This is a genomic window from Shewanella corallii (genome assembly GCF_023349125.1).
In the GTDB taxonomy this organism is placed as follows: Bacteria; Pseudomonadota; Gammaproteobacteria; order Enterobacterales; family Shewanellaceae; genus Shewanella; species Shewanella corallii.
Genome location: NZ_JAKIKT010000006.1, coordinates 1 through 115343, shown reverse-complemented (window position 1 = coordinate 115343; position 115343 = coordinate 1). Strand labels below are relative to the sequence as shown.

The 115343-nt window shown below is 52.3% G+C and carries 118 protein-coding genes; 78 read left to right on the top strand and 40 right to left on the bottom strand.

All coding sequences use genetic code 11. The annotated features are described in order from the left end of the window. Positions 1-91 precede the first annotated feature (91 nt). A complete protein-coding gene (locus L2725_RS15320; RefSeq protein WP_249249725.1) occupies positions 92-274 on the bottom strand; it encodes a hypothetical protein in 183 nt (60 codons plus the stop codon). Between the two features lie 45 nt (positions 275-319). Next, entirely contained in the window at positions 320-706 is a 387-nt protein-coding gene (locus tag L2725_RS15315; protein WP_249249723.1) for a hypothetical protein, read from the bottom strand. A 343-nt stretch (positions 707-1049) separates the two neighbouring features. On the opposite strand from L2725_RS15315, the gene L2725_RS15310 reads away from it, so the two are divergent. Both L2725_RS15310 and L2725_RS15305 read left to right on the top strand, forming a co-directional pair. After that, positions 1050-1238 carry a hypothetical protein gene (locus tag L2725_RS15310; protein WP_249249722.1) on the top strand — a complete coding sequence of 63 codons (189 nt, stop codon included), beginning with the start codon at positions 1050-1052 and terminating at the stop codon, positions 1236-1238. A 151-nt stretch (positions 1239-1389) separates the two neighbouring features. Then, positions 1390-1680, top strand: a complete 291-nt coding sequence (locus L2725_RS15305; RefSeq protein ID WP_249249721.1) for a hypothetical protein — start codon at positions 1390-1392, stop codon at positions 1678-1680. Positions 1681-1707: 27 nt separating this feature from the next. On the opposite strand, the gene L2725_RS15300 is transcribed toward L2725_RS15305, so the two are convergent. Continuing rightward, a complete protein-coding gene (locus tag L2725_RS15300; RefSeq protein WP_249249720.1) occupies positions 1708-2805 on the bottom strand; it encodes a hypothetical protein in 1098 nt (365 codons plus the stop codon). A 416-nt stretch (positions 2806-3221) separates the two neighbouring features. Here L2725_RS15300 and L2725_RS15295 point away from each other — a divergent pair, with 416 nt between their 5' ends. The 4 genes from L2725_RS15295 (at position 3222) to pstB (ending at position 6727) form a co-directional block, all read left to right on the top strand. Continuing rightward, positions 3222-4043 (top strand): phosphate ABC transporter substrate-binding protein, encoded by an 822-nt coding sequence (locus tag L2725_RS15295; RefSeq protein WP_240317028.1) that lies wholly within the window; start codon positions 3222-3224, stop codon positions 4041-4043. Positions 4044-4160: 117 nt separating this feature from the next. Beyond that, the gene (pstC, locus tag L2725_RS15290) at positions 4161-5081 is read left to right on the top strand and encodes a phosphate ABC transporter permease subunit PstC (protein ID WP_249249719.1); all 921 of its coding nucleotides are present in this window, start codon (positions 4161-4163) and stop codon (positions 5079-5081) included. A 13-nt stretch (positions 5082-5094) separates the two neighbouring features. Continuing rightward, positions 5095-5955, top strand: a complete 861-nt coding sequence (gene pstA / locus L2725_RS15285; protein ID WP_249249718.1) for a phosphate ABC transporter permease PstA — start codon at positions 5095-5097, stop codon at positions 5953-5955. A 16-nt stretch (positions 5956-5971) separates the two neighbouring features. Next, positions 5972-6727, top strand: coding sequence for a phosphate ABC transporter ATP-binding protein PstB (gene pstB / locus L2725_RS15280; RefSeq protein WP_249249906.1), 756 nt, complete (start codon positions 5972-5974; stop codon positions 6725-6727). 89 nt (positions 6728-6816) lie between these two features. On the opposite strand, the gene L2725_RS15275 is transcribed toward pstB, so the two are convergent. Beyond that, positions 6817-7272: a hypothetical protein gene (locus L2725_RS15275; RefSeq protein ID WP_249249717.1), complete on the bottom strand. Its 456-nt coding sequence runs from the start codon at positions 7270-7272 to the stop codon at positions 6817-6819. Beyond that, entirely contained in the window at positions 7269-7874 is a 606-nt protein-coding gene (locus tag L2725_RS15270; protein ID WP_249249715.1) for a thiol:disulfide interchange protein DsbA/DsbL, read from the bottom strand. Before L2725_RS15270 ends, L2725_RS15275 begins: the two co-directional genes overlap by 4 nt. A 235-nt stretch (positions 7875-8109) precedes the next feature. On the opposite strand from L2725_RS15270, the gene L2725_RS23260 reads away from it, so the two are divergent. Next, positions 8110-8634, top strand: a complete 525-nt coding sequence (locus L2725_RS23260) for a type II secretion system protein (protein WP_283164324.1) — start codon at positions 8110-8112, stop codon at positions 8632-8634. 13 nt (positions 8635-8647) lie between these two features. On the opposite strand, the gene L2725_RS15260 is transcribed toward L2725_RS23260, so the two are convergent. After that, entirely contained in the window at positions 8648-9817 is a 1170-nt protein-coding gene (locus L2725_RS15260) for an HD-GYP domain-containing protein (RefSeq protein ID WP_249249714.1), read from the bottom strand. Positions 9818-9939: 122 nt separating this feature from the next. Between L2725_RS15260 and L2725_RS15255 the strand changes: the two genes are divergently transcribed. Further along, positions 9940-10230, top strand: coding sequence for a hypothetical protein (locus L2725_RS15255; RefSeq protein ID WP_249249713.1), 291 nt, complete (start codon positions 9940-9942; stop codon positions 10228-10230). Here L2725_RS15255 and L2725_RS15250 read toward each other — a convergent pair. Genes L2725_RS15250 through L2725_RS15235 form a run of 4 tightly spaced genes read right to left on the bottom strand, consistent with a single transcriptional unit; the run spans position 10217 to position 13499 of the window. After that, positions 10217-10969, bottom strand: coding sequence for a DNA-binding protein (locus L2725_RS15250; protein WP_249249712.1), 753 nt, complete (start codon positions 10967-10969; stop codon positions 10217-10219). The two genes, L2725_RS15255 and L2725_RS15250, sit on opposite strands and share 14 nt — an antisense overlap. A 7-nt stretch (positions 10970-10976) precedes the next feature. After that, entirely contained in the window at positions 10977-11519 is a 543-nt protein-coding gene (locus L2725_RS15245; RefSeq protein WP_115136532.1) for a core component of ECF transporter, read from the bottom strand. Next, positions 11516-12169, bottom strand: coding sequence for a CbiQ family ECF transporter T component (locus tag L2725_RS15240; protein ID WP_240317030.1), 654 nt, complete (start codon positions 12167-12169; stop codon positions 11516-11518). Before L2725_RS15240 ends, L2725_RS15245 begins: the two co-directional genes overlap by 4 nt. After that, positions 12153-13499 (bottom strand): ATP-binding cassette domain-containing protein, encoded by a 1347-nt coding sequence (locus L2725_RS15235; protein WP_249249711.1) that lies wholly within the window; start codon positions 13497-13499, stop codon positions 12153-12155. Before L2725_RS15235 ends, L2725_RS15240 begins: the two co-directional genes overlap by 17 nt. 405 nt (positions 13500-13904) lie before the next feature. On the opposite strand from L2725_RS15235, the gene L2725_RS15230 reads away from it, so the two are divergent. The 3 genes from L2725_RS15230 (at position 13905) to L2725_RS15220 (ending at position 16673) form a co-directional block, all read left to right on the top strand. Next, positions 13905-15290, top strand: coding sequence for an isochorismate synthase (locus L2725_RS15230; protein WP_428985293.1), 1386 nt, complete (start codon positions 13905-13907; stop codon positions 15288-15290). Between the two features lie 260 nt (positions 15291-15550). Further along, entirely contained in the window at positions 15551-16210 is a 660-nt protein-coding gene (locus L2725_RS15225) for a 7-cyano-7-deazaguanine/7-aminomethyl-7-deazaguanine transporter (protein ID WP_249249903.1), read from the top strand. 7 nt (positions 16211-16217) lie between these two features. Beyond that, the gene (locus L2725_RS15220; protein ID WP_249249710.1) at positions 16218-16673 is read left to right on the top strand and encodes a GNAT family N-acetyltransferase; all 456 of its coding nucleotides are present in this window, start codon (positions 16218-16220) and stop codon (positions 16671-16673) included. 366 nt (positions 16674-17039) lie between these two features. Here L2725_RS15220 and L2725_RS15215 read toward each other — a convergent pair whose 3' ends face one another. Beyond that, entirely contained in the window at positions 17040-19196 is a 2157-nt protein-coding gene (locus L2725_RS15215) for a sensor histidine kinase (RefSeq protein ID WP_428985292.1), read from the bottom strand. Positions 19197-19199: 3 nt separating this feature from the next. Further along, positions 19200-20594 carry a sigma-54-dependent transcriptional regulator gene (locus tag L2725_RS15210; protein WP_428985291.1) on the bottom strand — a complete coding sequence of 465 codons (1395 nt, stop codon included), beginning with the start codon at positions 20592-20594 and terminating at the stop codon, positions 19200-19202. 233 nt (positions 20595-20827) lie between these two features. On the opposite strand from L2725_RS15210, the gene L2725_RS15205 reads away from it, so the two are divergent. From L2725_RS15205 to mutM, 8 genes are all read left to right on the top strand, one after another. Continuing rightward, positions 20828-21655: an ABC transporter substrate-binding protein gene (locus tag L2725_RS15205; protein WP_248936837.1), complete on the top strand. Its 828-nt coding sequence runs from the start codon at positions 20828-20830 to the stop codon at positions 21653-21655. After that, positions 21656-22363, top strand: a complete 708-nt coding sequence (locus tag L2725_RS15200) for an ABC transporter permease (protein ID WP_115136536.1) — start codon at positions 21656-21658, stop codon at positions 22361-22363. Positions 22364-22374: 11 nt separating this feature from the next. Then, the gene (locus L2725_RS15195; RefSeq protein ID WP_249249709.1) at positions 22375-23082 is read left to right on the top strand and encodes an ABC transporter ATP-binding protein; all 708 of its coding nucleotides are present in this window, start codon (positions 22375-22377) and stop codon (positions 23080-23082) included. Next, positions 23066-23653, top strand: a complete 588-nt coding sequence (gene mobA / locus L2725_RS15190) for a molybdenum cofactor guanylyltransferase MobA (RefSeq protein ID WP_249249707.1) — start codon at positions 23066-23068, stop codon at positions 23651-23653. Before L2725_RS15195 ends, mobA begins: the two co-directional genes overlap by 17 nt. 7 nt (positions 23654-23660) lie before the next feature. After that, on the top strand, positions 23661-25451 hold the full coding sequence (locus L2725_RS15185) for a bifunctional molybdopterin-guanine dinucleotide biosynthesis adaptor protein MobB/molybdopterin molybdotransferase MoeA (RefSeq protein ID WP_249249706.1): 1791 nt from the start codon (positions 23661-23663) through the stop codon (positions 25449-25451). Between the two features lie 9 nt (positions 25452-25460). Then, a complete protein-coding gene (gene moaA, locus L2725_RS15180) occupies positions 25461-26444 on the top strand; it encodes a GTP 3',8-cyclase MoaA (RefSeq protein WP_249249705.1) in 984 nt (327 codons plus the stop codon). A gap of 70 nt (positions 26445-26514) precedes the next feature. Next, entirely contained in the window at positions 26515-26964 is a 450-nt protein-coding gene (locus tag L2725_RS15175) for a hypothetical protein (RefSeq protein ID WP_249249704.1), read from the top strand. Positions 26965-27005: 41 nt separating this feature from the next. Then, positions 27006-27821, top strand: a complete 816-nt coding sequence (gene mutM / locus L2725_RS15170; protein WP_249249703.1) for a bifunctional DNA-formamidopyrimidine glycosylase/DNA-(apurinic or apyrimidinic site) lyase — start codon at positions 27006-27008, stop codon at positions 27819-27821. A 67-nt stretch (positions 27822-27888) separates the two neighbouring features. On the opposite strand, the gene L2725_RS15165 is transcribed toward mutM, so the two are convergent. Together L2725_RS15165 and coaD are read right to left on the bottom strand one after the other, a co-directional pair. Next, positions 27889-29361: a capsule assembly Wzi family protein gene (locus tag L2725_RS15165; RefSeq protein WP_249249900.1), complete on the bottom strand. Its 1473-nt coding sequence runs from the start codon at positions 29359-29361 to the stop codon at positions 27889-27891. A 58-nt stretch (positions 29362-29419) separates the two neighbouring features. Next, positions 29420-29902, bottom strand: a complete 483-nt coding sequence (gene coaD, locus L2725_RS15160; protein ID WP_115136543.1) for a pantetheine-phosphate adenylyltransferase — start codon at positions 29900-29902, stop codon at positions 29420-29422. Between the two features lie 369 nt (positions 29903-30271). Here coaD and L2725_RS15155 point away from each other — a divergent pair, with 369 nt between their 5' ends. From L2725_RS15155 to L2725_RS15130, 6 genes are all read left to right on the top strand, one after another. Next, on the top strand, positions 30272-31483 hold the full coding sequence (locus tag L2725_RS15155; RefSeq protein ID WP_249249702.1) for a glycosyltransferase family 4 protein: 1212 nt from the start codon (positions 30272-30274) through the stop codon (positions 31481-31483). A gap of 29 nt (positions 31484-31512) precedes the next feature. Next, positions 31513-31893 (top strand): HAD-IIIC family phosphatase, encoded by a 381-nt coding sequence (locus L2725_RS15150; protein ID WP_115136544.1) that lies wholly within the window; start codon positions 31513-31515, stop codon positions 31891-31893. After that, the gene (locus tag L2725_RS15145; RefSeq protein ID WP_249249701.1) at positions 31884-33461 is read left to right on the top strand and encodes a capsular biosynthesis protein; all 1578 of its coding nucleotides are present in this window, start codon (positions 31884-31886) and stop codon (positions 33459-33461) included. The genes L2725_RS15150 and L2725_RS15145 overlap by 10 nt, the downstream gene beginning before the upstream one ends. A 2-nt stretch (positions 33462-33463) precedes the next feature. Next, on the top strand, positions 33464-34189 hold the full coding sequence (locus tag L2725_RS15140; protein ID WP_249249700.1) for a glycosyltransferase family 2 protein: 726 nt from the start codon (positions 33464-33466) through the stop codon (positions 34187-34189). Between the two features lie 4 nt (positions 34190-34193). Then, a complete protein-coding gene (locus L2725_RS15135) occupies positions 34194-35174 on the top strand; it encodes a WavE lipopolysaccharide synthesis family protein (RefSeq protein WP_115136547.1) in 981 nt (326 codons plus the stop codon). 175 nt (positions 35175-35349) lie between these two features. Next, positions 35350-36321 (top strand): WavE lipopolysaccharide synthesis family protein, encoded by a 972-nt coding sequence (locus L2725_RS15130; protein WP_249249699.1) that lies wholly within the window; start codon positions 35350-35352, stop codon positions 36319-36321. A 47-nt stretch (positions 36322-36368) separates the two neighbouring features. Here the strand turns inward: L2725_RS15130 and L2725_RS15125 are convergent, their stop codons facing one another. From L2725_RS15125 to L2725_RS15115, 3 genes are all read right to left on the bottom strand, one after another. Next, positions 36369-37460, bottom strand: coding sequence for a glycosyltransferase (locus L2725_RS15125; RefSeq protein ID WP_346429392.1), 1092 nt, complete (start codon positions 37458-37460; stop codon positions 36369-36371). Continuing rightward, positions 37457-38464 (bottom strand): hypothetical protein, encoded by a 1008-nt coding sequence (locus L2725_RS15120; RefSeq protein ID WP_249249698.1) that lies wholly within the window; start codon positions 38462-38464, stop codon positions 37457-37459. Before L2725_RS15120 ends, L2725_RS15125 begins: the two co-directional genes overlap by 4 nt. Before the next feature lie 91 nt (positions 38465-38555). Further along, entirely contained in the window at positions 38556-39602 is a 1047-nt protein-coding gene (locus tag L2725_RS15115; RefSeq protein ID WP_249249697.1) for a glycosyltransferase family 9 protein, read from the bottom strand. Positions 39603-39693: 91 nt separating this feature from the next. Here L2725_RS15115 and L2725_RS15110 point away from each other — a divergent pair, with 91 nt between their 5' ends. Continuing rightward, the gene (locus tag L2725_RS15110; protein WP_249249696.1) at positions 39694-40482 is read left to right on the top strand and encodes a 3-deoxy-D-manno-octulosonic acid kinase; all 789 of its coding nucleotides are present in this window, start codon (positions 39694-39696) and stop codon (positions 40480-40482) included. A gap of 80 nt (positions 40483-40562) precedes the next feature. Here L2725_RS15110 and waaA read toward each other — a convergent pair whose 3' ends face one another. Then, positions 40563-41840, bottom strand: coding sequence for a lipid IV(A) 3-deoxy-D-manno-octulosonic acid transferase (gene waaA / locus L2725_RS15105; protein ID WP_249249695.1), 1278 nt, complete (start codon positions 41838-41840; stop codon positions 40563-40565). A gap of 138 nt (positions 41841-41978) precedes the next feature. Here waaA and L2725_RS15100 point away from each other — a divergent pair, with 138 nt between their 5' ends. From L2725_RS15100 to glpG, 5 genes are all read left to right on the top strand, one after another. After that, positions 41979-42620, top strand: a complete 642-nt coding sequence (locus L2725_RS15100) for a TetR/AcrR family transcriptional regulator (RefSeq protein WP_249249694.1) — start codon at positions 41979-41981, stop codon at positions 42618-42620. Between the two features lie 297 nt (positions 42621-42917). Continuing rightward, positions 42918-44117 (top strand): glycine C-acetyltransferase, encoded by a 1200-nt coding sequence (locus L2725_RS15095; RefSeq protein WP_249249693.1) that lies wholly within the window; start codon positions 42918-42920, stop codon positions 44115-44117. Positions 44118-44120: 3 nt separating this feature from the next. After that, a complete protein-coding gene (gene tdh / locus L2725_RS15090) occupies positions 44121-45149 on the top strand; it encodes an L-threonine 3-dehydrogenase (RefSeq protein WP_249249691.1) in 1029 nt (342 codons plus the stop codon). Positions 45150-45244: 95 nt separating this feature from the next. Beyond that, positions 45245-45550, top strand: a complete 306-nt coding sequence (gene glpE, locus L2725_RS15085) for a thiosulfate sulfurtransferase GlpE (protein ID WP_249249690.1) — start codon at positions 45245-45247, stop codon at positions 45548-45550. A gap of 43 nt (positions 45551-45593) precedes the next feature. After that, positions 45594-46427, top strand: a complete 834-nt coding sequence (gene glpG / locus L2725_RS15080; RefSeq protein ID WP_249249689.1) for a rhomboid family intramembrane serine protease GlpG — start codon at positions 45594-45596, stop codon at positions 46425-46427. 142 nt (positions 46428-46569) lie between these two features. Here glpG and elbB read toward each other — a convergent pair whose 3' ends face one another. Next, positions 46570-47223 carry an isoprenoid biosynthesis glyoxalase ElbB gene (elbB, locus tag L2725_RS15075; RefSeq protein ID WP_249249688.1) on the bottom strand — a complete coding sequence of 218 codons (654 nt, stop codon included), beginning with the start codon at positions 47221-47223 and terminating at the stop codon, positions 46570-46572. 387 nt (positions 47224-47610) lie between these two features. Between elbB and polA the strand changes: the two genes are divergently transcribed. Then, on the top strand, positions 47611-50367 hold the full coding sequence (gene polA, locus L2725_RS15070; protein ID WP_249249687.1) for a DNA polymerase I: 2757 nt from the start codon (positions 47611-47613) through the stop codon (positions 50365-50367). Between the two features lie 659 nt (positions 50368-51026). Here polA and yihA read toward each other — a convergent pair. Then, positions 51027-51677, bottom strand: a complete 651-nt coding sequence (gene yihA, locus L2725_RS15065) for a ribosome biogenesis GTP-binding protein YihA/YsxC (RefSeq protein WP_249249686.1) — start codon at positions 51675-51677, stop codon at positions 51027-51029. A gap of 167 nt (positions 51678-51844) precedes the next feature. On the opposite strand from yihA, the gene L2725_RS15060 reads away from it, so the two are divergent. From L2725_RS15060 to L2725_RS15045, 4 genes are all read left to right on the top strand, one after another. Continuing rightward, positions 51845-52468 (top strand): c-type cytochrome, encoded by a 624-nt coding sequence (locus L2725_RS15060; RefSeq protein ID WP_115136560.1) that lies wholly within the window; start codon positions 51845-51847, stop codon positions 52466-52468. Positions 52469-53255: 787 nt separating this feature from the next. Continuing rightward, positions 53256-53915, top strand: coding sequence for a methyltransferase domain-containing protein (locus L2725_RS15055; RefSeq protein ID WP_115136561.1), 660 nt, complete (start codon positions 53256-53258; stop codon positions 53913-53915). Between the two features lie 67 nt (positions 53916-53982). Beyond that, complete coding sequence (yihI, locus tag L2725_RS15050; protein ID WP_249249685.1) at positions 53983-54531, top strand: Der GTPase-activating protein YihI; 549 nt, start codon at positions 53983-53985, stop codon at positions 54529-54531. Positions 54532-54559: 28 nt separating this feature from the next. Further along, on the top strand, positions 54560-55027 hold the full coding sequence (locus L2725_RS15045) for a DUF2489 domain-containing protein (protein WP_249249683.1): 468 nt from the start codon (positions 54560-54562) through the stop codon (positions 55025-55027). A 70-nt stretch (positions 55028-55097) separates the two neighbouring features. Here L2725_RS15045 and L2725_RS15040 read toward each other — a convergent pair whose 3' ends face one another. Next, positions 55098-56375 (bottom strand): metal-dependent hydrolase family protein, encoded by a 1278-nt coding sequence (locus L2725_RS15040; RefSeq protein ID WP_249249682.1) that lies wholly within the window; start codon positions 56373-56375, stop codon positions 55098-55100. 174 nt (positions 56376-56549) lie between these two features. Here L2725_RS15040 and hemN point away from each other — a divergent pair, with 174 nt between their 5' ends. Next, positions 56550-57926: an oxygen-independent coproporphyrinogen III oxidase gene (gene hemN / locus L2725_RS15035; protein ID WP_283164323.1), complete on the top strand. Its 1377-nt coding sequence runs from the start codon at positions 56550-56552 to the stop codon at positions 57924-57926. Positions 57927-57989: 63 nt separating this feature from the next. Here the strand turns inward: hemN and add are convergent, their stop codons facing one another. Then, entirely contained in the window at positions 57990-58997 is a 1008-nt protein-coding gene (gene add, locus L2725_RS15030) for an adenosine deaminase (protein WP_115136566.1), read from the bottom strand. A gap of 304 nt (positions 58998-59301) precedes the next feature. Between add and L2725_RS15025 the strand changes: the two genes are divergently transcribed. Both L2725_RS15025 and L2725_RS15020 read left to right on the top strand, forming a co-directional pair. After that, entirely contained in the window at positions 59302-61101 is a 1800-nt protein-coding gene (locus tag L2725_RS15025; protein ID WP_249249680.1) for a DUF885 domain-containing protein, read from the top strand. Positions 61102-61462: 361 nt separating this feature from the next. Continuing rightward, positions 61463-62425 carry an alpha/beta fold hydrolase gene (locus tag L2725_RS15020; RefSeq protein WP_249249679.1) on the top strand — a complete coding sequence of 321 codons (963 nt, stop codon included), beginning with the start codon at positions 61463-61465 and terminating at the stop codon, positions 62423-62425. Between the two features lie 63 nt (positions 62426-62488). Here the strand turns inward: L2725_RS15020 and L2725_RS15015 are convergent, their stop codons facing one another. Beyond that, positions 62489-63313 carry a LysR family transcriptional regulator gene (locus L2725_RS15015; RefSeq protein WP_249249678.1) on the bottom strand — a complete coding sequence of 275 codons (825 nt, stop codon included), beginning with the start codon at positions 63311-63313 and terminating at the stop codon, positions 62489-62491. 116 nt (positions 63314-63429) lie between these two features. Here L2725_RS15015 and L2725_RS15010 point away from each other — a divergent pair, with 116 nt between their 5' ends. Continuing rightward, entirely contained in the window at positions 63430-63801 is a 372-nt protein-coding gene (locus tag L2725_RS15010) for a YybH family protein (RefSeq protein WP_249249677.1), read from the top strand. Between the two features lie 116 nt (positions 63802-63917). Here L2725_RS15010 and flhA read toward each other — a convergent pair whose 3' ends face one another. Genes flhA through L2725_RS14975 form a run of 7 tightly spaced genes read right to left on the bottom strand, consistent with a single transcriptional unit; the run spans position 63918 to position 70144 of the window. After that, positions 63918-65999: a flagellar biosynthesis protein FlhA gene (gene flhA, locus L2725_RS15005; RefSeq protein ID WP_249249676.1), complete on the bottom strand. Its 2082-nt coding sequence runs from the start codon at positions 65997-65999 to the stop codon at positions 63918-63920. Positions 66000-66013: 14 nt separating this feature from the next. Then, positions 66014-67144 carry a flagellar biosynthesis protein FlhB gene (gene flhB / locus L2725_RS15000; protein WP_249249675.1) on the bottom strand — a complete coding sequence of 377 codons (1131 nt, stop codon included), beginning with the start codon at positions 67142-67144 and terminating at the stop codon, positions 66014-66016. Further along, entirely contained in the window at positions 67141-67920 is a 780-nt protein-coding gene (gene fliR / locus L2725_RS14995; RefSeq protein WP_248936798.1) for a flagellar biosynthetic protein FliR, read from the bottom strand. The genes flhB and fliR overlap by 4 nt, the downstream gene beginning before the upstream one ends. A 1-nt stretch (position 67921) precedes the next feature. Further along, the gene (locus tag L2725_RS14990; protein WP_115136574.1) at positions 67922-68191 is read right to left on the bottom strand and encodes a flagellar biosynthetic protein FliQ; all 270 of its coding nucleotides are present in this window, start codon (positions 68189-68191) and stop codon (positions 67922-67924) included. Between the two features lie 4 nt (positions 68192-68195). Next, entirely contained in the window at positions 68196-68978 is a 783-nt protein-coding gene (fliP, locus tag L2725_RS14985; protein WP_249249898.1) for a flagellar type III secretion system pore protein FliP, read from the bottom strand. Further along, entirely contained in the window at positions 68923-69270 is a 348-nt protein-coding gene (gene fliN, locus L2725_RS14980) for a flagellar motor switch protein FliN (protein WP_115136576.1), read from the bottom strand. The genes fliP and fliN overlap by 56 nt, the downstream gene beginning before the upstream one ends. Next, on the bottom strand, positions 69263-70144 hold the full coding sequence (locus L2725_RS14975; RefSeq protein ID WP_249249674.1) for a FliM/FliN family flagellar motor switch protein: 882 nt from the start codon (positions 70142-70144) through the stop codon (positions 69263-69265). The genes fliN and L2725_RS14975 overlap by 8 nt, the downstream gene beginning before the upstream one ends. Positions 70145-70653: 509 nt before the next feature. Between L2725_RS14975 and L2725_RS14970 the strand changes: the two genes are divergently transcribed. The 8 genes from L2725_RS14970 to L2725_RS14935 are packed head-to-tail and all read left to right on the top strand — an operon-like array spanning position 70654 to position 78278. Beyond that, the gene (locus L2725_RS14970) at positions 70654-71487 is read left to right on the top strand and encodes an OmpA family protein (protein ID WP_249249673.1); all 834 of its coding nucleotides are present in this window, start codon (positions 70654-70656) and stop codon (positions 71485-71487) included. Further along, positions 71484-72791 (top strand): sigma-54 interaction domain-containing protein, encoded by a 1308-nt coding sequence (locus L2725_RS14965; protein ID WP_283164322.1) that lies wholly within the window; start codon positions 71484-71486, stop codon positions 72789-72791. The genes L2725_RS14970 and L2725_RS14965 overlap by 4 nt, the downstream gene beginning before the upstream one ends. A gap of 23 nt (positions 72792-72814) precedes the next feature. After that, positions 72815-73150 carry a flagellar hook-basal body complex protein FliE gene (gene fliE / locus L2725_RS14960; protein WP_115136580.1) on the top strand — a complete coding sequence of 112 codons (336 nt, stop codon included), beginning with the start codon at positions 72815-72817 and terminating at the stop codon, positions 73148-73150. Positions 73151-73159: 9 nt separating this feature from the next. Next, positions 73160-74833 (top strand): flagellar basal-body MS-ring/collar protein FliF, encoded by a 1674-nt coding sequence (gene fliF / locus L2725_RS14955; protein ID WP_249249672.1) that lies wholly within the window; start codon positions 73160-73162, stop codon positions 74831-74833. Between the two features lie 19 nt (positions 74834-74852). Then, complete coding sequence (locus L2725_RS14950; protein WP_115136691.1) at positions 74853-75839, top strand: flagellar motor switch protein FliG; 987 nt, start codon at positions 74853-74855, stop codon at positions 75837-75839. A 5-nt stretch (positions 75840-75844) separates the two neighbouring features. Then, the gene (gene fliH, locus L2725_RS14945; protein WP_249249671.1) at positions 75845-76555 is read left to right on the top strand and encodes a flagellar assembly protein FliH; all 711 of its coding nucleotides are present in this window, start codon (positions 75845-75847) and stop codon (positions 76553-76555) included. Beyond that, positions 76555-77871 (top strand): FliI/YscN family ATPase, encoded by a 1317-nt coding sequence (locus L2725_RS14940; RefSeq protein WP_249249670.1) that lies wholly within the window; start codon positions 76555-76557, stop codon positions 77869-77871. The genes fliH and L2725_RS14940 overlap by 1 nt, the downstream gene beginning before the upstream one ends. Further along, entirely contained in the window at positions 77868-78278 is a 411-nt protein-coding gene (locus L2725_RS14935) for a flagellar FliJ family protein (protein WP_115136584.1), read from the top strand. The genes L2725_RS14940 and L2725_RS14935 overlap by 4 nt, the downstream gene beginning before the upstream one ends. Here L2725_RS14935 and flgN read toward each other — a convergent pair. The 3 genes from flgN to flgA all read right to left on the bottom strand — a co-directional run bounded on the left by flgN (position 78272) and on the right by flgA (position 79937). Beyond that, positions 78272-78709, bottom strand: a complete 438-nt coding sequence (flgN, locus tag L2725_RS14930; RefSeq protein ID WP_249249668.1) for a flagellar protein FlgN — start codon at positions 78707-78709, stop codon at positions 78272-78274. The genes L2725_RS14935 and flgN overlap by 7 nt on opposite strands. A 1-nt stretch (position 78710) precedes the next feature. Further along, positions 78711-78986 carry a flagellar biosynthesis anti-sigma factor FlgM gene (gene flgM, locus L2725_RS14925; protein ID WP_249249667.1) on the bottom strand — a complete coding sequence of 92 codons (276 nt, stop codon included), beginning with the start codon at positions 78984-78986 and terminating at the stop codon, positions 78711-78713. 111 nt (positions 78987-79097) lie between these two features. Then, the gene (gene flgA, locus L2725_RS14920; RefSeq protein ID WP_249249666.1) at positions 79098-79937 is read right to left on the bottom strand and encodes a flagellar basal body P-ring formation chaperone FlgA; all 840 of its coding nucleotides are present in this window, start codon (positions 79935-79937) and stop codon (positions 79098-79100) included. An 80-nt stretch (positions 79938-80017) separates the two neighbouring features. On the opposite strand from flgA, the gene L2725_RS14915 reads away from it, so the two are divergent. From L2725_RS14915 to L2725_RS14805, 23 genes are all read left to right on the top strand, one after another. After that, complete coding sequence (locus L2725_RS14915; protein WP_248936789.1) at positions 80018-80368, top strand: flagellar basal body rod protein FlgB; 351 nt, start codon at positions 80018-80020, stop codon at positions 80366-80368. Positions 80369-80400: 32 nt separating this feature from the next. Further along, complete coding sequence (gene flgC / locus L2725_RS14910) at positions 80401-80820, top strand: flagellar basal body rod protein FlgC (RefSeq protein ID WP_115136589.1); 420 nt, start codon at positions 80401-80403, stop codon at positions 80818-80820. 9 nt (positions 80821-80829) lie between these two features. Continuing rightward, positions 80830-81495 carry a flagellar hook capping FlgD N-terminal domain-containing protein gene (locus tag L2725_RS14905; protein ID WP_249249665.1) on the top strand — a complete coding sequence of 222 codons (666 nt, stop codon included), beginning with the start codon at positions 80830-80832 and terminating at the stop codon, positions 81493-81495. A 12-nt stretch (positions 81496-81507) separates the two neighbouring features. Continuing rightward, positions 81508-82707, top strand: a complete 1200-nt coding sequence (gene flgE / locus L2725_RS14900; protein WP_249249664.1) for a flagellar hook protein FlgE — start codon at positions 81508-81510, stop codon at positions 82705-82707. Between the two features lie 9 nt (positions 82708-82716). Then, positions 82717-83454 carry a flagellar basal body rod protein FlgF gene (locus tag L2725_RS14895; protein ID WP_248936786.1) on the top strand — a complete coding sequence of 246 codons (738 nt, stop codon included), beginning with the start codon at positions 82717-82719 and terminating at the stop codon, positions 83452-83454. A gap of 14 nt (positions 83455-83468) precedes the next feature. Beyond that, on the top strand, positions 83469-84254 hold the full coding sequence (gene flgG, locus L2725_RS14890; protein WP_115136593.1) for a flagellar basal-body rod protein FlgG: 786 nt from the start codon (positions 83469-83471) through the stop codon (positions 84252-84254). 23 nt (positions 84255-84277) lie between these two features. Continuing rightward, complete coding sequence (gene flgH, locus L2725_RS14885; protein ID WP_249249663.1) at positions 84278-84940, top strand: flagellar basal body L-ring protein FlgH; 663 nt, start codon at positions 84278-84280, stop codon at positions 84938-84940. An 11-nt stretch (positions 84941-84951) separates the two neighbouring features. Beyond that, the gene (locus L2725_RS14880) at positions 84952-86082 is read left to right on the top strand and encodes a flagellar basal body P-ring protein FlgI (RefSeq protein WP_249249662.1); all 1131 of its coding nucleotides are present in this window, start codon (positions 84952-84954) and stop codon (positions 86080-86082) included. After that, positions 86082-86504 carry a rod-binding protein gene (locus L2725_RS14875; RefSeq protein WP_249249661.1) on the top strand — a complete coding sequence of 141 codons (423 nt, stop codon included), beginning with the start codon at positions 86082-86084 and terminating at the stop codon, positions 86502-86504. The genes L2725_RS14880 and L2725_RS14875 overlap by 1 nt, the downstream gene beginning before the upstream one ends. Further along, positions 86501-87877: a flagellar hook-associated protein FlgK gene (flgK, locus tag L2725_RS14870; RefSeq protein WP_249249660.1), complete on the top strand. Its 1377-nt coding sequence runs from the start codon at positions 86501-86503 to the stop codon at positions 87875-87877. The genes L2725_RS14875 and flgK overlap by 4 nt, the downstream gene beginning before the upstream one ends. 14 nt (positions 87878-87891) lie before the next feature. Next, positions 87892-88809, top strand: a complete 918-nt coding sequence (gene flgL / locus L2725_RS14865) for a flagellar hook-associated protein FlgL (protein WP_249249659.1) — start codon at positions 87892-87894, stop codon at positions 88807-88809. Positions 88810-88884: 75 nt separating this feature from the next. Beyond that, positions 88885-89901 (top strand): hypothetical protein, encoded by a 1017-nt coding sequence (locus L2725_RS14860; protein ID WP_249249658.1) that lies wholly within the window; start codon positions 88885-88887, stop codon positions 89899-89901. A 104-nt stretch (positions 89902-90005) separates the two neighbouring features. After that, a complete protein-coding gene (locus L2725_RS14855) occupies positions 90006-90806 on the top strand; it encodes a flagellin N-terminal helical domain-containing protein (protein ID WP_248936780.1) in 801 nt (266 codons plus the stop codon). 340 nt (positions 90807-91146) lie between these two features. Further along, positions 91147-92502: a flagellar filament capping protein FliD gene (gene fliD / locus L2725_RS14850; protein ID WP_249249657.1), complete on the top strand. Its 1356-nt coding sequence runs from the start codon at positions 91147-91149 to the stop codon at positions 92500-92502. A gap of 14 nt (positions 92503-92516) precedes the next feature. Further along, on the top strand, positions 92517-92897 hold the full coding sequence (fliS, locus tag L2725_RS14845) for a flagellar export chaperone FliS (protein ID WP_115136692.1): 381 nt from the start codon (positions 92517-92519) through the stop codon (positions 92895-92897). A gap of 9 nt (positions 92898-92906) precedes the next feature. Then, positions 92907-93329 carry a hypothetical protein gene (locus L2725_RS14840; protein WP_249249656.1) on the top strand — a complete coding sequence of 141 codons (423 nt, stop codon included), beginning with the start codon at positions 92907-92909 and terminating at the stop codon, positions 93327-93329. Then, on the top strand, positions 93319-94638 hold the full coding sequence (locus L2725_RS14835; protein WP_249249655.1) for a flagellar hook-length control protein FliK: 1320 nt from the start codon (positions 93319-93321) through the stop codon (positions 94636-94638). The genes L2725_RS14840 and L2725_RS14835 overlap by 11 nt, the downstream gene beginning before the upstream one ends. A gap of 13 nt (positions 94639-94651) precedes the next feature. Then, positions 94652-95098 (top strand): flagellar basal body-associated FliL family protein, encoded by a 447-nt coding sequence (locus L2725_RS14830; RefSeq protein ID WP_249249654.1) that lies wholly within the window; start codon positions 94652-94654, stop codon positions 95096-95098. An 8-nt stretch (positions 95099-95106) separates the two neighbouring features. Next, positions 95107-95826, top strand: a complete 720-nt coding sequence (locus L2725_RS14825; RefSeq protein WP_249249653.1) for an RNA polymerase sigma factor FliA — start codon at positions 95107-95109, stop codon at positions 95824-95826. 19 nt (positions 95827-95845) lie between these two features. Then, positions 95846-96700: a flagellar motor stator protein MotA gene (gene motA / locus L2725_RS14820; RefSeq protein ID WP_248936774.1), complete on the top strand. Its 855-nt coding sequence runs from the start codon at positions 95846-95848 to the stop codon at positions 96698-96700. Then, entirely contained in the window at positions 96700-97692 is a 993-nt protein-coding gene (locus L2725_RS14815) for a flagellar motor protein MotB (protein ID WP_249249652.1), read from the top strand. The genes motA and L2725_RS14815 overlap by 1 nt, the downstream gene beginning before the upstream one ends. 5 nt (positions 97693-97697) lie before the next feature. Further along, complete coding sequence (locus L2725_RS14810; RefSeq protein WP_249249650.1) at positions 97698-98129, top strand: PilZ domain-containing protein; 432 nt, start codon at positions 97698-97700, stop codon at positions 98127-98129. A 2-nt stretch (positions 98130-98131) separates the two neighbouring features. Next, on the top strand, positions 98132-98416 hold the full coding sequence (locus L2725_RS14805) for a hypothetical protein (protein ID WP_248936771.1): 285 nt from the start codon (positions 98132-98134) through the stop codon (positions 98414-98416). A 16-nt stretch (positions 98417-98432) separates the two neighbouring features. Here L2725_RS14805 and L2725_RS14800 read toward each other — a convergent pair whose 3' ends face one another. After that, a complete protein-coding gene (locus L2725_RS14800) occupies positions 98433-100871 on the bottom strand; it encodes a putative bifunctional diguanylate cyclase/phosphodiesterase (RefSeq protein ID WP_249249649.1) in 2439 nt (812 codons plus the stop codon). A 202-nt stretch (positions 100872-101073) separates the two neighbouring features. Between L2725_RS14800 and L2725_RS14795 the strand changes: the two genes are divergently transcribed. After that, positions 101074-102375 (top strand): mechanosensitive ion channel family protein, encoded by a 1302-nt coding sequence (locus L2725_RS14795; protein ID WP_249249648.1) that lies wholly within the window; start codon positions 101074-101076, stop codon positions 102373-102375. Positions 102376-102653: 278 nt separating this feature from the next. On the opposite strand, the gene hutH is transcribed toward L2725_RS14795, so the two are convergent. The 3 genes from hutH to hutC all read right to left on the bottom strand — a co-directional run bounded on the left by hutH (position 102654) and on the right by hutC (position 106822). Next, the gene (gene hutH / locus L2725_RS14790) at positions 102654-104186 is read right to left on the bottom strand and encodes a histidine ammonia-lyase (RefSeq protein WP_249249647.1); all 1533 of its coding nucleotides are present in this window, start codon (positions 104184-104186) and stop codon (positions 102654-102656) included. 104 nt (positions 104187-104290) lie between these two features. Further along, positions 104291-105961, bottom strand: coding sequence for a urocanate hydratase (hutU, locus tag L2725_RS14785; RefSeq protein WP_249249646.1), 1671 nt, complete (start codon positions 105959-105961; stop codon positions 104291-104293). Positions 105962-106117: 156 nt separating this feature from the next. Next, a complete protein-coding gene (gene hutC / locus L2725_RS14780; protein ID WP_249249645.1) occupies positions 106118-106822 on the bottom strand; it encodes a histidine utilization transcriptional repressor HutC in 705 nt (234 codons plus the stop codon). Between the two features lie 161 nt (positions 106823-106983). On the opposite strand from hutC, the gene hutI reads away from it, so the two are divergent. Next, positions 106984-108210, top strand: coding sequence for an imidazolonepropionase (gene hutI, locus L2725_RS14775; RefSeq protein WP_249249897.1), 1227 nt, complete (start codon positions 106984-106986; stop codon positions 108208-108210). A gap of 370 nt (positions 108211-108580) precedes the next feature. Here the strand turns inward: hutI and L2725_RS14770 are convergent, their stop codons facing one another. Beyond that, positions 108581-109141, bottom strand: a complete 561-nt coding sequence (locus L2725_RS14770) for a hypothetical protein (protein ID WP_249249644.1) — start codon at positions 109139-109141, stop codon at positions 108581-108583. 610 nt (positions 109142-109751) lie between these two features. On the opposite strand from L2725_RS14770, the gene L2725_RS14765 reads away from it, so the two are divergent. From L2725_RS14765 to L2725_RS14750, 4 genes are all read left to right on the top strand, one after another. Next, positions 109752-110258, top strand: coding sequence for a cyclin-dependent kinase inhibitor 3 family protein (locus tag L2725_RS14765; RefSeq protein ID WP_249249643.1), 507 nt, complete (start codon positions 109752-109754; stop codon positions 110256-110258). A gap of 118 nt (positions 110259-110376) precedes the next feature. After that, positions 110377-110988: a DUF998 domain-containing protein gene (locus tag L2725_RS14760; protein ID WP_249249642.1), complete on the top strand. Its 612-nt coding sequence runs from the start codon at positions 110377-110379 to the stop codon at positions 110986-110988. A 151-nt stretch (positions 110989-111139) separates the two neighbouring features. Next, positions 111140-111892 (top strand): SDR family oxidoreductase, encoded by a 753-nt coding sequence (locus L2725_RS14755; protein ID WP_249249640.1) that lies wholly within the window; start codon positions 111140-111142, stop codon positions 111890-111892. Between the two features lie 296 nt (positions 111893-112188). Continuing rightward, positions 112189-113403 (top strand): fibronectin type III domain-containing protein, encoded by a 1215-nt coding sequence (locus L2725_RS14750; RefSeq protein ID WP_249249638.1) that lies wholly within the window; start codon positions 112189-112191, stop codon positions 113401-113403. A gap of 109 nt (positions 113404-113512) precedes the next feature. Here L2725_RS14750 and L2725_RS14745 read toward each other — a convergent pair whose 3' ends face one another. Both L2725_RS14745 and L2725_RS14740 read right to left on the bottom strand, forming a co-directional pair. Next, the gene (locus L2725_RS14745; RefSeq protein WP_249249637.1) at positions 113513-114127 is read right to left on the bottom strand and encodes a hypothetical protein; all 615 of its coding nucleotides are present in this window, start codon (positions 114125-114127) and stop codon (positions 113513-113515) included. Between the two features lie 281 nt (positions 114128-114408). Then, positions 114409-114741 carry a type II secretion system protein gene (locus L2725_RS14740; protein WP_249249636.1) on the bottom strand — a complete coding sequence of 111 codons (333 nt, stop codon included), beginning with the start codon at positions 114739-114741 and terminating at the stop codon, positions 114409-114411. Between the two features lie 322 nt (positions 114742-115063). Between L2725_RS14740 and L2725_RS23255 the strand changes: the two genes are divergently transcribed. Further along, positions 115064-115189 (top strand): hypothetical protein, encoded by a 126-nt coding sequence (locus tag L2725_RS23255; RefSeq protein ID WP_283164321.1) that lies wholly within the window; start codon positions 115064-115066, stop codon positions 115187-115189. The last annotated feature ends 154 nt before the right edge of the window (positions 115190-115343 follow it).

The following is a 115343-nucleotide window of genomic DNA, read 5'->3' as shown; positions in this document are numbered from 1 at the left end:
ACAGGCTTTAAGCAATTTACATGGTCACTGATAACCTCTCTCCTCAAACAGCGCTATATCAAGACACTGCTTCTATGGATATGAGCTAACTTCAAAGACTCTGGCCCTTGAGTACGCTCAGGTCCGGACGTACAACCTGAATTTCCCAACTGCGCTTTACCGCCGTCAAAGCTTCAACATACTCAAATGATAACTCCCAAAGCACCCGATATTGCGCAAACCAACGCCGACTGGTCGGGGTTTTATCCGTCGGGATAGTGAACTCAAACTCCAACCAGGTGCTTTCCCGCTGGCAATAAGCATTGACCTCGATATCCTGCTACCACAGGGTTTGATAACTGGCAATCTTGTTGTCGTCGCTACCTGAGTTCTCTCGCCGCAGGCAGCTTAATTGAATTCTGCTGACCCGGTTAAACTCAGGCTTTTCGATCTCGACTCTGGCTTTTATTGCCAGCCCAAGTTCGCACCTGTCTGTCGGCAGCACCAGCACACTCTTACCGAGCCTGCGATACTTGTTGTCATGGTACTTGCCGATAATCAGCAGCAGGAGACCCATTGCCAGAAAAGGCGAGGAGAGCAGAAACAGGCCGATACTCCAGTTATCTGTCAGTTGGATTAGCAGGGCCGCAAAACACAGAACGCCAGCGGCTATGTACAATCCTTTGGCAGTTGTACGCTCTTTGCTGTAAATCCGCTGCTGAGACATCACCTTTCCCTGGCTGTTTGCTTACACAAACCAAATATTTTGCGATTAACAGCCAAATATATCAATACCTTACAAATAGCATTCACTTTAATCGCCCAGGTTTTATTTGCGCCGCTCAATCTGAAACATGACGCTATTACTGAATAAAACGAGCACTCACAACTCAATATTACAAACTGGAGTTCGCTATTGTTTTTAAGAGAAGGTTTTTGTTAGGTTGAAAATACTCTATGCAACACGGCATTGGTGTTTTGTTTATTTTGCTGTGGCTTGTTTATTTCTGCACTGAGTTATCTGTAATAACCGAATAGCTGTATCGGACATGTTTATTTTAGGAAAAACTATGAATATCAAGAATAAAAAGCAGCATTTCATCACAGGTTCAGTTGGATTGGCCACGGTTGCAATCCTGCACATGGCCATCACTGCCATGACAGGCTCTGCCAATATCTTTATGTGGTTTCCCCTGTATACGACATTTTTGACCTTTATGCTGATTGGCACCCCGCCCCACAAAGGTAGTTGGCAATAGTCGCAACCTTAGCTGGGTGATGAAATCAGGACAGTTAGGTATTCAGGGGGAAGCGTTGGACAACTCATCAGAAAAATTTTTACCACTCTGGGTCTGGCTTGTAGCCCTGATTCAAGTGGTTCTGGTCCTCTTCTTTTCTGCTGGAACCGCCATGAGTCCGGCCGATTTCATCCCGGGCGCAACTGAACTGGACTATGTGACGCAACTTTATATCACCCGTAACATCGCCATGGCACTGGGCATAGTGCTGGCTCTGGCACTGAAGTCACGCCGAGCATTGCTGCTCATTCTGGCGCTAAGGCTGATCACGGATATGTCAGACGTTATCAGTGTTTATTCACTCAATGTGGAAGCCATTAAATCCAGCGTCCCCATGGTCATTGTCCTGCTAATCATACCGGCAGCTCTGGCCGTGACCTATCTATGGCGACACAGAGACTGAGGCAACAGTAAACCTGCAGCCTCACTCTTAAGGCTGGGTTTGAGCAGGTAAGAACTCACGGCCCAATGCCGGCGAAATACAGGGCAAGACCTGATATTGGTATCCTATTTCGCTGTCAGTGTCATAATTCTGCTGGTCGGTGATCAGCAGAATCTCATAATCATTCAGCTCTACCACTTTGGAACCTGGTGGATGTTGGCAACGGGACTTACCGTCCGCCTCGTAATCAAACACAAACCAGGCCAGCAACTGTTTTTGCCTCAGGTAAAATTGATCGGCCCGGGACACCATGACTTCCAGCTCCTCTTTACCTTCAGCAATTTTATCCAGCGCGATCTGCAGTTCCTCTGCAGACAGTTCCTGCTGTTTAAGCTGTTCCTCTTGCTCAATCGCCTCGGTTAACTCAGTCGTAAACTGAGCATAATAGTCAGCATCGACTCCCTCATTACCGGCTATACCTGTCATATGGCCAAAAAACCACAACTGGGTAAACAACACCCAGCTCCACGCATAACGTACCAATGCGGTGGTAAATACATATCTGTAATGGGGCGGGTGCCACAGGCCGTGCATCCCAAATAGCTTAAGTAGCAGGAGCAGGAACAGATAGAAAGGCATCAGCAGTTGCCAAAACAGCAAGGCCACCAGCGAGGTGATAAAAAACCACACGGGCATATTCAGCAGCAGGGCAAAATTATGACTGTAGGGCAAAGCCCCAGCGCTGACCCCTGTCACCTCATTCACCAGCCCGGATGCGTTACCCAGGGCAAAATTGGCAACCACAGCATAAAACAGCAGGATTAAGGCTCGCCCCTGCAGACTTTCCCAAACCTTAAGAAACTTAGGCCAAAACTCAACGGTAATACCCGCCAGCGCCAGCAGCCCCAGGAATTGAAAACTATAACTTTCAACATCGCCACTGGTCATATACAAAACCACCACAGCCCCTATCGAAGCGACCAGGTAGCAATGCTGGGAAAAGGTCAGTGAGTTCCACAGTGACTTCAAGCCACTGGAGGCACTGGCTTTGCCTCCTTCGGCGGAAGTTTTAAGCTGGCCAAAGGTGACCAACAACCAATTTTTTATCCCGACCAGCAGGGCCTTAATCTTGTTGATAAATTCCATTGGAATTAAAACGGATATCCATATTCATTGAGGTGACACAAGCTTAACCTGTTTCCGCCTTCAAGCTCAAAAAAACGCCAAACAGTTCACAGTTTTGTATTTCAGTCCAGTCAGATATGTCCGCTGAAACCCAGTCAATTATTACCTCAGGGGCATGACCCAGCCAAATAGATGTAAGTAATCACACACCTGAAAAACCCCGCTGAACTAAAGTTTAAAAATGACGAACTCAAGCCGACCTTTAGCCATGATTCGCCGAAAGATGACAGTACCTTTAATTTCCGATGACAGAGGGATGAAGATTGTCATCTGGTTGTCATATTCAAGCAATCTGACTGTCACATAACTGCCCTAAATTTGCCGCTGCCTGGTACATCAACCATCACAGGCCAAATTCAATAAACGAGGGTAGTAACTTGAAAACCAAGATGTTTGCTTTGCTGGCTCTGACCAGCGCCATGACCGCAGGTACCGCTGTTGCAAGCGAAACTATTTCTGTATCCGGTTCCACCTCTGTCACCGAAGTGATGGAAGTTCTGGCTGAGACTTATCAGCAGAGCAACAAAAACACCTTTATTGAAGTTCAGGGCACAGGCTCTTCTGCCGGTGTGAAGGCCGCAAAAAATGGCACCAGCATGCTGGGTATGGCTTCCCGCTCGCTGAAAGACTCTGAAAAAGAGCCTGAACTGAAAGAAACCACCATCGCCCGTGACGGTATCGCCGTGGTTGTTAACGGTAAAAATCCTGTTGCTGACCTGACCAAAGATCAAATCGCAGCCATCTATCGCGGCGAAATCACCAACTGGTCTCAGGTTGGTGGCGAAAGCAAGCCTGTGGTTGTGGTGACCCGGGATACCGCCTCCGGTACCCGCGGCGCCTTTGAAGACATTATGAAGCTGAAGCGTAAAGTCAACGGCATCTCTGTATCTGCCATCTCTCAGCGCGCTCAGGTAGGTAATGGTAACGGCGTGGTAAAAACCATTGTCGCCAACAACCCATTCGCCATCGGCTATATCTCTCTGGGCTCAGTAGACAACTCAGTGAAAGCGCTGAAAGTAGACGGTAAAGCCGCTTCTGTTGCCGCAGTTCAGTCCGGTGACTATCAGGTCGCCCGCCCATTCCTGGTTCTGCATAAAGATGCCAACACCTCTGATGCTGCCCGCAAGTTCCTGGACTGGGTAGTCTCTGCAGAAGGTCAGAAAGTGGTAGCAGACAAAGGTTATATCTCAGTTCTGTAATCACTGTTCCAACTACAACCAATATCAAGATTGACGCGCTGTACCGGGCCGGCGTAACAACCGGCCCAATGACCATAGCCGCCAGAACGTACTGAGCGACTATCGGGAGAAGATGTAATGCAATCAGCATCCATAGACACCACTGCTGTGCCAGCAACTGGCACTATCCTTCCCCAAAGCGGCCGCCGCCGTGACTGGAAGGAGCAGTTTTTCAAAATCCTGTTTCTGCTTGCAGCAATCATAGGCGTCCTGTCTCTGGCAGTGATCGCTTACTTTATTTTTCAGGAGAGCCTGCCAGCCTTCGCCGAAGCAGGCGTCAGCGGCATAGTGACGGGCACAGAGTGGTTACCACCCGCCCTGTACGGCATCCTGCCCATGATTGTCGCCTCGCTGGCATCGACCATAGGCGCAGTGGCTATCGGTGTTCCCGTCGCTCTGCTCACCGCAATTTTTATTGCCGAGGTAGCCCCCAAATGGCTGGCCAACATTATCCGTCCTGCCGTTGAACTGCTGGCGGGGATCCCTTCTGTGGTTTATGGCTTCTTCGGCCTGATCATTATCGTTCCCATGATCCAGGAATGGTTCAATGTGCCCGCAGGTAACACTGTGCTGGCGGGAATGCTGGTGCTGGCGGTGATGATTTTGCCCACAGTGATTGCAGTATCTGAAACCTCGCTGCGTGCGGTTCCCAAGACCTATAAAGAGGGCTCGCTGGCACTGGGGGCTTCGCCCATGTTTACCATTTTCAAACTGCTGGTACCGGCTGCCCGCTCAGGCATTCTGACCGGCGTGATTCTGGGTATTGCCCGCGCGCTGGGTGAAACCATGGCGATCATCATGGTGATGGGTAATGCTCCGGCAATGCCTGGCAGCATTCTGGAGCCAGCCCGTACCCTGACTGCCAATATTGCCCTGGAGATGTCCTATGCCTCCGGCGTACACGCCAGCGCCCTGTATGCCACAGGCATAGTTCTGCTGGTATTTATCATGATGCTCAACGGTACTTTGCTGTACCTGAACCGCGAAAAGGCCAAGTAAGAGGCACACATCTATGTCATACACTCTGACCCGCGCCCGTAAAATCCAGGACACAGCTGCCAAAGCCCTGATCTGGCTTGGCGCCAGCCTGACCGTTGGCTTCCTGCTGTGGATTCTTTGGTACATCCTCAGCAATGGCCTGGCTCATGTGAACTGGGAATTTGTCAGCTCTGACTACACCAGTATTGGTGAAGCCTCAGGTATCTGGCCCATGATTGTCTCCACCATCTACATGGTGCTGGCATCCATAGGCGTTGCTGCACCGATCGGCATTATGACCGCCATCTACCTGACCGAATATGCCAAACCCGGTAGTAAGTTGGTTAAGGTCATACGTTTCTGTACCGAGTCTCTGGCGGGTATTCCTTCCATTATCTTCGGTCTGTTCGGTCTGACCTTCTTTGTTGGCGTATTGGGACTGGGCTTCTCGGTACTGTCCGGCGCACTGACCCTGAGTATTCTGATCCTGCCTGTGATTATCCGCACCACGGAAGAAGCTCTGATGGCTGTGCCACAGAGCTATCGTGAAGGCTCCTATGGCCTGGGCGCACCCAAAATTTACACCATTACCCGATTGATCCTGCCAAGCGCCATGCCGGGCATAGTGACCTCAATCGTACTGAGTATCGGCCGTATTATTGGCGAGTCTGCCCCGGTATTTTTGACCGCGGGAATGGTGGCACGTATTCCGGAGAGCCTGATGGATTCAGGCCGTACCCTGACGGTACACCTCTACAAATTAACCCAGGAACTGTACACGATTCATGAGTGGAATCAGGCCTATGCAACGGCCACTGTACTTATCGTGGTGGTCTTGGTCATCAATACCATTACCAAGCTGATCGCCAGCCGCTTCAACAAGGCAACTTACTGATCCTGAGAACCAGATGATGAACAAAATTAGTATTAAAGACTTGAACCTGTATTACGGCAATGGCGCCAACCACGCACTGCACGGCATCAACCTGGATATTCCTGCTCGTCAGGTGACTGCACTGATCGGTCCTTCAGGTTGTGGTAAATCCACCCTGCTGCGCTGCCTGAACCGTATGAACGACCTGATTGAAGGCGTGAAAATTGATGGTCTGGTGACCCTGGATGAGCAGGATATCTACCAGAATGTGGATGTGGCCTCGTTGCGTATCAAGGTAGGTATGGTGTTCCAGAAGGCCAACCCCTTCCCCATGTCTATCTATGACAATATCGCCTACGGTCTGCGTGCCCAGGGCGTGACTGACAAGAAGACCCTGAATGAAGTGGTAGAGCGCTCACTGCGCAGCGCTGCTCTGTGGGATGAAGTGAAAGATCGTCTCAAGTCACCGGCCTTTGGCCTGTCCGGTGGTCAGCAGCAGCGCTTGTGTATCGCCCGCACCATTGCAATGGAGCCGGACGTGATCCTGATGGATGAACCGACCTCGGCGTTGGACCCTATCGCTACCAAAAAGATTGAAGATTTAATCCAGACCCTGAAGCAGAAATACACCATAGTTATCGTGACCCACTCTATGCAGCAGGCCCGTCGTATCTCTGACCGCACCGCCTTTTTCCTGATGGGGGATCTGGTGGAGCACAACAACACAAATATTCTGTTCAGCACTCCGGCAGACGACCGCACCCGTGGCTATGTAAATGGTGACTTTGGTTAACCAGATCAGGCGCGATCAGCGCTAAATCAACTACCCCATGCGTCGAACAGGGACGTTTGCGCAACCTGATACATACTCAAAAACCCGAATTAAACTGGCACCAGCTGATGCCAGTTTTGTTTCAGGCCAAAGGCATACAACAAACCTATCATCAGGCAGATGACCGAACTCACCATCCAGAAGGTATTTGAGTTGGCAGCCAGTGCCGGATGGTCCACCAGCCAGGGCAGAACCAGACCCGCAAGGGCCCTGAGTAAAAACACCCCCGCTATACCAATCAGGATTAGACGTCTCAGTGGTAAGGCTGGAATCACGCCTGCACCCGACCAGGCATAAGCGCCCCAAATCGCCAGCACCAAAGCAATTCCGGCGGTCATAATCGCTGGGTAAGCCTCACCCGCTTCCGCCATTTTCGCCATCCCTTCACCGGCACCGAAGAAACGATACCAATCCGGGCCACCGATAATAATGGCGATATGCGCCAGCGAGGCGAGAAAAGTAACAATCCCCGCCCAGAACAACAGGTTGTAGAGCATAGGTCTCATGACTTCTGGTTCAGGTAATTGATCAATGAAACCACGGTATCAGGGTCACTGACTACAGAGGTGTTGATCAGGTATTTGTCGTTAACCACAAATGCGGGCACCCCTCTGATCTCTGCTTTCTCTGTATCTTTGTTCATTTGTGCCACCTTGGTGTTAACCATAAAGGAGTCCACCAGACTGTCGAATTTGTTGGCAGGGATCCCGGCTTTAACCATAAGTTGCTTTATATCCTGACGGCTGCTTAAGCGCTTTTTGTCCCTGTGAATTGCCGAAAACAACTGCTCATCCACTTCGGCTTGCTTCCCCAGCAATTCAGCAATTGCAAATGCGCGACTGAGTTCTTGCCCCATAGCGCCTCCCAAACCGCCAACATGCGAAGGCTTGAATTCCACCTCTTTGGGCAGGCTTTTCTTTAGCTCAGGCAGTTGCTGACTGTAGTAGCGATAACAATGACCACAAAAATAGGAAAAAAACTCTGTCAGCTGGTGCTCTTCAGATGCGGGACCAGCATGAATAGTCCGGTAGTGAGTTCCCTCCTGAAACTCAGCTGAAACTGTGTTAAAAGCCAAGGCTGCAAAACATAACGCTATCAGTATTCTCATTTATATCTTCCCTGAATCAGAACATTTTTTTACAATCGCACAACATAACCAACTCATTACTTATTGAGCAAGTCCTGTTTAAAGGTGTCATGCTTACGCTTGCATAACATTTGGTAACGGGAACAGACGCTGTAATCAGGGACCTTGGTTTGAGCGAGCTAACGGCTCGTGATACCAGCCGATGACTGTATAAGCCCAACATACCGTCACTTAAATTGGTCAAAGGAGAATGCCAATGACAATCACAAGGAGCCATATGCTTCCCCGCAGCAAAGGCAAACAAATCGGCTTTACTTTGATAGAGCTGGTTGTGGTGATTATTATTCTCGGCATTCTCGCGGTCACGGCAGTCCCCAAGTTTATTAATCTGCAAAAAGACGCCAAAGTCAGCGTATTGGAGGGGGCCAAGGGTGCTTTCGACAGTACCAATAAGTTGGTTTACAGCAAGGCTTTGCTTCAGGGACAGGAGAAGGTCGATGCCTCAACAGCCAATATCGACCTGGATAACAATGGTTCAGCCGATGTTATCGGCTACTACGGCCTGATTAAGTTTGTTGTCTCAGCAAGAGAGTATTCGAGTCTGGGCAACGAGGTGACCATTTCCAAACACTATGGTGGCTCAGGACCCGGCTTGCCATGGTTTATCATCTATTTTGCCGACAACAAACCATCCGCTACCTATGATTGTCATGTTGAAGTTAACTACCCTACGGCGCCGGGTGGCAGCGTTACCTATGAGTTGAAAGATGACGATTGCTGACAGTAAAGGCTGCTCAGTAAAAGGGGGTTGGGTCTATTTCCAGAGTGCAGGGTGACACACCACGGTTGATGTTCAGCTCTGTTCGACCGACATCCACATACTTAACATCTACAAACTTCTTGTGTTTCAGTGAATAAAAGCATTTCACCACAGGGTGCAGCGCATCACGCCCTTCAAGATCCCAGACAATCCCCAAACGACCATCGGACAGCTCCACCAAAGAGCCGACAGGATAAACACCGATACAGCGAATAAACTGATAAACCAGCTTCTGATCCAGGTGAAATGGCGTAAGTTTAAGCAGAATTTTGCACGCCTCAGCCGGGCTCATGGCTTCTTTGTAACAACGGTTGGCGGTAAGTGCATCATAGATATCACAGATACAGCTCATACGCCCATGAAGCGGGATCTCATCGCCCTTCAGACCTCTGGGGTAACCTTTACCATCCAGCTTTTCATGGTGCATAAAGCTGACATCTTTACTGATTTGCGAAAGGCCGGTAAGGCCATCGAGCAGAGTGATGGCATGCACTTGATGCATCTTCATCTCCTCAAACTCTTCCGGCGTCAGCTTGCCGGGTTTGTTGAGAATATCATTGTCGACCCGGGTTTTACCCACATCATGCAAGATCCCGCCAATGGACAGATGCCTGAGCATCTCTTTGTCCAGATTAAGATAACGGCCGAAGGTCACCAGCAGGAAGGAAACATTGACGGAGTGTTCAAGCAGATAAGCATCTTTGTTGCGCAGGGCCGAGACGCATTTCAATGCATCCGAGTCCTGCATGACCGACTCAATCATCTTGTCAGCCAGCTCTCCGAAAGGCTCAGCATCCACCTCTTTACCATCAAAGACTTCACTGAGGACTTTACGAATAAGGTTTTTGGCTTCACCCAGTAACTTTTTCGCCTTCTGTTGCCTCAGGTCTCGATTCCCAGCTTTAACTTCCTTTTGCTCTGCAGGCGTCTCGTTCTCTTCCTTAGTCTGGGCACGGCTGGGATCAATCCATACATACTCGATCCCGCTTTTCTTGAGCTTCTGTATCGCCTCTTCTGATTTAATCAGACCGGCTGCAGCCACTTTCAGCTTGCCACTGTCTTCCAGTTGAGCAACAAACATACCCACCTTCAGCTCAGGTACAGGTAGTTTTATCAGGGTTGAAGACAGCGCAGTCTCAGCCATTCATTCCACTCCAGATTCCATATCTGTCATTGATGCTGACGGCTGCCTTTCTATCTATCTGATTACTCGATATTTCAATCAAATGCTGCCATCAGGGTTCCACACCATAGGGCTAGTCCCCTATGCCTCAAATACTCGTAAAGTATAGACGCCTGCAGCAATTTGGCCGGATTTCCCTCCACTATTTTTCGCTATGGACGATGGCAGCTTATCTTGTGCTGCAGCCACCTGCGATACTGGCAGTTAAAGCAGGAAATCTCGATGTCATCGACCCACTCATCTTCATCATCCGCCGCAAAGAAGGTGCAAACAGCCGCTGCCTGCCGGGCAGCGTCAGACTCCTGTGCAGAAAAGAGAGAAAGCTTGAGTCCGCTATCAATTTCGAACCAGTTATTCATATCAATATGCCTTGAGTTGAGCACGACTGGCGTTCCGCCATGCACCGGAATCCTGAGCCACCAACAAGGCGAACTTCCCCTGATGCACTACGGCTTTTACCTTGCCACACAGCTGCACAGATTCAGTCGTCGCCAAAGACTCACCACTGGTATTCACCACCAGTTCCAGGCCACTTTGAGACAGAATTTCCTCTACGGTCAGGGTGACACTGGCCTCTTCAGTTTGCCCCAGCTTTATCTGTCCCTTAACCCGGCCATCACGCCCCTCCAGCCTGAGCCCCAAACCAGCCAGCGCCCCGATAACACCTTGCCCGGTTCCACCGTGTTCAGTCAGGGAAATACCCAGCGCCTGTGCCAGAACGTAGGCCTGCTCCTTGGTTTTAACCTCCTGCTTGGCTTGTCGTCCAAAGGCAATCAGGTCATTGCCGCCCCGAAAATTCGCCAGATTTAAAATCCCAAGCCCGGGATCCGCTGCTGGGGCTGAAACACTAATCAGATGCTCTGCGGCCAGGCGCTGAATATCATCAACACTCGCGGGCCCCGAGTAGGCAAAACACATGGCAGAGTTATGGGAGGTATAGGGAATATCCGGGTGCACATATAACTGATGACGGCTGACCAAACCGGCTTTCCCTTGGAAACGTGCGACCAGCAGTTCGCCTATTTCACCCGCTATCTCACCTGTGCCCTTGGTGCCAATATCGTCGGTATCATCAATGCAGATAAGGTACTGGTTTTCCAGAGTTTGATTCATTGTTGTTTTACTCTTTGATATTCATCTTCAACAGGTCATGGGCCTGTAATCGTTTCGCCAACGCAAAGGCCAGTGCGGCACCCAGCAGCCCAAAACCCGTCCCCTGCGCCACACTGATGGCAAATTTGATCAGCGCTACTTCTATCGCCATCCCAGCAAGCATATTGGTCAACCAGACCTTACCGGCCCAGGCTATCGCAGCACTGACCACCAACACGCAAAAGCGCCACTTCAAAGGCCAGGCCATCACCAATAACAGCGCCACATCCATAGCCAGTGCAGGCAAAGCAAACTTAAGCAAAATCATGGGGCCACCTTTACCCACGCCCAGCGCCATAGCCACCAGTCCGGCCAGCGTGCCGCACAGGGTGATGCTGCCCAGACGCCCCACCACTCCATAGCAGGTGAGGTACATAAAGCTCATCAGCAGCATGGTGTGACCAGAGATCCCCAGCTTAAGCCGCAGCATGCCTTTAAGTGCCACCAGCAGTGTGGCGCAAAGCCCAATAAACAATGCGTCCTGCAGACTGAATTCAAATCGTTTTGTCATAAATCCTCTGGCGCTTGCCAGTGTGTAGGTTTGGGGTGGGTGCCGAAATGTCGGCTTTTGGCAGCCAGGGCCTGTTGGCGCGACAACTTCATCAGTTCAATTAACAGCGGGAACAACAGGCAGGGGCCCAGTTCCAGCCAGTTTTTAGGATTACGCAGTGCCCGCTTGGTAATGGGGGCCCCCCGCAGACATTGCAGGCGATAGATCTCCATCGCTTCCCGTTGAATATGGGGCAGTAAACTCAGGGTGGCAGCCAGCACAAAGGCCCATTTGGACGGCAATACCCGCGCCAGTGAACTTCCAAGTTGTTCAGGAGCAAACCGGGCAGACAGCCACCAACCCGGGATCAGCGCCAGCAGCAGCCGGAATACCACCAGGGCGGCCTGGGGCAAGCTCTGCCAGCCATACAGCAAGAGGTAAAAAAGAGATGTCATCAGCAGCTGCAGGGCGAACACCACCAGAATGCCTTTGAGGCTTCCCAAACGGCTGCCCTGTATCAGCATCGGCAGATTAGCCAGTGCCAATAAAGGAAGAGCGCTATCCGACAACAGGAAAGCACAGGCACTCATCACAGTGACCAATATGATCGCTGTGCCACACCACTGTCCCGGTTGGCTTTCCACCACTGAGATCTTACGTCTGGCCCACATATTCAACCTCCAGACGCTGATTACGAATATGCCAGGTTTGGCTTTGCGCCAGTGCCATCGGCCTGTGAGTAGCGATAATCAAAGTGCATCCCCTGGCCCTGAGCTGCTGCAGCAGGTTCACCACCAACTGACTGTGAACACTGTCCAGGCCCGCAAAGGGGTCATCCAGCAGAAAAACCTTGGGCTCTAGACACACCAGAGAGGCCAGTGCAATCAGATGCTGCTGACCATAAGAGAGTCTGTGAGGGGAATGCTGCGCCAGCCCGGCTATCTGCAAGCTGTTCATTACCCGGGCCCCTCTCTCTTGCGGCAGCCCATACCGTTTCAGGCTGTAACTCAGCTCTGCCTCCACCGTCATCTCAAACAGCTGTCGGTTTGGCCTTTGCATCAGGTAACAGAGGTTATAGCCAAAGGTTCCGAGTTCAGGGGTCTTGCCCATAACCGAGACTGGCAGCCCGGTTGCATCGCCACAGCCGGCCAGCATGGACAGCAATGAGGACTTGCCACAACCATTGGTGCCACACAGGAGCACCAATTCGCCTGCGTTAACCTCAAGAGCAGGGGACTCGAACAAAGCCTCTCCCTGAGAGTGTTGCAGGGTAAATCCGGGGGATGTCAGACGCACCTCAGCATTGGGGCTTTGAAAAAAAGCTGTAGAGGGTATAAAGCAGGGCTGAGGCTCTGCCTGTGTAGCTATCTCTGAGGCTGTGAGCCTCCCGGCTTTCAGGGTCCAGTAATGGTCGATCAGTTCAGCAAAGGCATCAGCGTGGTGCTCGACCAGTAACAGCGCCATCCCCTCGGCCTTGAGCTTCATCAGCAGCGCGGTGAGGGACCTTACTCCCTCATCATCCAGCTGTGCCCATGGCTCATCCAGCATCAAAACCCCAGGCTCACTGACGAGCTGGGCTGCGATCATCAGACGATATTTTTGTCCCAACGACAGCGTGGCGACCTGAGTGCCGAAGGGCAGGTCCAGTCCCACCCTTTGCAAGGCCCGTCGAACTTTCACCGGCATTTGCGATGGTTCGATACCAAGATTTTCCAGTGAAAATGCCACTTCAGCACCTATGGTGCGGCGCAGGAGTTGGGTATGGGGATCCTGTAATACCAGCGCCCGGGTCACACCGGATTGAACGCAAATCTGGCCCTGGCACAAAACACCGCCCAGCCCCGCGGCTAACAGCAACAGAGTCGACTTACCGGCGCCAGTGGCACCGCTGATGCAATGGCACTCGCCGGCGTGCAGCGACAGGCTGATACCGGAAAGCAGTGCCGGCTCACCGTCTTTATGGGCACAGTCAATGCTGTCCAGTGAAAGCAGAGGCGTCATTGGGCTGGGTTAGTAGGGTACAAACCCGGCATTGTCGGCATCTCCCAGCCTGTTGAGCAAGCATTGGCCGCTCAAACAATAAGCCAGATCGAATTTATCCCGGTTGGATCCCAAGTGAGCAGGTTGGAAAAGACAAATGTTCCAACTGGTTAACAGCAAACGACAAAATGTCCAATGCCCCTAACCCGGACAGTGGGGTAACTCCCCCTGTAGCAGGGATACATATCACAGCCTAGTAGCCTGATAGTTGACACCTGCCCAAGCCGCCCCTTAACTTTGCCCTGTGGAAGGTCTGTCCGGGCAAGCGCAAAGACAAGGCACCGAAGATGCCAATGCCTTACAATATCTTCCCATCTGAATTTCCACTGCACCTGAGGTGCAAAGTCACTGTTTTCGGAGTGTGATTTGCCAGCCAAGTCCCTGTCATTCGCCGTTGAGAAACTGCTGCAACAAGTGTCCGACCTGTCGGCTTCCCCATGCCCAGAGGCTGCCACCAGCCAGACTCAGGACAAAGTGATCCAGCTTAGAGTGGAAGTGGATACGGCAGTCCCACTTATCGCCTGGTTAGCTTCTCAACAGCAGTATCCCAGAGTCTATTGGCAGGGTCGTGACAAGAAGCAGGAAGTGGCAGCAGTGGGCTGCGCCAAGGACTTTCTGTTTCAGGACAATATTGATGATGAGCGACTGGCTGAGATTTACCAGAGCCAGAAAGCACTGTCGACCGATCCCTCAATCCGCTATTACGGCGGTATAGCCTTCGACCGCTCTATAGAGAGCTGGCCTGAGTTTGGTCGCGCCCGCTTTATCCTGCCCAGAATTGAGTTACGTCGCAGTAGCGAGCTGTTTAGCTTAATGCTGAACCTGAACTTTGCCGACAATGATGCAACCACTGAGCTGCAACAGGCCACTGATGCCTTGAAGCAACTCATGCCTCCAAGACCTTTGGTTCCACCATACAAGGTGGGACTTATGGCCAGGCATGACAAACCAGCCTATCCGCGCTGGGAAGAGTTGGTGCGCCAGGTAACTGACCCTGAGTTCAACCAGACGGTGCCCAAGGTGGTGCTGTCCCGGGTATCTCAGCTTGAAGTCAACGAAGTGATGGATCCCTGGATGGTATTGGCTTGCTGGCAGGGACGTAATCAGAACAGTTTCCAGTTTGGCTTTCAGTTCAGCCCTGACAGAGCCTTTATCTCCTGCTCACCCGAGCGCCTGTTTCAGCGCCAGGACAGAGAGTTGCACACCGAGGCTTTGGCTGGCACCACGGTTCGCGGCCTGAACCAGGATGAAGATGAGATGCTGGCGAATCAGTTGCTGGATGACAGTAAAAACAGTCATGAAAACCAGCTGGTGCGTGAGCATATCGTCGATGTATTGGGGCCATTGAGCGAAAAAGTGGATGCAGACGACACACCCAAGATTTTCAAGCTGACCCATATTCAGCACCTGCACCGAGATATTCGCGCCCAGTTGAACCCCGGCGTCAATGACTTCCAGCTTTTGTTGGCACTGCACCCCACTCCGGCTGTGGGCGGCTTGCCAAGACAGGAAGCCATGCACTTTATCCGGGGACAGGAAGGGTACCTGCGGGGCTGGTATGCCGGTGCCTGTGGTTATCTGAACAAGTATGAAAGCGAGTTTTCCGTAGCGATTCGCAGCGCATTGCTGGAGCCGGGACGCATCAACCTCTATGCCGGTGCCGGTATTGTGGCGGGCTCAGACCCCAGAGCAGAATGGCAGGAGCTGGAAAACAAACTGGCCACGATTATCTCGATTCTGATCGACTTCTAACCTCCCGATTCAAAGCCAGAGTGTATTGCTCACTCTGGCAACCCAGCCCCCTATTACCCATCCGCTGTAGTGAGCCGCTTCAAAATTAATCAACTGGTCGGGCCAATACTATTGCAATCCCCCACCTTGTCCCTATAATGTGCCGCCCGGTCAGCGGTGAAATTCTGCACAATGACCGGCAAAGTCCTGTTTGGGTCCATGACCCGAAAGGCAGTAAGTCGCGGGTTCCCTCACCCCGCTCCAATGAAAAAGGTATGACAATGCTAATGCTCACTGATCAGCAGCACCAACGTGCTGTACTCCTGCTTGCCGGGTTCCACATTCTGATTATTTGCGCCAGTAACTATCTGGTTCAATTACCGTTTCAGATCTTCGGCTTTCACACTACCTGGGGTGCTTTCAGCTTCCCGTTTGTGTATCTGGCGACCGATCTGACCGTCCGTATTTTCGGACAGGAAGCCGCTCGCAAGATTATTTTCCAGGCCATGTTCCCGGCTTTGGTCGTCTCCTACGTGATAGGAGCCCTGTTCCATAACGGTCAATTCCAGGGCGCAGAAGCACTGGCTGAATTTAACAGCTTTGTGTTCAGAATCGCCCTTGCCAGCTTTGCGGCATATTTGATGGGTCAGCTGATGGATATCACGGTATTTGCCCGAATCCGTCGTGAATGTGCCTGGTGGGTAGCCCCGGCAGCATCGACCCTGGTAGGTAACCTGATCGACACCCTGGTGTTTTTCAGCGTCGCCTTCTACGCCTCAAGCGATGCCTTTATGGCAGCCAATTGGCCGGAAATTGCAGCCGTGGACTATGGTTTCAAACTGATGGTGAGCCTGGGACTCTTCCTGCCAGCCTATGGTGTGTTACTCAAGGTGTTGCAGGACAGAATTCTTCAGCAATCTCCGACACAGCAATTGAACTGAGGTAACCATGTACGCCAGCCATATTGAACATATTGAACTTTGCAGCGACGAGCATCTGAACACTCTGACAGGCCTGATTGAAGCCCTGCCAGAATTTGATAGCCGTCATGATCTGGATGCCCTGGTATCCCGCCTGCAGGGTCAGCCACATTTAGCCTTGCTGAGCTTCGTAGAGGGCGAACTGGCAGGTTTTAAGCTGGGCTATGCGCTGGACGATACAACCTTCTACAGCTGGTTGGGCGGAGTATTACCTGAGTTCCGTAATCTGGGATTAGCCAAGTCTATGCTGGTTGCTCAGGAGAGTTGGGCCAAAACGAAGGGCTACCAGAGCATGGAAGTAAAGACCATGAACTGCTATGCGCCCATGTTGACCATGCTGGTCAGTAACGGTTATCAGGTTACCGCGCTGGCGGCCAATGATGATATCAAGCTCAACAAGATGACTCTGAGAAAGAGCCTCTAACCTCAGTTCTCCTCTACAGGTCGATTGAGACAACAGCAAAAGCCAGGCATAGCCTGGCTTTTTTTGTTTCACCTCACCAGAGGTTCAATAAATTGATTTATAAGCACTTATTAAATAAGTTCAAAATAAATACAATTACCGCTTGCAAACAATAATGAGAATGATTATTGTTTATTTGCGTTCCGGAGCTATTCCCTGCAAGGTTTGGTTCCTCTCATTCTTCATTGTTTGAAGAAAGCACGACAATGCTCACTCACTCGTTCGCCGGGAGTTTCTCCCGGCATTTTTTTTGCCTGTTGAAAAGTGCATCTAAAACAAAACCCCAGCCTGAGCCGGGGTTCCGTTTATACCGATTGCTTAGTCACCCTAGTTCGGCTTGTCACCGCCCTTTTCTGCGGTCACGGACGCAAACTGCAACCCATCATAGATGCCGACGGAAGACTCACGGGCGTGACGGTACAAACCTATGGTAAACAGAGTACCCTTGCCGACAGTTGAGTCCACCTCAATAGTGCCACCGATACGTTTGATAATGCCGTAACTCAGAGACAGGCCAAGTCCGGTACCATCCTTGCGCGTCGTGTAGAAGGGGTCGAAAATACGGCTCAGTAACTCAGGCGGGATACCCTGACCTTCATCTTCCACCTCGATTTGCACACCCAACAGCTCATCTTGCGGATCATCGTTGCGATACCAGTTACGACTGCGGATCCAGATCTGGCCTTTCCCTTCCATTGCATGGGCGGCGTTGATAACCAGATTGATCAGTACCTGCAGCAATTGAGGCTGATTCACCTCCACCGAACAGTTGGCTTCCAACTGGGTGTTGAGTACCACCTCCTGCTGCTTGATGGAGTGACGCACCAGTACCATCATCTCTTCGATGATAGGTGTCAGCTCATGCATCTCCAACGGCGCGTTAAACTCGCCTGGACGGCTGTACTGCAGCAAGCTGCGGATAATGGTGCTGATACGCCCCACCTGCTGAATAATCAGTTCGATCTCTTCAGAGACGGTTTCTGCCCCTTCTCCCAACTCATACTTGAGCAACTCCATATTGCCCAGAATAACAGCAGTTGGGTTATTGATCTCATGGGCGATACCCGCGGTGAGTTCACCCAAAGCGGTAAGCTTCTCGTTAACCACCATCTGCTGCCGGGTTTCATTCAACAGACGCACGTTTTGCTGCAACTCTCTGGTCTTTTGCTGCAGACTGCGGGTGCGCTCCTCAACCTTCATCTCCAGCTGCTCGGCGGCAGCCTGAATCTGGGTATTACGCTGTTGCAGCAGATCCAACATAAGGTCGAACTGCGCCGCCAGGTTGGAAAGTTCATTTTCCCGCTCCAGCCCCAGAGGGCCAATCCGCACATTACGCCCCGCCTGCACCGCGTTGACCACGTGGTGAATACGCTCAATCGGCTGCAGCAAACTGTAGGCACCGCGATAAACCAACAAGCCTGAGACAAACAACACCAGCATCAAAATAGTGCCCAGCTCAATAATATTCAGCAGATAGTTATGGACGAACGGAGATTCAGAGAAGCCGGTATAAATCATGCCGATACGTTGATTGCGGATATCGGTCAGAGGTGCATAGGCGGAAATAAACCAGTCGTCGAACACAAAGGCCCGGTTAACCCAGTTTTTCCCCTCCAGCAGGACTGTGGAACGCACCTCTTCAGATACCAGGCTGCCCAGTGCGCGGCCACGCTCTTCGCCCTGGCGGGGGAAAAAGTGCAAAGGCACGTTGGTACTGATACGGACATTATCGAGGAAGATGGTCACAGTGCCGATGGAACGCTCCGGCAAAGTCCCCTTCTCGTAAACCAGATCCCGTATGGTATCGACTATCTTGGTATTACGGTTAAACAGTATGCCGCCGTCCAGATACCAGAACACATCACCGTCAGCATTGGGCACAGGTAACAGGGTACGGCTCAGCAAACCATTGGTTTCATATCTTTTGCTAGGCATTTCTGCCTTTTGGGTGGGTACCAGCTCGATACGGGCCTGCTCGGCAAGTTTCGGGCTCAGGCGCGCCAGACGCTGCTCATTGAGTACCATCAGACCTGAATAGGGATTACCCTCACTGGTGTAAGCCAGCATCAGGCGCAGATCAGGGTCCGCCTGGGCATCCGCTACACTCACCAGTCGTAAGAAGTCGAGATTCAGTTCCTTGCGCTGGATTTCCAAATCTTCAGCTATGGTCGCCAGCCGGCTTTCATCATCGCGGCACAGGCTGTTGAACTCCTCCTGAAAACTGAAGGACTCCTCAACCCCTTCCAAAGCTTGTTGCTGTTGCTTTTGGGTCGCCTTAAGCATGCTGTTGGCAACGGCCAAATCGGCCTTTACCTTCATAAACAACTGGGTGCCTGTATAACTGATATTCCAGTAGATGGTGATAAATACCAGGCTGACCAAAGTCAGCAGGATAGGCAGCAGGGTCAGAATCAGAATGCGATACCTGACCTTGGCTTTCATCTGTTGATAGCTGACGCCAAAAAACTTTTGGAAGATCCCCACCCGTTACTCTCCGTCCGCGCTCTCGCTGTCGAACCACTCTTTATATTTGCGATCCAAGGTTTTGCGGGAAACCCCAAGGTCACGGGCTGCGGCCGACTTGTTGCCACCATGGGCGTCTACCACCTTCATCACATGACTCTTTTCCACTTCCTTCAGTGGCCACTCCAGAGGGTAACCGCCTTCGGCAACGACTTCCTGGCGGACAGGTTGCTTCCAGTACTCTGCAGGGGGCTTACCCAGCAGAATGCAGCGCTCAATCATATTGCGCAACTCACGGATATTGCCGGGCCAGTCATACTGCTGCAGTTTTTGCAGATCTTCATGACTCCAGACCACCTCCCGCACGCCCAGCTCTGAAGAAAGCTGCAGAGTGAAGTAGTGAGTCAGCTCAACGATATCTTCCGCTCTGTCACGCAAAGGTGGAATAGTGATATCCAGCACGTTGAGGCGATAGTAAAGATCCTGACGGAAGTTACCCGCTTCCACCTCTTCAGCCAGATTACGGTTGGATGCCGCCACCACACGCACATCAATGGCCACCTCTTTCTCACCGCCAACTGGGCGTATGGCACGCTGCTCCAACACACGCAACAAGGCGGTTTGCATCTTCAGCGGCATTTCGCCGATCTCATCCAGGAAGATAGTACCGCCGGAGGCAAAGCTGAACAGACCTTCACGACTGCCCTTGGCACCGGTAAAAGCACCGGCGGTATGACCAAAGAGTTCGCTTTCCAGCAATTCAGGCGCAATGGCACCACAGTTCACCGGTACAAAAGGTCCCTGGCGACCACTGAGCTGATGCAGCTGACGGGCCACCAGTTCTTTACCTGTGCCCGACTCGCCCTGGATAAGCACGACGGCATTGGTTGGAGCAACCCGCTCAATCACCCGCTTCACTTCCATCATAGGTTCACTGTTACCGATAATGGTGCTGGCATAGCCGATAGCCACATCACGGCGAAGCATCAGGTTTTCACGCTTGAGCAGACGGCGTTCAATACAACGATCAACCGCCTTCATCATCTGCTCCAGATGGAAAGGTTTCATGATGAAGTCCGAGGCCCCTGCACGCAGTGCGGCGATGGCCACTTCAATGTCCGCATAACCTGTCATAAAGATGATATCGGAACGGCGTTCCTGATCATCCAGCGCTTCATGCCATTCAATACCACTGCGGCCAGGCAGACGAATATCCACTATCAAGAGGTCGAAATGGCAACGACTGCGCAATTGCTCAGCTTCTTCAACGCTGGATGCAGTCTCTACCAGGGCAAATTTCTTGGACAGGGCCTTGCTCAGGAAACTTCGCATGCCGGGCTCATCGTCGACAATCAGCACAGAAACAGCAGAAGGCAAAGGCTTTATCAGGTTTTCACTCGGACTCATGGTATTGGACATTCTGACTCAATTTTCAGCTAGTCTAACACTTCCCACTCAGCCAGGGTCACTATGAACCATAGAAACTGCAGGCTGAGACAATTTGTCCGGAGAACTTTCGACAACTACGGGACACAGGTCACAGTTTCGGCCTAATTTCCTGCCGAACATGGTACTTTTCAGTTTGGCACTCAATTTGCTATTGCTCGGCCCACAAGGATTATTCCCGCTTTTTTTATTCCCAAGGAGCAAACATGTTCACTCTAAAGCGTCTTTTCAGTCTGGTTGCCACCGCAGGCCTGGCCGTTTCCATGGCAACTGTTCTGCCAGCCAAAGCCGACGATCAGGTTGTTAAGCTGGCCACCACTACAAGCACCGAAAACTCAGGCCTGCTGGGTTACCTGCTGCCAAAATTTGAGCAGGAAACCGGTTACCAGGTACAGGTTATTGCCACAGGTACAGGTAAAGCACTGAAACTGGGCCGTCAAGGTGACGTAGATGTGGTGATGACTCACGCTCCGGCTGCTGAAGCCAAGTTTGTTGAAGAAGGATATGGCATCCAGCCACGCGGCATCATGGAAAACGACTTTGTGGTTCTGGGCCCTAAAAATGACCCAGCCAAGATCCGTGACAGCAAGACTGCTGAAGAAGCCTTTGCCAAGATTGCCAAAACCAACCAGACCTTTATCTCCCGTGGTGACAACTCAGGTACCCATATGAAAGAGCTGGCTGTTTGGAAAAACGCCGGTATCACCCCTGACTTTAAAGGCTACACCTCTGTTGGCCAGGGCATGGGCAAGACGCTGCAGATGACCAACGAACTGCAGGGTTACACTCTGTCTGATCGTGGTACTTATGTTGCTTACAAAAATAAGGTAAACCTGGGTGTGGACTTTGATGGCGGTAAGGCGCTGGCGAATCCTTATCAAATCATTCTGATCAACCCTAAGAAATACCCTGATCTGAATCACAAAGGTGCAGAAGCCCTGAGCAATTGGTTGATCTCTAATGAAGCACAGCAGATGATCAATGGCTACCGTGTTAACGGTGAGCAATTGTTTAAGGCCACTTACGGAAAATAAATGACAGAAAGCTGGTTTTCCCTGATACAGCAGGCCTTTGGTCTGCTGTTTTCGCTTGACCCCAACACCTGGTCGATTATCGGGGTGTCGTTCAATGTGTCATTGGCAGCCCTGCTGATCACTCTTATCCCCTCGCTGATACTCGGTTTTGTATTGGCTTTTGCCCGTTTCCCGGGACGCTGGACCGTCATTAACCTGGTGCAAACACTGCAATCTATTCCCACGGTTGTGATCGGTTTGCTTGCTTATCTGCTGCTGACCCGCATGGGACCTTTAGGGGATTTGCGCTGGCTGTTTACCCAAAAAGGTATGATTCTTGGTCAGATGATGATCTGTGCCCCTGTGCTGATCGCCATGAGCCAGGCCGCCTTTACCAGTGTTGACCGCCGGGCCTGGGAAACCTCACGTACCCTGGGCGCCTCCTGGCTTGCGTCAGTTTGGGTACTTTGCCGTGAGCTGAAAGCACCGCTGCTGATGGCTATCGTGATGGCTTTCAGCCGTATTGTCACTGAAGTTGGCTGCTCTATGATGGTGGGCGGCAATATCATGTTCGTTACCCGTAACATCCCCACAGCTATCGCGCTGGAGACCAGCAAGGGCGATTTCGCCCAGGCCATCGCTCTGGGTCTGGTGTTACTTATCCTGTCACTGCTGCTGAACTTTGCCCTGGGGACACTCAGAGGCAGGTCTGAGCCAAGAAGTCACTGACGGAGGCGGTCATGGTTCAACTCAAGATCAACAAGCTGTGCATGCAATTCGGTGACCGTCTGCTGTTCAAGGCTGACGCCCTGCAATTTGCCAAAGGCGATACCATATTCCTTCAGGGTGATAACGGCACAGGCAAGACCACGCTGATGAAGGTGTTGGCTGGTCTTATTCCCGCCACCAGCGGTGAGCTGGTATGGCAGGGACAAACCCACACCAAATGGTGGCAGAAATCGCCGCAACTGGGAAAATTGGTTTACCTGCATCAACACCCCTATCTTTATGAGGGAAGTGTGAAATATAACCTCAGCTTTGCCGGGCGCCACCAAAAAATGTCCGGTAAACTACTGGCTCAGCGGGTTGATGCCGCGGCCAAAATGGCTGGTCTGGAACACCTGCTGGATGCCAATGCGTCCAACCTGTCCGGTGGCGAGCGTCAGCGTCTGGCGATTGCCCGGGCCTGGGTTATTCAGCCCGACCTGCTGATGCTGGACGAACCGGTATCCAATATGGACAAAGAGTCACGACGCCTGGTGCTGGAGATGGTGCACACCCTCAAGCGTCAGGGCACGGGGCTGCTGGTGAGCAGTCACCAGACCTGTGGTATCACAGCGCTATGCCGCCAAACGTGGCAGATAGAAAATCAACGCATTACTTCTGGTCCCTTCAACACTGAACAGGGATCGGTACAAGAGGAGTCCTTGCATGTCATCACAAGTTGAGGCCGTTATTCTGGCCGGTGGCCGCGCCCGCAGAATGGGAGGCGAGGACAAGGGTCTGGTTGAGCTGAAAGGCCAGCCAATGATCCGCTATGCCATCGACCGGCTGCAACCCCAAACCGCAGACCTGATGATTAATGCCAACCGCAATCAGCAAGCCTACGAAGCATTTGGCTTCCCGGTTTTCTGTGATGAGCAGGAAGGATTCCATGGCCCACTGTCCGGTATGGTCAGTGCCCTGAAACGTACCAAAGGCAATTACTTGCTGACGGCTCCCTGCGACTGTCCTTTGCTGCCTACAGATCTGGCCAGCCGCATGGTCGCAGAGTTGGAGTCTCAGGGCGCAGATATGGCAGTGGCCAGTGATGGCAAGCGTCACCAACCAGTGGTGCTGCTGCTAAAACCTGAGCTGCTTGACTCCATGCAGGCATTTCTCGACGCCGGCGACAGAAAAATTGACCTTTGGTATGCCCAGCATAAAGTTGCCGTGGTGAGTTTTGCCGATCAACCCATGGCCTTTGTTAACGTCAACACCCCGGAACAGATTCAGCAGCTGGCCGACAGTCTGGCATGAGGTAAATATGAGTATTCCATTCACTAATCCACTACCAGTGCCAGTATTGGGCTTTTGTGCCTACTCAGGTACAGGCAAAACCACTCTGCTCACCCAGCTGATCCCTGAACTGAATCGTCGCGGTGTCAAACTGGCTGTGATTAAACATGCTCACCACAACTTTGATGTGGATATTCCGGGCAAAGACAGTTACGAAATGCGCAAGGCTGGCGCCCGCCAGATGTTGGTTGCCTCCCATGTGCGCTGGGCATTGATGACAGAAGATGCCGTGGAAGGCGATCCAGAGCTGCCACACCTGCTCAGCCAGATTGAAGCCGACAAGGTGGATATGGTTCTGGTGGAAGGTTTTAAAAAGCTGGAGCTGCCCAAGATTGAGCTGCACCGCGCCGCCCACGGCAAGCCGTTTATTCATACCCATGACGATAATATCCTTGCCGTTGCCTGCTGCGATGATACTGAGCTGCCGGCTGAAATGACCCGACTGGATCTGAACAATGTTGCGCAAATCGCAGACTTTGTTCAGCAGTACGCCGCAAACTGGCAGCCTAAAGCTGTCGAGATGCCAATTGTTCCCGCCTGTGAGCTGAATGCAGACAACACCTCTTCTGTCGCTCAGGGCATTGGTCATATCCTCAGTTGCGTATCTCCGCTGACCGAAAGCGAGACTGTCTCTCTGGATGAGATGGACAATCGGGTACTGGCGAAAGACGCCATCTCTCCGGTTGATGTTCCCCAGCAAACCAACTCAGCAATGGACGGCTACGCCTTCGCGCTGGCGGCACCAAACACTGAGTACAAACTGGTGGGCGAAGTACTTGCCGGTCATGGCTATGCCAGTACTCTGCAGCCGGGTGAAGTAGTTCGCATTATGACAGGTGCTCCCCTGCCTGCCGGTGCTGATACAGTGCAGCCAAGAGAGCTGGCCACCGAAGCCGGTGACACAGTGACCTTCAGTGGCGAACTGGAACAGGGTCAGCATATCCGCCTGGCCGGTGAAGATATCGCCAAAGGCGCCACTGCACTGGCTACCGGCACCCGTCTGGGGGCGGCCGAAATAGGTCTGCTGGCCTCTTTGGGGACAGCTCAGGCAACTGTGGTTCGCAAGCCTGTGATTGCCGTGTTCTCCACCGGAGATGAGGTCTCCCAACCCGGTGAAGCACTGGCTGAGCACTGCATTTATGACTCCAACCGTTACACCATTAAATCCATGGCCCGTCGTCTGGGCTGTGAGGTGATCGATCTGGGGATTATTGAAGATTCTGATGAAGCGCTGGAAGCCGCACTGACTGACGCCTCGACCAAAGCTGATGTGATTATCAGCTCGGGTGGCGTGTCTGTGGGCAACGCCGACTTTATCAAAACCGTGCTGGCCCGTATCGGCAAGATTAACTTCTGGCGTATTAATATGCGTCCGGGACGTCCATTGGCTTTCGGTCAGATAGGTGACGCTCTGTTCTTCGGACTGCCGGGCAACCCTGTAGCAGTGATGGTCTCCTTTCTGCAGTTTGTGCAGCCTGCACTGCGTAAGCTGGCCGGTGAAGCCCAATGGCAAAACCAATTTATCCCGGCCATTGCCGATATGAAACTGCGCAGTCGTACCGGTCGTACCGAGTTCCTGCGTGGTGTCTATCATATGGGGGCGGATGGTCAGCTGCATGTGGCCACCACAGGTGCTCAGGGCTCTGGCATGCTCAGCTCAATGGTCAACGGCAATTGCTTGATCATTGTCGGTGAAGAGGCTGACTCAGTGGCACCGGGTGAGCGGGTGTTTATTCAACCTTTTGCCAATCTGCTGTAAGGATTCAGTGTGAGCCAGTTGGTCGACCGCTTCGGAAGGCGGGTTGAGTATCTGCGCCTGTCTGTTACCGACAGGTGCGATTTCCGATGTGTATATTGCATGGGAGAAAACCCCTGCTTTTTGCCAAAAGAGCAGGTGCTGAGTCTGGAAGAACTGGCATGGGTCGCTCAGGCCTTTACCGAGCTTGGCGTAAAGAAGATTCGCCTCACCGGTGGTGAACCTTTGGTGCGCAGTGACTGTGTGCAACTGGTCAGCATGATCTCCAGCCTGCCCGGCCTGAAAGAGCTGTCGATGACCACCAATGGCTCCCGTCTGACCAGGCTGGCGAAACCACTGCGGGAAGCTGGCCTCAACCGCCTCAATATCAGCCTGGATACTCTGGATGCAGAGCGTTTTTCAGCTCTCACCCGTAACGGCAAGCTGGAGCGGGTTATTGCCGGCATTGACGCAGCGCTGGATGCTGGCTTTCAACGTATCAAGCTCAACGCCGTGGTACTCAAAGGCCAGAACGATGCTGAAGTACTGGATCTGGTGGATTTTTGTCGCTCACGCAGCCTTAACATCGCCTTTATTGAGGAGATGCCTCTGGGAGAGATGGATGAGCGCAAGCAAAGCCGTCACCTCAGCAGTGATGATGTTCGCGCCATTATCCAGACCAAATATCCCCTGACTTTGTCCGATGCCCGCACAGCCGGTCCTGCACGATACTATGATATGGCCGACAGCGACTGCCATATCGGCTTTATCTCTCCCCACAGCCACAACTTCTGCCATGAATGCAACAGAGTCCGGGTCACTGTAGAAGGTCGATTACTTCTGTGTCTCGGTAACGAGCACTCAGTGGATCTCAAGGCGATAGTGCGTGAGCACCCGGGTGATATCGACCGGCTGAAACAGGCCATTATTGACGCCATAGAGCTTAAGCCGTTGAAGCATCACTTTACCCATGATGGCACTCAGGTGTTGAGGTTTATGAACGTCACCGGCGGCTGATGCTTTTATCTGAGCGGGTTATCCAGTTACACTTGCTCATTCCAATGCAGAACAGGGATTTCAAACGCTTATGGCTATGAGCCGAAGAAAATGGAATAACATCATCATTATTGCCTGCCTGATGATGATAGGCACGCTCACCATATTGGATAACCGCACCAAACAGCTTCCCGAAGACGCGCTGTCTTTGTTTGACGACAATGCGCCTTTAACCCAATTGCAGATGCAAAGCGAGTGGTTGAACAAAGGGGAGTCAGGTTGGCAGTGTGCATCCCAGGTGCTCAATTGTGCCGAGTGGAGCAAAGCCTGGGCGGAACTTAAAGTGTCAGCACTGGCACAATCACCCGAGCTGTTTTCCAGTCCAAAAGAGCTGATGATTCAGGTCGCGACCTCACCTGATGGCCTGGTGTGGCAGTTCTACCCTGAACAGGGACTGTTAAAATCGGCCTCCGGCAACTGGTATGAAATCCCCCCCAGTCTGCGTCACAATCTTGAACCTATTATTCGAGCCGGCAGCTGAGTTCAGCGCCAGGGCAAATCTGCTGCTGAGATGGAGAAGAAATGCCAGAACTACCTGAAGTTGAAGTCACCCGTCAGGGTGTCGCCCCCTACCTGGTGGACCACAAGGTTACCGATCTGATTGTTCGTAATGCCTCTCTGCGTTGGCCGGTACCGGATATTGCGGCCAATATTGTCGGTCAGACGATTCGCAGCGTGCGTCGACGCGCCAAGTATCTGCTGATAGATACCGACGCCGGTACCACAATCGTGCATCTGGGCATGTCAGGCAGCTTGCGAATTGTTCCAGCCTCCACCCCCGCAGCAAAGCACGACCATATCGATCTGGTATTGGAGAATGGCCGGGCTCTTCGTCTTAATGATCCCCGCCGGTTTGGTGCCTGGCTCTGGTGTGAACTGCCGGAAGAGGTGCATCCACTGCTGCAGAAACTTGGGCCAGAGCCGCTGTCAGATGCCTTTGATGTCGACTACCTTAATGAGGCGTTAAAGGGTAAGCAAAAAGCGATCAAACTGGCACTGATGGACAACCATATTGTGGTTGGTGTCGGCAATATCTACGCCAATGAGGCCCTGTTCGCTGCCGGGATCCATCCCGAAGCCAAGGCAGGTAACATCAGCAAGAAGCGCCTGTCACTCCTGGTGGACGAAGTAAAACGGGTGCTGGCCCATGCCATCAAACAGGGCGGCACCACGCTGAAGGACTTTACCAACGCCGATGGCAAACCCGGCTACTTTGCCCAAAAGCTGCATGTTTACGGCAGAGGCGGCCAAACCTGCACTGAATGTGGCGGCATGCTGAAAGAGATTAAGCTGGGTCAGCGAGCCACTGTGTTTTGCCCGGTTTGCCAGAAGCGCTGATTGACCCGCTCAGCAGATAAAGTAAAGGCGCCCGGGGGCGCCTTTGTCAATATGAAGTTATTTATTGTCAGAACCTATACTCATAGGTGCCAAACACAGTGGCGTTGGTATCTGAGCTATCAGTCTCTTCAAATTCTGAGTTGGATACAGTTCCACCCAGGCTGACCATGCCATACCAGAGTGGCATGCGATAGCTCATCTCCAGCATCAAGAGGTCCTCCTTGGGACGCTTGGGAGCCCACTCCGAACCAGGATTCTTGCCATCCTTGTTCAGCTGGGCGTAACGTACAAATGCCTTGAGACCATGGCTGTTCTGATACTGGCCAATCAAGCCCATTACATAGACGTGGGAGTCTGAATCATAGGTCGAGCCCAGTGAGCGACCATAGTAGCGGCTGCCGCTTTGATAAATACTGTGCTCATAGAAGCAGTTAAACGCATTCTGATCCTCGCCACAGGCTCGCAAAGTGTCTGTGTATTCAAAGAACAGTTTGTACTGCTGCTCCTTACCACCAAAACGTGTATCTGCACCATAAAGGTAACCACAGTCCGCCAAATCCAGAGGGCTGGGTCCACTCGAGTCTTCACAGGTCTTCTCTAGATACAGGCCAACCGGAACTTCCCAGAAGGTATCGCTATAGCGGATATCAAAACCCGCCATCTGATTACCTAAACGGGTATTAAGGGCTGGATCGCAGTTTTCGTCACCGTTGGCGCACTCTCCACCTCCGGAAATCGCATCCCACCAACTGGACAAGCTACAATCCTGACCTTCGCCGCAAAATTGCATAGTCCAGGAAACCCCAATTTCCAGCTGTTGCAGCGGGCGCACAGTTCCACGCATACTCCAGAGCAATGCATCGGGTACAGCACGCTCTTTCTCCATCAGGCTCACACCTGAAGTCAGCGTCCAGGGACCAATCCAGGACAGCCACGGAGTTTCAAAGCCATGGGCATCATTCCGGCTGACCATAACTGTCGGCATTGGCCTGGCATTGCTGCTCTTAATTAACCCGGTATCGAAGCCAGGTCCCCACCATTGAGATACTGTTCCGGCCGTAAACACCCAATTACCCAGCACCATAGACACGTAAGAGTCATCCAGTCGAACCTCTTCTTCTCCCGGACGCAAGGCTTTCTCTTCGTCAGACATATAGTTGGCTGAACCAGAAACCTTAAAAGCGAAGCGCTCGCCCACGTAATCATATGACGCTTTGAGCTCACCTTGCTCTCGATAGTCTGAGCCAAAGTGTTGGAATCGGGCCGGATCGCTGGCGAAACCAGCTTTGATACTCGCAGGACCACGATTATCAATGGCATTGCGATAATAGAAGTTAACCCGCGCAAAGGTTTCCATCAGTGCAGGCGACAGCATGGAGGGTTCGACTTTTTCCAAATCTTTTCCTATGCCTGACCACATCAAGGGAAAGGTATTAACCGGCACGGTAATTACACCAGCATCAGCCAAGGCTTGAATATCAGCACGCAGATAAATATCGGAAGTATCAACCCATGGAGCAGACCAAGCAGGCACTGCCATAAATCCAGAGGCGACTGCAGCAGCCTTCAGTATCTTTTTCACGTTTTATTACTTCCTGTTATTTCTTCAACGAGGCCAGCAGGGCCTTAACAACTTCCGGGTGGCAGAATTGAGCGACATCGCCACCATGCAGTGCCACCTCTTTAACCAGGGTGGACGAGATAAAGGAGTTTTCCTCAGCCGGAGTCAGAAATACACTTTCCAGTCCAGGACTAAGACGGCGGTTCATATTGGCCAGTTGAAATTCATACTCAAAATCTGAAACTGCGCGCAAACCGCGCACCAAAATTCCAGCCTGCTGCTCTTTGGCAAAGTCCACCAGCAAACCGGTAAAGCCTACCACCTCGACATTACTCAAGTGAGATGTCACCTTTTCGACGAAACTGACGCGTTCAGCCAAAGAGAATCTGGGTTGTTTGGAAGGGCTGGCCGCCACACCGATCACAACTGTGTTGAACATCTTTGAAGCCCGCTCAATAAGGTCTGTATGCCCGTTAGTGATAGGGTCGAAAGTTCCCGGATAGATGGCGCGCGTATGCATAAGCATTTCCATATGTTCAGATCAGGTAATTGAATAGAGATCCTACATTTTCGATAGTGTTTTGTGAATATTGTCTCTCCTGCAATGGGAGAGCAATCGGCTGCCAATCCAATAGTTCTATCTGCACGAGTAGTCAGCCCCCATTACCCTGGCGCCAAAGCAACACAAGTAACACACAAAAACAACCACTGATACACACGGAGACAACCAGCGCACAGCAACGCCAGCACACCACGATCACATTAAGAACACAAACAACCAGAGTTCCATTAAATTTAAGACTTAATCGCCCTCAAAGCTCAAAAATACAGCGATGCGTGATAGAATCCGACGCCTTTTCAGTGACGTCAGAATTTTAGGGTGGTATCTGTGTCAAAAATCCGCGTAGCGCTGTTGGTTGATGAATATTTTGGTGGTGCAAAAACCAAATTTGGTGGCTATGGCTTTCTGGCCAGAAATCTGGTGGCCAAACACTTGCCAGGCAAAGATGTCGAAGTAGAAGTACTGCTTAAAAAAGACTGCGGTAAGGTACGACTTTTCCCAAAGTGCCACATGATCGATGGCATCAAGGTCTACAAGCTGGCAGCAAGAGCATTCGACCTGATTAACAGCCTGTTTTTGAGACAAAAAAAATACGACGTGTTTCTTTCCATCGAATTGACCACACACTCCTATCGCATATTCAGCAAAGCTCCGGGGAAAGATAAAAAGCTATTGCTGTGGATCCAGGACCCTCGGCCCGTTTATGAGTGGGATGAAATTGAGACAGTAAAACTGTTTCCAGAGCACAGCTACTGGGATGCTGAAGTTTATGATTTTGTGCATGAATACAATAAAACAGGCAATTTACATTTTATCAGTCAGGCAAAATTTTTGGATCAGAAAGCCAAAGATTTGTACCGCTTACCCATAAATACACCGATTCGGTATTTGCCGAACCCAATCGAGATTGATTACAGCTTTGATGTAGAAACTTATCAGAAGCAAAACAGCGTGATTTTCCTCGGTCGCATTGAATCAGTAAAGCGTGGTTGGTTATTTGCTGAGATAGCCAAAGCGATGCCTCAATACGAATTCTATATGCTGGGTCAGGCGCATCGCCAGGCAGATGAAAACAATGCCGTAATGGCTCCCTACATGGAGATACCCAATCTGCATTTTGTTGGGCATGTAGAAGGTGAGCGGAAGAATCAATTGATTAGAGATGCCAAGGTCTTGGTCAATACCTCCATTCATGAAGCCTTACCTGTGTCTTTCCTTGAAGCTATGGCATACGGCACCCTGTTGGTGAGTTGCCAAAACCCTGACGAACTGACTGAGAAATTCGGAGTTTACACTGGAAAAGTGTTGGGCGATGGCTTCGATAAACTGCCTCTGTTTATCGACGGTATCGAGAAACTGATGACCGATGATTATTTGCGGCAGCAACTTGCTGAATCTGCGGTGAACTATATCAAACGGGTTCATAGTCTGGATAAGTTCAAAGCGGATATGACTGATGAACTGAAGCATTGCGCAAATGCTGACCATATGGCTTCTGTCGATGATGAAACTGGTTCTCTGCAGGAGCAGCAAGTATAGTTAAGCTTTCTTCAGCTGCGGCAAGATAGATGAAACGCTTAATAGTTGATTTAGACGGTACGCTAACCCAGGCAGACACCAGCAATTATAGTGAAGTATCCCCGCGTTTGGATGTAATCGCCAAACTGCGGGAATACCAGCAACAGGGCTTTGAGATTGTGATTTCAACAGCCCGTAACATGCGAACATACGAAGGAAACGTCGGCAAGATTAATATCCATACGCTGCCAGTGATCACAGCATGGCTGGATAAGCATCAGGTACCCTATGATGAAATCCTGGTAGGTAAACCTTGGTGCGGTCATGAAGGCTTTTATATCGATGACAGGGCAGTTCGACCTGCAGAGTTTGCCCGCCTTACTCAGGAACAAATAGAGCAACTGATTGTCGAAGATAAAGTATGTATTTGATCACCTCAGCAGCCTTTATCGACTCCGAGCTCCAGTCAGAGTTTGGTCCCCTCCCCCCAAGTTTCCTCCCGGTGGGGAATAAGCGCCTGTTTCACCATCAACTGGCGTTAATCCCCAGTGGCAAGAGAATTCTACTCACGCTCCCGGAAGGCTTCTGCCCTGGACCATATGACAGCAAAACACTGGCAGAAAAAGGGGTCGAAATCCTGTATCTGCCAACCCGCCTCAGCCTTGGAGAATCAGTAGTCTTCGCGTTAAACCTGATTGAGTTTGACCCCAAAAAACCACTTCATATTTTGCATGGTGATACTCTCTTCAACGAGCTTCCCACTGATACAGACCTGATCGGTTTAAGCCAGGTAGAAGATAATTATGACTGGGCTGAATATGATGCTGAAACAGGCTTATTGAATAAGTACCAAGCTGAACTTCCATCACAAAGCGAACTCATTGTTAACGGTTTCTTCAGTTTTTCAGCGCCCAAAACATTAATACGACATATTATTACTGCTGGTTGGGACTTTATTGACGGGTTGAACGGTTACATCAGAGATAAAGGGCTGACCCCCTGTCAGTTTGATAAGTGGTATGACTTTGGTCATAGCCAAACCTATTACCAGTCCAAAACCCGCATGACAACACAGAGAGCCTTCAATGAGATGGCTATTGCTGGACATGTTGTCACTAAATCAAGTCAAAAGAAGTTCAAGCTTGCGGCAGAGGCTAACTGGTATCAGTCTATCCCCGGCCCTCTGCGCATCTATACACCGCAATTGCTCGCTACCGAGGAAACCAGCAGCCATTTTGGTTATAGCATTGAGTATCTGCATCTGACAGCATTAAACGAGCTCTATGTATTCAGCCAACTACCAGCATTTGCCTGGAAGAAAATACTCAAAGCCTGTTGCCAGTTTCTTCAGGATGCTGCCAGCTACAAAACTGAACCACAAGCGTCATTTCACGAGCTGTTCGCGGGTAAAACTCAAGACCGGCTAAAGGAATTCGCGCTGCAGTCTCAATTCGATGTTCAACAACCACTTATAGTAAACGACACCCCTAAACCCAGCCTTGTTGAGCTGGCTGAAGGCAGCCTTGCATATCTACCAGTGGATAATAATCAGATGAATGTACTGCACGGCGATTTTTGCTTCAGCAATATCCTGTATGACTTCAGAACCTGCAGCATCAAGGTCATTGACCCCAGAGGGATCAACGCCCGTAACCAACAATGTATTCATGGCAATACTCTCTATGATGTCGCCAAGCTGGCCCACTCGGTTATAGGGCTTTATGACTCCATCATTGCTGGCTACTTCAGAGCGGAATACAAAGAAAATGCCCTGCACTTCGATATCGCGGTAACCGAGCGCAGAGAGCAGATTATGGCCGACTTTGTTGAGCAGATGCGCTGTCATTTTGATATCAATGAAATCCAACTCTGTGCCATGCAAATTCAGCTGTTCATTTCCATGTTGCCGTTGCACTGCGACCGCCCTGACAGGCAACTTGGCTTTATCGGTAACGCCTACCGCTTGTATGACAAGATTAAAACACTGTCGGAAAAATAATAATGATAGTAATCCCTATGGCGGGCCTCAGCTCGCGCTTTTTCAAAGCCGGGTATGACAAACCCAAATACATGCTCCCTGCACACGGCATGCCTTTATTTGACCATGCGCTACTGAGCTTTAAAGCCTACTTCGACTCCGTCCCTTTCCTGTTTATTGTCAGAGATGTATTCCAGACCCCAGAGTTCGTTAAAACGCGTTGCCAGCGTTTAGGTATCAAATCATTCGATATCGTCATACTTAACGACGAGACCCGAGGACAGGCTGAGACGGTATTTCTAGGCCTCGATAACGTAACAGATGACACCCCACTGACAATTTTCAATATAGATACCTTCAGACCCGACTTTGTGTTGCCGCAAATAGTCAGCCAAAGTGACGGTTATCTGGAAGTGTTCAGGGGGGAAGGCAGTAATTGGTCATACGCTAAACCAGAGTCTGCTGAGAGCACCCGGGTTATTGAAACCGCGGAGAAAAACCCCATATCAGATCTTTGCAGCACCGGCTTATATCACTTTAAAAGCGCCGGAGACTTCAAGCGTATTTTTCAACTTGAGGCAGAACGCCCGGCATCTGAGTGGCAAAAGCAGGAGCTCTATATCGCTCCCCTCTACAATTATCTAATCAAAGAAGGGAAACAGATTCACTATCACCTGATCGATAAAAGTGAAGTTATTTTCTGTGGTGTTCCGCAAGAGTATCTGGATTATTTGGACAGGAAAGTATAGACCTATGCCTCAGTTTCCAGATATCAGTGTAGTGATTCATGGGCCCGTTAATGCCTTGCCGGAAAGGGGGATGGAACAAGGTATTACCTTACTTGGCATCAATTCTGTCAGGCAACATCTCCCGGGGGCCAAGATAATCCTATCGACCTGGGAAGGACAAAATGTTGCCGACCTGGATGTCGATGAAGTGGTATTAAATCAGGATCCCGGTCCCAACATCATGGGTTACTATCCTGATGGATTGCCCTACAAGGAAAATAATAACCGTCAGATTGTTGCAGTCAGAGAGGGGCTTAAAAAAGTCAGTACCCGATATGCTGTCAAGTTACGCAGTGATAACTATTTGCTGCATTCAGGTTTCGTGGGGCTGCAACAAGCATTTCCAAAGCGCAGTGAAGTACTGAAACTACTTGACGAAAGAGTGGTGGTTTTACACAGGTTCACCAAGATGCAAACTGCTGGTAGACGTATTGTCAGGCACCTGTGTGATTTGTTTGCATACGGACTGACCACGGATCTGCTTAAAATGTGGGATATCCCACTGCAACCTGACTACCCTTACAATCCAGACATAAAGGGTAAGTCCCAATACGCCTATTTCCCGGAAAGAGTGCTGTCCACGGAACAATTGTTCTGTAGCAAATGGCTGACCAAACTAAACCCGGACTCCAGGATGCTTAACTTTCACCACGACAGTGATGAGAGTCTCCTGCGTGAATGGCAATTGCTGCTGTCCAATAATCTGATTGTTGCAGAAGCTAACAATGCGGGAGTCGCAACCACAGCACGCCTTAAAGCAGACAAAAGTCGCGCCAATGAAATCTCCTCAGTGGAGTGGCAAGCTCTGTACCAAAAATATTGTGACACCAGCTATTATCTGCCTCAGCAAAGGTTCTGGATGGAAACAGGTATCTACCGCCAGATAAAAGCACCGTTTGAAATCATCAAACAAAGCTTGAAGAAGCCAAAACCACTTAATAACTGACCTCATTACGTACCATCATTTCGGCAATAGGAGGTTCAGAACCTTACATATCCCCCTGAACCTCTGCCCTAAGACTTAATCCGCAATCGCTCACAAAATTAAGCAAATCAACTGATTTACATTAAAAAAGTAGTACCATACGCTTAATTAACTCGCGTACTACAGTTGTTTCCTAATGGTCATCGAATTTAAAGATATCAGTGTCGTTGTTCAGGGGCCGGTGCAGGCTTACCATGGGCGGGCTCAGGAAACAGGCATCACACATAAATGCCTGCAGAGCATCCGTGAACATCTGCCGGGAGCGACAATAATTCTATCAACCTGGGCAGGACAAAACTGCGAAGGCCTGGAACCAGATCTTTTATTGTTAAATGAAGATCCCGGCCCAACCATCTCATCCTACGACGCACAGGGAAAACCCGGCTATCTCAACTTTAATCGCCAATTAGTGTCCAGTGCTGCAGGACTTCGTGAGGTCAAGACACCTTACGCTGTAAAGTTAAGGTCAGATAACTTTCTGACCAGCAGCGATTTTGTCAGGGCCCAGCAAGCCTATCCCCAGCGTTGCCTAGCCGATAGCCTGTTTCAGGAGCGGGTGGTGGTAAATACCAGCTACTTCAGGCGCTACTGTGATGGGCAGAAAGTGGTGATGTTACCCAGTGACTTTTTTCACTTTGGTCGAACCATGGACTTGCTGGCAATCTGGGACATCCCTCTGTTTAAAGATCTGCCCTTTGATGAAGAGCGACGAGGTCACCCCCAGCACAGAGGCGCACCAAATACCTGCCCCCATGCGGAACAAATATACTGCAACACCTGGTTACAGCAGCTATCTGCGGATGTCCCCTATCTGGAACACCGACATCATGCTACGCCGGAAATGCTGGAATATTGGGATAGGTTTATGGCGTCAAACTTTGTGGTACTTGAACCACAGCAGATCGGGCTGGGATTGATTGACAGGTTTATCCCAAGGTCAAAGCGCCCGAATGAGATAAGCCACCTGGACTGGTTACTCTTTTACAAGAAATATTGCGACTCCAGTTACCCGGCGTCTAATGTAGAGCTGTTTTACTCAATTGGCTGGCGGAGACTACTGAAAATGCCATTGAGTCACTTAAAACATCGATTAAAACAAGGTAAATAAAGCAATGAAAAAGGAGCCACAAGGCTCCTTTTTACTACACATAATCCTTAATTGATTAAAGCGAGGTACTTTTCAGCAACGGTTTGAGCGCCCACCTGAGCCAATATCTTGGCATTGGAGCAATCAGGATAGAAATCCAGGGCATTATCCAGTTTTTCAGCGAGAGCCAAAGGATCCCGTCGCGGCACCAGATACTGCTGCAACTCATCCAGCAGAATCTCCTTGGGCCCGTGATCGCAATTAGTGCTAACCACGGGCGTGCCAACTGCCAGGGCTTCAATCAGCACGGTTGGCAATCCTTCATAATCTGAGCTCAATGCCAGCAATCTCGCCTGCTTAATCCAGGGATAAGGATTAGTCTGAAATCCTGGCACGATCACTCTGTCTTCGACTCCATACTTACGAGCCACTTTCAACGCTTTCTTTTTATTGTTGCAAAGTAGTACCAAAGGCAATGTGTGTTTCATACTGGCCAACGCCTGAAACAAGATGTCATGGCGCTTTTGCCGTGCAAATCGCCCAACATGCACCATGTAGTCCCCGTCAGGTATCCCTTGGGCAGACATGTTCGCTTGCGTGGCAATGCGTTCCAATTCGAATGGGTTATAAATGGTTTGCATCGACGCTGGGTGAATTCTTGCTTTAGACGCGATTTCACCGGCAATCCCATTTGACACGGTAATCAAATGCTGACCATTCAGGGCTTTCTTGGCACGAATCATATCCCAGTATGCAAATGGCCCCAGCTTTCGCTGCCTTGCCAATTCCTCTTCAACAGAGTTGTGCACCACAAAATACAGCGGGGATACTTGAGTTCTGGACATCAGCAGATTGGTTTTATCCAGATTAGACAGGAACAGGTCAAATTTACCAACCTCTTGCTGCACCTGGTCGATAAACTGCTTCAGCCGCGCAACGGACTGGCTAAGTTTCCAAAAGCTATCCAGGTTTTTTTCGTTCTGGGCAAAACAAAAATGTACTGGAATATTGGCAGGCACTTCGTGATGACAATGATTCTGTAAAACCAGTAAATGAGGCTCATGGCCCAGCTCTATAAGACTGGAAGCCAAGGTCAGCATCACTTTTTCAGCACCACCGCCAGCCAGACTGTCGATCGCTATCGCAATTCTTTTTGTCACTTGTCATCTCCCAGCAATCGCTTTATTTCGGCCATGCCAATTTGCAGCCCATTCATTCCCGGGCTGGTATCCATCTTCTCTTTCAACTGCTGTAGGCAAGCCTCAGTCAGCAGCTGCTGGTATGCCATAAGCATCGGCTTTTCTTTGGTTTCACAGGCTAAAATCAAGCCTTCCTGTTCACAGGCAGCAATACGGGCAGGCTGATCCTTTGATACAGGCGCAGTCAAAGTAGGAACTTTCAATGCAATAGCCTGGAGCAGAGTATCCCCCCCGCTGAGCACTGCGGCCTTGGAAGCAGCAAGCAGATTGATAAATTCTGCGTTGGACAATGCAGCTACCGATATAACGCCTTCAAACTGTTGCATGGGGCCGGGATAATTGGGGCCGAAGACCATAAGACTTTTCAGACCTGAGTCCTGATAACCAGATTTGGCGGTCTCAGCAAAGATATCAGCAGCCAGCGAATCACCAACCTTGTGGCCACCAGAGCCTGCATTGAAGATCACAAACTCGCCGGCAGTCAGGCCATATTGTTTAAGCAGCTCAGATTGGAGTTCAATATCAGGATTAGTAAAAACCGGGCCGGTAAAGATAGGCTCCTGCTTGCCAATTAGCTTAAGCTTAAACTTATCCAAAGCAGAAACAGGACCGATAACAAACTCTGGCTGCACTACCCAGTGGCTGTCTGTCACCATGGCGCGGCCAAGCTTCATACCACGACTGCGCTTACGCTTGTGCTGACTGATAAAAATCACTTTGGCACCAAGTTTATGGGCCTGTTGTAATTGAGACTTTCGTCCTGAAGCATCAAACACCACCAGCTCAGGCTTAAATGTCTGCATCAGTTGGTTCACCGCCTTAACTTCCTTGGTAGGGCTTTGATCCAGCAAAGTGGCGGGATAAGGACATGAAGATGCATAAGGCGCCTGACGGCTTAGTACAAATTGAATGTCTGCATCCGGCCACTGCTGACGGATAGCATCCGCCAAAATAACGGAGCGCATGTATTCGCCAATTCCTTCCGCTGAAGAAACGGGAACGAACAACACTCTGGGAGACCTGGACATATAACTTCTCTCGAATTCAGATTCAGATTCAGATATCAAGCTTGGCAACCACAGCATCGAAGTTTTGCTTAACCGACTCCACACTTATCCGGCTCATCAAATCACTGCCTTTAGCACGTTTACCCCAGGGGATTTCACCTGCAGGGTACTGCTCACGGACAACCTCATGGTACACACTGGCGACATAATCACGGTATAGATAAGGACCAGTGCGGCCCGGGTTGGAGTGGGCATACAAACCAATCACTGGCGTCCCCTGGGTGACCGCCATATGGGCCGGGCCGGTATCCGGGGCGATAACCAATGATGCCTGCTTCAGCAGAGCCAGCATTTGAGTCAGACTGGTTTGTCCAACCAGATTGGTCAACTCAGTGTTGGAGTGACTGATGATGTCGGCTGACAGCTGTTTTTCCAGCGCACTGGGACCGCCACACAGATAGACCTTAAAGCCTTTCTCTACGGCATAATCTGCAATGGCAGCGTATCTGTCAGGCATCCAATTGCGCTCAGCTTTACTGGCTGCAGGGCAGATAATCAGGGCCTTGCCGCCGTCTGGAATATGGGATTTGGCAAACTCAGTGTCAGCCTCCGGCACAGGAATATTCCATTTGAGCTCGGTGTCCTGCACGCCAATTTTACGGGCAAAGGCCATAAAGCCATCCAGTACATGGGGAGAGTCCTGAGCCTCTACCCTTTCATTGGTCACCAGAAACTGCCCCTCTTTTGCGCGGGCACGGTCAAAACCAATACGGATTTTGGCCGGGATCATCAGTGAAGCAATAGTTGCCCTCAGTGCCACCTGCATATGCAAAAGCACATCAAACTTCTGGCCCTTAAGGGCACTGCGCAACTCAAGGTAACTGCGCCAACCTTTGGATTTATCGAAAATAACAAACTCGATGCCGGGCAGGTGCTTGAGCAGTTGATACTCCACCTTGCCTATCACCCAGGTAATCGCCAGATCGGGATATTGGCGCTGAATCGCCTGCACCATTGCAACTGCGTGGCACACGTCGCCAATGGCGGACAGGCGCAACACACACAGTGACTTCATTTCAGACAAATTCAGGCTCATAGGCAGGCTGGTCGCTCTCAAAGCTAAATAAATGCAAGGCGTGGATCTTAATGTAGAATAGCGCCAGGTTCCACGATCTTGCCGATATTCTATGCCGTCTGAATTGAAAACATTACCTCTAACTGCTGGCTCTCACTCTGGCTCATCCCATTCCAATGGCTGGTTGGTGCTGGCAAGCGATCTCAGCGGCGTTACAAGCGACTGGTTTGATTCGGAATTCTGGCAACAACAAGATGCCATTGAGGGTACATCCAAGGGGCGCTACACCACCTGGTTTATTCATTATCAGCCACAGCAGGCTAATGAACACTGGGTGCTGAGACACTACTGGCGCGGCGGCCTGATGGCCAAACTGTCCAAAGATACCTACTTTTATACCGGCCTCGAACGTACCCGCCCGGCAGCAGAACTTAAGCTGCTGGATATTCTGTTTAAAGAGGGCTTTCCGGTACCCAGACCCATAGCCGCACAAATCCGTAAACAGGGTCTGGGATACAGTGGTGATATCCTGATTGAACGTATTCAGGGGGCCAAAGATCTGGTGGCAGTACTGTCAGAGCAGGAAATGGATGAGCAGCAGTGGCAGGCGTTGGGTGAGTGTATTGCCCAGTTTCACAATCGCGGGGTTTTCCATGCCGATTTGAATGCCAAAAATATCCTCTTGTCTCAAGAAGGCTTCCACCTGATTGACTTTGACCGTGGCGCAATTCGCCCCGTGGCCCATCACTGGCAAGCTTCCAATCTCGACCGCCTGCACAGATCCTTCAAAAAAGAACAGGGCAAATGCCCACAGCTGGCATTTACTGAGGAGAACTGGATGTCACTGCTGAAAGGCTATAACGGTACCAACCGGGCCAACTCAAGAGTCAGTCGCCACTGAGCACAATCGGCTACTTGTCAGCTAATTACTATGACACCGGTCCTGCACATCTATCTCTCCCCTGAGTCTGATGCACAGACTCAGTTTAGATAATTATCCACCAGCGCAAACTGGCGTTGCAGTGCGCCCCGGTTACGCTCCAAAACTTCGAAGCCCCCCTTACCGGCTAACTCTCGAATCGCGGCACTCGAGGCCAGCGCCAGCACTTTGGTAACAAGCGCTTCGGCATCCGGCACCACGCTCAGGTTGCCAGCTTGCTGCAGCATTTCAGTGATCTCCAGAAAGTCTCTGTAGTTAGGTCCCATCATCACTGGCAAGCCCAGTGCGGCGGCTTCCAGCGGGTTATGACCACCATGGACGATCAGACTGCCACCCACAAAGGCAAAATCAGCAGCACCATACCATTTGAGCATCTCCCCCATGGTATCCCCCAGCAGCACCTGAGTATCCGCTCCAACGGGTGTACCTTCACTGCGACGCACAAATTTCAGACCACTTGCCACCAGTGCCTCGGCGGCATTATCAAACTGCTCCGGATGACGGGGCACCATAATCAACATGGCGTGGGGGTACTCAGTAACCAGCGCTTTATGGGCTGCAAGCACAGCATCAAACTCTCCGGGGTGGATACTGCCGGCAACCCAGAGTGGCACATCGGCTTTGTGCCACTCAGTGCGCATCGCCATTGATGTGGGGCGCAACCGGGTATCCAGCTGCAGATCAAACTTCAGGCTGCCACATACCTGTACTTTGTCACCTGGCACCCCAAGCTCAACATAACGCTCAGCTTCTGCCTGTGTTTGCACCGCAAGCATATCCAGCTTACTCAACATGGGACCGGATATTCCCGGCCACTTCTGATACTGGGCAAACGACTTGGCAGACAGGCGGCCATTGGCCAGTATCACTTTTGCACCACTGCCGGCGGCATAGTGAATTAAATTGGGCCACAACTCAGTCTCCATAATGATGCAGACTTTGGGACTTAACTGCCGGATAAAGCGCTTGATACAAACAGGCAGATCAAATGGCAGGTAACAGTGCTGTACCCTTCCCGCCTGCAGCTCGTTGGCAAAGGCCTTCACCACCTCAGCAGAGCCGGTCGGGCTTGAAGTGGTAATTGTCAGGGTCAATTCAGGGTGTTGACTCAGCAATCTGCGGATTAGCGGCACGGCGGCCAGCGTCTCCCCCATGGATACCGAATGCAGCAGCAGATCGGTAGAGCGTAACGAGGTCATGCCAAAACGCTCACCCCAACGCTTTTTATAGTCAGGGCTTTTTCGACCACGCAGGGCCAGATACAGCAATAACAGCGGGCTCAGCAGAGTAACAAGAATTGAATAACCAATACGGTTCATGGAGTTGCCGGGTAATTGGGTTTTGCCTGTTGAATTGCCGCAATGCTAACATAAATCCTTCGCTCCGGCGTTGGTCAGACATGCAGCGCACCTTATATGGCCATACTCCGGCACAATAAATAAGAGAACCCACAGGTTATGAAAACCCGCGACAAGATTGTTTTAGCCAGCCTTGAGCTGTTTAACGAACACGGTGAACGCAGCATTACTACCAATCATATAGCTGCCCACCTGGGGATCAGTCCGGGCAATCTCTACTATCACTTCCGTAATAAGGAAGACATCATCCGCTCCATCTTTACCCAGTACGAAGAACACCTGGAGTCAGGCTTCCAGCCCTATAGAGATGGCCCTGTCACGGTTGAGTTGCTGGTAGGCTACTTCGACGCCATGTTTTACACCATGTGGCAGTTCAGGTTTATGTACGCCAATCTGGCGGATATTCTGGGCCGGGATGAGCTGCTTAAGGCCAGATATTTAAAAGCACAGGAGCAAGTCCTGACTCGCTGTGCCCATGTGCTGGAGCAGCTTTGCGCCGATGGATTTCTGACTATAGAGAAGGACAAGGTGCGTGATTTGGCAGATACCATCAAGATGATTGTGGCGTCATGGATTGGCTATCAGCTGACTCAGTCCAGTATCGCTTCCATCACCAAGGGCAATCTGTATGAAGGCCTGTTGCGGGTACTGCTGATTTTCCGTGGCTATGCAACGCCAAGTTCACTGGAGACCTTCAACCGCCTGGAATCTCATTACCTGTCTCTGGCACGCGCGGCCTGACCCGGAATTTACTCAGCAGGAACATGACCTTATTCGGGTTCCTGGCTACCTCCCATACCAATCCAGTCAGATTAAAGCAAGGCTGATCTCCGCCTGCCGCACCGTCACTTTTAATTAGCTTTTCTTATCTATTTTGCAGCTGTGCACAAGCCCAGTTAATGACGCTGACGTTAAGGGAAAAAAACTGTCAGAGCGGCTAAATTTAAGGTTAAAATGCGGACAACTCCAGGTCTCTGTCACGGCTAAATCAGCCGTCCCAGACACCGAAATAATTAATCCAACAAAGGAGACCGAAAGGTGGCTTCTGACCAATTCTACCAACAGATAAATCAACAGCTTGCCGAGGTAAAAGCGGAAGGCCTGTACAAGAGTGAGCGGGTGATTGCTTCTGCCCAGCAGACCGCCATTGAGGTAAATCAGACTGAAGTTATCAACTTCTGCGCCAACAACTACCTGGGCCTGGCCAATCATCCCGACCTGATTGCCGCCGCCAAAGCCGGTCTCGACAGCCATGGCTTTGGTATGGCCTCAGTACGCTTTATCTGCGGTACGCAGGATATCCACAAGCAACTGGAAGCCAGTCTGAGCGAGTTCCTCGGCATGGAAGACACCATTCTTTACTCTTCCTGTTTCGATGCCAACGCGGGTTTGTTCGAAACCCTGCTCGGCCCGGAAGATGCCATTGTCTCCGACGCCCTGAACCATGCCTCCATTATCGATGGTGTACGCCTGTGTAAGGCCAAGCGTTTCCGCTACGCCAACAATGATATGGCCGATCTGGAAGCTCAGCTGATCGCTGCCCGCGATGCCGGTGCCCGCCACATTTTGATTGCCACAGACGGCGTGTTCTCTATGGACGGTGTTATCGCCAACCTTAAGGGTGTGTGTGACCTGGCTGACAAATATGGCGCTCTGGTGATGGTGGATGACTCTCACGCCGTTGGCTTTGTTGGCCATGAAGGTCGTGGTACCCACGAACACTGCGAAGTGATGGATCGCGTGGATATCATCACAGGTACCCTGGGTAAGGCACTGGGTGGTGCATCCGGCGGCTTTACCTCGGGCAAGAAAGAGGTGATCGACTGGTTGCGTCAGCGCTCACGTCCTTATCTGTTCTCCAACTCTCTGGCACCAGCCATTGTCAGCGCCTCTATCAAGGTGCTGGCGATGTTGAAAGAGGGTCAGGCACTACGTGATCAGGTAAAAGAAAACAGCTGTTACTTCCGCGAAAGAATGTCAGCTGCCGGCTTTACCCTGGCAGGTGCTGACCACGCCATTGTTCCTGTGATGATAGGCGACGCCAAACTGGCCGGTGATTTTGCCAACCGCCTGTTGGAAGAAAACATCTATGTTATCGGCTTCTCCTTCCCGGTGGTGCCAAAAGGTCAGGCCCGCATCCGTACCCAGATGTCTGCTGCCCACACCCGTGAACAGCTGGATCGCGCCATCGACGCCTTTATTCGTATCGGTCGCGATATGCAGATTATTGGGGCATAAATCATGAAAGCACTGAGCAAACTGAACCCTGAAGAAGGTATCTGGATGGTGGATGCGCCTCTGCCAGAGGTGGGTCACAACGATTTGCTGATTAAAATCCGCAAAACTGCAATCTGTGGTACCGATGTGCATATCTACAACTGGGATGAGTGGTCACAGAAAACCATTCCTGTGCCTATGATTGTTGGCCACGAATATGTGGGCGAAGTTGTGGGTATGGGCCAGGAAGTCCGTGGTTTCAATGTGGGCGATCGGGTATCCGGTGAAGGCCATATTACCTGTGGTCACTGCCGTAACTGTCGTGCCGGCCGCACTCACCTGTGCCGTAACACCTCAGGTGTTGGGGTTAATCGTCAGGGTGCCTTTGCCGAATATCTGGTTATCCCTGCGTTCAACGCCTTCAAAATCCCTGATGATATCAGTGACGATCTGGCCTCTATCTTCGATCCATTCGGTAATGCTGTGCACACCGCCCTGTCATTCGACCTGGTCGGTGAAGATGTGTTGATTACAGGCGCCGGCCCTATCGGCATTATGGCCGCTGCGGTATGCCGCCATGTGGGTGCCCGTCATGTGGTGATCACAGATGTGAACGAGTATCGCCTGGAGCTGGCTACCAAGATGGGCGCCACCCGTGCCGTCAACGTTGCCAAAGAAGACCTGAAGCAGGTGATGGGCGAGCTTGGTATGACAGAGGGCTTTGATGTCGGCCTGGAGATGTCTGGCGTACCGTCAGCCTTCCACTCCATGCTGGACACCATGAACCATGGCGGCAAGATTGCCATGCTGGGTATTCCGGGGGGCGAGATGGCTATCGACTGGAGTCAGGTGATCTTTAAAGGGCTAATTATCAAAGGCATCTATGGCCGTGAAATGTTTGAGACCTGGTACAAGATGGCCAGTCTGATCCAATCCGGTCTGGATATTTCCCCTATCATCACCCACCACTATAGGGTGGATGAGTTCCAGCAGGGCTTCGACGCCATGCGTTCCGGCCTGTCCGGTAAAGTGATTCTGGATTGGCAGAACTAATCTTCCTTTAATCACTGTTAACAGTTCGGGGCTGTACTCCTGCAGCCCCATATTGCACACTTGCTGCAGTTTCGTTTTATTCACAGGGCCGAAGTATGACCACTTATCAGCATCTGAGCGTTGCTCAGCTCAAGTCCAAACTCGCCAACAATGAAAGTCTGCAGATCGTCGATATCCGCGATCCAGCCAGTTTCAGCGCTGGCCATATTCAGGGCGCTTTTAACCTGAGCAATGACAATCTGGCCGACTATATCCGTGATGCGGATCTGGACCAGCCACTGGTTGTGGTTTGTTACCACGGCATCAGCAGTCAGGGTGCATCAGCTTATATGATTGAGCAGGGCTTTGATGAGGTGTACAGCCTGGATGGTGGTTTCCAGGGCTGGCAGGAAAGCCTGTAACCAACATAACTCCAGCCAGTCCTTAACCAGAGAGAAGGAAAATATGCAGGAATTTGGCCGCTTGCCCAATATACGCGCCGCTCAGGCACTGGTGGATTACCTAAAGGGTCAGGGCGTTGACTGTCATGTCGAACAGCTGGAGCAGGAAGTGGTGCTGTATGCAGTCAATCCCGCTCAACATGCTCAGGCTGAATTTGAGTATCAGCACTTTATTGCCCATCCGGGCGATCCCAAATACCTGGCAGTGTCCTGGGATCATGGCAGCACCGCCAATCGCATGGATTATGGCAAGCCGTCTTCTCAGTTGCTGATGCAGTTCTTTACCGGTGGCGGCCCGCTCACCATGCTGGTGTTTTTTGCCTGTGTGTTTATCTTTCTGGGCTGGAATATTGGTTACGCCGAGTCACTGTTTTCAGCACTGGGTTTCTTCAATGTCACGCCTACTGCCACACTGGGTGAGTTCTGGCGGGTGTTTACCCCTTCGCTGATCCACTTCAGCGCCATGCATATCATCTTTAACCTGCTGTGGTGGTGGTATCTGGGCGGTAAGATTGAAAACCGACTCGGTACCGGCACACTGGCGATTCTGCTTTTGGTCGGTGGCACTTTGCCCAATGTGTTGCAGTACTATATCAGCGGACCCGGATTCGGCGGCCTGTCAGGGGTAGTCTACGCGCTGGCGGGATACACCTGGATAATGGGACAACGCAAGCCTGAGGCAGGTATTGGTCTGCCCAACTCCTATATGGGTTTTATGATGATCTGGCTGGTACTTGGCTTTACCGATATGTTCGGTCTGTCCATTGCCAATGGTGCACATATTGGAGGTTTGGTCGTCGGCCTGCTGCAGGGCGTATTTGACAGTCGCAGGCGCTAGGGTCTGTTGACCATTGAAGATGGTTTTTATCGTTGTGTTGTACAAAGCAACGCACGGTGGTGTAGTCGCTCTACATCAATGACCCCCTGATCATTTCTCAACTAAAAAGCCCCGCAGTGCGGGGCTTTTTGCTGAGTGAGCTTTACGCCAGTTCGAGTACCTTGTGTACCAGCTTCTCAATACCTGAAGCGGCTTCCACAATATTGCCTGCCAACATGTAGGCCGGAGTACTCACCAGTTTACGCCCTTCATCCACCACGATTTCATGCACTGCCGCATCCTGGTGGTCGCCCCCCATGGTATTGAAGGCTGCAGCAGTCCCTTCATCGGTTCCTATGGTGCCTTTGGCACCAGCACCATAGAAATGCGGGATCATCACTGGAGAAATGCAGATAAAGCCCACCGGCTTATTGGCATCAACGAACTGGCTGACAAAGGCTTTTACCTGAGGATTGATTTCACAATCGGCCCCCTTCACAGCAAAGTTGCAAAGATTTTTGGCCGCACCGAAACCTCCAGGAATGATCAACGCATCAAACTCGCTGATATCCAAATCTGAGGTTGCCTTGATTTCCCCTCTGGCAATTCGGGCAGCCTCAACCAACACATTTCGGCTGGCGCCCTCTTCCACTTCACCGGTCAGATGATTCAAAACATGCAGTTGGGGAATATCAGGAGCAAAACACTGGTAGTCCGCGCCGGCTCTGGCCAGAGTCAACAAAGCAAGCACTGATTCGTGGATTTCAGCGCCATCGAACACGCCACAGCCACTAAGTAAGATTGCAATTTTTTTCATTAAAACATCCCTCTTATGTCATATAGTTTTAACAAATCGGCCATAAATTGGTTGATCTGGTCATTATTCGTGCTAATTTAAATCAGCGTGATCGCAGGGTGTACAAAAATGCACCACAAGCCACAGCGAATTACCAGCAGGAATTAAAAAATCCACAAATCAGGACGATTTGCCAAAAGTTTTACCGATCTCACACATTTTTTTAATTCCCCATAAAAACAATAATTTACGCTGAATTCATTTTGCCGTTCAAAAATGTTCTCTACGTGTTGACTTTTTTCACTCACAGACTTATCCACAGGCCGTGAGTCAATTTGCCGTGGCTGATTTTCCTGCTCTGTGGCATGCTACCCGCATCTCAGATTAAAGACTACTGAACCCAAATTTATGCCAAATATCCCCAGCAACCCACTCGTCCTTGTGGATGGTTCCTCTTACCTTTACCGCGCCTACTATGCTCCTCCACATCTGACCAACTCCAAAGGGGATGCAACGGGTGCAGTATATGGTGTGGTAAACATGCTGCGCAGCCTGCTGAAGCAGTTCAAGCCCAGCCATATTGCCGTGGTATTCGATGCCAAAGGTAAAACCTTCCGCAACGATATGTATGCGGATTACAAAGCGCACCGTCCACCAATGCCGGATGACCTGCGTGGTCAGATTGAACCTTTGCACCGCATTATCAAAGCCATGGGGCTGCCACTCATCTCCATTCCCGGCGTAGAGGCCGATGATGTCATTGGCACGCTGGCACTGCAGGCCAGTAAAGATGGCCGCGCCTGCCTGATATCCACAGGTGATAAAGACATGGCGCAGTTGGTGGATGAGAATGTCACACTGATCAATACCATGACAGATACCATCATGGGCCCAGCAGAAGTCACCACCAAGTTTGGCGTGGGTCCTGAACTGATTATCGACCTGCTGGCGATGATGGGCGATAAAGCGGATAACATCCCTGGCTTGCCGGGCGTTGGCGAGAAAACCGCACTGGCTATGCTGACTGGTGCCGGTGGTGTGGATAAATTGCTGGCAGATCCAGATGCAGTCGTTGCACTGGGTTTCCGTGGTTCTAAAACCATGCCTGCCAAAATTCGCGACAATGCTGAAATGCTGCAGCTCTCCTATGATCTGGCCACCATCAAAACTGACGTAGAGCTGGATCTGAGCTGGGGCGAGCTGGAGCATAAAGACGCTGACAAAGATGAGCTGGTTAAATGCTTTGGCGAGATGGAATTCAAGCGTTGGCTGGCAGAGTTACTGGACAGTGGCGAATCCGTAGCGTCAACTCAGGTTAACACTGAAGAAGATATTGCTGCGCCAGCGGTAGTCGATATCGAATATGAAACCATTCTGACTCAGGCGCAATTGGATACCTGGTGCGACAAGCTGGCCAAAGCCGAGCTGATCGCTGTGGATACCGAAACCACCAGTCTGGATTATATGGAAGCCAAACTGGTGGGTATCTCCTTTGCCGTTGAAGCAGGCAAAGCCGCTTATCTGCCTTTGGCCCATGATTATGTCGACGCCCCAGAGCAACTTGAGATGGCAGCCGCGCTGGCACAACTAAAGCCTCTGCTGGAAGACCCGGCACTTAAAAAGGTCGGTCAGAATCTCAAGTACGACATGGCTATCTTTGCCAACGTGGGTATTGAGTTGAAAGGCATCGCTTTCGACACCATGCTGGAGTCCTATGTCTTCAACTCCGTGGCTTCCCGCCACGATATGGACGGCATGGCTCTTAAATACCTGGGCCACAAGACGGTCAGTTTTGAAGAGATTGCCGGTAAGGGAGCCAAACAGCTGACCTTTAACCAGATCCCGCTGGAACAAGCTGCTCACTATGCAGCTGAAGATGCAGATATTACCCTGCGTCTGCACCAGCACCTTTGGCCGCGCCTGGAGCGCGAGCAGGGGCTGCCCTCGGTATTCAATGAGCTGGAAATGCCACTGGTCGATGTATTGTCACGGGTTGAACGAACCGGCGTACTGATCGATACCATGCTGCTGGCCCAACAGAGCGATGAGTTGGCCCGCAAGATCGATGAGCTTGAGGCCAAAGCCCATGAAATTGCCGGCGAGCCATTCAACCTGAGCTCAACCAAGCAGCTGCAGGAACTCTTCTTTACCAAACTGGGTTACCCCATCATTAAGAAGACACCAAAAGGTGCACCTTCTACTGCTGAAGAAGTCCTGGTAGAACTGGCATTGGATTACCCACTGCCCAAGATTATTCTGGAGCACAGATCTCTGACCAAGCTGAAGAGCACCTACACAGACAAACTGCCGCTGATGGTTAACGCCAGAACCGGCCGGGTGCACACCAGCTACCATCAGGCCAATGCCGCTACCGGTCGTTTGTCTTCCAGTGACCCTAACCTGCAGAACATCCCGATCCGCACCGAAGAAGGTCGTCGTATTCGTCAGGCCTTTATTGCACCACAAGGTAAAAAAGTACTGGCTGCCGACTACTCACAGATCGAACTGCGAATTATGGCTCACCTGTCTCAGGATGCCGGTCTGCTGAAAGCCTTTGCCGAAGGCAAGGATATTCACCGCGCAACCGCGGCTGAAGTGTTCGATGTGGCCTTTGAAACTGTCACTCCTGAACAACGTCGCCGCGCCAAGGCAGTTAACTTTGGTTTGATCTACGGTATGTCAGCCTTTGGTCTGGCCCGTCAGCTGGACATTCCACGCGCTGAAGCCCAGTCCTATATCGACACCTACTTCAAACGCTATCCGGGTGTACTCAAGTATATGGAGGACACCCGCGCCAATGCAGCCGATCAGGGTTATGTATCCACTCTGTTTGGTCGCCGTCTGTATCTGCCTGAGATCAAGGCTCGTAATGCCATGCGTCGACAGGCTGCTGAGAGGGCAGCGATTAACGCACCAATGCAGGGTACTGCAGCTGACATTATCAAAAAGGCGATGATCAGCATTCAGGAGTGGCTGGACAAGGACACCTCGGGTGAAATCCGTATGATCATGCAGGTGCACGATGAACTAGTGTTCGAAGTGGATGCCGACAGGGCCGACGAACTGAAAAATAAAGTTTGTGATCTGATGGCGGCTGCCGCCAGTCTTGACGTCGAATTGCTGGCTGAAGCTGGTATTGGCGACAACTGGGAGCAGGCACACTAACCTAAATCACTAACTGACGGTGTCGTTTAAGCCGAATAAAGCGCCAGCCACTGAGTGAGCTGGCGTTTTTTATTTCAGAAAACACACCGAAAACCGTCACCCAGACCACACATCTGTAATAAAACGACAACTCAGAGCAGTAAACCCCCGCATCAATCGAGATCCACATCACAAAGCTTGTTGTTTATTTAGAAAACTGTTTTTCAATTTCCGATAAGTGGGGTATTATTCTTGGCGTAGGGTACAGAGGTTAAGATGTTCTATCTTTCAGACCTTTATTTCACTTTTTAGTGATTGCCAAATTCTGGCGCCCCGGCGAGTCTTTCGCCGGGGCTTTTTTTATGCCCGAAAGAAAATTTAGAGTAATTACTTTAAATGTTCATTTTTTCGCTGTATGCTGTTTACATTGAGAGCCATTACAGAGTCTTCGGCCCCAATCTGAAGCCTTGATGGAACTTGAGTCTTGTTGAATATTTTTTAGCTTCTCCCCAAATAGAGCTAATTCTGTATTTTTGGCCGGTGACTCTGTCCCCGGCTATTTTTTTGCCAGCATTCCAGCCTCTTGAGTCCAGACCCTCATTTAAATCTCAGTGCAACAACTCAAATTGCGGGCACAAAAAAGGCGCTTCGGGAGCGCCTTAATCACATCGAGATAGCTGTTACTCAGCATCTTCCTCTATAAATTCCAGCCAGTCAGGATGACACCATGCATTGAGGATGCTCAGCACTTTAGGTTTGCCCGTCCCCTTCAATGAAGAGAACGGTTCAACCTGCACCCAATCACCAAATTCAGCCAGCGCCTTACGTACTTCGTTCACTGTCTTCATCTTGGCGCTCTGCGCCAGTTTGTCGCTCTTGGTCAGCAGCGCCAATACAGGGATCTCACTGGCTACAGCCCACTCGATCATCTGCATATCCAGGTCTTTCAATGGATGCCGGATATCCATCAGCACCACTACACCACTCAGGCAGCGGCGTTCCTGCAGGTATTCACCCAGCGCATTTTGCCACTTTATTTTCATGGCCAGGGGCACCTGGGCAAAACCGTAACCCGGTAAATCCACCAAACGACGATGCTCATCAAGAGCAAATACGTTGATCAGCTGAGTACGCCCTGGCGTTTTACTGGTTCTTGCCAGGTTTTTCTGTTCAGTCAATGCGTTAAGCGCACTCGACTTACCCGCATTGGAACGCCCGGCAAAAGCAATTTCCACCCCGGTGTCACCAGGCAGATGCTTGTCCAAATGGGCGATATCCGGGGCACTGATCAAAAATTTGGCCCGGCGAAAGTCGATTTGAGGATTTGTCACGTATTACTCCAAAAAAGGATCAACTTTTGTCATAAATATCGATGAGTTGCTTACATTTTCACGTTTTCATGTAAAATATAAGCCTGATCACAGTTATCGTATCTTATCATGCTTGCGGGTCTTACTTGTAAGCTCAGGACTATAAACAAACAAGAAGTTGGAACGCCATGAAAAAGTTAGCCCTCGCTTTGTCAGCAGTCGCCGCCATCTCTTTGCCAGTTAGTGCACAAGGTGATGCTGAAGCTGGAAAAACCAAGTCTGCTTTATGTGCTGCCTGCCACGGTGTCGACGGCAACAGCATGATCGATATGTATCCTAAGATTGCCGGTCAGCACGCTGCCTACACAGAAAAGCAGCTGCATGACTTTAAAGATGCCATGGCATCCGGCGGTGCAAAAGGTCGAATGGATCCTATCATGGGTGGCATGGTCGCCGCACTGACTGATCAGGATATGGCCGATCTGGCTGCTTATTATGCGACTCAAACCCAGTCTGAAGCTCCTGCAGCTGACGTTCCTGAGCTGGGTGAGAAGTTGTATAAGGGTGGTGACATGTCCCGCGGTATCACTGCCTGTATCGCCTGTCACGGTCCAAGTGGTCTGGGAATGGAGCTGGCTGGCTTCCCAATGGTCTCAGGTCAACATGTCAATTACATCAAAATTCAGCTGAATAAATTCCGTGACGGCACTCGTAATAACGACCTGAATGGCATGATGAGTGATGTATCCAAGAAGCTAAGCGATGCCGACATCGAAGCTTTGGCAGCTTATATTTCAACGATGAATCAATAACCTGCCGCTAACAGAAAGGCGCCATCTGGCGCTTTTTTTTGTGCATAAAGTTTACGTAAACGTCACCCTTTTGACATTTCACCTTGACACAGGTCACACATTCAGATTTAATTAGACCCGCATCGGACAGAACCCAACTGATTGTGCAATAACTTAAATAACAACTTTCAGAGTCCGCATGTGCTATACATTCAAGATATAAGAATAACGAAGTCAAATAATAACTATAACGCTTAGACCACTCGCCAAATAATAATAACGAGTCGAAATCTCACTTTGAGATTCAGGTCAGGGACTATCGGGATGGCCATGATGGCCGCAAGCTTGAAAAAGCACTCCCAAGCGTCGAGGGAACCACTCCAACCGGAGACTGATAGCAGGATGCCATCAGAGCAATGGAAGCATAGCTTTGGATGCAACGGCTGGACGCTGGATTCACTGGATGTGAACAACAAGGATGGTTGTACTTCGTCATAGATGACGGTTGATGTGGTGGTGTAAAGACCATCTACGGAAATGACTTGAAGGATTCAGGTCAGGACGAAAGTCTGGAAGACAAAAACGAAAAATAAATTGCATGGAAAGCAAACAACAACAAATGGAATCGACCGGGAAAGTCACATAGCCAGTACGGATACTGGGATATCAGAATAAGTGCTTAGAGCACAATATTCAGGCGGCAGTGAAAACTGCCGCTTTTTTTATTTCCGCACCAGTCTGCCAGTCACTGCCCCACAAACCACTTTGGGTATATAATCTGGCCAAAGCTGTAACCTTATGATCTCTAATGCCTAGATGCCCACTGTGCCAAGATAGTCGTCCTTCGCTTTTCTATACAGATAAAAAGCGTGGCTTCTTTCGCTGTCCCAATTGCCAGTTGGTATTCGCCGATGTACATTCTCAGCTGCCTCCCCAGGCGCAAAGGCAGAAGTACGGGAAGATGAATCCTGCCAGGCAAAAACAACTGTCTCAGTTTATTCAGCAGCTAATTGCCCAATTGGCCGAGTTTAATGGCCAGCCCCTCAGTGGCCTTAATTATGGCGGCCTGCTGCCGGAAGAAGTACTGGTCCCACTGCGCAGTCAAGGCCACAGCTTGAGTCAGTACGATCCATTCCTCGCTCCGGATCATAGTGTTTTGCGACAAACTTATGACTTTGTTTGCAGCTACAGAGTATTTGAACATTTCAGCTACCCACTCAGGGAATGGGGGCTACTGTGCAAAACCCTTAAAATCGGTGGCTTTCTGGCCATTAATACCCGATTGCTGACAGATCCTGATCAGTTCGCCAAATGGCATTATAAGAACAACCCGGCCCATGTTAGCTTTTACTCTCGCCACACCTTTGAATATCTGGCCGCCCACCATGGCTTTAAGCTATTATTTGCCGCAAATGACCTCATTCTGATGCAAAAAGCAGCAGAATCTGATATAACACGCACCCCCTGATTTATCCCCCTGCCGCGACTGCTATACCGGCTGATGGGATAAGGAAACGAATTTAGTAGAGAATCCTATGTCTCGCAGCAAAAAAACACGCAATATCAATGAGAACGGTGCAAAAATGGCACCTCGCACCAAGAAGTCAGATCGTAAAATTGCCTCAAAGAAGCGCGATAACGGCAACAAAACCGGCAGTCGTTCAAACGAAGGTGCACTGAAGCAAGCTTCCAGTGGCAATGGTAAGACTCAGGCCAAAGATCCACGCCATGGCAGCAAGCGTCCTATCGTTCTGACTCTGCCAGAGCAGAGCAAGCGAGTGGTGACCGAAAAGGCGGCCAAGCCAAAACAGCCTAAGATGACTGACGAGCAACGTCTGCTGATGCTGGAAGAAGATCCACGCCTGAACGAACTGCTGGATATGCTTGAAGAGGGTCGTAACCTGGCCCCGGCAGATCAAAAGTGGTTGGATAAGCAGCTGGCTGAAATCGAGAAACTGATGGAGAAGCTGGGTCTGGCTGAAGAGGAAGACTTCGCACCAAGCAAGCCTAAGTCAGATGACGACCTGCTGGATCAGTTTGAGTCCGGTATGGATCTGTTGAAGCAGTATCAGAACAAAGACTGAAGTTCCAAGTAAGCTGTAAGGAGACGCTGTGTACACACTATGGATAATTCTGGGCCTTGTAATCATTTTGGCACTGGCAGCCTACGCCTTTGTGCTGCTGCGTAAAGTCAGTCAGCAGCAACAACAGGCGGCCAAAATCAAAGCCGAGAAGCAAGCAGAGGCCGACGCCAAACGGGAAGAGATACTCGGCGATATTCGTTATATCGCCCAGGCTATGCTGGAAGACAGGTGTGAACTGTCAGAGGGCGTAGTGAGAATCGCCCGTCTGTTTGACCGTCTGTCACTGACCGAAAGGGTATCACCGGATTATCCCAGGTTGTTCAGCCATTTTGAGGTGATCAAAGACCACCCCATTATGGATGCCCGCAAAGCCCTGCCAAAACAGGAGCGGATGAAGTTGGACTTACAGCGGATGAAATCTGAGTCCGAGCATGAAGATGCCATCCTGGCTGAAGCCAAACTGCTTACAGAATTCAGCCTTAAGCCAGCACACTAAGCTCTTTCAATAGCTGACAAAAAAGCGCTGCGACTCAGTCGACAGCGCTTTTTTATTACCTGATTATCGGCTAATCAAGTGCAACTTGCTGGCCAGACTTAATCACCATAGCAGGTGTTAACAGCACGCTGATATCCTCCAGCGGATTACCCTTTACCCCAACAAAGTCGGCATAGCGACCAGTCTCAACAGCACCAACCGACTCATCGTCTAACACTCTAGCCGCCACAGAGGTGGCACTTTTGATGGCGTCCATCTCATCCATACCTGCCTGAGTCATCAACACAAATTCACCGGCATTCTCTCCATGGGGAAATACTCCGGCATCTGTACCAAAGGCAATCAGCACACCAGCATCATAGGCCCTGGCAAAAGTATCCTTGATTTGAGGACCAATCTTCTGAGCTTTAGGCCGTACAATTTCAGGAAAGAAACCATCAATTTTCGCTTTCTGCTTCACATACTCCCCGGCAGACAGAGTCGGCACCAGCGCCACACCGTTTTTCTTCATCAGCCGGAACAGTGACTTATCCATATACGTGCCATGTTCTATGGTGCTGACTCCCGCTTCAATCGCCCGGCGCATTCCCTCTTTACCGTGGGCATGAACCGCCACCTTAAAGCCATAGTCATTGGCAGCCTCCACCACGGCTTCCAACTCACCCTGGGTAAATTGAGGGTTCTGACCACTCTTGGCCACAGATAACACGCCGCCGGTAGCCGTCAGCTTAATCAGGTCAGCCCCCTCCTTATAGCGCTGCCTTACCGCTTTGTAGGCATCTTCCGGTCCATTAATCACTCCCTGAGCCGGTCCAGGGTCTCCCATCAGAGCATGTTTATGACCATTGGTCGGGTCAGCATGACCACCGGTCGTCGCCAGCGATTTGGACGCAGTATAGATACGTGGGCCAGGCACCAAACCGGCACTGATGGCATTACGCAGGGATACAGTCACATTGCCTCTGTCTCCCAAATCCCGCACAGTAGTAAAGCCTGCTTTCAGCGTGGTGTTGGCGTTGGCAGCTGCCCGCAAAGCCAGGTCCGCCGGGTTCTTGTTGAAAGGGTCCATATAGGCACCCTTGCCACCATTGGAGCTCAAGTGGGTGTGCATATCGATAAAGCCCGGCATCAGAGTGCCGTCGCGCCAGTCGACAACCTGGTCATTATTACCTGGCTGACGATACCCCTCTTCCACTGCCACAATGCGGTCTCCATCCACGACCACTGTGACTTTTTCTCTGGGTTTCGACTCAATGCCGTCGATAAGCCGCCCGGTATGGATCAGTGTCTCGCCGTGAGTCGGCGCACAAATTGCCAATAAAACCACAGACAACCAAAAACTTTTCATAGATAGTCCTTATCCAATCATCAAATGGACCACTGTGCGAAGTGGTTAAAATCCCGTCACCCCTTGTCTGATACAGGTTTTAGCGGTGTTGTTTTTTTCTACCTGGATCAATGTTATTTGATCGTAAAAGTTGCATACTTCGCACAATACTAAAATACCCTCGGAGGACACGCCTTGAATCAGCCCACTAAAATCAGCTGGGATCAGTCGATGATCGAAAAATATAACTACAGCGGTCCCCGTTACACCTCTTACCCAACGGCGCTGGAGTTTAACGATCAGTTCACTGAAGCGGATTTGCTGAAGGCGATCGAGCACAGCAAGAGCGACAAGTTGTCACTCTACATACATATTCCTTACTGTGCCAAGCTCTGCTACTACTGCGGTTGTAACAAAATCGTAACCCGCCACCAGCACAAGGCGGATCAGTACATCGAGTACCTGGCTCAGGAAATTGCCAATCGCGCACCACTGTTCGAGAAGTACACTGTGACCCAGATGCACTGGGGCGGCGGCACTCCAACCTTCCTGAGTGAAGAGCAGATCATGCGTCTGAGCAAGTTGCTGAAACAGCACTTCAACTTCGCAGATGAAGGTGAGTTCTCCATTGAAGTGGATCCACGTGAAATCGAACTGACCATGCTGGATACCCTGAAAGAAGCCGGTTTCAACCGTATTTCTATTGGTGTGCAGGACTTCAATAAAGAGGTTCAGGTTGCGGTGAACCGTGAGCAGGATGAAGACTTTATCTTTGCTCTGATGGCCAAGGCCAAAGCCATGGGCTTCCAGTCCACCAACGTGGATCTGATCTATGGTCTGCCACACCAGACGCCGGAAACCTTTGCCCAGACGATTGCCCGTATTCTGGACCTGTCTCCGGACCGCCTGTCTGTGTTCAACTATGCGCACCTGCCATCCCGTTTTGCCGCTCAGCGCAAGATTAAGGATGAAGATCTGCCATCACCACAGCAGAAACTGGACATGCTGCAGCAGACCATCGAAACCCTGACCGGTGATGGTTACCAGTTTATCGGTATGGACCACTTCGCCAAGCCGGACGATGAGCTGTCCAGACTGCAGAACGAAGGTCGCCTGCACCGTAACTTCCAGGGTTACACCACCCAGGAAGAGTGTGACCTGCTGGGTCTGGGTGTGTCTTCAATCTCTATGATTGGTGACTGCTACGCGCAGAACCAGAAAGACATTCGTCCTTACTATGAATCTCTGGACGAAAACGGCCATGCGCTGTGGAAAGGTTGCGGTTTGAACCGTGACGACGAAATCCGCCGTGCGGTGATCAAACAGCTGATCTGCCACTTCGACCTGGATATGGCGCAGATGGATGAGAAGCTGGATATCAAGTTCGAAGAATACTTCGCCGAAGATATGAAGCTGATGCAGACCTTTATCGACGACAAGCTGGTTGATATCACAGACCGTAAGATCACCGTCAGCCCCACCGGCCGCCTGCTGATCCGTAACATCTGCATGTGTTTCGACGTGTACTTCCGTGAGAAGGCCCGTCAGCAGCAGTTCTCCCGGGTGATTTAACCGACCTGTCAAACAGCAAAAAGCCGCTCAATGAGCGGCTTTTTCATATCTCTGACTTTGGAATTAAGGCAGATAATCCTGCTTGGCAAAGTACAGCGCCTTGCGTTCACTGTCAGACAGGAATGCCATCTCCACGCCATAGCGCTGAACCTGCTCCAGCTCTGCATCGCTCAGGCCCAGTTCGGTTTTGGCAATCCTATACTCGTGATTGATATCGATGTTGCTGACACCCGGATCATCGGTATTCAAACTCACAGGCACACCGGCTTGCAGGAAGGTCTTCAGCGGCTGCTGCCCATAACTGGCGACCGTTGAAGTGTGCACATTACTGGTTGGACAGGACTCAATACCGATATTGTGTCTGGCCAGATACTCCATCAATTCAGGGTCTTTAATGGCATTAACGCCATGCCCAATTCGGGTCGCACCCAATTCGCGAATGGCATGCCAGACACTTTCCGGCCCCTTGGCCTCACCGGCATGCACCGTAATCCCAAGGTCAGCATCCCGTACCCGCTTAAAGTGACTTTCAAACAGGTCGCCGGGGAAACCCATTTCATCGCCGGCCAGATCCACGGCAACGATTTTGGGACGCAGGGACATAATGGCATCAAGTTCGGCCTTACAGGCCTCGACACCGAATGAGCGGGACATAATACCAATAAGATTGGTCTTCACCTGGGTCTCTTTCACCCCTTCGGCAACACCATCAATCACGGCTTCAACCACACCTTCCATCGGCAACTTGTGGGTCATCGCCATATAGTAAGGACTGAATCTCAGTTCAGTGTAATCCAGGCCAGATGCGTGAGCGTCCAGTACGTTCTCATAGGCAACTCGCTTGACCGCATCCAGGTCAGCCAACACGGCCACCATCCAGTCCAGCTTCTTGAGGAAATCCACCAGGCTGGCCTCTTTCCCCTGAATTTGCACATAGGGTGCCAGCAGTTCAGGAGACTCTGCTGGCAGAGCGATTCCATGTTGCTGGCCCAGTTCCCAAATGGTGTTCACCCTGACATTACCGTCCAGGTGCCTGTGCAGGTCCACCAATGGAATAGATTTATTAATCATACAACCCCCATGTTTAACCTCAGTCCGGAGAAAAGATTAAGAGAAAGACTCTGTCAGAATCAATCCATTGCGCTGTTTCTTAGCCAAAGCTGAGTTTGATTATTGTTTTATTTTGTATACAAGCAGTCTATCACAGCAAACAATAGCCCGATATCTCAGGCCAGAAGATAGCCGAACGGCTAAATGGCAACTTTTGCTGACTTGGGCAAAAATCAGGCATAATCCAGCAACAATAATACTCAAAGTCACACTAAGACGCCCCAAAGAGTGCAGTGACAGATAATAAAAATGCAAAGGAATGAAGATGCATAAACTTGCCCTCAGCGCCGCCATTGCCCTGGCACTCACAGGTTGCCAGATCAATGTTAGCCACTCCCCTTCCGCATCAGCCCCAAAAGCCGAAGCCAGCGAAACCAAAAACCTCAGCCAGCAACAACTGGCGGATATTATCGCTGCAGACTGGCAGCTGAAACTCAAGCGCAGCCCCTCATTGGCAATGGCCAAAGGTGATAAAAGCGCCGCGGGCAAGCTAACCGATATGTCCCCTCAGGCGTTGGCACAACACCACCAAGCGCAACTCGATCTGCTGAGCAAGCTCAGCGACCTGGACAAGAGTCAGCTGAGCAAAGAGGAGCAGATCAACGCCCTGATACTTGAGTATCAACTGGCCAACAGTACGGATATGTACGGCTACAAAGACCACTATGTGCCCATCTCATCCGAAAGCGGCTTTCATGCCTATATCACCAGTATCAGCAAGGGACGATTCAATTCCGTTGAAGACTACGACAATTATCTGGCCCGCCTGAAAGCCCTGCCCGACTATTTTGCCCAGCAAACCCATTGGCTCAAGCAGGGTCTGGCTGAAGGGATAACCCCTCCAAAAGCCACACTAAAGGGGTTTGAAGACAGCATCAGTGCCTATCAGGTCGATGTCGAAGAGAGTGGCTACTACAAGCCCTTTACCAGCTTCCCCAAACATATCAGTGAAGCCGATCAGCAAAGATTACAAGCCGAAGGCCGTAAAGTGGTTGAGGAGCAGGTTCTGCCCCTGTATGACAGCTTTTATACCTTTATGACCCAGGAGTATCTGCCCAATACCAGAGAGACCATAGCGGCCGCAGATCTGCCCGATGGCAACGAGTTTTATGAAAACCGGGTGCGCCACTACACCACTCTGGATATGACTGCCGACGAGGTACATCAGCTGGGTATCAAAGAGGTCGCCCGCATTCGCGCTGAGATGCAGACCATTATTGATGAGCTGGAGTTTGAGGGCAGCTTTGCCGATTTCCTGCACTTCCTGCGCACCGACCCTCAGTTCTACCCCAAGACGGCGGAAGAACTGCTGAAAGAGGCAGCATATATCTCCAAAAAGGCCGATGCCATGCTGCCAAAGTACTTTGCGACTCTGCCCCGCACACCATACGGCATTAAGGAAGTACCGGCCGAGATTGCCCCCAAATACACCACAGGCCGCTATTCAGGTGCCAGTAATGAACGTGAAGCCGGATATTATTGGGTTAACACTTACGCTCTGAACAAACGCCCTCTGTATGAGATGGAAGCCCTGACCCTGCACGAAGCTGTCCCCGGACACCATTTGCAGATCGCCCTGAATCAGGAGCAGGAAGCCCTGCCGGATTTCCGCCGCTATAGCTATATCTCCGCCTTTGGTGAGGGATGGGGTCTGTATGCCGAATACCTGGGACTGGAAGCCGGTTTCTATCAGGATCCCTACAGCAACTTTGGACGCCTGACCTATGAAATGTGGCGCGCCTGCCGTCTGGTAGTGGATACCGGACTGCATGTGAAAGGCTGGAGCCGTCAACAGGCGCTGGACTATATGGCCTCCAATACCGCACTGTCGCTGCACAATGTCACCACAGAGGTCGACAGATATATCTCCTGGCCTGGCCAGGCGGTGTCTTACAAGGTGGGTGAGCTGACCATCAAACGCCTGCGTAAGCAAGCGGAAGAGGCCCTCGGTGAAAAGTTTGATATTCGCACATTCCATGATGCCATTCTGGAGAACGGTTCTGTGCCGCTGAACGTACTGGAACAGCAGGTGCAGGATTATATTCAGGCTCAGCTCAAAAGCTAATACCAATCCACATAAAGATGTGATCTACTCAGAGCGCTGTCAGCGATTCGAGTACAAAGCAATTTGTAGATAGCATAGTGGGGTTATGGTGAAGCAAATTGACGTAGTAATCGTGAAGCTGACACGCTCCCAAAGGGCGAGTTTAATGGGTTGCTATACTGTGTTGCTCAGCTTTGATTTATCCCGATAGACCTTCAACTGAGCGCCTTGTCTATCAACCCTTTAATTCTCGCTGAGCGAGCACATTCTTATGAGGATTAGTATAAAGCCTGCCTGATGCCCGTCTCCAAAGGCGGGCATGACTTCCCGCTTCCCGGCAATGCCGCTACACTGTCGCCAGTTTAATTTTCAGGAACCCTCAATGAGCATATCCCCTTCTTTTTCGGAAGAAAGCCATACCTCAAGTAAGGCTGGCCAACAGCAGCTTGCCGAATTCTGGCAGCAGGTGACCACAGGCTTCTTTAAAGGGAAAAAGGGCTGCAATATCGCCTGGTGCAGTATTCGTCACAATGACAGTGACAAAGCTGTGGTGATCAGCAACGGCCGGGTGGAGTCATTCCTTAAATATCAGGAACTGATCTTCGACCTATATCAGCAGGGCTACAGTGTGTATGCGCTGGACCACAGAGGGCAGGGACTGTCGGGCCGTATGACGGCCAATCCCCACAAGGGGCATGTCAGCCAGTTCGACGACTATATCGAAGACCTGCACAGCTTTATTAACGCTCAGGTGAAACCGGCCAAACACCACTCCCTGTATCTGCTTGGCCACTCCATGGGGGGCTGTATTGGCACCCTGTACCTGCAAAAGCATCCGGAAACCTTCAAGGCTGCGGCGTTTTCCGCCCCCATGTATGGCATTAAACTGCCGGCTCCCAAGGGTCTTATCCGTTGGCTGGCCAGTGCCCTGGATAAACTGTCGGGCGATGAGCCCTGGTATGTACTTGGCGGCACAGATTACAAATGCCAGCCGTTCGAAGGCAATGAACTGACCCAGAGCGAAGGCCGTTACGGCGTTTACCGCACCCTTTATCAGTCCCAACCTGAGATTCAGTTGGGTTCACCCACCAATCATTGGCTGGTACAGGCGCTGGATGCTTGTGACAGATCCATAGAAGCGGCCCGTAATTCCAGAGTGCCCATCCTGGTGCTGCAAGCGGAAGATGACACCATAGTGGATAATGCAGCTCAGGATGCCGCAGTTGGCAGTCTGTGCGAGAAGCTGCTGATCCCCGGTGCCCGTCATGAAATCTTTATCGAGACAGATGCACGCCGCGAAGTGGCGCTGACCCGGGTCTGTGACTTCTTCGCCCGTTACCAATAGGCTGAAATAAAAGACTCAGACAGATTCTAAAAGCCCCTGCTCTTTGTCAGGGGCTTTTTTACTTTATGACGGCATAAATGCAGCTGCAATCGCCTGCTGTGCCATGGTCACAGTCAAAGGCACCGCGGCCTCAAACGGGTGCAGGGTATACACATTCACAGGAGCCAGCTGAGTGATAACGTCTATCCCCTCATCCAGCATAAACTCAGGCAATACACCTATGCCCAGGCCCGCGCGGATCAGCCCCTGAGTCTGGGAAACCGTATTGGTGCTGTGGCATGGGGTAAATTGATACTCCATGCCCTCAATAGTGTGACTGATCTGTCTGCCCTGCCAGTGATTGGCGATATAGGCAGTGTCAGCCGATGCTCTGCTATCGCCTTTGGCCCGGCACAACACCTCATTAAAACTGCCTATTCGCTTTTGTCGGTAGCGGCTGTCTAAAGACTCGCCCACCCGCACCGCCAGATCGATATCTTCCGTCATTAAATCCAGCTGCTGGTCCTGACACAGAAGCTGCAGCTGCACCCCTGGGAACCCGGCAAAGCAACTGACCAAAGCAGGCAGTACCATAGAGTCCATTAAGGCGTGGGGAGCCGTTACTTTGAGACGTCCGCCCGGGACTTGCTGGCGCTCCAGCACTTCATCCCAGGCCAACTCCGCCCGCGAGCAGATTTCCCGACAGTGCTGATAAAAGCCCTGCCCGGCTTCAGTTAAAGACTGCCGCCTGGTAGTGCGCTTAAGCAGTGTGGTGCCAAGCTCCGCCTCCAGCGCTTTCAGGTGTTGGCTCAGCACTGACTTGGACAACTCCAGGCGTTCAGCCGCCGCGGTAATCGAACCTGTCTCCACTATGTGCATAAACAACATCATCTGCCGCAGCTTATTCATATCGACACCTATTGTTTGATTACACCAAACAGTACTTTCTGAAAGGTCTGTTTTTCAACCTGAATCATAGCCCTAAACTTGCAGTCATTACAGAGATTCAATCAGGGGAACACACCATGACATCATCAGTACTCACCGCCTGTCAGGCGGGTATCAAAGCCTGGCAAGACGCTTTCAACCGTCAGGATGCAGCAGGCTGCACTGCCTGTTATGAAGAGGGCTGTACCATGCTCGCCAAACCTTTCGGTGAATTCACAGGAAGGGAGCAGATACAGGCATTCTGGCAGCAGATTATCGATCAGGGCTTTAAGGATGTGGAATACACTCAGATGGAGTGGAGTGCAGAAGGTGAAGATGGCTATCTGCTGACGTCAAGCTGGACCATGAACAAGGCCTACGGAGTAGTGCATAAGGAACACTGGCAATTGCAGTCTGACGGCACCGCCAGACTGGTGTATGACGAATTTGAAGTGCTAGGTGAGCGTTAAACGCCAAACTCCCCGGACATAACCAAAATCCATGATCAAAAGTCATGGCCAGAAGACATGGTCAAAAGCAAAGAGACAGGCAGTGCCTGTCTCTTTTGGTGTTACGCTATGTCGAATTACCCCAGCTGACCCGCCACCTGAAGATCCCGGCTTTCAGGGATCTCATTGTAGGAAAGCACATTCAGGCCTCTGGCAAAGGCCAGCGCATAGCGTCCCAGCAAAGGACGCAACTGAGGCGGAACCAAGAGCATTGGGTGATGCCCTTCAGCCCGGGCCTGCGCCAGCATCACAGGCATCTTCTGCTGCAGTTGAGCCAGCAGAGCCGGCTCAACCGGGAAACTGTCCAGCGACACCTTACCGCCCTGCTGCGCCTGATTCAGTGCAGTTATCAGGGTACGCTCCAGCTCAGGAGCCAGAGTCATCACCCTTAACTGGCTGGAGTCACCGGCAATCTGGTGCACTATGTTCTGCCTCAGGGCGCAACGTACGTCAGCCGCCAGCAATACCGGATCCTTGGTGTTCTCGCTGCAATCCAACAAAGTGGTGGCAATGGTGCGTATATCCTTGAGCGAAACCTGCTCCCGCAACAACAATCGAAATACCCGCAACTGCTGGATGGGCGTAAGCGCCAGCCCAAGTGCTTCCGCCAACTTGGGAGACAAACGCCCAAGACGTTCAGACAGTGCCACCACATCATCGTGCTGCAACATATCTGACAGCTGCTCCCGCATCAGCTTGGATACATGAGTGGCTATCACTGTGGCGTTATCCACGACTGAGTAACCCAGATTCAGGGCCCGGGATTTATGGTCAGGGTCAATCCAGACCGCCTCCATCTGATAAGCGGGATCCCGGGTGATAATGCCATCCAGTTCACCAAATACCTGACCACTCTTGATGGCCAGCAGTTTGTCCGGCTCCAGTTCACCGCTGCCCGCCGGATTCCCCATCAGATTTATCTGATACTTATTGGGGGGCAAAGACAGGTTATCCCTGACTCTCACCTCTGCCAGCAGGAAGCCCGCCTGCTCAGACAAAGTACGACGAATGCCTGTCAGTCGCTTGAGCAACTCGGCTCCCTTGGTCCGCTCCACCAGAGGCACCAAACGATACCCCAGGCTGACCTCCACCAGATCTGTGTAAGGCAGCGCATCCCAACTTGGGGCGGCAGGCTCGGCCACGGCGGCCTCAGTTTTCAGCTCCAGTTCCGGCTCGGGTTTGGTCTGCTCTGCCCCCATCTGTTTCCAGGCAACAAAGCCCAGCACCATGGCAAAACTCAGGAATACCAACGCAGGCATGCCGGGCACCAGTCCCAGTACCGCCATCACCAGCGCCGCTGTGGCTATGGTCTTGGGGTTGGCCAACAGCTGCTGACCAAACTGGGCAGGCATCTCCTCAGAGTCTGACACCCGGGTCACGATAATCGCGGCTGCTGTCGCCAGCAGCAAAGATGGGATCTGAGCCACCAGACCATCACCGATAGAGAGCAGGATATAGGTCTTGAACGCCTGAGAGGCATCCAGATCGTGCATAAAGATACCGATGCAGATACCACCAATAATGTTGATCGCCAGAATCAACAAACCGGCAATGGCATCGCCCCGGACAAACTTGGATGCACCATCCATTGAGCCGTAAAAGTCCGCCTCCCGGGTCACTTCCTGACGGCGTTTGCGGGCCTGCTCCTGATTCAACACGCCAGCATTCAGGTCGGCATCAATGGCCATCTGCTTACCCGGCAGGGCGTCCAGAGTAAAGCGGGCTGATACCTCAGAGATACGTTCGCCACCCTTGGTGATCACCACAAAGTTGATAATCATCAGGATCAGGAAGATCACGGCACCCACGACGTAATTGCCGCCAATCACCACTTCACCAAAGGCCTGAATCACCTTACCCGCAGCATCTCCTCCCTGATGGCCTTCAATCAACACCACACGGGTTGATGCCACGTTCAGGGTCAAACGCATCAGGGTTGCCAACAGCAGCAAGGTCGGGAAGACAGAGAAGTCCAGCGGCCTTCGTATCGACACGCTCACCAGCAGCACCATAATGGCCAGCACTATGTTGAAGGTGAACAGAATATCCAGCAGCCAGGGCGGCAAAGGCAGAATAATCATGGCCAGAATAGCCAGCAACATCACTGGAATGGCCATAAAAGCCCGGTTATCGGCAAATGTACTTCTGAACCAATTCATCGGTCAGGCTTCCTCTAGTCTTTCCGCAAATGGGAAGGGATATCGAAATTCGGCAGGGGTGACGGCATCGCCGACTTACCCTGTCTGGCGGCGCGGATCTGCAACACATAGTGCAGAACATGGGCCACAGCCATAAACAGACCTGCTGGGATCTGTTGTTCAATCTGGGTTGAGTGGTACACGGCCCGGGCCAGAGGCGGAGCCGACACAATCTCGACCTGGTGTCGACGAGCCAGCTCCCGCATATACAGAGCTACTTCATCCACACCTTTACCAATCACGAAAGGCGCTTCGGCGCGCTTGGGGTCATACTTAAGCGCCACCGCATAATGGGTAGGGTTTACCAGAATCACATCTGCCTGGGGCACTGACACCTCGGCACGGGAACGGGCCATCTGTTGCTGCAGGGCACGGATTTTGGCTTTAATCTCCGGCTTACCCTCCATCTGCTTGTGCTCATCCTTCACCTCCTGCTTGGTCATCTTCAGCTCTTTCTTGTGCTGCCAGTACTGGTAAGGCACATCAATCAGAGTGATAAACAGCAACCCGGCACCAAGATACATAAGTGCCAGACTGATCAGCTCAACCCCACGGGAAACCGCTTCGTCCACCGACAGCTGACTGATATTGAGCAGATAGGTAAGGTTATGGGACAGGAATAACCACATGATGGTGAGCAGCAAACTCACCTTAAGCACAGATTTAAGCAGCTCCACCAAAGAGCGGGTAGAGAAGAGTTTCCCCAGCCCCTTGATTGGGTCGATACGACTGCCTTTAAAGCCCACCAGGGTCAGGTTCAACACAGGTCCCCCGGGCAGTGCGCCTGACACCAGGGCCAACAGCAGTACCATTAAAAACAGCGGACCGAGTATCTGCAACATGGCCAGCAGACTCTGGCCCGCATGCCGCATCATCATCCCCGGAGTATCCAGCTCCTCCCGGGTCAGCATCATATTGTGGGCCGCCATCTCTCTTATGCCAGCCGCAAACCAGTCGGCGCTGGTAAACAGCAGTAGAGAACAACCGATAATCAGGGCACTGGATGCCAGATCTTTGGAGCGGGGCACCTGCCCCTGCTCTCTGGCTTTACGCAGTTTCTGGGGCGTGGCCTGTTCTGTTTTATCGGCGCCGCTTTGTTGGCTCATGGCGTCCCCCCGATAAACTCATACATGGACTGCAGCGCCTGCAAACAGATATCCGAGTAGCGGGTCGGCAAACCGGAAAAAGAGAGCAATACACACAGCAGGCCCATGATCATTGCCATGGGAAAACCCAGAGAGAAGATATTCAGGGACGGGGCGGAACGGTTCAGCACCCCGAAAGTCAGGTTAACCACCAACATCGCCAGTACCGCCGGCAGCGCCAGCATAAACGCCGCACCGAACATCCAGGCAAAGCGCTCCACCAAGCCCATCAAAGGCAAGGCAAAAATCCCCTGCCCCACGGGCCAGAGGTGAAAACTGTCCACCACCACGCCGATAGCCACCAGGTGACCATCCAGTGCCAGAAACAGCAAAGTGCCATACATCAAAAACATCTGTCCCAGAATCGGCTCACTGCTACCGCTGCCGGGGTCATTCACCAATGCCATCGCAAGCCCCATCTGCATCGACATCATGGCGCCCAGCAGGGTCATCACATGGATCATCAGGGTCAGAAACAGCGCCAGCATAAAGCCAATCAGTATCTGCTCAGTCACCAGCCACACGGCAGCCAGGGATACAGGATCCACCTGCGGCGGGGGCGGCAGTGTTGGCCCAAGCAGTGCCGCCATCATAAAAGCCAGCAAAATTCTAACTGTCGCCGGGATATGCACATGTCCGAGAAAGGGCATCATGACAAAGGCCCCCATCAAGCGACAGAAGGGCCACCAGAAGGTACCAATAAACTGGGTTATCTCGGCGCTCGTCAGGCTCAGCATATCAACCGATCACATGGGGGATACTGTGGAACAGGCGGTCAAACAGATCCAGCAACTGCTGCAGTATCCACTGTCCGGCAAAGATCACCATCAAGAGGGTCAGCACCAGCTTGGGCAAAAAGCTGAGGGTCTGTTCATTCACCTGAGTCGCCGCCTGAAACACAGCGATTATCAAGCCAATAATCAGACCGGGCACAATCAGCACCAACACCAGCATCACCACCAGGTAGATGGCGTCGGAGAAGAAGGTGGTAATTTCCATCAATTCCATGGCGCTATCCGAAGCTGGCAGTCAGAGTGCCGACCGTCATCGACCAGCCATCGGCCAGCACAAATACCATCAGCTTAAAAGGCAGGGAGATAATCAAGGGGGACAGCATCATCATACCCATGGACATCAACACACTGGCCACCACCAGATCGATCACCAAAAAAGGCAGGTAAAGCAGGAAGCCAATCTGGAATGCGGTTTTCAGTTCTGACAACACAAAGGCGGGCAACAGCACAAAGAAAGGGATCTCGTCAGGCTTCAAATTGACCGGCTCATCGGCAATCTTCAGCATCTGTTCCAGATCTGTCTCCCGGGTCTGAGCCAGCATAAAGCCCCGCAAAGGAACCTCGGCCCGGGTCACCAGTTCAGGTAACTCAATCTGACCCGCGTCATAGGGCAAATAGGCGTTCTGATAAATCTCTTCGCCGACCGGGCGCATGATAAACATAGACAGCACCAGAGCGATGCCAATCAGCACCTTGTTGGGAGGACTCTGCTGCAGGCCAAGGGCCTGACGCAGGATCACCAGTACGATAATGATGCGGGTAAAGCAGGTCATCATCATCAACATGGCAGGCAGAAACCCCAGCACTGTCATCAGTGCCAGAATCTCCAGTTTGATGTTGACCTTCTGGGACTCGTCGCCCTGCCCCAGGGTCAGCAGTGTTAAACCATCTGCTGCCTGAACAGGAAAGGCTGCCAACAAGATCAGCAGCACAGCCCAGAGCGGATTAATCCTGCATTGCGGCAATGCCACCGGCCTCAACCTCCAGCAAGCGCACACCATAGCGGCCGTTAACTTCGACCACTTCACCGCGTCCCAACAGGGCGCCGTTCACCCGAATATCCAGAGGCTCGCCAACCATACGATCCAGGGTAACCACATCCCCCTGACCCAGACGGGTCAGTTCACCCAGAGACATCTCCGCGCTGGCCAGCTCCAGACTGACCTGCACCGGCAGTTGATTGAAGAACGACATGCCACGGCTGGGCTTGCTTCTGGCCACCGGAGCCTCTTCGGCAAACAGTTCGTCATCCAGCAGGAAATCGTCGTCATTTAACAGGGCTTGCTCAGACACGGGCTACATCCTCTTCTTGGTAAGCATCTTGATTCAAACGGGCGACCAGCTGCCCCTCATGGGCATGGACACTGGCATAAAACAGGGGACGTTGGCCCAGAGAAACCGGACAACGACGGTGCAGAGTCAGAGGCAATACATCCCCCACACTCAGCTGTGACAAAGAATCAACCGGCAGGTGCTGACGGCCAACCTCCAGTTTCATTTGCACCGGGATCTGCATCAACCTCTGCTCCAGTCGGGCAGCGAGATCATCCACTACCTGGTGAGACGTGGCCGGACCGGTCAGCAGATTCAGCAGATGGTCTGTCATCGCAAACAGCATGGGCGCAACCGGATAATCGTCGGCGAAAGTCAGTTGCCAACAGGCGGCGGTTTCCAGCGGCAGTCCGGCGGACATCAGTTCCAGCTGAAGGTTGTCAAAATCGAGTGGCGGGAGGGGCATGGTCGCCAGGGCAGCTTTCAGTAGTTTCAGCCCCAGCCTGAATTCGGATTGAGTAGGTGAGCGCAGTGGCGAGAAAAGGTGACCGGACTGGCCGCCATAATTGCTGCTGGCCAGCTGTTCCAGCGTGCAGCGGTCAATTCGCCACACCGCCAGCACCCGGCGCTGCTGACTCAAAGAGAACCACACATGCTCATGGCAGGCATGGACACTGCGGGCTTGTGGATCCAGCGACACCCGCTGAATACCGGCTCCGCCCTGGCGCATAAAAGGCTTGAGAACCTGATTGATGTTGCTGCAAAGACGCTGCTGACCCTGTTCAAGCTCAAGTAGCAGTCGACTGCGTGCCAGCTTCTCCTGCACCAAATCCACGGATCTCACCGTTATTTGACTATCGGAAGGCAGCACCTTCGCTTTGGCAGTAGTTTTCATCCTGTTGCCCCGAAATTCAGTTTTTTGAATTAAGTTATTAATTCACTTTTTTGACAGACGACAATTTATTGTCATTAAAAAATGCGCCATAAAAGTCGTGCACATTAATAAACCAAAGTTCAAATAGAAGCGACCAAAATTAATCAAAACTTTAATCGACTGATTAATATTTTTATATTTAGCGCAGTTTTTAATCACCAAAGTCAGTAAATATATATTCAGGATTTTTATTTGACGCACGCTAAAAAAATGACAGTTTATTGACACCAAAACCCAGTAATGACGCGACATTGATAGATGTTGACACCATATCATCGGTTAAGCTAATTTGTGCCAACTTTATTTACTCCGGCGGTTTCCGCCAGATGCTAAATATTTTTTAACCCGACTTCAAGATAATAAAAAACCTAATAAAAACATTTAAAAATATCCTGTTATACACGATTAATTTAAGGATGATTATTATCATGCCGGCCGTTTGTTATTTATTCAGCGCAATTATATCAAGCATGTTACTTATTAATTTTGCACATGCTGAGCCGACTCGTTATCAAACGCCTCTTGAACAGGTGAAATGGCAATTTAATGGTGATGCATTTGGTTGCGAACTGTCTCAGGAGATCACCGGCTTCGGCCGTCTGGCACTGCGCATGGAGCCAGGTGTCAGGCCGGCACTTCAGCTGGATGCTGATTGGTTAAGTAACGCAGGCACCACCACCGCCAGCGTGGTTGATTCAAGCTGGAATACAAACACCCGCCCGCAAATTTACACAGAAATGTTCTGGCACCAACACAGAGCCCAGGCCAAAGGTTCGGTGCTGGAGCCGTTTATCGAAGCCCTGGAGCAGGGTTACAGCTGGCAACTGGATATCAGACAGTCCGACAAGCTCAGCTATCGCCTCACAATTCCCCCGGTCAATGTCAGCGAATCCCTGCAGGCATTTCGACAGTGCCGCCGCGCACTTTTACCGCAACCATTTGAATACGTAAGACAAAGAGAAATTCGCTTTGGGACTTCCTCCTCTCTGCTGAGTGCCGATGCCGAGCAGGATCTGAGAGCGATCGCCAGGTATGTCAAAGCCGATGGCAACATCACAGGCGTCCTGGTCGATGGTCACGCCGACGCCAGCGGCAACCGCCTGTCCAATCTTGTACTGAGCCAGGAGCGAGCCGAGAATGTTGCCTCCCGCCTGATTGAACTGGGTATCGATGCAAACAAACTGCAGGTATTCCATCACGGTAACCGTAAGCCCATCGCCTCAGACAGTTCTGAAAACGGCCGGGTACTCAACCGCAGAGTGACTATCAGACTGGTTAAAGCGATTGGGGAAGAGGAACAATGAGAGTCAAAATCTCCGGCTGCAGCACACTGATTTCAGACAATTGTCGTCACGCCCTCGAAGCTCAGGGATTTGTGCTGGACGATTCAGCCCAGGGCAATTGGCTGACCTTTGTTGATCTGTCCCGGGCCGAGCTGGAACAGGTACCGGGTCAGCTTAAGCAGATCCGCAGCCGTAACCTGGTTGCCCTGCTAAACCCTGAACAATCTGAACTGGCCAGCGCCGCCATGGGCTGTGGTGCTCAGGATTACCTGCTACTGCCGCTGGATGAAGTACAACTGCTGAATCTGGTACAACGCCTGCGTCGACTGGAGCAAACTGACCAAAGCCTGGTCGCCGCCTCCCCGGTGAGTAAACAGCTGCTGATGCTGGCTCACAGAGCCGCCATTGCCGATGCCAGTGTATTGCTGACCGGTGAGAGCGGCACAGGTAAAGAACCTCTGGCCCGTTATATTCATCGCCATTCCAACCGCAACGACAAACCCTTTATCGCCGTTAACTGCGCCGCCATTCCAGAGCAGATCCTGGAGTCCGTGCTGTTTGGTCATGTCAAAGGTGCCTTTACCGGTGCCAGCCATGATCAGCCCGGTAAATTTGAGCTGGCCAACGGCGGTACCCTGCTGCTGGATGAGATTGGCGAACTGCCACTGATGCTGCAGGCCAAACTGTTGCGGGTACTGCAGGAGCGGGAAATCGAACGGGTTGGCAGCCATAAAACCATCAGTCTGGATATTCGTATCATCGCCGCCACCAACAGAGATCTGCGTCAGGCGGTGCAACAGGGGCAGTTCCGCGAAGACCTCTTCTACCGACTCGATGTGTTGCCCCTGAACATTCGCCCGCTGAGGGAGCGGAAGGAAGATATTCTTCCGCTGGCGGAACATTTTATTCAGCGCTACCAACATCTGACTCAGGGACAGGAGTGCTACTTCAGCGATGCCGCCAAACAACTGCTGCTCAGCCACCAATGGCCTGGCAATGTGCGGGAGCTGGAAAACACCATCCAACGGGCCCTGGTGCTGCGCCATGGTCAGGCACTGCAGGCGGCAGAGCTGGGTATCCAGTGTGATGCCATACATCAGCCTGTAGCGACGGATGCCACTCCGGGTGAAGGCCTGAAAGCCTCAAAGAAACACGCAGAATTCCAATACGTTATCGATACGCTCAAGCGCTTCGCCGGTCACAGGGCTCGCAGCGCCGACGCACTGGGCATGACCACCCGTGCGCTGAGATACAAGCTGGCCCAGATGCGCGATGCTGGCATAGATATAGACCAACTGCTTGAACAGGCGCGTCAGGCCGCCTGATCCCAATCGCAAAGGAAGCCAATATGTCTCTCCCCCTGAATACCACAGCGACGGATATGCTGCAGACCATGCAGGTCCACCAGGAACTGGCCAAAGGCGCCATTAAACCGTCCAACATATTTGCCGAGCAAGCTGTCACGGTTTCCTTCTCAGATCTGATGAAGCAGAAGGTGTCGGCGGTAAACCAGGACCAACTGGTTTCCGGTGCCATGACACGGGCCGTGGACACAGGCGAAAGCGATGATTTGGTGGGCGCCATGGTCGCCTCACAGAAAGCCAGCCTCTCCTTTGCCGCCCTGATGCAGATAAGAAACCGCCTGGTTCAGGCATTTGATGATGTGATGAAGATGCCGATTTAAGGAAGCCCCATGTCAACTAGCTTAACCCACTCCCAACCCGCTTTCCCCGCCGATACCGGCGCAGGCTTGAAGACGGTTAAACAGAAGCTTCAGCGCTTTACCAAGGGCGACCAACAGGTTATCGCACTGGCTATTCTGGCGTCAGTGGTGGCCTGCGTTATCGTACTGCTGCTGTGGACCAGCTCTCAGGGTTACCGTCCCCTCTATGGTCATCAGGAGAAGATAGATTCAGCCCAGATTATCGAAGTGCTGGATACCGAGGGCCTGAACTATCAGCTGGATGCCAGCACAGGCCAGATCCTGGTGCGGGAAGACCAACTGGGAGAAATCCGCATGTTGCTGGCTGCCCGCGGCGTAAAAGCTCAGGTGCCATCGGGTATGGAAGCTCTGGGTGATGCCGCTCTGGGCACCAGCCAGTTTATGGAGCAAGCCAAGTATCGTCACAGCCTGGAAGGGGAACTGTCGCGCACCATTATGGCACTGGAGCCAGTGCGTCATGCCCGGGTTCATCTGGCCATTCCAAAACGCACCCTGTTTATCCGCGCCGAGCCTGAAAAGCCAACCGCCTCTGTGCTGCTGGAGCTCTATGCAGGTGCCAAACTGCAGGAAGCCCAAATCACCGCCATCGCCAACCTGGTGGCTGGCAGCGTCACCGGTATGACCCCGGACCTGGTACAGATAGTCGATCAGGCGGGTAACTTCCTCAGTGCCGATGTCACCTCCAATCAAGACATCACCCAGGCCAGAGACAAGCAGCTGAACTACACCCAGGAGCTGGAGCAAAGTCTGGTTACCCGAGCCGAAAGTATGCTGGACCCGATACTGGGCGCCGGAAACTATCAGGTTCAGGTTGCCGCCATGGTGAACTTCAATCAGGTTGAGGAGACCCGGGAATCTCTGGATCCCCAATCCATAGTCACCCAGGAAAATGTCAAAACCAATGAAACCAATAACTCACTGGGTCTGGGTATTCCGGGCGCACTGAGCAATCAGCCAGCCACTGCAGCAGGCGAAGATAACAACAACAGCCGTAACCTGAGTCAGCAAGAAAACCGCCAGTACGCCGTGGGCCGCTCGGTTCGTCACACACGTTTCCAGCAGATGCAGCTGGAGAAACTGTCGGTATCGGTTTTGGTCAACAACAGCGTTGCCGGTGAACAGGGCTGGCAACCTCAGCAGCTGGAGCAGATCACCACCATGGTGAAGGATGCCATCGGCTTTGACACCACCCGTGGTGACTCATTCAGTATCAGCAACTTCGCCTTCCTGCCCGCCAAAGAGGTGGTGTTCGAACCCCTGCCATGGTGGCAAACCAAGGATTATCAGGCGTATCTGAGATACCTGATCGGCGGCCTGCTGGGTCTGGGTCTGATCCTGTTTGTTCTGCGTCCCCTGGTTACCCACCTGGTTCGCACCACCAGCGCCGGGGCAGCACCTCAGCCTCAGGGCGCCTTGACTGAAAAGGTGGAAGCCGTAGCTGCCGACGCCGAAGAGCAGCATGACTACAGCAGCCTGCCGGCTCCCGAGCAACACTCAATGCAAACCGCTCTGGCACAGTCACTGCCACCGCCGGGCTCCCCGCTGACAGTGAAGATGCAGCATCTGGGCCTGCTGGCCAACGAAGAACCGGCTCGCGTGGCCGAAGTGATCAGCCATTGGATAAGAGATAAAGACAGTGAATGACGAACTGCTGAACATCAAGATGGACAATATGGAGCAAGCAGCCATGCTGCTGCTCAGTATGGGCGAAGAGGGAGCCGCCAAAGTAATGGCCCACCTGGACCGCCATGATGTGGAGCATCTGAGCTATAAAATGGCCCGTTTGTCATCCACCACCCAACAGGAAGCCGAAGCTGTGCTCAACCGCTTCTTCGGTCGCTATGAGGAGCAGGCCGGTATTGCCAGAGCCTCCCGCACTTACCTGCAAAAGACACTGGATCTGGCACTGGGGGACAGGGTCGCCAAGAGCCTGATCGACAGCATCTATGGCGATGAGATCAAAACCCTGGTGAAACGCCTGGAGTGGGTAGACGCCAAACTGCTGGCCCGGGAACTGCTTCATGAGCACGTGCAGCTGCAGGCAGTGATGCTGGGGCTGTTGCCACCGGAAACTGCCGCTCAGGTACTGCAGCACCTGCCCCAGATTAACCAGGACGAAATTCTGGTGCGTATCGCCCAGTTGGGCGAGCTGGACAGAGACGTGGTGGATGAACTGCGTCAACTGGTTGAACGCTGCATGCTGATGGCAATGGAAAAGAGCCACACTCAGGTATCTGGTGTACGTCAGGTGGCCGACATCCTCAACCGCTTTGAGGGTGACCGCGAGCAGCTGATGCAGCTGATCCGCATGCACGATAGAAAGCTGGCCAGCGAAGTGGCCGACAATATGTTCGACTTCATTATTCTGGGTCGCCAGAAACCTGAAGTGCTGCAGGAGATTATTGGCGCAGTCGATGCCGAGACCCTGGCACTGGCGCTTAAAGGCATAGATACAGAACTCAAACGTACCCTGCTGGGCGCCCTGCCCAAACGTATGTCCTCCGCCATTGAAACCCAGGTTGAAGCCCTGGGTGCAGTGCCGCTGAGTCAGGCCAATGAAGCCCGCCGCCAGATTATGGAGATCGCCAAGGATATGATGGCCGAAGGCAAAATTGAGCTGCAGTTGTTTGAAGAACAGGTAGTGGAGTAAACACTATGGAGTCAACACGCTGGCGCCTGAATGGCACCTTTGCCCGCCGTCACCAGTTCGCCCCCTTGCAAGCCAGAGAAGCAGGTGAAGCCGACGCCGGAGAGTGGCAGGATTATCAGCAGGCCTTCGATAAAGGTTATGACGAAGGCGTCAGTCAGGGCTATGAAGCCGGACGTCAAAACGGCGAAGAAGAGGGTAAACGGGCAGGCTATGCCGCCGGTTTCCATCAGGGGCGTGTCGAAGGTCAGCAGCAGGGAAAGATGGATATCGACCAGCAGCTGAATGAGATCATCACCCCAATCAGCGCGCTTAAAGCCCTGCTGGAAGAGGGTCATAAACAGCAGGTGCTGGAGCAACAGCAACTGATAGTGGATCTGGTTCGTCGGGTTGCCCATCAGGTGATCCGTTGCGAGTTGACCCTACAGCCACAACAGATTATCGCCCTGGTGGAGGAGACACTGTCTGCGCTGCCCGCCAATGCCAAAGATATCCGTATCCACCTGCAACCTGCAGCCGTCAACGAGCTGGAGCAACTGGCCCCGGAGAAGATCAAAGATTGGCATCTGGTGGCAGATGCCAGCATCAGTCAGGGTGGCTGCCGCGTTATCAGCGATCAATGTGACGCCGATGCTTCGGTGGAAACCAGGCTGGATACCTGCATGGATCAGGTTGAAGCGCACCTTGCCAGACAAACAGAAGCCGGAGTCGGCGCCTGATGACAGCCGAGCTGTACGACTGGCCCAGTGTCCCGGTTGCCCGCCTTTATGGTCGTCTCACCCGGGTTAATGGCCTGCTGCTGGAAGCCGTGGGTTGTCGCCTGGGGACGGGCGACAGAGCGCTGGTTGAGTGTCGTGACGGCGAATATGTCGAAGCTGAAGTGGTGGGATTCCACGGCGATACCCTCTGTCTGATGCCGATATCCCACACCACGGGCCTGATGCCGGGCGCTCGAGTCATGCCCATAGAGGCCAGCTACCGGGTTCCTGTGGGGCCCGGCCTGCTGGGACGGGTACTGGACGGTCTGGGTGAACCCATGGATGGACTGGGGCCGCTGTCAGCGGTTCATCAGGTCACTCCCTCCAGGCAAACGCCCAATCCCCTGCAACGTCAACCTATCTGTCAGCCTCTGGATGTGGGCGTCAGAGCAATCAATGCTCTGCTGCCTGTGGGCCGGGGCCAGCGACTGGGGGTGTTTGCCGGACCGGGTGTAGGTAAAAGTGTACTGCTTGGCATGATGACCCGCTTTACCGAAGCCGATGTGGTGGTGGTTGGCCTGATTGGTGAACGGGGCCGGGAAGTCCGTGAGTTTATCGAACAATCTCTGGGTGAAGAGGGACGTCGCCGCGCTGTGGTGATTACCGCCCCGGCGGATACTCCACCATTGATGCGGCTGCGGGCCATGCGCCTGTGTCACCAAATCGCCTGTCAGTTCCGGGATGAAGGCAAGCAGGTGCTGCTGCTGGTTGATTCCCTCACCCGCTATGCTCAGGCCCAGCGCGAAATCGCCCTCAGCATGGGCGAACCACCGGCGACCAAGGGCTATCCGCCTTCCGCTTTTGCCCAACTGCCATCACTGGTGGAAATGGCAGGCAATGGCAGCCATCCCCAGGGAACCCTGACCGCCTTCTACACTGTGCTGGCTGAGGGTGACGACCCCAGTGATCCGGTTGCCGATGCCGCACGGGCGATTCTGGATGGTCACTTTGTGCTGAGCCGTAAACTGGCTGAAGCCGGGCACTTCCCGGCACTGGATGTCAACGCCTCAGTCAGTCGTCTGGCCTCACAAATCGCGCCTCAGGCGCAGCTCAATGCCATCTCTGCCCTGAGACAGTTACTGGGCCGCTATCAGGAAGTACGGGAGCTATTGCCCCTTGGTGGTTATCAGCCGGGTCAGGATGCTCAGTTGGATATGGCGGTCAGTGCCTATCCATCCATAGCGGATTTTCTTAAACAGGGCACCCAGGAGTGCCACACCACCAGCGCCAGCCTTGAGCAGCTGCAGCAACTGTTGGAGCAGATAGGTCACAAATGAACGCCATACAACGCCTTTCAGAGCGGGAAGAGGACAAACTGAGACAGCTGGGTGAACGCCGTCGGGAGCTTGGCAACAAGGTCTCGCAGTTGCAGCACCAGCTGGACACCCTGCGCCAATTAAGCCTGGAGTATCAGGGCGGCGATCACGCTAATGCCCTGCTGTGGCAAAACCAGCAGCAGATGTGTAATCAGTTGCAGCCAATGGATAAGGCCCTGGAGCGCCAATTGGCACTGACGATTCTGGAACAGCAAAGGCTGGAGAAATTGTGGCAGGCCCAGCTGGGACGCTGGCAGGGATTAAACTGGTTGGTAGAACAAAAAAAGCAGGCACTGCAACAACTGCAGGCCCGCCAGGAACAAAAGGTGACGGATGATCTGGCCGGGCACAGCCGTTTCCGTCAGTAGCCCAAAGAGGAAGTTTGAGAAGAGGGAGACTGTTGCAGCAGATCTCTGATCAGCTCCTGCTGACGTACCAGCAATCGACCATTCTGCTCATTGGCCGCCTGGCACTCAGCGCCCAGTGCCATTAATCGTAGCCACATTGTCTGCACCTGACCGGCCACTGACGCAGGCATAGCCTTGAGTAGCTTTTCCACCCCAGCGGCATCGGCTGTCACACCAATGCGCTGCAGCAACTGACTGCGCTGTGATGCACTTTGGGCAAGCTGCGCCACCAGTTGATCCTGCACGCGATTATGCTCAACCAATCCGTCGTTATCACGCCCCAGCATTAACTGACGCTGGGCGGTAAGCAGCTCCTGCAATCGGGCATAATCGGCCAAATCCCGGCGAATACCGCGGATCAGCGCCTGCAACAGCTCTTTCTTGCCCGCCATATCAGCCGTGCTGACGCAGCATGGCGCCGGCAATCAGGCCGACATCCAGATCAAAAGAGCCATCTTTCAATGACTGACGCAGGGCGGCGACCTTGTCAGCATCAAAGTCACTGGTACTTTTCAGCTCTTCATGGCCCTGCTCCAACAGGCGCCAGTCCTGGCTCACGGCCGGCTCATTTCCGGCAGTTTTCACCTCGGCTTTGGCCTGCTGGGGAGCGGCAGATTTCTGGCTGTTGACCAGAGTCACCTGTGGGGTACTTGTCTTTCTGATTTCCATCAGTGGTCTCCGTTATACGCTTCTATCCGGTTAAAACGACCGCAGCTCGGAGTAACTGAAATGACGGAAGTCAATTTTCCGCCATTTTGCTTTATTGATTGGAGTCACGAGCTAAAACCGGGTTTCCACCACACCCGGGGCAATGGGATAAGCGGTAATCACCTTGCCGGAACTCAGATTCTTCACCCGAATCGCCTCGCCTTCACTGCCATTTTCCAGTGCCTTACCCTGCATTCTGGCGACAAACCCGGGACTTTTTGCCTCAATAACCACCTGCTGTCCAGCAGTAACCCAATCGGCAGATTCCAGCTGTTTGAGTTTGACCGGTGTCCCGGCTCTGATGCGTCTGACCACCTGTTTACCCAGTAATTGAGTCTCTCTGGTAACCAAACCTCGATCTGATGCGCTAAGTGTTTGCCATTGCCAAACAGTATCAGGCTTTGTAATCACATCGCCCCGGCTTTTCGCGGACTTTAATACAGGTAAGTTTGCCTCCACTTCCACCTGAGCTCTCAGTACCAGTTGCCATTGTGGCGAGTGACACTCTGCCCGCAGAGAGATCTGTCCCCACAGGGCAGCCGAGTCGGACACTGTCTCAACATCAGGCGCCTGCTCACAGCGAGGGAGCCTGGAAACCCCTGATGGCAACTTCACTTCCACTCGGGTTTTCAACGGCTGCAGTCCCACGCTTCGACGCCAGTGCTGCAGTCGATTAAGCAAGTATCGCTCACTTTGCTGCTGCAGTTGTTCAACCGGATTGCCGCTTTGCTGTTTCAGCTCAGCCGCCAGCGCCCTGCCCGGCACCAAAGACACCATCAACAGCAGGACAGTGAATAACAGGCAACCCCGGAATATTGCCAGGGCAGACACGGGGAAACAAAGGCCGGAAGCGGTGGCCCGGAAACAGGAAAAGTCGGTTCCGCCAAACCTGAGCAAAAATCTATAACTCACTGTATTTAATCAACTTAATAAATTGGCACGCTATTTGGTATCAGAACTGAAAATGCCGACATACCTTACTGGGAGCACAGATGACTATCAAGCTTGATGAAGCACTCGGGGTACACCCCCAGCTGCTGGACTTCAGGGTCGAGCGCAGCAAGATCCTCGCCAGCAACCTGGCCAATGCCGAAACCCCGGGCTATCAGGCCAAAGACCTGGATTTTTCAGCTCTGATGACAGGCCTGAATGCCGGTATGCCCATGTCCCGCGAATACCAGACAGGCTACCGCGTTCCCCATCAGGCCAGCGCCGACGGCAACACTGTTGAGCTGGGCGCCGAGCAGGCCAGATTCTCCCAGAACGCCATGGACTTTCAGACCAGTCTGACCTTCCTGAATATGAAGATCAGCGGTATCCGCGGCGCCATCGAAGGCAAGTAACCCAATCCAAGGACCTAAGGTAAGCAACCAAGATGTCGTTCAATGAGATTTATTCGATTTCCGGCAGTGCGATGACTGCCCACACAGTACGCCTCAACACTGTGGCCAGTAACCTGGCCAATGCAGGCGTGGCAGCCGAGTCTCCGGAGCAGGCATATCGCGCCCTCAAGCCGGTTTTCTCCACCAGCTACAACCAGGTGGCCGAAGGTAAAACGCCGGGTGCAGGAGTAGAGGTAGCTGGCATAGTGGAAGCCGATGCACCGCTGCAGATGCGTTACGAACCAGACCATCCCTTCGCCGACGAGAAGGGCTATGTGGCCTATTCCAACGTCAACACTATGGAAGAGATGGCGGATATGATGGCCGCCAGTCGCGCCTTCGAGACCAGTGTTGAAATCATGAATCGGGCCCGCAGCATGCAGCAGGGCCTGCTGCAGCTGGGCAACAAGTAAGGACGCACCATGTCAGTACAACTCCAGGCCGACGCAGCATCCAATCCTCAGGGCAGTAATACAGTCACTCCCAACGCCAATGATGCCGCCTCGCTGAAGAATGAGTTTATGACTCTGATGATCGCCCAGATCCAGAATCAGGACCCCACCAACCCCATGGACGCCAACGAATATGTCAGCCAGTTGGCCACCTTCTCCCAGGTTGAAAGTCTGGAGCATATGCGCCAGAACCAGACCACTCAGATGATGATGATGGAAAACCTGGGCATAGTGCAGTCCGCCTCTTTGATCGGTAAGGAAGCTATGGTTCCGGCCACTGAGTTTGAGCTGGATAGCGAAGCCGTCGACGGCAAAATCTATCTGGAACACGCAGTAGAGTCACTGGATATCGAGCTGGTGAATGAGCAGGGAGAAACTGTCAGTACCATCACTCTGGGCAGCCAGGAAAAGGGCGATATCCCCTTCACCATAGACCCCGAAGCATTGGGTCTGCCCAAAGGTGAGTATGAGCTGAAAGTGGCCGCCAAAGAGGGGGAGAAATCCATCGAAGCCAAAAGTTTCCTGTCAGCCCCCATTACCAAAATTCACTTTATCAGCGCCCAGGGCATGATGATGGCCGAAATGGACCACGGTCTCGGCACTGTCTCTGTTCTCGATATTTCTGAAGTTTCTTAAAAGGATAAGCCCATGTCTTTCAATATTGCCCTGAGCGGTCTGCAGGCCACCAGCCAGGATCTGAACACCATCTCCAACAATATCGCCAACTCCTCTACTGTGGGTTTCCGCGGTGGTCGCAGCGAGTTTGCAGCCATCTATAACGGCGGAAACCCGGGCGGTGTAAACGTGGCCAACACCAGCCAGAACTTCTCCATGGGCGGCTCTCTCACCTATACAGGTCGTCAATTAGACATGGGTATCCAGGGTGAAGGCTTCTTCGTTCTCAATGCCACCGACGGCACCAAGATGTACTCCCGCGCCGGTATGTTCAGCCAGGATGCGCTGGGCTTTATCACAGATCCTGCCGGTAATCGTCTGCAGGGCTATGCAGTGGGTGCAGGTGGTCAGCTGCAGAACGGCAATATGAGCGACCTGCAGATCAAAACGGGCTCGCTGCCAGCCAAGGCCACCACTGAGATTGGCCAGGTATCCAATCTGGATGCAAGAGTCGACGCCATCGACCCGGCGGTTACCCCTTTCGACGCAAACGATCCGGGCAGCTTCCACTCTTCCGGCACAGTGACTGTGTACGACTCTCTGGGTAATGAGCATGCTCTGACCCAGTACTATGTAAAAACCGGCGACAACAGCTGGAATGTTCACTACATGATGAACGGCGCGGAAGTGGGTCCAGCCGGTGGTCACCCGATTAGCTTCGACAGCAAGGGTAAGCTGGCCACAGGTGGCGACCTGAACCTCACCATTCCCGGCACGGCTGGCGCAGATAACCTGCAACTGGCACTGAACTACGACAGTTGCACCCAGTATGCCGCCGATTACAACAACTCCAGCCTGAGTCAGGACGGTTACACAGCAGGCGAGCTGAACGGTATCCGTCTGGATGACAGCGGCATGATCTACGGCACTTACACCAACGGCCAGGAGCAACTGCAGGGCCAGGTGGTACTGGCTGACTTCAATAACCCCAACGGCCTGACCCCTGTGTCCAATAACGCCTGGGTGGCGACTGCAGCCGCCGGTCAGGCGGTAACCGGTGCGCCGGCCTCCGGCACTCTGGGTTCAATCACAGGCGGTTATCTTGAAGGCTCCAACGTCGACACTACAGCCGAGATGGTGAGCCTGATGACGGCCCAGCGTAACTACCAGTCCAACGCCAAGGTGCTGGATACCAACTCCACCATGCAGCAAGCGCTGCTGAACGCAATCTAACGGTCAGTTATGGACAAGATGCTCTACACCGCGGCTCAGGGTGCCAGCCGCATTATGGAAGCCCAGACCATTCGGGCTCATAACCTTGCCAACGCAGATACTCCGGGCTTTAAGGCCGATCTGGAACGTGTTGCTGCCATGCGGGTCGACACTGTGGCAGCCGCCCTGCCCACCCGGGTTCTGGCTCACACTCAGGACAGCGGCTTCTCCGGCGCTGCCGGTGTTGCCAATCCCACGGGCCGGGATCTGGATCTGGCGATTCGTGGCAACGGCCTGTTTACAGTGCAAACCCAGGATGGCGAAGCCTACACCCGCCATGGCGGCCTGGTGGCCGATGCCAATGGTCAGCTGACCATAGATGGTCGCCCGGTGGTGGGTATCGACGGCCCTATCGTACTGCCGGAATACAGAGATCTGTTTATCAGTGATCAGGGCATGGTTTCAGTACTGCCCGATGCCGGTGGCGTGATTGAAGAGGTGGGTCAGCTCAAGCTGGTCAACCCGGAAAACGCCGATATCCGCAAAGCGGAAGATGGTCTTTTCTATGGTATCGACGGCAACGAACTGGCCGCAGCCAACGATCAGGTACAGGTGGACTCAGGCGTACTGGAGAGCAGCAATGTCGAAGCGGTCAGCGAACTGATCGCCGCCATGGACCTGACCCGCCAGTTCGAAGTTCAGGTGAAATTGATGAAAAGCGCAGAGAAGCTGGCCGATGCCGGTAACCGTCTGCTGCGCGACGCTTAAAAGGAATAGAGAGAATGCACAGCGCACTTTGGGTCAGTAAGACAGGTTTGACCGCTCAGGACGTCAAGATGACGACAATTGCCAACAACCTAGCCAACGTCAATACCACAGGCTTTAAGCGTGATCGCGTGGCCTTTAATGACCTTTTCTACCAAACGCAGCGCCAACCCGGCGGTCAGGTAGATGAGCTGAACCAGCTGCCGGCAGGTTTGCAACTCGGTACAGGTACCCGGGTCGCGGGCACCCAGAAGGTATTTACCGGCGGCGATATCATGACCACCAACCAGCAACTGGATCTGGCCATTGAAGGTCAGGGTTTCTTCCAGGTGGAAGAGCCCAATGGCGATCTGGCTTTCAGCCGCGACGGTCAGTTCTACCGTAACGCCGATGGCCTGATGGTGACCTCTCAGGGTCTGCCTTTGGTTCCCAATATTGAGATCCCGGAAGATGCCCTGACTATCACCATAGCCACAGACGGTATCGTCAGCGCCCAGCTGGCGGGACAGGCGGAAGCTCAGGAGCTGGGACAGATCACTCTGGCTCACTTCACCAACCCTGCCGGTCTGGAAGCTCGTGGCAACAACCTGTATCGGGAAACCGATGCGTCCGGCGCCGCCATTGAAGGTATTCCCGGTGATGAAGCGCTGGGGCAGCTGCGCCAGGGCGCTCTGGAAGGGGCCAACGTTAATGTGGTGGAAGAGATGGTCGAGATGATCTCCACCCAGCGTGCCTATGAGATGAACGCCAAAGTGGTGTCCGCCTCTGACGACATGCTCAAGTTCCTCAACCAGTCACTGTAAGCACTGGCAGCCAAGGTACAGATATGCGACTGATTGGACTCTTGATATTACTCATGCTGGGGGGCTGTGCCTCCCATCTGCCCGAGCCGGAGCAGAAGCCGGGAACCCGGGACTGGGCACCGCCGACCATAGACTACACCCTGCCGGAAGCCAAAGACGGCAGCGTTTATCGTCCCGGCTATATGCTTACTCTGTTCAAGGACAAGCGGGCTTTTCGCGAGGGGGATATCCTCACCGTTAATCTGGAGGAGAAAACCTACTCCAGTAAGCGCGCCAACACCCAGACCAGCAAGTCTCAGGATATGTCCATGGGCATTCAGGGCAGCAGTGATGGTGGCAGTCTGGCGGCCAGTGGTGATGGTTCAATCAGTCGTGGTTTCAATGGTGCGGGTTCCACTACTCAGCAAAACCAGCTGACCGGCTCCATCACAGTGACAGTGGCCAAAGTGATGCCCAACGGTGTGTTACTGATCCGTGGTGAAAAGTGGCTGCGCCTGACCCAGGGTGACGAATATCTGCGCCTGCTGGGACTTATCCGCGTCGAAGATATCGATAACGACAACACCATCTCCTCCCAGCGCATCGCCGATGCACGGATTATTTATGGTGGTCAGGGTGCCATTGCTGACAGCAATGCCATGGGCTGGGCTGCCCGTTACTTCAACAGCCCCTGGTTCCCACTGTGATAAGAGATTTTATGAAGCGATTTTTTTACGCCCTGATGCTGGCCTCTGCCATTGCAGGCATGCCGCTCACCGCCAATGCCTCCAGCAATGACAGATACCTGATGGACATAGTGGATGTGCAGGGCATACGTGATAACCAACTGGTGGGCTATGGCCTGGTGGTGGGTCTGGATGGCACAGGTGACAAAACTCAGGTGAAATTCACCAGTCAGTCTGTGGTGAACATGCTCAAGCAGTTCGGTGTGCAGATTGAAGATGGTACCGATCCCAAGCTGAAAAACGTCGCGGCCGTGGCGGTAGTGGCTACCGTGCCTCCCATGGCCAGTCCGGGTCAGTCACTGGATGTCACTGTGTCTTCACTGGGTGATGCCAAAAGCCTGCGGGGCGGCACCCTGCTGATGACGCCCATGCGAGCGGTGGATGGTGAAATCTATGCCGTCGCCCAGGGCAATCTGGTGGTGGGCGGCGTCTCTGCTGAAGGCCGCAACGGCACCTCTGTCACCATCAATGTGCCGACCGTAGGCACTATCCCCAACGGCGCTTTGCTGGAGGCCGCTATCAACAGCAGCTTTGCTTCAAACCCGACGGTGACCCTGAACCTGAAACAACCCAATTTCACCACAGCCCGCAATATCGAACGCGCCATCAATGGCATGTTCGGACCGGATGTGGCTCAGGCGTTAAGCCATGCCAAAGTCAGTGTTCGAGCCCCAAAAACCGAACGTGAACGTGTGACCTTTATGTCACTGCTGGAAGAGGTTCAGGTTGAACAGGGACGCAAGATCCCCAGAGTGGTATTCAACAGCCGTACCGGCACTGTAGTGCTGGGTGGCGATGTGGTGGTGCGCAAAGCCGCCGTCAGCCACGGCAACCTGACCGTCACCATCACAGAGCAGCAGCAGGTCAGCCAGCCCAATGCGGGCTACTTTGGTGAAGCCGCCGGTGAAACCGTGGTGACCAGTGATTCTCAGGTGGATATCGATACAGGTAATGGCCATATGTTTATCTGGCCCGAAGGCACCTCGCTGGAGGAGATAGTCAGAGCGGTAAACAGCATGGGCGCTTCTCCAATGGATTTGATGGCGATACTGCAGGCGCTGGCGGAAGCCGGCTCACTGGAAGCAGATTTGGTGGTGATCTAATGAAACTGACCAATAACCAAGGCGTACTGGGCAAACTGGATGCCGGTGAACTGATTAAAAGCAATGGCGAGTATGGTGCCCTCAAGCAGGTGAGCCAGCAATTTGAGGCTCAGTTCCTGCAAACGGTACTCAAGCAGATGCGCACCGCCAGTGATGTGCTGGCCGATGAGGACAGCGTGCTTTCCTCCCAGAATGACGGCATGTATCGGGACTGGTATGACAGCGAACTGGCAGGACACCTGAGTCAGGTGCAGTCCACCGGTCTGGCCGATGTGATGACAGCACAACTGGCAGCTGGACTTCAGTCCACCGACGCGGCGGTCGCCCTCAATCAAAACAGAGGACAAGTCCAGCAACAGCCTGTCACCAACGCCATGCAGCCCGCTTTGATACTGCCGTTGGTGTCCAAGGAGCCTAAATGAAGATGATCAACACGGCATTGTCAGGCCTGAACGCCAGCATGGCGGCACTGCAAACCATGGCCAACAACACCACCAATGGCATGACTCCGGGGTACTCCTGTCAGCAGGTGATTTTCAGCTCTGTGGGCGGGGGCGCTTATGGTGCCGGAACCGGCGTCATGGTTGAGGGGGTACGCCGTATTTCAGATCAATACCAGGTCGCCCAGCTGTGGCGCACCAGCTCAGATGTGGGCTTTGCTCAGGTACAGGACAGTTACTTCGGCAATATCGAGCAGGTATTCGGTGCCGAGGGCAACAATATCTCAAACGGCCTGGATCAGCTGTTTGCCGCCATGAACTCGGCGCTGGAGCAACCCAATGAGATCGCCTACCGTCAGGCCGTTTTGAATGAGGCCAATGGTATGGCCCAGAGATTCAACTCCATTGCCGAAGGTATCTCAGCCCAGCAGCAACAGATTGAAGGCCAGTTGGGCGCTTCAGTCAGCGAAGTGAACACCCTGCTGAAAAATATCGCCGGTTTCAATAAAGAGATCAGCTCGACTCAGGCCAGCGGCACGCCACCGGCATCCCTGTTGGATGCCAGAGATGCTGCCATTGATGAACTGGCAGGGCTGATGGACATTCGCGTGGTCACCGACAGTCAGGGGCTGGTCAATATCTCCCTGGCTCAAGGCCAGCCCCTGCTGAGCGGTACCACACACGCCACACTGCAAAACACCACAGATGTCGCCAACCCGGACAAGTCGGTACTGGCCATCAAGTTTGGCGACGCCAGTTTTCCCCTGGATCAAAAAGCAGGAGGTAGCCTGGGCTCACTTATCGACTATAGAGACACCAGCCTCACCGAGTCCAAAGCCTTTATCGATGAACTGGCCTCCACCATGGCAGACGAGATCAACGGCGTACTGGCGGGGGGCACAGACCTCAATGGTAACCCGGTGACAGAGCCGCTGTTTATCTACGAAGCCAGTAATCCCTCTGGCAGCCTGAGGATCAACAAGAACCTCAAACCTGAGATGCTGGCTTTCGGTAAAGATGGCACGCCCGGCGACAACGCCAACCTCAAAGAGCTTATCGCCCTGGCCGACAAGGAGTTTACCTTTACATATCTGGGCACCACGGCCTCGATGGGCGATGCCTTTGCGTCCAAGGTGGGCCAGCTGGGTTCCAGCGCCCGTCAGGCTGATATGAACAAGGACACCGCCATGGCGCTGCAAAAGGAAGCCCAGACTCAGTGGGCCGCCACCAGCGGGGTAAACCTGGATGAAGAAGGCGCCAACCTTATCATCTATCAGCAGGCATACCAGGCCAATGCCAGAGTGATTGCCACTGCTGATCAACTGTTCCAGTCGCTGCTTTCCAGCTTTAAGTAAAAGGAGAATTCATCATGCGCGTTGCCATGTTGAACATGTACACATCCAATATCTACAGCATGCAAAGCAGCCTCAGCACCATGGCGCATCTGGAACAACAGATGGCCAGCAGCAAGGCGATTCTGCGTCCCTCCGATGACCCGATCGGCACGGTAAAAGTGCTGACCAGCGAACGTCATCTGGCGGCCACAGAGCAGTATATCGACAACATCGACTCCCTCTCCTCCAGTCTGGAGCGCAGCGAAACCTACCTGTCAGGTATGGTAGACCTGCAAAACCGGATGCGGGAGATCAGCCTGCTGGCCGCCAACGGCAGCTCCTCTGCCGAAGACAGGGCAGCTTATGCCAGCGAGCTGACCGAACTGTTGGAGAGCATGGTCGACAGTGTTAACGCCAAAGATGAGGCGGGCAACTACCTGTTCTCCGGTAACCTGACCAATACTCCGGCGGTAGCCAAAGATGCCAGCGGCCAGTATGTGTATCAGGGTGACAACAACCATAGAGAGGTACAAACCTCTGCCAACGCCTGGACCGAGGCCAATGTCACCGCTGGAGAGTTTATGTTTGCTAACGGCAGCATGGATATTCTCAACCAGACTCAGCAGCTGATCGATGCCCTCAATGACCCGGCTCAGGGACCGGGAGAAGCCGGTTTCGATAATCTGGTGTCCGACATGATGACCACCCTCAACGACTCCATGGACAGCTTTAACGCTGCAATTACCGATATCGGTGGCAAGCAGAACAGCCTGGAGCTGGCCAGGGGCGCACACGAAGAGATGGTGCTGTTCAACGAAGAGGTGATAGGCGAAACCGAAGCGCTGGACTACCCCAGTGCCGTATCTGAGTTCCAGATGCGATTGACGGCACTGCAGGTGTCCCAGCAGAGCTTTGTCAAAATCAGTCAGCTGACCCTGTTTAACCACCTTTGATGTATCGGGTTTTCTTCCCTTGCGGCACCACCTCTTATAGAGTTGGTGCCGCCTTTTTTTAAATAAGCAGTAGCCATGATTAACGGTGTATCAGACGCGCTTAAGCTGGCGGGACAACTCGCCCCGGTCAGCCAAACGGTAAAATCCACAGCCACAGGCAATTCCCCTGCCCAACAACAGCCGCAGCTGCTCGTGGGTCAGTTCCGCCATGCGGCGTTTGAACGCTGGGCCAAAATGACTGAAGCCCAGCACAGGATCAGCTCGGCACAGTTGGCTGTACAGGCTCAAAGTCAGATACACCAGATGCTGAAACAGATGTTGCAACTGCTGCCCCAGGCCCGCAGCCAACAACCTCAGGCACAGGCGCAGCTGGAACAGCTGCGTGGCGAATTAAGCCGTCAACAACCCAGCTACCTTGGGCTGCCGCTGCTGGACCATCAATTTAATCTCAGACTGAATCAACAGCGTGCTTTGCGTCGTCGCTTCCGCCTTAAGTCGGTCAACCTTGCCTCAAGTAAAGCCAGAGACGAGCAGATCACCCTGCAACTGCCCACAGCTGAAGGCCCGCTGATACTGAGTATCACGCTGGCTGCCGGTGATGATGGTCACTCTCTGTCTGAACAGCTGACCCGAGCACTGTCAGTGGCCGGATTACAGGTTAGTTTTGATGGCAGCGAATCCATTTTTGAGTGTGATGACAGCCAGTGGCCACTGCTCAAAGAGGGACTGCTGCTGAAAGGACAGGGTCACAGACTGCCGGCGGGAGACACAAGATTAATTAAGGTGCAGGAGCAGTTGCACTGGCAGGACCCCAGAGAGTGGGATCTGAAAACGGCTCAGGGTTTGCAGCAAACTGAGATAAAACTGACCAAAACCTGTCGCAAGCTGGAAGCACAAATCCGTCAGACCCGAGCTCAACTGGCTCACCTGGGTAATGTGTTACATACCCGCCCGGACACCCCAGAGCCGGAATTGTTGGAAACCATCAGCAATCAATTTGCCAAAAGCCCCTTCTCAGAGCAGCTTAAAGCCCTGTTGGCTCAGGCAAACCTGGGACGTAACCAGGCAAAAGACCTACTAAAAGAAATTTAAATACAACAAGTTATAAAATATTTTCAGTAATAAATTCAGTTTGGTTTTTCCCTGTCGCTCTTTTTTCTCTGAGACATGAATAATTTCGCAACGGAGACTTAACCATGCTGTCTGTACACACTAACTACTCTTCTCTGGTCGCTCAGAACTCTGTAAACAAGAACAACAGTCTGCTGTCCACTGCCATGGAGCGTCTGTCCACTGGTCTGCGCATCAACGGTGCTGATGACGATGCAGCCGGTCTGCAGATCGCCAACCGCCTGAATGCCAACGTAGTGGGTATGACCACTGCCAGCCGTAACGTTAACGATGCGACTTCCATGCTGCAGACTGCTGACGGCGCCCTGGACGAGCTGACCAACATCGCTGAGCGTCAGAAAGAGCTGGCGACCCAGGCTGCCAACGGCGTAAACTCTTCTGCTGATCTGACCGCGCTGAATGAAGAGTTTACAGCGCTGAAGACTGAAGCAGCCCGTATCTTGGGCAACACCGAGTACGCAGGTAACAACCTGTTCACCAAACTGAACGCTGGTGTTGATTTCCAAATTGGTGCAAGCAGCACTGAAAAACTGAACGTAGGCATTACAAGCCCTACTGCTCTGACCGGAGACCTGACAACTCAAGCCAACGCGACTGATGCTATCGATGAAATCAACACTTACATCGATCAAGTAGGTACTGCGCGCTCTGATCTGGGTGCCAACATCAACCGTCTGGAACACACTGCGTCCAACCTGGCTAACGTCACCGAAAACACCACTGCTGCTGCAGGCCGCATCATGGATGCTGATTTCGCCACTGAATCTGCTGCCATGACCAAAAACCAGCTGCTGGTTCAGGCCGGTACCAACGTACTGTCCAAGGCCAACCAGAACACTGGCCTGGTTATGGGCCTGCTGGGCTAATACCTCCTCCTTTCCTATGTTGTCTGCCAACGCCCTCTTCGGAGGGCGTTTTTTATTGCCCTGTTCCCGATTACCCCAATAAATCTCCCACCCCGGCTTTAAACCACCCTTGCCACTGCCGCCTTAAACAACAGAGAACAGGCAGGAAACACAGGAAATTTCGGTTCCGCCTCTTCCTCTTTACAGGGGAAATTCAGGATTTCCCCCGGTGCTCAACCAAAACAGTAATCGCTTTAAAAACTGAGCCTTACATAACTTTAAACAGCTGGCATATGGCTTGCTATGGCAGAGCAGAGACTCAACCCATAGCCTGCGCCCGGACCAGCGCAGGAGGATAAGCATGATTTCCGGAATGAGCGGCGCCCAATTTGCCGAACAACTGATCGCAGCCGAGCGTATGGGCAAAGACCAGCTGTACAAAGCCAAGATGGACAAATATGAAGACCAGCTTGATGCCTACAAGCTGCTGGACAGATCTATGGACAAGATCATCAGCAAGCTGGAAAAGCTGGAGAACGGCTCCTTCGAAGCCAAGAAGGCGGATGTGACCGGCGAAAACGCCACTGTGACCGTCAGCCCTGATTCTCCTGCCGGCGATTATGAGCTGCAGGTACACCAGCTTGCCCAGGCCCATCAGCTGAGCAAGACCTTCGGCTCAGAAACCGATCTGCTGCCAACATCCGGCGTGCTGAGCATCAATGTCGGCGGTAAGCAGCTGGATCTTGATATGTCTGTGCTGAATGCCGATGGCAGCAAAACCGTCACCAGTCTCAGAGACATGATCAACGACCATCCTGACAACCCGGGTGTACAGGCCAGTCTGGTTCGCACCGGCGGTCAGGTCGAGCTGATGATGACCGCCAAAGAGACCGGCGCAGCCAGCACCATCTCTGTGACTATGGATGGCGCTGACTGGGGTATGACAGAGCGCCGTGCCGCTCAGGATGCCCAGATCACCCTCAATGGTATCGCTATCTCCAACAGCTCCAATCAGCTGACCAATGTGATTGATGGCATGGATATCGAGCTCAGACAAACCCACGCCGCCGGTGAGTCCAGCATGATCAGCGTAAAAGCTGACTATGAGGCCAGCGAAGAAGCGGTAGAAGACTTTGTCGATGCAGTCAACGACCTGCTGGATCAGATCAACTCACTGACCCGCTCCATGGGCGCAGAAGCTCTGGATGAGGATGACAAGGATAAAGACGATGAGGACAAGGATGATGATGACGATCGCCCCACCTCAGTCGACGAAGACCAGATAGGCATTCTCAAGGGCGACAGCACCATACGTAACCTGCAGAGCAAACTGCGCAATATCGTGTTTGCCGATGCTCCCAACGGCATGCGTCTTGGCGATATCGGTATTGAGCTAACCCGCAGCGGCAAGCTGGAGATCGACTCTGAAAAGCTGACTGATGCCCTGAAAAACAATCCGGCCGGTATCACAGAGATGTTCACCTCTAAGGGTGGTCTGGTTGATCAGCTGGAAAACACCATTGAGCCCTTCACCAAATTCGACGGCTATCTCGACAACAAGAAAGACACCCTGGACGGTCAGATTGACCGGGTGGAAGACAACATCGACCGACACAACCGGCTGATGGAACAGAGATACCAGATCTACCTGGGGCAGTTCACTGCGATGGAATCCGCCATCAACGAAATGAACTCCGCCAGCATGCTGTTTTACTGAGGACACCTCCCATGATGCTAAATGAACAAGACCCTTTCAGCGGCTACCGTCAGGCCAGCCTTGAGGCCCGCGCGGCCTCGGCCAATCCCCACGAAATGGTACGCATGCTGCTGGAAGGTCTGCTGGAAGAGCTGGCCCGTGCCGCTGGCCATATGCAGCGTAAAGCCTTTGAAGACAAAGGTAAGAGCATAAACAAGTGCCTCAACATAGTGCACGGTCTGGACTCCATGCTGGATATGGACAATGGCGGTGAAGTGGCGGTGAACCTGAATCGTCTGTACGACTACTGCAGCCGTCAGCTGGTCAGCGCCAGTGTCGATAACAACCCCAAAGCACTGCAGCCTGTGGTCGAGGTGATCACCCAGATCCAGGAAGGCTGGGCCAACCTGAACTGAGGTATGCAGATGAATAACTCCTCCAACAGGGAAGTCCAGTACTGGAAACAGTTTCAACATGCGCTGGTGACCCATGCCGACAAGGGTGACCTTGATGCCCTGCGGGCGGTTAACCGCAAACTGGTTAACGCGCTGATTAAACGTGGGCAACCCCGTAACCATGCTGAACTGGTGGCCAGACAGGAGCTGGCCCAGTGCCATCAGGCCATTATCCATCGCCTGCAACAGGACAAAGATCAGCTGGCGGAAACCATGCAGAGCTTCCGCGCCAGCCAGGATGGTCTGAACGCTTATGCGATGACAGCCTTGAGCTCCGAATCAGCCCTGAGCTCACAGTCAGCCCAGAGCCCAGACGCCACAGTCACCACAAAGCCAGAGCAGCCCCAGCCCCAGCGACAAGGTCAAGGATATTCCTCCCCCTATGGCAATTGAACTTCTTTACGCCCAGCCCCAGGCGCACTCTCACAGCCAGATTAAGGGATCTGCCGGGACTGATTCACTGCAGCCGCAATATAAAGCGGACGAGCAGAACTCAAAGGAGCCCGGTGACAGTGGCAGCTTTGCGGAATATCGCCGTCAGGCCAGTAAGCAGGCCAGCACTGAGCAAGCCAGCACCGGGAAAGCCAGGGACATAGACAAAACGTCTCAGGCGTCATTGTCCCGGGATGAGACCACAGAACCTGAGGTCGATGGCTTCAGTCAGCATACGGCATATGCCTCTCATCAGGCAGGGACGCCGCTGTCCACTCAGTTCTCAGCTGTGCACTCAGAGCAAACGTCAGGCGCAGTGACAGGCACCCATGCCCAACTAAACCCTCACTCCACAGCCCAACTTTTAGCTCAGCCCGGCAGTCCGCTCAATGGCCAGCCGAAGGGACAGGACGCTGCTCTGAACACACCTGCACAGCCGCTCTCCGGGCCTATTGTTGCTGCACCTTTTGTTGCTGCGAACGGCCAGAGCCAGGCTCAGGTAACCGCGTCCGGCTTGATTGATGGCAACAGCGCGACCACAGCAGCGGTAAGCGCGACGGCCGGTAATGCGTCGCAAACCAGTCTGACTCAGGCAAGCGGTCACACTCAATCTCTCTCATCCCTTTCGGGAGGGACATTATCGTCACTGCAAGGAACAGCTCTGCCCGGCGCAGACGCCAGTCCAGCTGACTGGTTAACCCAACGCAGTGCCGGAGAGCTAATGCGCAGTGCGCCACAGGCTCAACTCCTGTCGCCACTGACAGCGGCAGCCGATGCCCAGACTCAGGTGGATGCCAGTCAGGCCAGTCGTCAAACAGTCAGCCAATGGGGGCCACTGCCATTGACCCCTAATGCTCAGATTCCACAACACGCCAGAGAACTGCTGCAGCCCCTACGCGAGCAACTCAGATTCCAACTGGATCAGCATATCCAGAAAGCAGAGCTCAGGCTGGACCCGCCGGATATGGGCAAGGTCGATCTGAACATTCGTCTCGACGGTGACCGCCTGCATATTCAAATGCACGCTGCCAACAACCATATCCGCGATGCACTGCAAAGCGGTCTTGAACGCCTGCGCGCCGAACTGGCCCAGGATCATCAGGGCGATATTCAACTGGATGTAGGCCAACAGGGAGGCGACACCGACCAGCGCCAGGCCCATTCACATCAGGATAGCCAGCGCATATCTGCCACGCACCTCAGTGATTCGGACACAGGTTCACAACCTCAGCGTCCGACCGCCAGCTCAGATCTCAATCTGCTGGCCTGACCAAGGAGACCTTATGTCCTTTATGAAAAAGCACCTTAAAACCCTGACCATCGCCCTTGGCTGCAGCGCCGGTGCCTTCTACCTGGGTTGGCAATCTCCCACCCTGATGGGGGATGTATTTGAGCCGCAACAGGTCGCCCAGCCCACACCCAGATTCTATCCGCTGGAGCGCTTTATCATTTCAGTGCCGGGCAAAGATTATCAGCACTATGTACTGCTGGAGCTGGCGCTTAAATCCTCCTCTGCCAATGCCAAACATCAACTGGCAGAAGCTGATCCACTGGTGCGCAACTCTTTGATGAAGATGTTCGCCGGTAAGCAGGTGGATGAGCTCAACAAGCCCAAAAATCTGGAGCAGCTGCAACAGGAAGCCAAAGATCTGCTGACCAATGTACTGAGTGCCAACAAGTTCGCCGTGAAGATTGACGACGTGCTTTTCACCCGACTGGTCATTCAATAGGAGGCACTATGGTAAACGCGGAACAACTGGCCTATCAGGAACCCCAACAGCAATCAGCCAAGCGTCTGACCGAAGCTCAGCTGATGTCTCAGTATCTGCCTCTGGTAAAGCGCTGCGTCTCCTCTTTGCGCAGCCACTGCGGCCCCATGATGGAACCGGAGGATATGGAGCAGATCGCCATGATGGCATTGCTGGAAGCGGGACGACGCTACCCGGGAGATTATGACCCCGGCTTTATCTCCTTTGCCGGTCAGCGTATCCGCGGTGCCATTCTGGACGAACTCAGGCGTCAGGACTGGCGTCCCCGCCCGGTAAGGCAACAGGCCCACGAGCTCAACGACACAGTGCGCAGGTTAACCCGGGAGCTGGCCCGCCCGCCCAAAGATAACGAAGTCGCCGATGCCCTGTCGCTGTCGGCCGAGGATTACCGCCAGCGACTGTTTGCCATTCAGGCCGAGTCCATGGCCAGCCTGGATGACATGCTGGCCGGTGGCCAGGAACCGGGTCAGGACGAAGGCGAAATCGACAGATTTCAGCGTCATAAAACCCTGGAAGCCGCTATCCGCAAATTAGCCAAAAGAGATCAGGTGATCCTGTCGCTTTATTATCAACATGAACTGAATTTAAAGGAGATCGCCGCCACCCTTGGCCTGACGGAAACCCGTATCTGCCAGCTGCACAAGGCGGCAGTGAAGCAGCTGAACGGGCTGTATCAGGAGTGGCGCTGACTCAAACAGGTGACAGCAAATGAATAAACTTGTGGGATTGGTGGTCATTATCTTGTCTGTGTTCGGCGGCTACGTCTGGGCGGGCGGCCTGCTGGGGGCTTTGTGGCAACCCGCTGAAATTTTGATTATTTTCGGCGCAGGTATCGGTGCTCTGGTCATCGCCACCCCCAAGCCAGTCCTGCTGGAGATGCTGACCCAGTGTCGCAATCTGTCCAAAGAGCAGGAAGACCCTGAGCTGTATCCCCAGCTGTTTGGCCTGATGAGCATGCTGATGACCCAGATCCAGTCCCAGGGTCTGAAGGTGCTGGACGCCCATATTGAAAACCCCAACGAAAGCTCACTGTTTTTAATGTATCCCACAGTACTGGAGCACCCACAGGTACTGCAGTTCCTGATCGATAACCTCAGATTGCAATCCATAGGTAAGATCTCCGCCCATGATCTGGAAGTGATTCTGGAGGAGGAGATCCACCGCATCGAGCACGACGCTCTGCGTCCGTCAGAAGCTGTGGCCAAGATCGCCGAGGCTATGCCGGGATTCGGTATTCTGGCGGCGGTGATGGGCATTATTATTACCATGTCCAATATCGACGGTCCCATTACCCTGATTGGCGTTAAAGTAGCGGCCGCTCTGGTGGGAACTTTTATCGGTATCTTCGCCTGTTACTGCCTGTTCGACCCTCTGTCCAAAGCACTGGAACATCAGGTGGAGCGTGAAGTTACCCGGCTGCGTTGCATCTCCGCCATGCTGTCTACCTTCGCCAAGGGCAAACCGCCTATGCAGGCGATTGATGCCGGCCGTAAGCAGATCCAACTGGAAAACCGCCCCAGCTTTATTGAACTGGAGCAGATGCTGATGGAGCAACGCTTCTGATGGCTGTCTCCAACGATCCTGTCATTATCCGCAAACGCCCCCGGGGCGGAAAGCATGCGGCGCACGGTGGTGCGTGGAAGGTGGCATTTGCCGACTTTACCCTGGCCATGATGGCGCTGTTTATGGTGCTCTGGATTATTCAGGTTGCCGATCAGAAAGAGCGGGAAATGGTGGTGCAATATATCAATGGTGACCTGTTTGCCGCCGGTGAAATGAACCCCTTTGATATCAGTAACAGCCCTTCACTGATCGACCTGCAGGGCAATATGCAGGTGCAGCCCGGCGCGATTCCCACCCACCACGCAGGTACCGACAGAGCCGGTGCCTCTATGCATGTCAGGGTGCCGGAAGGGGAAAAGCAGACCAAGGCCGGACTGGGCCCTGAGCTGAACTCGCTGGTGCCCGGAGAGTTTGCCACCCAGGCTCAGCTGGAGTTGCTGGCACGGGAGATCAATCAAGTCATTGAAGCGGCACAGATGGGCTCCAATGTCGCCCTGCAGATACTGCCCCAGGGAATACGTATTCTGATCCACGACAGCGAACATCAGGCCATGTTCAAACTGGGGCAGGCGCAGATGCAGCCCTATTTTGAAGACCTGCTGATGGCGCTGGCTCCCTTGCTGGGTCAGGTCAAAAACGGTCTGACGGTGTCAGGCCATACCGATGCCCTGCCCTATGTGGGCCGCAGCTATACCAACTGGGAGCTGTCGGCAGACAGAGCGTTAATCGCCCGCCAGACGTTGGAGTACAGCGGCGTGCACCCAAATCAGCTGTTACAGGTCACAGGAATGGCAGCCAGAGTCCCGCTGATCCCTGAAGACCCTTATCATGCCAAAAATCGCAGAATTGAAATCATGGTGCTGACTCAGGATGCGGCCGGAAAACTGTCCCGCCTGCTGACCGGAGAGATGCTGCCACAGGCAAGGGAAGCCGCAGAGATGAACCAACCCAAAGCCAGGTACCCTGGCGCAGCCTCTGTATTGGAGCGCTGAGTGCAATGAAACAACACCGGGAAGATCCCCGCAGAGCTCACCCCAGAATCAGCCTGAGGTTGAGCAAGGATTCAGATCTGCTGCTGGCCTGTGACGGTGTGACCGTCAGTTTGCACCATCCACAATGGTGGAAACCGGGTCGTATCGGCATGGCCAATATCAAGGATATCAGCCGGGGAGGCGTTGGCCTTATCTCCAGTACCAGCCTGCACTCAGGTCAGGAGCTGAAGCTCAGAATGGACGACATCAGTTTGCCTGTGGTGATTACCCATGGACGCAGAGTGCAGGGGCCATTGAAGTTTTACGGTGCCAGTTATCGGCAGGTCAGTGATGAGTTGCTGTTGCAGGCCATGAAGTGGGTACGCGCCAAAAAACGTCAGTACCGTTTTCCAAGAGATAAAGGAATGAACAGTTTATTCATGGATGATGGGCGTTAACTATGTCTAGTGCGTTTAATCGAAAAGGCCCGGACGGGCCACAAAAGGTGTTTCTGTACCTGATTTTGCTGGGGTGGCTGATGCTGATCTGGCTGACACTCAACCTTCAGGGAATGAGTGCCAGATACGCGGTCATCAGCTCCGGTCTGTTGCTGGTTTATAACCTGCTGATGGTGGGAATTTGCTTCCGCAGAGCCCGCCGTACCGACGATGGATATCTTATCTATCCTGTGGTTGGCAGTGCCATTGGCAGCTATGTGCTGACCGCCTGGTACTTCTTTAGCTGATACCAAGCTCCTAAGGTTACACCGCCAGTTGCCGCTGTCGCTGAATGTAGGTAATAAAGTCCCCTTCAGCCAGCGGCTTACTGAACAGATAGCCCTGGAAGTAGTCACATCCCAACTGCTGCAGATACCTCAGCTGCTCCTTGGTCTCCACCCCTTCTGCCACCACTTCCAGTCCCAGTGAGTGGCCCATATCCACCACAGCTTTGACTATGGCGTCTGAGGCGCTGTCTTCCCCAATCTTCTGTACAAAGGAGGCATCCACCTTAAGGCGCGACAGCGGCAGTGACTGCAGATAGCTCAACGAGGAGTAGCCGGTACCAAAGTCATCGATGGCAATATGCAGACCATGCTCCTTCAGTGCCGCCATACGTTCGCTGATGGCATCGACATTATTCAGCAGGGCGTATTCGGTCACTTCCAGTTCCATCGCCGACGAGGCCACCTGAGTGCGTTCCAGCAGGTCAAACAACTGAGGGGCAAAGCCGGATTGATTAAACTGACGGGCACTGACGTTAACCGCAATCGCCGGCACATCCTGACCTGAGCTGCGCATCCGGACCACAAAGCGGCACACCTCTTCCAGCACCCAGTTACCGATATCCAGAATCACACCTGAGTTCTCCGCCACAGGGATAAACTCAGCAGGAGAAATAAAGCCCCGCTCAGGGTGATACCAGCGCAACAGGGTTTCGGCACTGACCACCTCGCCTCTGGCATCCATAATCGGCTGAAACACCAAACAAAACTGGTTTCTCTCTATGGCGTATCTCAGCTCATTGTGAAGCCACAGGCTGTCCATGGCGTTATGTTCCATCGCCTCGTTATAAACGCAGCAGTGGTTACGCCCTTCCTGCTTGGCCTGATACATGGCGATATCCGCCCACTTCAGCAAGTCTTCGGGGGAGTCAGGACGACTGTCCACCAGGCAAATTCCCACACTGGCGGAGATGGTCATAGGCTGACTGTCCAGCATAAAGGGGCGGGACATCAAACGGCGAATCCCGCCACCAAGGGCCAGTGCCCGATTGGTGGCCGTGTCGGCATCCTGACCAACACCGTAAGCCAGCACGGCAAACTCATCACCACCCAGCCGGGCCACCAGCGCGTTATTGGCAAAATAGCCGGATAAGCGGTTTGCCACCTGCACCAACAGGCGATCACCGGCCTGATGCCCGAGGGCTTCATTAATGGTTTTGAAGTTATCCAGATCCAGCACAAACAACGCTGCGGTGCGGGTATGCTCATCCGCCTGCTGCAGATGCTGCTCCAACGTATCCATCACGGCACTGCGGTTGGCCAGATGGGTCAGGGCATCATGATTGGCCTGAAACGCAATCGCTTCTTCATTGCGGATATTCTCAGACACATCTGTGTGGGAGCCGATAATCCGGGTCGGATTGCCCCGCATATCCCAGCTTACCTGCATGGCCCGGTCCAGCACCCACACATAGTGACCATCCTTGTGCCTGAGGCGATGCACATTCTCAAATTCGGGAATGGTACCGTCGATAAACTGGTTCAGCTCTTCCAGTACACGCTCTTTATCATCGGGATGCACCCGGGTAGTCCAGGCTTCAAAGTCGGACTCCAGCTCATCCGGACGATAGCCCAACATGCCCTTCCAGCGTTCAGACAGATACACCTGACCCGTCGCGATATTCCAGTCCCAGATACCGTTTTGCGAACCATCCACAGCAAACAGCCAGCGCTGTTCACTGTCGCTTAATCTTTCCTGCAGCTGTTTGCGCTGCTGTCGATACCAGTGCAGCTTTTTCTGAATAAGTTTGAATTCACGGGTGGCATAGCCCTGTATCGGTCCATCTGATGCGATGGAGCCCAGCGGCCTGATCACTATCATGTAGAGCAAAACCAAAGCCAGTACGATCACCAGCACCGCCAACATGGCGAGTACATAAAACCTCTGCTTAAGCCCGTGCTGCAGGGCATTCAGCTCAGGCTTAATATCGTATTGAACAAACAGGAGAAATTGCTCTTGCCCATTATCGAAGCCAGATACGGGGAAATAACTTTGCAGTCGGTCAGAGGAGTCGTCGAAGCTGAAGATAGCTTCATTATGCTTAATTGCTTGTTGGTGCAGTTTGGGCCAGTAACCGGCAATCATCTCTCCGGCATTATTGCCTTCCCAGATAAGGTAGTTGGCGTAATCAATGTGCCCGGATGGGCTGAGAACCAGAAAAGAGAGGAAATTAAGGTCGATGGTGATAAGAGAGAGTTCCTGGCGCACACGGCTTACATCCCCCTGCTTCAGGGCATTGCGCAACACATGGGACATTCGCTGAAGTTGCTGATTCAGCCTTGCCTGGGTGTCCTCTTTGGCCTGTGCGACCTGTTGCAAACCTTCATATCTGAAGCCGACACCCAGGGTCACCCCGGCGATCAACACCAGCAATAAGGCAGCCAACAACATCAACGGCGGGCGGGAAAAAATACGCACCAAGTACCTTTAATTATTTGAATTTATATGCAATCAAAGCGACCGCCCAATGCTAACTGTTAACCCGGCCGAGCGCAAAAACAAACTGTGGTCAAATTATTACAACATGTAATTGTGATATACCCGAAAGGCGATTGCCGAGAATTTTCTGATAATCTAGGGTTATAACCCTAGCGACAAGCTGAATATTGGAGATTCAAGATTGGACGAGAGACTCAGGCACCAAATTGCTGAGTGGCTGACGGCCATAGGCATAGATGCACAACCCTCTGAAGGGATTCCCACCCTGGTACTGATTATTGCCAGTCTGGTGACAGCACTTATCGCCTACATCATAGTGCGCCGCGGGGTTATCCGTGCCATCAATGTGGTGATCAAGCGCTCCAAAGCCAGCTGGGATGACAGCTTTATGCACTTTAAAGTGCTGGAGAAGCTGGCGCTGCTGGTACCGGCACTGGTCATCAACCTGCTTATTCCCATCGCGCTGTCTGAACACGCCCTGCTCTCCAGTGTGGTCGACCGACTGCTCAGCGTCGCCATCGTGGTGCTCATGATACGAGCGGCTTACGCCTCGCTCGATGCTGCCAACGAGATTGCCGATATCAATCTGGTCAGCCGCCGCATGCCAATCAAGAGCTTCGTGCAGCTGTGTAAGCTGTTCCTCTTCTTTGTGGGCATCATTCTGTGTATCTCGGTACTGGCCAACCAGTCTCCGGTTATTTTTCTCTCCAGTTTGGGTGTGGCAACCGGTTTGGTGATGTTGGTATTCCGCGACACCATTCTGGGTTTTGTAGCCGGTATCCAGCTGGCGGCCAACCGCATGGTGAGCCAGGGTGACTGGATTCAGATGGATAAATATGGCGCCAACGGCTCCATTGAAGAGATCTCCCTGACCACAGTCAAAGTGCGTAACTGGGACAACACCTTAACTATGATCCCGGCTTACGCCCTGGTGCAGGACGCCTTTAAAAACTGGCGCGGCATGTCGGAATCCGGTGGCCGTCGCATCACCCGATCAGTCAATATTGATGTGGACTCAATCCGCTTTCTGACAATCGAAGACATTAACCGCCTGGAGCGCATCAACCTGCTGAAAGAATATCTGGCAGGTATGAAGCAGCAGCTGACCGAATATAACCAGAGTATCGAGTCCGGCGACGATCCGGTAAATGGCCGCTACCTTACCAATGTGGGTACCTTCCGCGCTTATATGAAGGAGTACCTGCTTAAAAGTGAGCATACCCGCAAGGATATGACCATGTTGGTACGCCAGCTGGAACCCGGCCCTACCGGCTTACCTATCCAGATATATGTGTTTACCAATGATACCCGTTGGGGCTTCTACGAAGACATTCAGGCAGATCTGTTCGACCATGTGTTTGCGATTCTGCCCGAGTTCGGCCTGAGACCATTCCAGAATCCAACCGGGGAAGATATGCGCAATATCAACACCCAGCTACTGCGCCGCAGAGGCACGCAGCCGACTGCACCAACTCAGCAGTAGCGCTCAGCCAATATCAGAACACCTAGACCCCGGCACCAGCCGGGGTCTTTTTTTAAAAACGATTTGCCACGAAGCACTCACTACGTTCGCTACACGAAGAGCACGAAGTAAGAGCGAAGAGAGAACTTGCCTAGGCTTTTCTTCGTGTCCTTCGCGTCCTTCGTGGTTAGCAGCTTTCGAGTTTTAGTCTTTCGCCACAATCATTCGACAAAAACAAAAGAGCCTGACTCATCAGGAGTCAGGCTCTTTATGGTTTTAACTATGACCGCTGTTGCTGCTTAGAAGCTTGGCATCAGGCCAGCTGGTAGGAAGCGGTTGTAAGAAGCGCCGCACAGCAGGTCAGTGGCGTTCTCAATGTCAGGACCAAAGTATCTGTCCTTGTCATAGTAGGCCACCACTTCGCGCAGCTCTGCCTTCGCCTCGGCCACCGCATCAGCAGGCTTCAGCGGTGCACGGAAATCCAAACCTTGAGCTGCCGCCAGCAGCTCCACTGCCAGCACGCCACGGGTGTTCTCAGCCATATCTCGCAAACGACGGGCGGCAAAGGTCGCCATGGAGACATGGTCTTCCTGGTTGGCAGAGGTTGGCAGACTGTCTACCGATGCTGGGTGGGCAAAGGTCTTGTTCTCAGACGCCAGCGCCGCCGCAGTGACCTGGGCAATCATAAAGCCTGAGTTCACGCCGCCGTTTTCCACCAGGAAAGGGGGCAGCTTGGACAGGTTGGAGTCGATAAGCAAAGCAATACGACGCTCGGCAATGGCACCCAGCTCAGCAATGGCAATCGCCAGATTATCCGCCGCCATGGCCACAGGCTCGGCGTGGAAGTTACCGCCGGAAATAATGTCACCATTGTCGGTAAACACCAGCGGGTTATCGGTTACGCCGTTGGCTTCAACTTCAAGCACTTCGGCAGCATGGCGAATTTGCGTCAAACAGGCACCCATCACCTGGGGCTGACAGCGCAGTGAGTAAGGGTCCTGCACCTTTTCGCAATCCACGTGAGCCAGGCTGATCTCAGACTCTTCACCCAGCAGGTGGCGGAATACCGCCGCTGAATCTATCTGGCCTTTCTGACCGCGCACTTCATGAATACGTGGGTCGAACGGGCTGCGACTGCCCATGGCGGCTTCAACGCTCATGGCGCCAATGACGCTGCCAGCGGCAAACAGATCTTCGGCGTGGAACAGACCTTCCAGTGCAAGTGCAGTGGATGCCTGAGTACCATTCAGCAGCGCCAGACCTTCCTTGGCAGCCAGCTCAAGCGGCTCAAGACCGGCAATCTCCAAACCCTCTTTGGCTGACAGTATCTGTCCCTTATAGCTCATTTCACCTTCGCCCAGCAGCGGCAGGCACATGTGAGACAGAGGAGCCAGATCACCTGAAGCGCCCACTGAACCTTTTTCTGGTACACAGGGGTAAACTTCGGCATTCAGCAGGCTCATCAGGAACTCAATCACCTGCAGGCGAATACCCGAAAAACCGCGGGACAGGGAGTTAATCTTCAGCACCATCATCAGGCGCACGGTTGCGTCCTGCATGTATTGGCCGGTACCGGCAGCGTGGGACAGCACAATGGAGCGCTGCAGCAATTGCAAATCTTCCGGCGCAATCTTGGTGTTGGCCAGCAAACCAAAGCCGGTGTTAATGCCGTAAACGGTGCGGCCTTCATCCAGTACCTGCTGCACTGTGGCAGCACTCTTGTGAATACCTTCCAGCGCGGCGTCTGCCAGCGAAACTTTCACCGCATGGCGGCTGATATGACGCAGCTGAGACAGGGTCAGCTTACCCGGGTGGATAACAATATGTTCCATCAATGACTTCTCCGGCAACGTCGGGCAGGTCGAGCCTGTGACCCGGCGTTGCGCTTAATTATTATTGGTAAAATTAGTCGCAAAATGAGCGGCAAACCGTGCGATTAATCTTCCAGCATGGGCAGGTCCAGGCCCTGCTCTTTGGCACAGTCTTTAGCTATGTCGTAGCCCGCATCGGCATGGCGCATTACGCCGGTAGCCGGGTCATTCCACAGCACGCGACCCACACGCTTGGCTGCGGCATCTGAGCCGTCACAGCAGATCACCACACCAGAGTGCTGACTAAAGCCCATGCCCACACCACCACCATGGTGCAGAGATACCCAGGTCGCACCACCGGCAGTGTTCAGCAGCGCATTAAGCAGCGGCCAGTCAGATACGGCATCTGAACCATCCATCATGGATTCGGTTTCACGGTTGGGACTGGCAACAGAGCCGGAATCCAAGTGGTCGCGACCAATCACAACCGGGGCGCTCAGTTCGCCGTTTTTCACCATTTCGTTAAAGGCCAGTGCCAGACGGGCTCTGTCTTTCAGGCCAACCCAACAGATACGGGCAGGCAGACCCTGGAAGGCGATACGCTCGCGGGCCATATCCAGCCAGTTGTGCAGGTGTGGGTCATCGGGGATCAGCTCTTTCACCTTCTGATCTGTCTTGTAGATATCTTCCGGGTCACCCGACAGGGCAGCCCAGCGGAAAGGACCGATACCTTCACAGAACAAAGGACGGATATAGGCAGGTACAAAGCCGGGGAAGTCGAAGGCATTTTCAACGCCCACTTCCATAGCCATCTGGCGGATGTTGTTACCATAGTCCAGGGTCGCTGCGCCGCGCTCCTGCAGGGCCAGCATCGCCTTAACCTGCACCGCCATAGACTCTTTTGCCGCCTTAACCACGGCCGCTTCACCTTTGGCGCGCATCTCTTTGGCCTGCTCCATAGTCCAGCCCTGTGGCAGGTAGCCGTTCAGCGGGTCATGGGCAGAGGTCTGGTCGGTCACCACATCCGGGGTAATGCCACGCTCTACCAGCTCGGCAAACACATCGGCAGCGTTGGCCAGCAGGCCAACAGACACAGGCTTGCCTTCGGCGTCAGCGGCTTTCACCATCTCCAGCGCTTCATCCAGAGTGTGGGCTTTCTTGTCCACATAACGGGTACGCAGACGGAAATCGATACGGGTTTCATCCACTTCACAGGCGATAACAGAGAAACCGGCCATGGTACCGGCCAGCGGCTGTGCACCACCCATACCGCCCAGACCACCTGTCAGGATCCAGCGACCTTTGGCTACGCCGTCAAAGTGCTGCTTGGCGACAGCCACAAAGGTTTCATAGGTGCCCTGCACAATGCCCTGAGTACCAATGTAGATCCAGCTGCCTGCGGTCATCTGGCCGTACATGGCCAGCCCCTGCTTATCCAGCTCGTTAAAGTGTTCCCAGTTGGCCCAGTGTGGCACCAGGTTGGAGTTGGCGATCAGCACACGAGGCGCATCAGCATGGGTTTTGAACACGCCCACCGGCTTACCGGATTGCACCAGCAGAGTCTCGTCATCTTCCAGACGCTGCAGTACCTCAATAATCTTGTCGTAGCACTGCCAGTCACGGGCAGCGCGGCCGATACCACCGTACACCACCAGGTCTTCAGGGCGCTCGGCCACATCCGGATGCAGGTTGTTCATCAACATGCGCATGGCGGCTTCGGTCAACCAGCTCTTACAGGTGATTTCAGAGCCATGGGGCGCAATGATCTTGCGGGTCGGGTCGTGTCTCTTATCCATCTTATGTTCCTTGTTGTGGGTTCTCCTGCGCCTGTCTTCGCAGGCTGGGTTTACAGAGAATCCCTTTGTTGTATTGCTGAATTTTTACCGTGTTACTGGTCGTTTTACTTGTATAACTACTTGTATAACTTTGGCTTGAAAACGCTTGCCACGGGCCTATTTGAAGGTCAGATGACCGCCTACCCGGAAGCGACTGCCCGGATGTACCAAACGGGCGAAACTCACCACACCATGGCGTGACCAGGTGCGGCGTAAAATCTGTAAACAGGGCTCATTGGCCTTCAGGTGCAACTGCTCTTTCAGCTGCTGACCGGCTGGAATGGCCTCGATAATGTGACGAGCCTCAGTCAGCGGGGCGACAGTCGACAGGTATTCGTGGGGAGTGATCTGGCTGAAATCCTGATTCAGATAGTCGGGGATCAGCTTGGGATTGATAAAGCGCTCCTCCAGCTGCAGCGGGGTGCCCTGCTCGCAGTGCAGCAACACTGAGCGATATACCTTATCGCCCTCCTCCAATCCCAGCGCAATTGCGATGGGGGCAATAGCATCTATCTCTTCCAGATCCAGCTGCTCAACACTGTAACCATGGCCACGCTCTTTAATCTCGTCAGCGATATTGCGAATGGCCAACATGGAAGATTGGGATTTCAATGAGGCGACAAAGGTGCCCAGCCCCTGCGAGCGCTCCAGCACCCCGGCCTCAACCAGTTCGGTCAGGGCACGACGGGCCGTCATGCGGCTGCAGTTAAACTGCTCAGCCAACTGATTCTCAGAAGGTACCTGAGCATTTTCCTGCCATTCTCCCGCTTCAATCTTGCCGGTGATATGCTGTTTGATAAGCGTGAACTTTGCTGTGGCCATGACCTGTTCCTTTCGTCCGGTTACCCTAAGTTCGAATACCTAAGTTCGGCTGCTTGTTTCAATCTGACTGAAAAAGCGGCTACAATCGTAGCTTGTATATACAAGTAAATACAAGTGCGTTTACATTATTCACTATAGAGCAACACGGAGTGGAACGGATGATGGACTGGGACCAGGTTTGGATTGATCTTAATATCGCCACAATGAACCCCAACAATTCAGAGCCTTACGGTGCTATCCGCGATGGCGTTATCGCCATTAAGAATGACAGAATTGTGTGGATGGGCAGTCGCGCCGACCTGCCGGAATTCGATGTTATGGCAACCCCGGTTTACAGAGGCAATGGCGGCTGGGTCACTCCGGGCCTGATTGATGCCCACACTCATCTTATCTTCGGCGGCAACCGCGCCAATGAATTTGAAATGCGCCTTAATGGCGCCAGTTACGAAGAGATAGCCCGCGCCGGCGGCGGCATTCTTTCCACAGTAAAAGCCACCCGTGAGGCAAGCGAAGGTGAGCTGTTCGAACAGGGCCGCAAGCGCTTGAATGCGCTGGCCAAAGAAGGGGTCACCACGGTTGAAATCAAATCCGGCTACGGCCTGGATAAAGACACTGAACTTAAAATGCTGCGGGTGGCCCGTGAGCTGGGCAAACACCACCATGTGGATGTCAAAACCACCTTCCTGGGTGCCCACGCCGTGCCGCCTGAGTACAAAGACAGAGCCAATGATTACGTGGACTTTGTGGTCAAAGAGATGATCCCCGCCGTGCTGGAAGAGAACCTGGCCGACGCCGTGGATGTATTCTGCGAGAACATTGCCTTCGACCTGCCACAAACCCAAAAGGTACTGGCCACCGCCAAAGCCAGTGGTCTGGATATCAAGCTGCACGCCGAGCAACTGTCCAATATGGGCGGCTCGGCACTGGCCGCCAACCTGGGCGCCAAGTCAGTGGATCATATCGAGTATCTGGATGAAGAAGGGGTTAAAGCCATTGCTGAGAGCGGCACCTGCGCCACCCTGCTGCCCGGCGCATTTTACTTCCTGCGTGAAACCAAGCTGCCTCCAATCGACCTGCTGCGTCAGTACAAGGTGCCTATGGTGATCGCCAGTGACTACAACCCCGGCTCATCACCAATCTGCTCCACCCTGTTGATGCTCAACATGGGCTGCACCCTGTTCCGCCTGACGCCGGAAGAGGTACTGGCAGGCGTGACCCGTAATGCCGCCAAAGCATTGGGTATTGAGTCTAAAGTGGGTGTGCTTAATGTCGGTATGCAAGCCGACTTCTGCCTGTGGGATATCTCCAGCCCAGCAGAGCTGGCGTATTCCTATGGACGGAACCCGTTGGTGAATGTTGTTAAGGCCGGTCGGCTGGTGCACCAATAGGCGGAGTAGCTCAGTCACCGCTTGGGCTTTGGGTTAATGCCAAACTCCGTTTGGTGATTGGTCTAGCCCCTGCGGGGCTTCCGCTTGAAAGCGGGGAAGTCGTGGGTTCCACCCACACTGGGCAGAAGGCTTTGCTCGCCCAAAGCCCTCTGCACTCCAAAGGGCGCCCCAACCGAAGTTGTTATCCATCGTGCATTGCACGCAATTGACGTGACCAGCGTCGATTCACCATCCCTGGCTCAGCGACGCTTATGCCATCATCCATGATGGCATCCACTATTGCATCCAATCCCCTCCGGCAACTCCGGAAGGGGACTGGTGCAACCACCAACAATCGCGCGACTAACATATAGAGTTACTTATAAAAATATCATGGTGAATATGGGTTGCTGAAACTACTGTTTTTACGAAACCAACATTCCAAATTATGGCAGCGATATTCCCCATCTACTTCGGTAGCATGCAGCAAAGTCAACGGTCGAAAGTTACAGTTATTTTCTAAGTTTAAATTAACAAAATCATACATGTGCCAGAGAATTTCTGATTTTTCTATTTCTTCTTTGTCTCCATCAACAATGACAACGCACCAATCATCTACGACACAATCAGTTCCTTTAAAACGGCGTTCCAAATTGTCGATAACAGACTGACTGAACAAGCCTTTTCTGATAAGGTTTTGCATCCAATAATAATCATCATTATCTTGAAAATACTGTGTTTCAGTAAGGAATGTATAAAGCTGTAACTGCCCAAGGACTGCCCACTTATTGAACTCCGCACTTCCCCATTTTTTAACTTCAATTATGCTGATACCACCGTCCGCAGAAATCCTTAGGATATCCGGCCTTGCCAAACGTTCGTGGATGTTATTAGTACCATATGGGGTATATGCTTCCTCGACATAGATGTCTTCCGGCCAAGCCGTTCTCATCCAATCACATATCTACTTTCGCCATTTTGTTTCATGCATAGTATTCTCGACAGCACTAATAAGACTTGTATTGTGTGACAATCAGCCCCATCAATAAATCTAATTTAAATTTATTATTCAGACAGTTAAGCACCTCTGAAATCTATTAGCACTATCTATGGTATTTATCTAGATAAACAAGCTATATCAACCATTACGCTTCCCACGTTAAAACAACTATGGATATGAGGGATACACCATTTCCCCATCGGTGCCGCCGAAGAATGTTGATGAAAATTGCGTGGCTTCGACATGGATGTCGAAGCAGGCTCAGTCGAATCATGGACGAGCGTCTGAGCCGATAGCTATTTTCATTATAAATTCGAGGGGTCTTCGGCACCGTCTGGGGCGGCAGGGGGTTTGCAAAGGGGGCGAAGCCGTCTAGTCCCCTTTGCCCGGGTGTGGGCTGGAAGCCCGCGATCCTCTGGTCGCTGAAAGCGATCTCATTTGTGCCCGATTAGGGCAAAAATCTCACCAAATCAGACCGTGGAAACCATGGGCTGAACTCATATATCATCGTTCCCACGATACCCTTCAACAAAGCTGCTTCCTTCAGCAATAAGGATTAAAAATGGCACATCCTGTATGGCAACTCGACCTGAAAACCTCAGGTGCATTGATACTGACCCCTTGTCCGGGCACCAAAGAAGCTGATCTGCAAACCTCACTTGAGCAACTGAAAACCATGGGCGTTGAAGCGATAGTGACAGCACTGAGTGATAGCGAACTGACAGCGCACAATGTCGCTGCACTGGGCGACAAGACCCGCGAGCTGGGTATGCAGTGGTTCCAGATTGAGATTGAAGATGACAAGGCCCCCGGAACAGAGTTCGCAGCCAAGTGGCAGGCGGCCAGTCCTGCGTTGCATGCAATTGTCGATAACGGCGGTAAGGTAGCCATGCATTGCCTGGGCGGTTCAGGTCGCACCGGAATACTGGCAGCACATTTGCTGCTGGAGAAAGACTGGCAGTTGGATGAGATTATCCCGGCGGTGCAGGCATTGCGCCCAGGGGCTTTTACCAAGCCAATTCAGGTGGAATATATCAAGGCAATCGCTGCGGCCATTCCAGCGGCTTGATACTGATATCTTTTGCTTCGACGTAGCCCACACCTTACAAGCTAGACCAGGCTTGCAAGGTTGGGGTACTTTGTAAGGCCACGCGATACGAATGTTAGTTTGCACAAGGAATTCGGCGTTGTTAGAAAGTATTGCTACATTATCAGGGTTAATAGCAACTATATGGATTACTGTAGGGGTTTATGTAGCAGCAAAGCTTTACCCCAATTATGATCACTCAAATCAATTCTGTAGTGAGTTAGGCGCGACAGGCAGCCCAACTGAAAAAATATCCCCCATCATTAACAACTACCCACTTGGTATCATTTTTTGCTTATTCGGGTGGGCATTAATTCAACTTAACAATTCAAATTTAGCGTTAACTATTTGTGGCGTATTAATAATCATACATGGCATTGGAACTTGGGTTGCAGGCTATTTCCCTATGGATAAAGACCCTTATACAAAATCACCGACTCTAAGCTGTAAAATTCATTCTTGGGCTGGTTTTGTTATGCTTTCATCACTTTTACTTGCACCAGTAATAACAGCCTTTAGCCCAGAGTCTATTTATGTTCCTTTTTGGTTTAGGGGGGCTTCAATAATTACAGTTTTCTTGGCAACTTATTACTTGGTTAAAATGGCGAAAGCCGCTAGAAAACAGAAGCTAACTGGTTACTATCAACGCTTATCGTATTGGGTTAAGCTGCTTTGGCTAAGCATCTTTTCGGTAATATTAGTGCAGGTGTAAACTAACACAATGCTTAGGCATGACGGCTAACCTTTGGCATTTTTGGTTTGATTGGCTTTAGTGATTACGGTAGCGTCGCTTGGTTCTTGTAGCAGCTAGCCGAACCTTAGCAAGGCGCTATACATTATATTCAGCGTAAAAAGGACGAATGATGAGCCATAAAAAAGTAGTTGTCGTTACCGGTGGTAGTCGAGGGATTGGTGCTGCGACAGCAAAGCTTTTTGCTCAGAATGGGTTCTCCGTATGCATTAATTACAAATCTAATGCTGAGGCTGCTCAAACACTCGTTGAAGAAATCAAAGCATCAGGTGGCCATTGTATTTCTGTTCAAGCTGACGTTTCCAAAGAAGGTGATGTTCTTCAACTGTTTGAAACCGTTGACCGAGAGCTTGGTATTGTTTCTGTTGTGGTGAACAATGCAGGCATCTTAAAGAAGCAAATGCGCTTAGACGAAATGAGTGAAGAGAGGATTAACTCAATTCTCATAAACAATGTGACGGGTTATTTCTTGTGTTGTCGTGAAGCAGTGAAACGAATGTCAACTCGTCATGGTGGTCTCGGTGGCGTCATAGTTAATGTCTCTTCGGGAGCGGCTCGGACAGGTTCACCGAATGAATACATTGATTATGCAGCGTCAAAAGGTGCAATTGACACGTTAACAAAAGGTCTGTCGTTGGAAGTTGCCGCAGAAGGTATCAGAGTTAATAGTGTCCGCCCGGGATTGATTTATACCGATATGCACGCTGACGGTGGAGAGCCTGATCGTATAGAACGACTGAAAAGTAAAATTCCGATGCAACGGGGTGGTTTGCCTAATGAAGTCGCGGAGGCCATTTATTGGTTAGCGTCTGAAAAATCATCATTTTCCACCGGTAACTTTCTGGATTTAGCCGGTGGTTTGTAATGCATCACATGGCGCGCAATTCTAGGCAAAGGAAACCTTCGAAAAGACAGGGTTGCGATATCTTTTTAGCCCCTTTTGAACCCACTTCTTACAACCGCAGCAACGGTCAATTTCCTGTCCTGACAACAACATCAACACCTGTTAACCATGAACACAGCGGGCTTACAGGCACAGACTCCCTCTAATTTCTTCCCAATTTCTACCCGGTTTCCCCAGTTTTATCCCTGTAAATTGCTAATGCTCCATGATGTTTGTCGCTACCTTGGCTGAGTATTTTTAATCCAAGGATATTTGCCATGAACATAGCAACAAGATCGAGGAGCTGGGCCTGCTTTGGGAAAATAACGGCAGGGCTGCAGACGTTGACCCGGCTGACCCAGGGCGTGTTTATTAGCATGTTGATGCTGGGCACGGCCCACGCCGCGGGAGGCATTGGCTCGGTGTGGGGCACAGGATCTGACGATGAGTCCATCTCCATTACCTGGACAGTGCCCAGTGGTGACTACGACCATGTGGGGTCCAGCTACAAGGTGTGTTACCGTAAGACTCCCACGCTAAATGTGTGTGGTGGTTCTGAAAACTACACCGCCCCCAACAGCTTTACCGCAACGGGTTTGAATTCAGGTACAGAGTACAAGTTTAAGGTGTGGTGCTACTGCAAAAAGAAGAACTGGCGGGGCAAATGGAAAGACGCCAAATGGCGCAAGATTGGCACCTATAAGCAATCCACCTTGCCAGAGTCAGAGCCAGATGTGCTGATCAGCAATATCGCTGTGGTTGATGTGGCACCAGGCAGCTCATCACATGACGCCTCCATTGATGTTGAAGTGAATTACACCAACCCTGCTGCGTTTGAGTTTGTGCGTACCTGCTATAAGAAACTGGGAAATATGACCTCGATGAACTCCATCTGTTCCGATAGAGATGATCCTCCAAGCTCATGGGGCAGCTCAGATCATGGACGAGGCTGGTTGGATGTGGAGCCCGCGCCATCAGGCACTGTGTTCTCCTTTGGTAGCTTGCGGCAGTGTCGTCAATACAAGGTTGTGTCTTATGGCTTCTACGATGGGGTTGATACAGGGCTGAAGCTGGGCGAAACCAATGCCCATACGCCGGGTGACTGTAAAGCAAATAAGATGGCTGTATTGATTGTTGATGACCACAAAGAAACCGTTTTGCACGAGTACGCTCAAATGGTTTCCCGCATCTACGACCAACACCTGTTCCAGCATCTGGCTGAAAGATATGGCAATGAACTTCACACTGCTCAGAAGCTGATGACAGAAGAGGAACGGGTTGATCTGGTTCAACCGCAGGCCCTGCTTGAATATCTGATCAGCACTGACTCAGAGGTGTGGGAGCAATGGCAAACCGAGCGTTATCTGCAGCAACAGAGACTGACGCTGGACAACTTTGTTGAAGATAAATACCCAGAGCTTTACCGAGACCTGCTTGATGAGATCCCTCAGCAAGAGCGGGAAAGAGCAAAATGGAGATCCAGCCTGTTTTGAGGCAAGAGCACTGAATCAGGTGTGCCCCTCATTCAAAGATTGAGGGGCAATATGCCAAGGAAAAGCGCCAGCGGAAGATAGCTGGCGCTTTGTTATTTCGGGGAGAGTATCAAATGGTCTCGGAAGACTGCCCCAGCAGGAAATTCTGTAACTCTTCTGTCAGTTGATTAACGCTTGAATCCAACTGAGTCTCGGTCAGTGCACCTTTCTGGAAACGGACTTCCAGAGCCAGTAGCTCATGGGTCAGCTTCAAGGTTTCGATATACAGAGGTACGTTGACCATCTGCACTCTTTTCAGGTTGATGAGACTCTCGTTCAATTCACCCAACGCGATGCCGGACAGGTTTTTACTGACGATATTCTGCATCAGGAAGGTATCCAGATAGCCCGGATAGGGTGGCGGATTTTTTTGGTAAAAGTCAGTTTTCAACGCATGGTCTTTTGGAAGCTTGCTGAAGTACTCCACCAGCTCCTCACTGTAATCATGGCATTGCTCAACCGACGATATTGCCGCGCCCAGCAGCTTGATGACATCCTGCTTTTCGTTCTGCCCGGCCTCATAATTGGTGATTGATATCGCCAACAGTACACCCGCCATGGTGGCGATCAGGGTGAGCAAAAAGTTGATGCCTGTGTTGTAGCGCTCAACCAAACCTTTGAATCTGGGTAAGAAGGTAAAAGCGCCAAAAAGGCTTAAGATGACAGTGAGAACGAGATATAGCATTTCAATCCCTAAACTTGATATTAGCTTCCATAAAAAACCAGTAACTCAAGAGTTTATGCTATCAGTGTCGAACCAGACTGTTCAAGTTCTCAGCAGCCCGTCACATCAAGGCCAAAGCCCTGAGTTGAAGCACCGTGGGAGTATTGGGCATAGCAATGCCCATTAATCAGCGATGTATCACTGTCATTCAATCGATAACCGATGCGGGAGATATCGTTGTTTTCATAGACATAAACATCACCGTATTGAGCAATATGGGTGCCACCGGGGAAAGACTATGACTACGGGGAGCCTCCAAGATCGATAAAGGTTTGCACAAAATAGCGGGCAGGACTGGTAGATTCACTGCGGGTTTCAGGGTAGGCATTGTGAAACTGGTAAGGCCCGAAGTCGGTATCCACAGTCACATCTGCGCCCGTCTTTCCCTGGATATTTGCCTTCATATGCAACATCCCCATGGTACTCTTGATACTGCCGAGAAACCCTTGAATTGTCGCTGTTTTGGCATCGCTCTGGTGATTGATAAATTTTGGAGCCGCTATGACCGCCGGTATGCCCAGAATTAAAATCACAACGACCAGTTCTATCAGGGTGAACCCATTACGCCTGCTCATATGCCAGCCTTTTGACCGATGAAACACCATCCATCCCCTACCTCTTTAGCGTTGCAACCTGTCTTTGTTTAAAAATCTGTAAACAGTGCTTCGAATACCTCTTTATTTTCTGTCTATTTCCATCGTTTTTCAGCATTTAGCTCTGGTTTTATATGTGTAGCAAATTAAACCTTGGGTTTATCTTTAAAAGTAGCGTTAAGTATTTATTGTTAAATCAGAGTTATTTTTGTCAGTTGAAATAAAAAGCCCAACGCCTAGTATATTGGCCAGGGTCTTGATTGGTTAGCTTACTTTTATATTGACTGGTTAGTCGGAGGACACAATGGACAAACAGAAAATGAAAAAACCACAGATGGACATTAAAGAAAAACGTCGACTGAAGCGTGAAAAGTCGGAGCAGAACTCTGTACTTAGCCTGGGCAGAAAGAAGCGCAAGAGCAAATGCTGACAGCCTGGGTCAGCACAGCAACACAAACCGCCCAACAACCAAATCATACCATTCCGCATTAAAGTTCAGTCACCTTTGCCCAGTCTCTGGCGCACATCTTTATCACTCGGTTTGTACTGCTGATGAAGTTGTTCCAAGCCTGACTGCAAGCATC

Coding starts and splice junctions, on each gene's coding strand:
- fliF (WP_249249672.1), top strand. CDS start 73,160: ATGTCAACTAGCTTAACCCACTCCCAACCCGCTTTCCCCGCCGATACC.
- L2725_RS15020 (WP_249249679.1), top strand. CDS start 61,463: ATGAGCATATCCCCTTCTTTTTCGGAAGAAAGCCATACCTCAAGTAAG.
- L2725_RS14875 (WP_249249661.1), top strand. CDS start 86,082: ATGAAACTGACCAATAACCAAGGCGTACTGGGCAAACTGGATGCCGGT.
- flgC (WP_115136589.1), top strand. CDS start 80,401: ATGTCGTTCAATGAGATTTATTCGATTTCCGGCAGTGCGATGACTGCC.
- L2725_RS14880 (WP_249249662.1), top strand. CDS start 84,952: ATGAAGCGATTTTTTTACGCCCTGATGCTGGCCTCTGCCATTGCAGGC.
- L2725_RS15135 (WP_115136547.1), top strand. CDS start 34,194: ATGCCTCAGTTTCCAGATATCAGTGTAGTGATTCATGGGCCCGTTAAT.
- L2725_RS14905 (WP_249249665.1), top strand. CDS start 80,830: ATGTCAGTACAACTCCAGGCCGACGCAGCATCCAATCCTCAGGGCAGT.
- L2725_RS15040 (WP_249249682.1), bottom strand. CDS start 56,375: ATGAAAAGTTTTTGGTTGTCTGTGGTTTTATTGGCAATTTGTGCGCCG.
- L2725_RS14935 (WP_115136584.1), top strand. CDS start 77,868: ATGAACGCCATACAACGCCTTTCAGAGCGGGAAGAGGACAAACTGAGA.
- L2725_RS15315 (WP_249249723.1), bottom strand. CDS start 706: ATGTCTCAGCAGCGGATTTACAGCAAAGAGCGTACAACTGCCAAAGGA.
- hutU (WP_249249646.1), bottom strand. CDS start 105,961: ATGGATAAGAGACACGACCCGACCCGCAAGATCATTGCGCCCCATGGC.
- L2725_RS14750 (WP_249249638.1), top strand. CDS start 112,189: ATGAACATAGCAACAAGATCGAGGAGCTGGGCCTGCTTTGGGAAAATA.
- L2725_RS15025 (WP_249249680.1), top strand. CDS start 59,302: ATGCATAAACTTGCCCTCAGCGCCGCCATTGCCCTGGCACTCACAGGT.
- L2725_RS14965 (WP_283164322.1), top strand. CDS start 71,484: ATGAGAGTCAAAATCTCCGGCTGCAGCACACTGATTTCAGACAATTGT.
- L2725_RS15015 (WP_249249678.1), bottom strand. CDS start 63,313: ATGAATAAGCTGCGGCAGATGATGTTGTTTATGCACATAGTGGAGACA.
- fliR (WP_248936798.1), bottom strand. CDS start 67,920: ATGCTGAGCCTGACGAGCGCCGAGATAACCCAGTTTATTGGTACCTTC.
- motA (WP_248936774.1), top strand. CDS start 95,846: ATGAATAAACTTGTGGGATTGGTGGTCATTATCTTGTCTGTGTTCGGC.
- coaD (WP_115136543.1), bottom strand. CDS start 29,902: ATGCATACGCGCGCCATCTATCCGGGAACTTTCGACCCTATCACTAAC.
- L2725_RS14915 (WP_248936789.1), top strand. CDS start 80,018: ATGACTATCAAGCTTGATGAAGCACTCGGGGTACACCCCCAGCTGCTG.
- L2725_RS14815 (WP_249249652.1), top strand. CDS start 96,700: ATGGCTGTCTCCAACGATCCTGTCATTATCCGCAAACGCCCCCGGGGC.
- L2725_RS15305 (WP_249249721.1), top strand. CDS start 1,390: ATGAGTCCGGCCGATTTCATCCCGGGCGCAACTGAACTGGACTATGTG.
- elbB (WP_249249688.1), bottom strand. CDS start 47,223: ATGAAAAAAATTGCAATCTTACTTAGTGGCTGTGGCGTGTTCGATGGC.
- L2725_RS15175 (WP_249249704.1), top strand. CDS start 26,515: ATGGCTATGAGCCGAAGAAAATGGAATAACATCATCATTATTGCCTGC.
- L2725_RS15260 (WP_249249714.1), bottom strand. CDS start 9,817: ATGGCTGAGACTGCGCTGTCTTCAACCCTGATAAAACTACCTGTACCT.
- L2725_RS15145 (WP_249249701.1), top strand. CDS start 31,884: ATGTATTTGATCACCTCAGCAGCCTTTATCGACTCCGAGCTCCAGTCA.
- hutI (WP_249249897.1), top strand. CDS start 106,984: ATGGACTGGGACCAGGTTTGGATTGATCTTAATATCGCCACAATGAAC.
- mobA (WP_249249707.1), top strand. CDS start 23,066: ATGTCATCACAAGTTGAGGCCGTTATTCTGGCCGGTGGCCGCGCCCGC.
- flgH (WP_249249663.1), top strand. CDS start 84,278: ATGCGACTGATTGGACTCTTGATATTACTCATGCTGGGGGGCTGTGCC.
- L2725_RS15225 (WP_249249903.1), top strand. CDS start 15,551: ATGCTAATGCTCACTGATCAGCAGCACCAACGTGCTGTACTCCTGCTT.
- flgK (WP_249249660.1), top strand. CDS start 86,501: ATGAAGATGATCAACACGGCATTGTCAGGCCTGAACGCCAGCATGGCG.
- L2725_RS23255 (WP_283164321.1), top strand. CDS start 115,064: ATGGACAAACAGAAAATGAAAAAACCACAGATGGACATTAAAGAAAAA.
- flhA (WP_249249676.1), bottom strand. CDS start 65,999: ATGAATTGGTTCAGAAGTACATTTGCCGATAACCGGGCTTTTATGGCC.
- L2725_RS15310 (WP_249249722.1), top strand. CDS start 1,050: ATGAATATCAAGAATAAAAAGCAGCATTTCATCACAGGTTCAGTTGGA.
- L2725_RS15240 (WP_240317030.1), bottom strand. CDS start 12,169: ATGTGGGCCAGACGTAAGATCTCAGTGGTGGAAAGCCAACCGGGACAG.
- L2725_RS14835 (WP_249249655.1), top strand. CDS start 93,319: ATGGCAATTGAACTTCTTTACGCCCAGCCCCAGGCGCACTCTCACAGC.
- L2725_RS15010 (WP_249249677.1), top strand. CDS start 63,430: ATGACATCATCAGTACTCACCGCCTGTCAGGCGGGTATCAAAGCCTGG.
- hutC (WP_249249645.1), bottom strand. CDS start 106,822: ATGGCCACAGCAAAGTTCACGCTTATCAAACAGCATATCACCGGCAAG.
- flgG (WP_115136593.1), top strand. CDS start 83,469: ATGCACAGCGCACTTTGGGTCAGTAAGACAGGTTTGACCGCTCAGGAC.
- L2725_RS15245 (WP_115136532.1), bottom strand. CDS start 11,519: ATGACAAAACGATTTGAATTCAGTCTGCAGGACGCATTGTTTATTGGG.
- L2725_RS14765 (WP_249249643.1), top strand. CDS start 109,752: ATGGCACATCCTGTATGGCAACTCGACCTGAAAACCTCAGGTGCATTG.
- glpE (WP_249249690.1), top strand. CDS start 45,245: ATGACCACTTATCAGCATCTGAGCGTTGCTCAGCTCAAGTCCAAACTC.
- pstA (WP_249249718.1), top strand. CDS start 5,095: ATGTCATACACTCTGACCCGCGCCCGTAAAATCCAGGACACAGCTGCC.
- waaA (WP_249249695.1), bottom strand. CDS start 41,840: ATGAACCGTATTGGTTATTCAATTCTTGTTACTCTGCTGAGCCCGCTG.
- L2725_RS14810 (WP_249249650.1), top strand. CDS start 97,698: ATGAAACAACACCGGGAAGATCCCCGCAGAGCTCACCCCAGAATCAGC.
- pstB (WP_249249906.1), top strand. CDS start 5,972: ATGAACAAAATTAGTATTAAAGACTTGAACCTGTATTACGGCAATGGC.
- L2725_RS15270 (WP_249249715.1), bottom strand. CDS start 7,874: ATGAGAATACTGATAGCGTTATGTTTTGCAGCCTTGGCTTTTAACACA.
- L2725_RS15220 (WP_249249710.1), top strand. CDS start 16,218: ATGTACGCCAGCCATATTGAACATATTGAACTTTGCAGCGACGAGCAT.
- flgN (WP_249249668.1), bottom strand. CDS start 78,709: ATGGCGGGCAAGAAAGAGCTGTTGCAGGCGCTGATCCGCGGTATTCGC.
- L2725_RS15250 (WP_249249712.1), bottom strand. CDS start 10,969: ATGAATCAAACTCTGGAAAACCAGTACCTTATCTGCATTGATGATACC.
- L2725_RS14805 (WP_248936771.1), top strand. CDS start 98,132: ATGTCTAGTGCGTTTAATCGAAAAGGCCCGGACGGGCCACAAAAGGTG.
- pstC (WP_249249719.1), top strand. CDS start 4,161: ATGCAATCAGCATCCATAGACACCACTGCTGTGCCAGCAACTGGCACT.
- fliD (WP_249249657.1), top strand. CDS start 91,147: ATGATTTCCGGAATGAGCGGCGCCCAATTTGCCGAACAACTGATCGCA.
- fliH (WP_249249671.1), top strand. CDS start 75,845: ATGGAGTCAACACGCTGGCGCCTGAATGGCACCTTTGCCCGCCGTCAC.
- add (WP_115136566.1), bottom strand. CDS start 58,997: ATGATTAATAAATCTATTCCATTGGTGGACCTGCACAGGCACCTGGAC.
- L2725_RS15200 (WP_115136536.1), top strand. CDS start 21,656: ATGACAGAAAGCTGGTTTTCCCTGATACAGCAGGCCTTTGGTCTGCTG.
- L2725_RS15205 (WP_248936837.1), top strand. CDS start 20,828: ATGTTCACTCTAAAGCGTCTTTTCAGTCTGGTTGCCACCGCAGGCCTG.
- flgL (WP_249249659.1), top strand. CDS start 87,892: ATGCGCGTTGCCATGTTGAACATGTACACATCCAATATCTACAGCATG.
- L2725_RS14940 (WP_249249670.1), top strand. CDS start 76,555: ATGACAGCCGAGCTGTACGACTGGCCCAGTGTCCCGGTTGCCCGCCTT.
- L2725_RS15210 (WP_428985291.1), bottom strand. CDS start 20,594: ATGTCCAATACCATGAGTCCGAGTGAAAACCTGATAAAGCCTTTGCCT.
- flgM (WP_249249667.1), bottom strand. CDS start 78,986: ATGGAAATCAGAAAGACAAGTACCCCACAGGTGACTCTGGTCAACAGC.
- L2725_RS15235 (WP_249249711.1), bottom strand. CDS start 13,499: ATGACGCCTCTGCTTTCACTGGACAGCATTGACTGTGCCCATAAAGAC.
- L2725_RS14860 (WP_249249658.1), top strand. CDS start 88,885: ATGATTAACGGTGTATCAGACGCGCTTAAGCTGGCGGGACAACTCGCC.
- L2725_RS14840 (WP_249249656.1), top strand. CDS start 92,907: ATGAATAACTCCTCCAACAGGGAAGTCCAGTACTGGAAACAGTTTCAA.
- L2725_RS15130 (WP_249249699.1), top strand. CDS start 35,350: ATGGTCATCGAATTTAAAGATATCAGTGTCGTTGTTCAGGGGCCGGTG.
- hutH (WP_249249647.1), bottom strand. CDS start 104,186: ATGGAACATATTGTTATCCACCCGGGTAAGCTGACCCTGTCTCAGCTG.
- L2725_RS15185 (WP_249249706.1), top strand. CDS start 23,661: ATGAGTATTCCATTCACTAATCCACTACCAGTGCCAGTATTGGGCTTT.
- L2725_RS15255 (WP_249249713.1), top strand. CDS start 9,940: ATGCCTCAAATACTCGTAAAGTATAGACGCCTGCAGCAATTTGGCCGG.
- glpG (WP_249249689.1), top strand. CDS start 45,594: ATGCAGGAATTTGGCCGCTTGCCCAATATACGCGCCGCTCAGGCACTG.
- L2725_RS15115 (WP_249249697.1), bottom strand. CDS start 39,602: ATGAGCCTGAATTTGTCTGAAATGAAGTCACTGTGTGTGTTGCGCCTG.
- L2725_RS14990 (WP_115136574.1), bottom strand. CDS start 68,191: ATGGAATTGATGGAAATTACCACCTTCTTCTCCGACGCCATCTACCTG.
- L2725_RS15150 (WP_115136544.1), top strand. CDS start 31,513: ATGAAACGCTTAATAGTTGATTTAGACGGTACGCTAACCCAGGCAGAC.
- polA (WP_249249687.1), top strand. CDS start 47,611: ATGCCAAATATCCCCAGCAACCCACTCGTCCTTGTGGATGGTTCCTCT.
- L2725_RS14830 (WP_249249654.1), top strand. CDS start 94,652: ATGTCCTTTATGAAAAAGCACCTTAAAACCCTGACCATCGCCCTTGGC.
- L2725_RS15100 (WP_249249694.1), top strand. CDS start 41,979: ATGAAAACCCGCGACAAGATTGTTTTAGCCAGCCTTGAGCTGTTTAAC.
- L2725_RS15275 (WP_249249717.1), bottom strand. CDS start 7,272: ATGAGACCTATGCTCTACAACCTGTTGTTCTGGGCGGGGATTGTTACT.
- L2725_RS14770 (WP_249249644.1), bottom strand. CDS start 109,141: ATGAGAACGGCTTGGCCGGAAGACATCTATGTCGAGGAAGCATATACC.
- L2725_RS15300 (WP_249249720.1), bottom strand. CDS start 2,805: ATGGAATTTATCAACAAGATTAAGGCCCTGCTGGTCGGGATAAAAAAT.
- fliP (WP_249249898.1), bottom strand. CDS start 68,978: ATGGTGTGCGCTTGCTGGAGGTTGAGGCCGGTGGCATTGCCGCAATGC.
- yihI (WP_249249685.1), top strand. CDS start 53,983: ATGTCTCGCAGCAAAAAAACACGCAATATCAATGAGAACGGTGCAAAA.
- mutM (WP_249249703.1), top strand. CDS start 27,006: ATGCCAGAACTACCTGAAGTTGAAGTCACCCGTCAGGGTGTCGCCCCC.
- L2725_RS15140 (WP_249249700.1), top strand. CDS start 33,464: ATGATAGTAATCCCTATGGCGGGCCTCAGCTCGCGCTTTTTCAAAGCC.
- L2725_RS15120 (WP_249249698.1), bottom strand. CDS start 38,464: ATGCGCTCCGTTATTTTGGCGGATGCTATCCGTCAGCAGTGGCCGGAT.
- fliE (WP_115136580.1), top strand. CDS start 72,815: ATGTCTCTCCCCCTGAATACCACAGCGACGGATATGCTGCAGACCATG.
- L2725_RS15060 (WP_115136560.1), top strand. CDS start 51,845: ATGAAAAAGTTAGCCCTCGCTTTGTCAGCAGTCGCCGCCATCTCTTTG.
- L2725_RS14825 (WP_249249653.1), top strand. CDS start 95,107: ATGGTAAACGCGGAACAACTGGCCTATCAGGAACCCCAACAGCAATCA.
- fliS (WP_115136692.1), top strand. CDS start 92,517: ATGCTAAATGAACAAGACCCTTTCAGCGGCTACCGTCAGGCCAGCCTT.
- flgE (WP_249249664.1), top strand. CDS start 81,508: ATGTCTTTCAATATTGCCCTGAGCGGTCTGCAGGCCACCAGCCAGGAT.
- L2725_RS14970 (WP_249249673.1), top strand. CDS start 70,654: ATGTTACTTATTAATTTTGCACATGCTGAGCCGACTCGTTATCAAACG.
- L2725_RS23260 (WP_283164324.1), top strand. CDS start 8,110: ATGACAATCACAAGGAGCCATATGCTTCCCCGCAGCAAAGGCAAACAA.
- L2725_RS14950 (WP_115136691.1), top strand. CDS start 74,853: ATGGACAATATGGAGCAAGCAGCCATGCTGCTGCTCAGTATGGGCGAA.
- L2725_RS15110 (WP_249249696.1), top strand. CDS start 39,694: ATGCCGTCTGAATTGAAAACATTACCTCTAACTGCTGGCTCTCACTCT.
- L2725_RS15165 (WP_249249900.1), bottom strand. CDS start 29,361: ATGGCAGTGCCTGCTTGGTCTGCTCCATGGGTTGATACTTCCGATATT.
- L2725_RS14755 (WP_249249640.1), top strand. CDS start 111,140: ATGAGCCATAAAAAAGTAGTTGTCGTTACCGGTGGTAGTCGAGGGATT.
- L2725_RS14745 (WP_249249637.1), bottom strand. CDS start 114,127: ATGCTATATCTCGTTCTCACTGTCATCTTAAGCCTTTTTGGCGCTTTT.
- L2725_RS14740 (WP_249249636.1), bottom strand. CDS start 114,741: ATGAGCAGGCGTAATGGGTTCACCCTGATAGAACTGGTCGTTGTGATT.
- L2725_RS14855 (WP_248936780.1), top strand. CDS start 90,006: ATGCTGTCTGTACACACTAACTACTCTTCTCTGGTCGCTCAGAACTCT.
- L2725_RS14975 (WP_249249674.1), bottom strand. CDS start 70,144: ATGAAAACTACTGCCAAAGCGAAGGTGCTGCCTTCCGATAGTCAAATA.
- L2725_RS14895 (WP_248936786.1), top strand. CDS start 82,717: ATGGACAAGATGCTCTACACCGCGGCTCAGGGTGCCAGCCGCATTATG.
- tdh (WP_249249691.1), top strand. CDS start 44,121: ATGAAAGCACTGAGCAAACTGAACCCTGAAGAAGGTATCTGGATGGTG.
- L2725_RS15195 (WP_249249709.1), top strand. CDS start 22,375: ATGGTTCAACTCAAGATCAACAAGCTGTGCATGCAATTCGGTGACCGT.
- flhB (WP_249249675.1), bottom strand. CDS start 67,144: ATGAGCCAACAAAGCGGCGCCGATAAAACAGAACAGGCCACGCCCCAG.
- L2725_RS15055 (WP_115136561.1), top strand. CDS start 53,256: ATGCCTAGATGCCCACTGTGCCAAGATAGTCGTCCTTCGCTTTTCTAT.